General features: G+C 70.4%; 92 protein-coding genes and 1 riboswitch. Of the genes, 38 read left to right on the top strand and 54 right to left on the bottom strand.

Annotated elements, in window-relative coordinates; genetic code table 11:
* Positions 1–5584: beta strand repeat-containing protein (locus E1B00_RS14305; RefSeq protein ID WP_139449974.1), on the bottom strand; the 5584-nt coding region annotated here is incomplete at its 3' end.
* Positions 5585–5832: 248 nt separating this feature from the next.
* Between E1B00_RS14305 and E1B00_RS14300 the strand changes: the two genes are divergently transcribed.
* From E1B00_RS14300 to E1B00_RS14285, 4 genes are all read left to right on the top strand, one after another.
* On the top strand, positions 5833–6342 hold the full coding sequence (locus E1B00_RS14300; protein WP_139449972.1) for a phage tail protein: 510 nt from the start codon (positions 5833–5835) through the stop codon (positions 6340–6342).
* A gap of 85 nt (positions 6343–6427) precedes the next feature.
* Positions 6428–6958: a phage tail protein gene (locus E1B00_RS14295; protein ID WP_139449970.1), complete on the top strand. Its 531-nt coding sequence runs from the start codon at positions 6428–6430 to the stop codon at positions 6956–6958.
* Between the two features lie 70 nt (positions 6959–7028).
* The gene (locus E1B00_RS14290; protein ID WP_139449968.1) at positions 7029–7568 is read left to right on the top strand and encodes a phage tail protein; all 540 of its coding nucleotides are present in this window, start codon (positions 7029–7031) and stop codon (positions 7566–7568) included.
* 4 nt (positions 7569–7572) lie between these two features.
* Positions 7573–8115: a GNAT family N-acetyltransferase gene (locus tag E1B00_RS14285; RefSeq protein WP_139449966.1), complete on the top strand. Its 543-nt coding sequence runs from the start codon at positions 7573–7575 to the stop codon at positions 8113–8115.
* On the opposite strand, the gene E1B00_RS14280 is transcribed toward E1B00_RS14285, so the two are convergent.
* The 17 genes from E1B00_RS14280 to E1B00_RS14200 all read right to left on the bottom strand — a co-directional run bounded on the left by E1B00_RS14280 (position 8112) and on the right by E1B00_RS14200 (position 24256).
* Positions 8112–8402, bottom strand: coding sequence for a DUF6916 family protein (locus E1B00_RS14280; protein WP_139449964.1), 291 nt, complete (start codon positions 8400–8402; stop codon positions 8112–8114). The genes E1B00_RS14285 and E1B00_RS14280 overlap by 4 nt on opposite strands.
* A gap of 57 nt (positions 8403–8459) precedes the next feature.
* Positions 8460–9263, bottom strand: coding sequence for a sulfotransferase (locus tag E1B00_RS14275; protein WP_139449962.1), 804 nt, complete (start codon positions 9261–9263; stop codon positions 8460–8462).
* Positions 9264–9283: 20 nt separating this feature from the next.
* Complete coding sequence (locus tag E1B00_RS14270) at positions 9284–10921, bottom strand: flavin monoamine oxidase family protein (RefSeq protein ID WP_139449961.1); 1638 nt, start codon at positions 10919–10921, stop codon at positions 9284–9286.
* 134 nt (positions 10922–11055) lie between these two features.
* Positions 11056–12297, bottom strand: coding sequence for an Ig domain-containing protein (locus tag E1B00_RS14265; protein WP_139449959.1), 1242 nt, complete (start codon positions 12295–12297; stop codon positions 11056–11058).
* Between the two features lie 79 nt (positions 12298–12376).
* Entirely contained in the window at positions 12377–13666 is a 1290-nt protein-coding gene (gene purD, locus E1B00_RS14260) for a phosphoribosylamine--glycine ligase (RefSeq protein WP_139449957.1), read from the bottom strand.
* 25 nt (positions 13667–13691) lie between these two features.
* Positions 13692–14195, bottom strand: coding sequence for a hypothetical protein (locus E1B00_RS14255; RefSeq protein ID WP_139449955.1), 504 nt, complete (start codon positions 14193–14195; stop codon positions 13692–13694).
* Between the two features lie 7 nt (positions 14196–14202).
* Entirely contained in the window at positions 14203–15771 is a 1569-nt protein-coding gene (gene purH, locus E1B00_RS14250) for a bifunctional phosphoribosylaminoimidazolecarboxamide formyltransferase/IMP cyclohydrolase (RefSeq protein WP_139449953.1), read from the bottom strand.
* 126 nt (positions 15772–15897) lie between these two features.
* Positions 15898–16176, bottom strand: a complete 279-nt coding sequence (gene fis, locus E1B00_RS14245; protein WP_139449951.1) for a DNA-binding transcriptional regulator Fis — start codon at positions 16174–16176, stop codon at positions 15898–15900.
* Positions 16177–16304: 128 nt separating this feature from the next.
* Positions 16305–16823 (bottom strand): DUF3426 domain-containing protein, encoded by a 519-nt coding sequence (locus tag E1B00_RS14240; RefSeq protein ID WP_139449950.1) that lies wholly within the window; start codon positions 16821–16823, stop codon positions 16305–16307.
* A gap of 18 nt (positions 16824–16841) precedes the next feature.
* Positions 16842–17747, bottom strand: a complete 906-nt coding sequence (gene prmA / locus E1B00_RS14235) for a 50S ribosomal protein L11 methyltransferase (protein WP_139449948.1) — start codon at positions 17745–17747, stop codon at positions 16842–16844.
* 20 nt (positions 17748–17767) lie between these two features.
* Positions 17768–18550, bottom strand: a complete 783-nt coding sequence (locus E1B00_RS14230; protein ID WP_139449946.1) for an energy transducer TonB — start codon at positions 18548–18550, stop codon at positions 17768–17770.
* A 44-nt stretch (positions 18551–18594) separates the two neighbouring features.
* Positions 18595–19962 (bottom strand): acetyl-CoA carboxylase biotin carboxylase subunit, encoded by a 1368-nt coding sequence (gene accC / locus E1B00_RS14225; RefSeq protein ID WP_139449944.1) that lies wholly within the window; start codon positions 19960–19962, stop codon positions 18595–18597.
* A 10-nt stretch (positions 19963–19972) separates the two neighbouring features.
* Positions 19973–20452: an acetyl-CoA carboxylase biotin carboxyl carrier protein gene (gene accB / locus E1B00_RS14220; protein ID WP_139449942.1), complete on the bottom strand. Its 480-nt coding sequence runs from the start codon at positions 20450–20452 to the stop codon at positions 19973–19975.
* 51 nt (positions 20453–20503) lie between these two features.
* Positions 20504–20974, bottom strand: coding sequence for a type II 3-dehydroquinate dehydratase (aroQ, locus tag E1B00_RS14215; RefSeq protein ID WP_139449941.1), 471 nt, complete (start codon positions 20972–20974; stop codon positions 20504–20506).
* Positions 20975–21086: 112 nt separating this feature from the next.
* Positions 21087–21641: a TlpA family protein disulfide reductase gene (locus E1B00_RS14210; protein ID WP_139449939.1), complete on the bottom strand. Its 555-nt coding sequence runs from the start codon at positions 21639–21641 to the stop codon at positions 21087–21089.
* A gap of 1 nt (position 21642) precedes the next feature.
* On the bottom strand, positions 21643–23778 hold the full coding sequence (locus E1B00_RS14205; protein ID WP_139449937.1) for a protein-disulfide reductase DsbD family protein: 2136 nt from the start codon (positions 23776–23778) through the stop codon (positions 21643–21645).
* Positions 23779–23890: 112 nt separating this feature from the next.
* Positions 23891–24256, bottom strand: a complete 366-nt coding sequence (locus E1B00_RS14200) for a helix-turn-helix transcriptional regulator (RefSeq protein WP_139449936.1) — start codon at positions 24254–24256, stop codon at positions 23891–23893.
* 616 nt (positions 24257–24872) lie between these two features.
* Between E1B00_RS14200 and groES the strand changes: the two genes are divergently transcribed.
* The 5 genes from groES (at position 24873) to E1B00_RS14175 (ending at position 33968) form a co-directional block, all read left to right on the top strand.
* Positions 24873–25160, top strand: a complete 288-nt coding sequence (gene groES, locus E1B00_RS14195; RefSeq protein ID WP_034213129.1) for a co-chaperone GroES — start codon at positions 24873–24875, stop codon at positions 25158–25160.
* A gap of 71 nt (positions 25161–25231) precedes the next feature.
* On the top strand, positions 25232–26875 hold the full coding sequence (groL, locus tag E1B00_RS14190; RefSeq protein ID WP_139449934.1) for a chaperonin GroEL: 1644 nt from the start codon (positions 25232–25234) through the stop codon (positions 26873–26875).
* Between the two features lie 168 nt (positions 26876–27043).
* Complete coding sequence (locus E1B00_RS14185; protein WP_139449933.1) at positions 27044–29089, top strand: S9 family peptidase; 2046 nt, start codon at positions 27044–27046, stop codon at positions 29087–29089.
* A 184-nt stretch (positions 29090–29273) separates the two neighbouring features.
* Entirely contained in the window at positions 29274–31784 is a 2511-nt protein-coding gene (locus E1B00_RS14180; RefSeq protein WP_139449931.1) for a TonB-dependent receptor plug domain-containing protein, read from the top strand.
* Between the two features lie 120 nt (positions 31785–31904).
* On the top strand, positions 31905–33968 hold the full coding sequence (locus E1B00_RS14175; RefSeq protein ID WP_139449929.1) for a phospholipid carrier-dependent glycosyltransferase: 2064 nt from the start codon (positions 31905–31907) through the stop codon (positions 33966–33968).
* Positions 33969–33975: 7 nt separating this feature from the next.
* On the opposite strand, the gene E1B00_RS14170 is transcribed toward E1B00_RS14175, so the two are convergent.
* Complete coding sequence (locus E1B00_RS14170; protein ID WP_139449928.1) at positions 33976–34530, bottom strand: sigma-70 family RNA polymerase sigma factor; 555 nt, start codon at positions 34528–34530, stop codon at positions 33976–33978.
* A 95-nt stretch (positions 34531–34625) separates the two neighbouring features.
* Here E1B00_RS14170 and E1B00_RS14165 point away from each other — a divergent pair, with 95 nt between their 5' ends.
* A complete protein-coding gene (locus E1B00_RS14165) occupies positions 34626–37010 on the top strand; it encodes a serine/threonine-protein kinase (protein ID WP_139449926.1) in 2385 nt (794 codons plus the stop codon).
* 4 nt (positions 37011–37014) lie between these two features.
* On the opposite strand, the gene E1B00_RS14160 is transcribed toward E1B00_RS14165, so the two are convergent.
* Positions 37015–37773, bottom strand: coding sequence for a glycosyltransferase (locus E1B00_RS14160; RefSeq protein ID WP_139449924.1), 759 nt, complete (start codon positions 37771–37773; stop codon positions 37015–37017).
* A 32-nt stretch (positions 37774–37805) separates the two neighbouring features.
* Between E1B00_RS14160 and E1B00_RS14155 the strand changes: the two genes are divergently transcribed.
* From E1B00_RS14155 to E1B00_RS14145, 3 genes are all read left to right on the top strand, one after another.
* Positions 37806–38711, top strand: coding sequence for an RHS repeat-associated core domain-containing protein (locus E1B00_RS14155; RefSeq protein WP_176693275.1), 906 nt, complete (start codon positions 37806–37808; stop codon positions 38709–38711).
* Between the two features lie 533 nt (positions 38712–39244).
* A complete protein-coding gene (locus E1B00_RS14150; protein WP_139449920.1) occupies positions 39245–40612 on the top strand; it encodes an RHS repeat domain-containing protein in 1368 nt (455 codons plus the stop codon).
* 3 nt (positions 40613–40615) lie between these two features.
* The gene (locus E1B00_RS14145; protein ID WP_139449918.1) at positions 40616–41374 is read left to right on the top strand and encodes a hypothetical protein; all 759 of its coding nucleotides are present in this window, start codon (positions 40616–40618) and stop codon (positions 41372–41374) included.
* Between the two features lie 80 nt (positions 41375–41454).
* Here the strand turns inward: E1B00_RS14145 and E1B00_RS14140 are convergent, their stop codons facing one another.
* Complete coding sequence (locus E1B00_RS14140; RefSeq protein WP_139449916.1) at positions 41455–44520, bottom strand: efflux RND transporter permease subunit; 3066 nt, start codon at positions 44518–44520, stop codon at positions 41455–41457.
* Between the two features lie 4 nt (positions 44521–44524).
* Complete coding sequence (locus E1B00_RS14135; RefSeq protein WP_139449914.1) at positions 44525–45607, bottom strand: efflux RND transporter periplasmic adaptor subunit; 1083 nt, start codon at positions 45605–45607, stop codon at positions 44525–44527.
* Positions 45608–45734: 127 nt separating this feature from the next.
* On the opposite strand from E1B00_RS14135, the gene E1B00_RS14130 reads away from it, so the two are divergent.
* The gene (locus E1B00_RS14130; protein WP_139449912.1) at positions 45735–46949 is read left to right on the top strand and encodes a magnesium transporter; all 1215 of its coding nucleotides are present in this window, start codon (positions 45735–45737) and stop codon (positions 46947–46949) included.
* A 165-nt stretch (positions 46950–47114) separates the two neighbouring features.
* Complete coding sequence (glnE, locus tag E1B00_RS14125; protein WP_139449910.1) at positions 47115–49937, top strand: bifunctional [glutamate--ammonia ligase]-adenylyl-L-tyrosine phosphorylase/[glutamate--ammonia-ligase] adenylyltransferase; 2823 nt, start codon at positions 47115–47117, stop codon at positions 49935–49937.
* Positions 49938–50001: 64 nt separating this feature from the next.
* On the opposite strand, the gene E1B00_RS14120 is transcribed toward glnE, so the two are convergent.
* Entirely contained in the window at positions 50002–50952 is a 951-nt protein-coding gene (locus E1B00_RS14120; protein ID WP_139449908.1) for a mitochondrial fission ELM1 family protein, read from the bottom strand.
* A 60-nt stretch (positions 50953–51012) separates the two neighbouring features.
* Positions 51013–51762, bottom strand: a complete 750-nt coding sequence (locus tag E1B00_RS14115) for a hypothetical protein (protein WP_139449907.1) — start codon at positions 51760–51762, stop codon at positions 51013–51015.
* 273 nt (positions 51763–52035) lie between these two features.
* Between E1B00_RS14115 and E1B00_RS14110 the strand changes: the two genes are divergently transcribed.
* The 5 genes from E1B00_RS14110 (at position 52036) to E1B00_RS14090 (ending at position 56218) form a co-directional block, all read left to right on the top strand.
* On the top strand, positions 52036–52611 hold the full coding sequence (locus E1B00_RS14110) for a YceI family protein (protein WP_139449905.1): 576 nt from the start codon (positions 52036–52038) through the stop codon (positions 52609–52611).
* Positions 52612–52703: 92 nt separating this feature from the next.
* On the top strand, positions 52704–52907 hold the full coding sequence (locus E1B00_RS14105; protein ID WP_139449904.1) for a zinc-finger domain-containing protein: 204 nt from the start codon (positions 52704–52706) through the stop codon (positions 52905–52907).
* Between the two features lie 15 nt (positions 52908–52922).
* Positions 52923–54032 carry a glycosyltransferase gene (locus E1B00_RS14100; RefSeq protein WP_139449902.1) on the top strand — a complete coding sequence of 370 codons (1110 nt, stop codon included), beginning with the start codon at positions 52923–52925 and terminating at the stop codon, positions 54030–54032.
* Positions 54010–55332: an O-antigen ligase family protein gene (locus tag E1B00_RS14095; protein ID WP_139449900.1), complete on the top strand. Its 1323-nt coding sequence runs from the start codon at positions 54010–54012 to the stop codon at positions 55330–55332. The genes E1B00_RS14100 and E1B00_RS14095 overlap by 23 nt, the downstream gene beginning before the upstream one ends.
* A 1-nt stretch (position 55333) precedes the next feature.
* The gene (locus tag E1B00_RS14090) at positions 55334–56218 is read left to right on the top strand and encodes a lysophospholipid acyltransferase family protein (protein ID WP_139449898.1); all 885 of its coding nucleotides are present in this window, start codon (positions 55334–55336) and stop codon (positions 56216–56218) included.
* Here E1B00_RS14090 and lpxL read toward each other — a convergent pair whose 3' ends face one another.
* Entirely contained in the window at positions 56219–57130 is a 912-nt protein-coding gene (lpxL, locus tag E1B00_RS14085; RefSeq protein ID WP_139449896.1) for an LpxL/LpxP family Kdo(2)-lipid IV(A) lauroyl/palmitoleoyl acyltransferase, read from the bottom strand. It abuts the gene before it with no gap.
* A gap of 54 nt (positions 57131–57184) precedes the next feature.
* On the opposite strand from lpxL, the gene waaA reads away from it, so the two are divergent.
* Positions 57185–58489: a lipid IV(A) 3-deoxy-D-manno-octulosonic acid transferase gene (waaA, locus tag E1B00_RS14080; protein WP_246048736.1), complete on the top strand. Its 1305-nt coding sequence runs from the start codon at positions 57185–57187 to the stop codon at positions 58487–58489.
* Between the two features lie 22 nt (positions 58490–58511).
* Here the strand turns inward: waaA and E1B00_RS14075 are convergent, their stop codons facing one another.
* The 3 genes from E1B00_RS14075 to E1B00_RS14065 form a co-directional block, all read right to left on the bottom strand.
* Positions 58512–59870, bottom strand: coding sequence for a TolC family outer membrane protein (locus tag E1B00_RS14075; RefSeq protein ID WP_139449894.1), 1359 nt, complete (start codon positions 59868–59870; stop codon positions 58512–58514).
* Between the two features lie 22 nt (positions 59871–59892).
* Positions 59893–60546 carry a protein-L-isoaspartate O-methyltransferase family protein gene (locus E1B00_RS14070; protein ID WP_139449892.1) on the bottom strand — a complete coding sequence of 218 codons (654 nt, stop codon included), beginning with the start codon at positions 60544–60546 and terminating at the stop codon, positions 59893–59895.
* A 213-nt stretch (positions 60547–60759) separates the two neighbouring features.
* On the bottom strand, positions 60760–61401 hold the full coding sequence (locus tag E1B00_RS14065) for a TetR/AcrR family transcriptional regulator (protein WP_139449890.1): 642 nt from the start codon (positions 61399–61401) through the stop codon (positions 60760–60762).
* A 75-nt stretch (positions 61402–61476) separates the two neighbouring features.
* On the opposite strand from E1B00_RS14065, the gene E1B00_RS14060 reads away from it, so the two are divergent.
* The 5 genes from E1B00_RS14060 (at position 61477) to E1B00_RS14040 (ending at position 69673) form a co-directional block, all read left to right on the top strand.
* Positions 61477–62610 (top strand): efflux RND transporter periplasmic adaptor subunit, encoded by a 1134-nt coding sequence (locus tag E1B00_RS14060; RefSeq protein ID WP_220396301.1) that lies wholly within the window; start codon positions 61477–61479, stop codon positions 62608–62610.
* Positions 62611–62622: 12 nt separating this feature from the next.
* Positions 62623–65736 (top strand): efflux RND transporter permease subunit, encoded by a 3114-nt coding sequence (locus E1B00_RS14055; RefSeq protein WP_139449888.1) that lies wholly within the window; start codon positions 62623–62625, stop codon positions 65734–65736.
* A gap of 59 nt (positions 65737–65795) precedes the next feature.
* Positions 65796–65892: riboswitch (TPP riboswitch) on the top strand.
* 112 nt (positions 65893–66004) lie between these two features.
* Positions 66005–67888 (top strand): phosphomethylpyrimidine synthase ThiC, encoded by a 1884-nt coding sequence (gene thiC / locus E1B00_RS14050; protein ID WP_139449886.1) that lies wholly within the window; start codon positions 66005–66007, stop codon positions 67886–67888.
* A gap of 16 nt (positions 67889–67904) precedes the next feature.
* On the top strand, positions 67905–68969 hold the full coding sequence (locus tag E1B00_RS14045) for a sensor domain-containing diguanylate cyclase (protein ID WP_139449884.1): 1065 nt from the start codon (positions 67905–67907) through the stop codon (positions 68967–68969).
* 128 nt (positions 68970–69097) lie between these two features.
* Positions 69098–69673 (top strand): DUF4136 domain-containing protein, encoded by a 576-nt coding sequence (locus tag E1B00_RS14040; RefSeq protein WP_139449881.1) that lies wholly within the window; start codon positions 69098–69100, stop codon positions 69671–69673.
* Positions 69674–69771: 98 nt separating this feature from the next.
* Here E1B00_RS14040 and ppa read toward each other — a convergent pair whose 3' ends face one another.
* Positions 69772–70320 (bottom strand): inorganic diphosphatase, encoded by a 549-nt coding sequence (gene ppa / locus E1B00_RS14035; RefSeq protein ID WP_139449879.1) that lies wholly within the window; start codon positions 70318–70320, stop codon positions 69772–69774.
* 161 nt (positions 70321–70481) lie between these two features.
* On the opposite strand from ppa, the gene E1B00_RS14030 reads away from it, so the two are divergent.
* Positions 70482–70841: an Hpt domain-containing protein gene (locus tag E1B00_RS14030; protein WP_139449877.1), complete on the top strand. Its 360-nt coding sequence runs from the start codon at positions 70482–70484 to the stop codon at positions 70839–70841.
* Between the two features lie 39 nt (positions 70842–70880).
* Here E1B00_RS14030 and leuB read toward each other — a convergent pair whose 3' ends face one another.
* The 10 genes from leuB to ilvD form a co-directional block, all read right to left on the bottom strand.
* Positions 70881–71969, bottom strand: a complete 1089-nt coding sequence (gene leuB, locus E1B00_RS14025; RefSeq protein WP_139449875.1) for a 3-isopropylmalate dehydrogenase — start codon at positions 71967–71969, stop codon at positions 70881–70883.
* Positions 71959–72558, bottom strand: coding sequence for a 3-isopropylmalate dehydratase small subunit (gene leuD, locus E1B00_RS14020; protein WP_139449873.1), 600 nt, complete (start codon positions 72556–72558; stop codon positions 71959–71961). The genes leuB and leuD overlap by 11 nt, the downstream gene beginning before the upstream one ends.
* Positions 72555–73976 carry a 3-isopropylmalate dehydratase large subunit gene (gene leuC, locus E1B00_RS14015; protein ID WP_139449871.1) on the bottom strand — a complete coding sequence of 474 codons (1422 nt, stop codon included), beginning with the start codon at positions 73974–73976 and terminating at the stop codon, positions 72555–72557. The genes leuD and leuC overlap by 4 nt, the downstream gene beginning before the upstream one ends.
* A 7-nt stretch (positions 73977–73983) precedes the next feature.
* Positions 73984–75534, bottom strand: coding sequence for a 2-isopropylmalate synthase (locus E1B00_RS14010; protein ID WP_425456519.1), 1551 nt, complete (start codon positions 75532–75534; stop codon positions 73984–73986).
* Positions 75522–76679 (bottom strand): threonine dehydratase, encoded by a 1158-nt coding sequence (locus E1B00_RS14005; protein ID WP_139449869.1) that lies wholly within the window; start codon positions 76677–76679, stop codon positions 75522–75524. Before E1B00_RS14005 ends, E1B00_RS14010 begins: the two co-directional genes overlap by 13 nt.
* Positions 76676–77536: an aminotransferase class IV gene (locus E1B00_RS14000; protein ID WP_139449867.1), complete on the bottom strand. Its 861-nt coding sequence runs from the start codon at positions 77534–77536 to the stop codon at positions 76676–76678. The genes E1B00_RS14005 and E1B00_RS14000 overlap by 4 nt, the downstream gene beginning before the upstream one ends.
* Positions 77527–77763 carry an ACT domain-containing protein gene (locus E1B00_RS13995; RefSeq protein ID WP_139449865.1) on the bottom strand — a complete coding sequence of 79 codons (237 nt, stop codon included), beginning with the start codon at positions 77761–77763 and terminating at the stop codon, positions 77527–77529. Before E1B00_RS13995 ends, E1B00_RS14000 begins: the two co-directional genes overlap by 10 nt.
* Positions 77747–79462, bottom strand: coding sequence for an acetolactate synthase 2 catalytic subunit (gene ilvG / locus E1B00_RS13990; RefSeq protein WP_139449863.1), 1716 nt, complete (start codon positions 79460–79462; stop codon positions 77747–77749). Before ilvG ends, E1B00_RS13995 begins: the two co-directional genes overlap by 17 nt.
* On the bottom strand, positions 79459–80502 hold the full coding sequence (ilvC, locus tag E1B00_RS13985) for a ketol-acid reductoisomerase (protein ID WP_139449861.1): 1044 nt from the start codon (positions 80500–80502) through the stop codon (positions 79459–79461). The genes ilvG and ilvC overlap by 4 nt, the downstream gene beginning before the upstream one ends.
* Positions 80503–80573: 71 nt before the next feature.
* Positions 80574–82313, bottom strand: coding sequence for a dihydroxy-acid dehydratase (gene ilvD, locus E1B00_RS13980; protein ID WP_139449859.1), 1740 nt, complete (start codon positions 82311–82313; stop codon positions 80574–80576).
* Between the two features lie 530 nt (positions 82314–82843).
* On the opposite strand from ilvD, the gene E1B00_RS13975 reads away from it, so the two are divergent.
* A complete protein-coding gene (locus E1B00_RS13975) occupies positions 82844–84961 on the top strand; it encodes a catalase (protein ID WP_139449857.1) in 2118 nt (705 codons plus the stop codon).
* A gap of 147 nt (positions 84962–85108) precedes the next feature.
* On the opposite strand, the gene E1B00_RS15720 is transcribed toward E1B00_RS13975, so the two are convergent.
* The 8 genes from E1B00_RS15720 to E1B00_RS13935 form a co-directional block, all read right to left on the bottom strand.
* The gene (locus E1B00_RS15720) at positions 85109–85591 is read right to left on the bottom strand and encodes a hypothetical protein (RefSeq protein WP_220396300.1); all 483 of its coding nucleotides are present in this window, start codon (positions 85589–85591) and stop codon (positions 85109–85111) included.
* Between the two features lie 93 nt (positions 85592–85684).
* Positions 85685–87727: a sodium-translocating pyrophosphatase gene (locus E1B00_RS13965; protein WP_139449853.1), complete on the bottom strand. Its 2043-nt coding sequence runs from the start codon at positions 87725–87727 to the stop codon at positions 85685–85687.
* A gap of 196 nt (positions 87728–87923) precedes the next feature.
* Positions 87924–88517 (bottom strand): DUF2846 domain-containing protein, encoded by a 594-nt coding sequence (locus tag E1B00_RS13960; protein WP_176693274.1) that lies wholly within the window; start codon positions 88515–88517, stop codon positions 87924–87926.
* On the bottom strand, positions 88514–89308 hold the full coding sequence (locus tag E1B00_RS13955) for a hypothetical protein (protein ID WP_139449851.1): 795 nt from the start codon (positions 89306–89308) through the stop codon (positions 88514–88516). Before E1B00_RS13955 ends, E1B00_RS13960 begins: the two co-directional genes overlap by 4 nt.
* Positions 89309–89375: 67 nt before the next feature.
* Positions 89376–90737 carry a tetratricopeptide repeat protein gene (locus tag E1B00_RS13950; RefSeq protein ID WP_139449849.1) on the bottom strand — a complete coding sequence of 454 codons (1362 nt, stop codon included), beginning with the start codon at positions 90735–90737 and terminating at the stop codon, positions 89376–89378.
* Between the two features lie 38 nt (positions 90738–90775).
* Positions 90776–91579 (bottom strand): D-alanyl-D-alanine carboxypeptidase family protein, encoded by an 804-nt coding sequence (locus E1B00_RS13945; RefSeq protein WP_139449847.1) that lies wholly within the window; start codon positions 91577–91579, stop codon positions 90776–90778.
* Between the two features lie 3 nt (positions 91580–91582).
* A complete protein-coding gene (locus tag E1B00_RS13940; protein WP_176693273.1) occupies positions 91583–92680 on the bottom strand; it encodes a DUF3617 domain-containing protein in 1098 nt (365 codons plus the stop codon).
* Positions 92681–92803: 123 nt separating this feature from the next.
* Positions 92804–94057 (bottom strand): 6-phosphofructokinase, encoded by a 1254-nt coding sequence (locus E1B00_RS13935; protein WP_139449844.1) that lies wholly within the window; start codon positions 94055–94057, stop codon positions 92804–92806.
* A gap of 137 nt (positions 94058–94194) precedes the next feature.
* On the opposite strand from E1B00_RS13935, the gene E1B00_RS13930 reads away from it, so the two are divergent.
* Genes E1B00_RS13930 through E1B00_RS13915 form a run of 4 tightly spaced genes read left to right on the top strand, consistent with a single transcriptional unit; the run spans position 94195 to position 97312 of the window.
* Entirely contained in the window at positions 94195–94773 is a 579-nt protein-coding gene (locus E1B00_RS13930; protein ID WP_139449842.1) for an adenylate kinase, read from the top strand.
* The gene (locus E1B00_RS13925) at positions 94770–95342 is read left to right on the top strand and encodes a hypothetical protein (RefSeq protein WP_139449840.1); all 573 of its coding nucleotides are present in this window, start codon (positions 94770–94772) and stop codon (positions 95340–95342) included. Before E1B00_RS13930 ends, E1B00_RS13925 begins: the two co-directional genes overlap by 4 nt.
* 13 nt (positions 95343–95355) lie before the next feature.
* On the top strand, positions 95356–96714 hold the full coding sequence (mpl, locus tag E1B00_RS13920; protein WP_139449838.1) for a UDP-N-acetylmuramate:L-alanyl-gamma-D-glutamyl-meso-diaminopimelate ligase: 1359 nt from the start codon (positions 95356–95358) through the stop codon (positions 96712–96714).
* A 7-nt stretch (positions 96715–96721) separates the two neighbouring features.
* Positions 96722–97312: an LON peptidase substrate-binding domain-containing protein gene (locus E1B00_RS13915; protein WP_139449836.1), complete on the top strand. Its 591-nt coding sequence runs from the start codon at positions 96722–96724 to the stop codon at positions 97310–97312.
* Here E1B00_RS13915 and E1B00_RS13910 read toward each other — a convergent pair.
* Positions 97309–99321: a bifunctional DedA family/phosphatase PAP2 family protein gene (locus E1B00_RS13910; RefSeq protein ID WP_139449834.1), complete on the bottom strand. Its 2013-nt coding sequence runs from the start codon at positions 99319–99321 to the stop codon at positions 97309–97311. The two genes, E1B00_RS13915 and E1B00_RS13910, sit on opposite strands and share 4 nt — an antisense overlap.
* 67 nt (positions 99322–99388) lie before the next feature.
* Between E1B00_RS13910 and E1B00_RS13905 the strand changes: the two genes are divergently transcribed.
* From E1B00_RS13905 to E1B00_RS13885, 5 genes are all read left to right on the top strand, one after another.
* Positions 99389–100237 carry an SDR family oxidoreductase gene (locus tag E1B00_RS13905; protein ID WP_139449832.1) on the top strand — a complete coding sequence of 283 codons (849 nt, stop codon included), beginning with the start codon at positions 99389–99391 and terminating at the stop codon, positions 100235–100237.
* Entirely contained in the window at positions 100234–100653 is a 420-nt protein-coding gene (locus tag E1B00_RS13900; RefSeq protein ID WP_139449830.1) for a VOC family protein, read from the top strand. Before E1B00_RS13905 ends, E1B00_RS13900 begins: the two co-directional genes overlap by 4 nt.
* Positions 100654–100727: 74 nt before the next feature.
* Positions 100728–101264: an RNA polymerase sigma factor gene (locus tag E1B00_RS13895; protein ID WP_139449828.1), complete on the top strand. Its 537-nt coding sequence runs from the start codon at positions 100728–100730 to the stop codon at positions 101262–101264.
* Positions 101261–102343, top strand: coding sequence for a FecR domain-containing protein (locus E1B00_RS13890; protein WP_139449825.1), 1083 nt, complete (start codon positions 101261–101263; stop codon positions 102341–102343). The genes E1B00_RS13895 and E1B00_RS13890 overlap by 4 nt, the downstream gene beginning before the upstream one ends.
* Positions 102344–102412: 69 nt before the next feature.
* Positions 102413–103099, top strand: coding sequence for a hypothetical protein (locus E1B00_RS13885; protein WP_139449823.1), 687 nt, complete (start codon positions 102413–102415; stop codon positions 103097–103099).
* Between the two features lie 35 nt (positions 103100–103134).
* Here E1B00_RS13885 and E1B00_RS13880 read toward each other — a convergent pair whose 3' ends face one another.
* The 4 genes from E1B00_RS13880 to thiE are packed head-to-tail and all read right to left on the bottom strand — an operon-like array spanning position 103135 to position 106820.
* The gene (locus E1B00_RS13880) at positions 103135–104262 is read right to left on the bottom strand and encodes a trans-sulfuration enzyme family protein (RefSeq protein WP_139449821.1); all 1128 of its coding nucleotides are present in this window, start codon (positions 104260–104262) and stop codon (positions 103135–103137) included.
* The gene (locus E1B00_RS13875) at positions 104259–104876 is read right to left on the bottom strand and encodes an HAD family hydrolase (RefSeq protein WP_139449819.1); all 618 of its coding nucleotides are present in this window, start codon (positions 104874–104876) and stop codon (positions 104259–104261) included. Before E1B00_RS13875 ends, E1B00_RS13880 begins: the two co-directional genes overlap by 4 nt.
* Positions 104876–106165: a glutamate-1-semialdehyde 2,1-aminomutase gene (gene hemL, locus E1B00_RS13870; protein WP_139449817.1), complete on the bottom strand. Its 1290-nt coding sequence runs from the start codon at positions 106163–106165 to the stop codon at positions 104876–104878. Before hemL ends, E1B00_RS13875 begins: the two co-directional genes overlap by 1 nt.
* Positions 106166–106178: 13 nt before the next feature.
* Positions 106179–106820, bottom strand: a complete 642-nt coding sequence (thiE, locus tag E1B00_RS13865) for a thiamine phosphate synthase (protein ID WP_139449816.1) — start codon at positions 106818–106820, stop codon at positions 106179–106181.
* 57 nt (positions 106821–106877) lie between these two features.
* Here thiE and E1B00_RS13860 point away from each other — a divergent pair, with 57 nt between their 5' ends.
* Positions 106878–107069 (top strand): rubredoxin, encoded by a 192-nt coding sequence (locus tag E1B00_RS13860; RefSeq protein ID WP_139449814.1) that lies wholly within the window; start codon positions 106878–106880, stop codon positions 107067–107069.
* A 6-nt stretch (positions 107070–107075) separates the two neighbouring features.
* Here E1B00_RS13860 and E1B00_RS13855 read toward each other — a convergent pair whose 3' ends face one another.
* Together E1B00_RS13855 and E1B00_RS13850 are read right to left on the bottom strand one after the other, a co-directional pair.
* On the bottom strand, positions 107076–107915 hold the full coding sequence (locus tag E1B00_RS13855; RefSeq protein WP_425456517.1) for a SirB1 family protein: 840 nt from the start codon (positions 107913–107915) through the stop codon (positions 107076–107078).
* Positions 107916–107952: 37 nt separating this feature from the next.
* Positions 107953–108408 carry a DUF192 domain-containing protein gene (locus E1B00_RS13850; RefSeq protein ID WP_139449812.1) on the bottom strand — a complete coding sequence of 152 codons (456 nt, stop codon included), beginning with the start codon at positions 108406–108408 and terminating at the stop codon, positions 107953–107955.
* Positions 108409–108598 lie beyond the last annotated feature (190 nt).

Raw genomic sequence — 108598 nt, 5'->3', positions numbered from 1 at the left:
TGAAGACCTGCGAGTAGGCGGCACCGTAAGGCGCGGTCAGCGTGCCCGCCGCCGGCGTCATCGTCAGCGTCGGCGCAGCGACGGTCAGGGTGTAGGCCTGGCTGCCGGTCTGGCCGTTGGCGTCGGTGGCGGTGACGGTGAGGTTGAACGTGCCGACTTCGGTGGCGGTGCCCGACAGGGTGCCGTCGGTGGCCAGGTTCAGGCCGGCCGGCAGCGTGCCGGTGGCCGCGAACGTGTACGGACCCACGCCGCCGGTGGCGGTGATGGATTCGCTGTAGGCCACGCCTGCCGACGGATCCGGCAGCGTCGCCGGCGCCACGACCACGGTCGGGGCCGGCACGTCGATCGTGTAGTTCTGCGCGATCGAGAACGGTGCGCCGGCGCCGGTCAGCACGGTGTCGGTGGCGGTGACCGTGACCGGGTAGCTGCCCGGAGCGGTCGGCGTGCCCGACAGCGTATTGCCGCTGAAGCTCATGCCCGCCGGCAGCGTGCCGGTGAGCACGTAGTTGAACGGACCGGCGCTGCCCGCGGCGGTGAAGACCTGCGAGTAGGCGGCACCGTAAGGCGCGGTCAGCGTGCCCGCCGCCGGCGTCATCGTCAGCGTCGGCGCAGCGACGGTCAGGGTGTAGGCCTGGCTGCCGGTCTGGCCGTTGGCGTCGGTGGCGGTGACGGTGAGGTTGAACGTGCCGACTTCGGTGGCGGTGCCCGACAGGGTGCCGTCGGTGGCCAGGTTCAGGCCGGCCGGCAGCGTGCCGGTGGCCGCGAACGTGTACGGACCCACGCCGCCGGTGGCGGTGATGGATTCGCTGTAGGCCACGCCTGCCGACGGATCCGGCAGCGTCGCCGGCGCCACGACCACGGTCGGGGCCGGCACGTCGATCGTGTAGTTCTGCGCGATCGAGAACGGTGCGCCGGCGCCGGTCAGCACGGTGTCGGTGGCGGTGACCGTGACCGGGTAGCTGCCCGGAGCGGTCGGCGTGCCCGACAGCGTATTGCCGCTGAAGCTCATGCCCGCCGGCAGCGTGCCGGTGAGCACGTAGTTGAACGGACCGGCGCTGCCCGCGGCGGTGAAGGCCTGCGAGTAGGCGGCACCGTAAGGCGCTGTCAGCGTGCCCGCCGCCGGGGTCATCGTCAGCGTCGGCGCGGCGACGGTCAGCGTGTAGGCGCGGCTGCCGGCCTGGCCGTTGGCGTCGGTGGCGGTGACGGTGAGGTTGAACGTGCCGACTTCGGTGGCGGTGCCCGACAGGGTGCCGTCGGTGGCCAGGTTCAGGCCGGCCGGCAGCGCGCCCGCGGTGACCGCGAACGTGTACGGACCCACGCCGCCGGTGGCGGTGATGGATTCGCTGTAGGCCACGCCCGCGGAGGGATCCGGCAGCGTCGCCGGCGCCACGACCACGGTCGGGGCCGGCACGTCGATCGTGTAGTTCTGCGCGATCGAGAACGGCGCGCCGACGCCGCTGCTGCCGGTGTCGGTGGCGGTGACCGTGATCGGGTAGCTGCCCGGAACGGTCGGCGTACCCGACAGCGTGTCGCCACTGAAGCTCAGGCCGGCGGGCAGCGTGCCCGTGACGGCATAGCTGTAGGGGCCGGTGCCGCCGCTGGCCGTGAAGGCCTGCGAGAACGCCGCGCCATAGGGTGCGTTCAGCGTGCCGGCGCCCGGCGCCAGCGCCAGCGTCGGCGCGCCCACGGTCACCGAGTAGGCGCGGCTGCCGGTCTGGCCATTGGCATCGGTGGCGGTGACAGTGAAGTTGAAGGTGCCCACTGCGGTCGCCGTGCCCGACAGGGTGCCGTCGGTGGCCAGGCTCAGGCCGGCCGGCAGCGCGCCCGCGGTGACCGCGAACGTGTACGGACCCACGCCGCCCGAGGCGGTGACGGACTCGGCGTAGGCGGCACCGATCGCCGGATCCGGCAGCGTGGCCGGAGCGACGGCAATGGTCGGGGCCGGCACGTCGATCGTGTAGTTCTGCGCGATCGAGAACGGCGCGCCGGCGCCGGTGCTGCCGGTATCGGTCGCCGTGACCGTGATCGGGTAGCTGCCCGGGACGGTCGGCGTGCCGGAGATCGTATCGCCCGCCAGGACCAGGCCGGCCGGCAGCGCGCCGGTGACGGCGTAGCTGTAGGGGCCGCTACCGCCGCTGGCCGTGAAGGCCTGCGAGAAGGCCGCGCCATAAGGCGCGTTCAAGGTGCCCGGCGCCGGCGCCAGCGAGAGGCCCGGCGGCGACACGACGAGGGCGAACACCTGGCCCACGGTGTACGGGCCGTTGCCGGTGCTGCTGTCGGTGGCCGAGACGTTCAGGTTGAAGGTGCCGGCTTCGGTCGGCGTACCGGAGATGGTCACGGTGTTGGCGGTGGTGCCCGTGATCGTCAGGCCGGCCGGCAGGTTGGTCACCTGGTAGCCGCTCCACGGCTGCGCGCCGCCGCCGAAGGTGAAGGTCTGCGTGTAGGGCGTCGCGACGGCGGTGCCGAGGCCACCCCCCGCGGTGATCGTGACCACCGGGTCGCTCACGGTCACCGTGACCGTCGCCGGCGCGGAGGTGCCGCCGCTGTTGGTCGCGGTGTAGGTGAAGCTGTCGGGACCGGCGTAGCCGGCCGTCGGCTGGTAGGTGATCGAGGTGCCGGCGGCGATCGCGGTGCCGTTGCCCGGGGCGGTGCCCACGGCCACCGAAACCGGCGTGCCGCCGGTGATGTTGAGCGTGACCGGCGTCGCCGCCGAGTCGTAGGCCACCGTCAGGCTGACCGCGTTGGCGACCGGCGGAACGTCGACCACCGTGATCGCGTAGGCCTGGGTCGCCGTGTAGGGCCCGGTGCCGGTCGAGCTGTCGGTGGCGGTGATCGAGAAGTTGAAGGTGCCCAGCGCGCCGGGCGTGCCGGTGATGGCGCCGGTGGCGGTGTTGAGCGTCAGGCCGCCGGGCAGCGCGCCCGCGGTGACCGCATAGGAGTACGGCGCAGTGCCGCCGGTAGCGGCCGTGATCGATTCGCCATACGCCTGGCCCAGGGTGCCGCCGGCCAGCGCAGTGGCCGGCAGGCTCACGGTCGCCGGATCGATGACGAGGGTGTAGGCCTGGGTGCCGCTGTACGGACCCGGGAACGCGCTGCTGTCGGTCGCGGTGACGGTGAAGTTGAAGCTGCCGCCCGCGGTCGGCGTGCCGGTGAGGGCGCCGCCGGTGGACAGGGTCAGGCCGGCCGGCAGGGCGCCGGCGGTGACGGCGAAGTTGTACGGAGCGCTGCCGCCGGACGCGCTGAGCGTCTGGCTGTAGGCCGCCGCCACGGTGCCGTTGGGCAGGGTGCCCGGGCTGACCGTGACCGGCACGTCGTCGTTGGTGATGGAGCCGACGCCCTGGTTGTCGGAGATCGTCGCGTTGGCGGCGCCGCTGAGGTTGACGAAGAAGGTTTCGTTGGCCTCCGGCACCGTTTCGCCGTTCACCGGGATGGTCATCGTGCGGGTGGTCTGGCCCGGGGTGAAGGTCAGCGTGCCGCTGGTGCTGGTGTAGTCGGCCGGCTGGGTCGCGGTGCCGTCGGCGGTGGCGTAGTTCACCGTGACGGTCTGGCCGCTCGCCGCGCTCAGCGTCGCCGTGAACACCGCATTGACGGTGCCGGCATTGCCTTCGACCACATTGACGTCGTTGATGGTCAGGGACGGCAGCGGGTCGTCGTTGACGACGGTGCCCACGCCCTGGCCGTCGACCACGACGGCGTTGACCACGTTGGTGACGTTGACGAAGAAGGTTTCGCTCGGCTCGTTGAGCGCGTCGCCGTTCACCTGCACGGTGAAGGTGTAGGTGCTGGACCCGGCCGGGATGGTCTGGCCGGTCAGGGTGTTGGCGACGTAGTCCACGCCCGCCGTGGCCGTGCCGTTGGCGCTGGCGATGTCGAAAGTGACCCCGCCCGGGCCGGCCGGCGCGCTCAGGCTGACGGTGAAAGTGAAGTTGGTGGTGCCGGCATTGCCTTCGTTGGCCGTGACGTCGTTGATCGCCAGGTTCGGCAGGTCGTCGTTGAGGATCGTGCCGGTGGCGCTGTTGGGAGCGACCACCGTGTAACCGGCACCGGCCGCCAGCGTCAGGGTCGCGGTTTCATTCGACTCGATGGTGGCGTCGGCGGTCGGGTTGATCGTGACCGTGCCGGTGGTGTTGCCGGCGGCGATGACCAGCGGCGAGGCGATCGTGGCGTAGTCGGTGCCGTTGGTGGCGGTGCCGCTGATCGCGTAGTTCACCGAGACCGCACTGAACGAGGCCTGGTTGAGGGTGACGGTGTAGACCAGGTTGGGCGCGCCGTCCTCGGCGACGTTGGCCGGCGAGACGCTGATCGTCGCGGTCGGCACGTCGTCGTTGAGGATGGTGCCGGTGGCGCTGGACGGGGCGCCGACGGTGTAGCCGGTGCCGGCGGCGACCGTCAGGGCGACCGTTTCATCGGCCTCTACGGTGCCGTCGACGGTCGGGTTGATGGTGATGGTTGCCGTGGTCGCGCCGGCCGGGATGCTGACCGTGGCGACGCCGCCGGTGTAGTCCACGCCCGAGGTGGCGGTGCCGGTGGTGGTGATGTTCACCACGGTCGGCGACGACAGGTTGAGGCTGCGGGTGACCGTGTAGGTCAGGTTGGTGGCGCCGTCCTCGCTGACCGAGGCCGGGGCGACCGCGATCGAGACGCTGGGCGGCGGCGACACCGTCAGGGTGAAGGGTTCGAGCTCGAAGTAGCTGCCCGGGCCGGTGCTGGCGTCGGTGACGCGCAGGGTCACCGGGTAGTTGCCGGGCGCGGCGGCGGTCGTGCCGCTGATCACGCCGGAACCGTTGACCGAGATGCCGGCGGGGAAGCTGCCGGTTTCGAGCAGATAGCTGTGCGGCGCGACGCCACCGGTGGTGGACAGGGCCAGGTTGAAGGCGGCGCCCTGGATGGCCGTGGCGGACGCGGGGACCAGCGCCAGGCTGGGGGCCGCGACGGTGCCCGAATAACCCTTGACGACGAAGTCGCCGACGTTGTCGGTGGAGCGGATGCTGAAGGAATAGGGGCCGCGCTGGGTCGGGGTGCCGGAGATCGTGTCGCCCGTGCGGGTGAGGCCGACGGGCAGGGCGCCGGACTCGAGGGTGTAGGTGTAGGGGGCGGTGCCGCCGCTCGAAGTCAGCGTCTGCGAGAACGCGGTGCCTGCGGTCATCGCCGGCAGGTTCGCCGGAGCGACCGTGATGGCCGAGCTCGGCGCCGAGATCGTCACGTTGACCGTGATGAAGTCGCTGTTGTCGTCGAGCACGACGAAAGTGTCGGTGCCGCCGCCGGCCGGCGTCGCGCCGCCGTGGCTGTAGGTGTAGTAGTCCACGGGGGACGGGCCTTCGGAAGCCACGCCGTGGCTGGGCGCGGTCGAGAGCGTGCCCAGGCCGAAGAAGTGGCAGCTGGACATGTCGACGTCGACGCTGCCGCCCCAGGCGACCGAGGTGTTGATGGTCGCGCAGCCCGGGTAGGTCGAGGGCAGACCGACCGCCGAGGCGGTCGAGACCCATGACAGCGCGAGCAGCAGCGTCAGCGACGCCAGGCTCCGGAACTGGGTGATGAACCGGCGGGCGATAGTGCCCGACGAGCCGTTCGATGACTGCCGCATGCTGAAACTCCCCTGTGGATTCCCCGATGTGCCGGCGACCTGGTCCCGGCCGGCTTGGGGGTCAACGCTGACGCCCCCGCCGAGCGGCCACATTAATCTCAGGGCCGGTCGGGCGCCACCATGGCCCGTCCATTCCGTGACCACGGCACACTTGTATTGGTCCGGGCGGGGCGGCAAAGTGGCCGCCGGGGATCCAAAAAGTCAAAACTGCATGGCCGCCGTCCGCGCGCCGTGCCAGGGAGGGGACCGTGAGCGGTTATTACATCGGCCAGATTTCTACGTTCGGCTTCAATTTCGCGCCCCGGTTCTGGGCGCAGTGCAACGGACAGCTCCTGGCAATCGCCCAGAACCAGGCCCTGTTCTCGCTGCTGGGAACGACCTACGGCGGCAACGGAACGACCAACTTCCAGCTGCCGGACCTGCGCAGCCGGACGCCCGTCGGCATTGGCGGTCCCTTCAACAACGTGCTCGGGCAGACGGGCGGCGTCGAGACCGTGACCCTGCTCTCGACCCAGATCCCGCAGCACGTCCACACCGTCGCTGCCACCACGGCCAACGGTACCGTGCGCAACCCGAACAACGCCGTATACGCGAATTCGGGCGTGGCCCTGTTCGGCCCCAGCAGCGGGTCGCTGGTGCCGCTGAATCCGGCGACGGTCGCCAACGCCGGTGGAAACCAGCCGCATATCAACCTGCAGCCCTATCAGACGATCAATTTCTGCATCGCGCTGTCGGGCATCTACCCCTCGCGCAACTGACGCGACGGCGGCGGCTCGCGGCGCCTGCGCCGAAGACCGCGACACCCGATCGCAACGCGAATCCGCATTACCGGAGCCACGCACCATGAGCAATCCCTATGTCGGTGAGATCCGCCTGCTCGGTTTCAACTTCGCACCCGTGGGCTGGTTCCCCTGCGATGGCCGGCTGCTGAGCATCGCCGAATACGAAGTGCTGTTCGTGCTGATCGGCACCACCTTCGGCGGCGACGGCGTGACGACCTTCGGGCTGCCCGACCTGCGCGGCCGCGTGCCGATCCACCAGGGCCAGGGCCCGGGCCTGAGCACCTACGTTATCGGCCAGATGGCCGGCACCGAGACGGTGACCCTGATCTCGAACAATATTCCGGCGCATTCCCACCAGGCCTTCGCCACCACCGCGGCGGCCAGCACGGGCACGCCCGGCCCGACCCTGCTGCCGGGCACGGTCAGTGGCCAGACGATGTACGTCACCGACACCAGCGGCGGCGCGCCCTTCACCCTGGCGCCGCAGTCGATGACGACCGCCGGTGGAAACCAGCCGCACGAGAACTGCATGCCCAGCCTGACGGTGGGTTTCTGCATCGCATGGGCCGGCATCTTCCCGTCCCAGAACTGACCGATTCCCTTTCTGCCCCGGGACGGCGCGACAGCCGCCCGGTGATGCGGAAACCCAGGAGACAGACGAGATGACTTCCCCCTTCATTGGCGAGATCCACATCTTCCCGTACAACTTCGCTCCCAGGAACTGGGCGTTCTGCCAGGGGCAGCTCATCGCGATCAGCCAGAACACCGCCCTGTTCTCCCTGCTGGGAACCCAGTACGGCGGAAACGGCCAGACGACGTTCGCCCTGCCGAACTTCGGCGGTACGGCCGCGGTGGCGCAGGGCCAAGGGCCCGGGCTTACGCCCCGCACGATGGGCGAGACCTTCGGCTCGAATACGGTGACCCTGATCAGCACCGAAATGCCCACGCACAACCACGGCGTGGTGCTGTACGCGCAGAACACCGCCGCCAAACGCGCGGCCTCGCCCTCGTCGGGCAATGCGCTGTCGGTGTCGTCCAACACCTCCGCCACGTCCTTCCTGCCGGCGGGTTCGACGAACACGACCTTCGGGACGAACATGCTCGGCGTTGCGGGCGGCTCCCAGCCCCACGAAAACCGGCAGCCCCACCTGACCCTGGGTTTCTGCATCGCGCTGCAGGGAATCTTCCCGGCGCGCAACTGAGCGCATGAGCGGCCTGCCGTCCTTCCCGGCCGGACCAGGCCCCGCACCCGCGACGCCCGCCTACCTGTCCGAGCGCGGCTTCGCGCTGCGCCACGCCGTTGACGCCGATCTGCCGCGGCTGCTGCAGCTGTATGCCGACACGCGCGCCGATGAGCTGGCCGGCGTGCCCTGGCCGCCCGACTTCAAACAGACCTTCCTGGACCAGCAGTTCCAGTTCCAGCACCGGCATTTCCTGGCCGAACACCCGACGGCCGACTTCCTGGTGATCGAACGCGAAGGCCGGATCGAGGGCCGCTACTACCTGCTGCGGGACGCGCCCGAGCACCACATCGTGGACATCTGCCTGATCTCGGCCCATCGCGGCCGCGGCCTCGGCCGCGCGCTGATCGAGGCCTCGCAGCAGGAGGCGCGGGCGCAGGGGCGCGGCATGGCGCTGCAGGTTCTGGTCAACAATGTCGGGGCGCGGCGCCTGTACGAGCGCCTGGGCTTCGGCGCCGTGGCCGAGGCCAGCACCGACTCCCACCTCTTCATGCGCTGGCCGGGCTAGTTGAAGACCGCCTGGTAGATGAAGCCGTCCTTGTTGCGGGCGATCGGCACGATGAAGATGCTGAACTCGCCCAGGCGCGGGTGCTTCATCGGATAAAGCTGCTGCGGGAACACCAGGGCCGCGGTGTTGAGGAACAGCAGCGAGAACGGTGCGCGCAGCGCGCCCGGCGCCGACTGCTTCAGCGGCTGCGCCTCGACCAGCACGAAGTCCACCTCGCCATCGTTGAGCGCGACACGGAAGGTCTCGTTCAGGCATCCGGCGAATTGTTCCAGCGTCATCAGTTGCATCAGTTGTGCTCCGTGGGGCGGGCCCAGTCTAGTCAATTGCGCCGCGGCGGTGCGGCCTCAAGCGTCCGCGGCGGTCTGCGCGGCATCGACCCAGGCCTGCTCCTGCGCGCTCAGTGCCGCCGGCTCGATGTAGTCGTTGTGGCCGTGCTGGGCGCCGCCGCCGTGGGTCTGGTTGTTGATGCGGTCGCGCAGCAGCCCGGCGTCGATGCCTTCGAAGGGCAGGAAATCCCGCAGGCGCTCCAGTGTGCCGGCCGGGTCCTGCACCAGCGACTCGAAGGACAGCATCAGCACCGTCGGGTCGCCGCGCCGTTCGCGCATCGCCTGCTGGTTGGCCAGCCACTGTTCGCAGAAGGCCAGCATCTGCGGCTCGGCGTAGTCGTGCCAGGCCTTGGCCGAGCGGGCGGTGTCGGCGAGCCGGCGGTGCAGGTAGATGACGCGCGTGCCCGGCAGCTCCGACGACAGCAAACGCAGCAGATGCGGCGGCCAGCCCGGGTACTTGAAACCCCAGAGCGTGCGGCCGGCGGCCTGCGCCTGGCGCTGGCATTCCTGCAGCCCGGCGAAGGCGCCCTGGCGCAGGGCCGCCAGGTAGTCGTCCAGCGGCGGCATCAGGTCGACCAGCCAGTGGTTGGTGTCGCCCTGCAGGAAGCGCTCGAGGTTGTCGGCGAAACGCGGCCGCGAGTGCGTGTAGACCAGGCGGCGCGCGGTGAGGATCTGCAGCTGCATCTCGAGGTCCTTGCCGACCTCTTCGCCATAGACCAGCGTATTGCCCGCCGAACACAGCAGCCGCTGCAGCAGGGTGGTCCCCGACCGCGTGGTCGGGGACGTGACGACCAGCGGCGACAGCCCGCGCAGTGGATCCATGCCGTGCGCGGGCCGGCGCGTCAGGCCCGGGCGAGCTCCAGCACTTCGCCGGCGGTGCGCAGGCCGGACAGGGCCGCGCCCTCCATGAAGCCCTGCCACTCGTAGAAGCTGCTGGTGTGCTCGCCGGCGAACAGCAGGTTGCCGACCGCCTTGCCCTCGGTCTGGGCGACGTTGGTGAAATAGCCCGGACGGTTGCAGCTTTGGGAGCCGCGGCTCCACGGATTGCTGCTCCAGTTCGCGGTGCGGGCCAGCAGATTGCCGCTGCTGTCGCGCGCCGCGGCGGCCTTGGCGCCCGGCAGCACCTGTTCGAGGTTGCCGAGGAAGCTGTTGGCGTCCGCCTGCGTGGTGGCGGCGGTCATGCCGCGCGCCTGGGTACCGCCGACGTAGCTCGCCAGCACCGCCTGGCCCGGGCCCGAGCGGCTCGGGTTGGCAGCCCAGGTCGAACCCATCAGGTTGCGGTCGCTGAAGCCGGTGCCGGTCAGGCCGTGCGCGGCCGACTGCCAGACCGGCTGGTTGAAGCCGACCAGCAGCTTGCTGTGGTCGCCCATGCTGGCGTTGGCGATCGAACGCAGCTTCCAGTCCGGCAGTTCCAGGCTGGGGTGCAGGTCGACGTCGCGCAGCACGCTGAAGGGCAGGGTCAGCACCACCGCGTCGTAGTCTCGCTGGATGCTGCGGCCGCCCGTTTCGAAGGCCAGGCGCAGCTTGCCGTTGGAGAGCTTGCGCACCGCCACCAGGCGGTGGCCCAGGGACACCGGCGTGGGCAGGCGGTCGGCCAGCGCGGAGGTGATGCGGTCGTTGCCGTCGGCCACCCGCAGCATGGCGCCAGAATGCACGCCGAAGGGCGAGAGCTTGCTGCGCTTGTCGCTCTGCGCGAAGCGCAGGAAGGTGATCGCGCTGAGCTCGTCGATGCCGGCGCCGTATTCGGCCCGGTAGGCGCTGCCGATCAGGCCGCGCAGCAGCGGGCTGGCGCCGTGCAGGCCCAGATAGTCGTCCAGGCTCATGAAATCGAACAGCGCGTCGTTTTCGGTGTAGCTGTCGGCGGTCGGATGGCTGAGCGTGCGCAGGTCTTCGCGCATGGAGTTGGCGAAGGCCTTGTACTCCTCGATCACCTGGGCCTCGGTGTAGCGCTGGCCGCCGAAGTAGTAGTAGTTGTCGCCGGCGAGCTGGCTGTAGCGCTCGAGCTCCAGGCCGAACTGGCGCGCATAGCCGACCATGGTGTGGTGGGCGCCGGTGAAGAATTCGCCGCCCTGTTCCACCACCTGGCCCGGGAACACCCCGCGCAGGCTGGAGCAGCGGCCGCCGACGCGGTCGGAACCTTCGAACACGCGGGCATTGATGCCGTGCCGGGCCAGTTCGTAGGAGCAGCTCAGTCCGGCGAGGCCGGCGCCGACCACGGCGACGTTGCCGGCGATCCGCGGTCCGATCGTGCGGCGGTCCATGCCGCCGGTGCCCGCCGCGGCGGCCATCGCGCCGGGCGCCACCGACCAGGTCGCGGCGGCCGCGGTGGCGGCGGCGAGGGTCTTGGCGAAATCGCGGCGCCCCAGGTCCCCCGGTTCGTCCTGGCCGATGGCCTCGTGTGCGCTTTCGCCCGTGCGTTCGCTGCGCTCCGCCAAACGGGCGAGGCGAAGCAGGCGCGCCATCATGTCGCTGCGGCTCATAAGGACCCCCTGTCCCCGAGAAGTCCGTCGATATTACCCGTTATCCACACTGCATCAAGCCAGCGGGTGTGGCGCCCGGTGCACGCAAATCCATGGCCGGAGCGGCCCGGGCGCTGGAAACCGGCGGCGCCGGCCTAGCGGGTGTCGTCGTTGCGGATCGTGCCGGCCGCGCGGGCGGGGCTGCCGATCGTATAGCCGCTGCCGTCGGCGACGGCGAAGGCCACGACCTCGTCGGGCTCGGCCGTGGCGTCGGCCGTCGGCCTGACGACCAGGCGGGCGCGGGTCGCGCCGGCCGGGATCGTGACCGCGGCCGGCGCGCCGGGCAGGGCGGAAGCGGCGAGCGTGACGGACGTGTCCGTGGCGACGGCCGCGTCGAGGCTGATCGTGAAGACCAGCGGCTGCCCGCCGTCTTCGGCGACCGCCGCAGGCGTCACCTCAATCGATGCCGACGGCAGGCCGCCCACCCCCAGGGTGAAGCGTTCGAGCTCGAAGTGGCGGCCGGTGCCCGTGCTCGCGTCGGTCACGCGCAGGCTGACTGGGTAGCGGCCCGGCGCGACAGACGCGCTCGCCGTCACCACGCCATCGCCGCCGATGGCCACGCCGGCCGGCAGGGCCGGGCCCGGCTCGAGGGTGAACTGGTGCGGCGCCACGCCGCCACGCACCGTCAGCGCGTGGCGGAAGGCGACGCCCGGCGTGGCGATGACCGCCTCGGGCGACAGCGACATCGCGGCCCCCTGCACGGTGCCGCCGTAGCTCAGCGTCGCGGACTGGCCGCGCGCATCCTGCACCCGGACGCCAAAACCGTAGGCGCCCCGCTCGGTCGGCGTTCCCGACAGCGCGCCGTCGGCCGCCAGCGCCAGCCCCTTGGGCAGGGCGCCGGAGTCGACGCGGAACCGGTAGGGCGCGGTGCCGCCGCTGGCGGCGAGCGTCTGCCGCACCGGCGTGCCGGCCGACAGCGGCGGCAGTTCGCCGGGCGTTGCGACGATCGACGAGGTTCCGGCCTGGATCGTCACGGTGACCGTGATCCGGTCGCTGTTGTCGTCGAGCACGACGAAGGTGTCGGTACCGCCGCCCGCGGGCGCGGCGCCCTTGTGGCTGTAGGTGTAGCTGTCGGCCGGGCTGCCGCCCGGCGCGGCCGTGCCGTGGGCCGGCGGCGTGGCCACGTCGCCGAGGCCGAAGGACTGGCAGGTCGCCAGGTCGACCTTGACGCTGCCGCCCCAGGGCACGGTCACGGCGCGCGTGGCGCAGCCCGGATAGGTCGAGGGCTGGTCGACCGCCGCGGCCGCCGACGCCCAGGCCAGGGCCGAGACCAGGCCCAGCCGCGCCAGGGGTGCGATGACCGACGGGAGCGTGGAGCGTTTCGCGGACGGGCGCATGCGGTCGGACTCCTGGATTGCCGGAGCCCGATCATGCCAAGGAAGCCGCCGCTTGCGAACCGTGTACGTGCCGGCCGGTTCAGCCGCCGCGTTCGCGCTCGATCGCGCGCCAGCCGATGTCGCTGCGGTAGAAGACGCCGTCCCAGTGGATGTTGTCGGCCGCGGCGTAGGCGCGGCGCTGTGCGTCGGCGACGGTGTCGCCGAGTGCGCAGGCGCAGAGCACGCGCCCGCCGGTGGTCACCACCACGCCATTGCGCAGTTCGGTGCTGGCGTGGAAGACCTTGGCGTCGGGCCCCGGGTCGATGGCCAGGCCGGCGATGGCGTCGCCGGTGCGCGGCGTGCCGGGGTAGTTGTCGGCGGCCATCACCACGCCCAGGCTCGGGCGCGGATCCCAGTCGGCCTCGACTTCGTGCAGGCGGCCGTCGATGGCGGCCTCCACCAGGTCCAGCAGGTCGCTGCGCAGGCGCAGCATGACGGGCTGGGTTTCCGGGTCGCCGAAGCGCACGTTGTATTCGATGACCTTGGGCGAACCATCGGCCGCGATCATCAGGCCGGCGTAGAGGAAGCCGGTGAAGGGAATGCCGTCGGCGATCATGCCGCGCACGGTCGGTTCGACCACTTCGCGCATCACGCGCGCATGCACTTCCGGCGTCACCACCGGTGCCGGCGAATACGCGCCCATGCCGCCGGTGTTCGGGCCGGTGTCGCCGTCGCCCACGCGCTTGTGGTCCTGCGAGGTGGCCATCGGCAGCGCGTGGCGGCCGTCCACCATCGAGATGAAGCTGGCTTCCTCGCCTTCCAGGAACTCTTCGATCACCACCCGCGCGCCGGCGTCGCCGAAGGCCTCGCCTTCGAGCATGTCGATGATCGCCGCCTCGGCCTCAGCGACCGTCATCGCCACCACCACGCCCTTGCCGGCGGCCAGGCCATCGGCCTTGATCACGATCGGCGCGCCGTGGTCGCGCACATGCTGCAGCGCCAGCTGGCTGTCCTCGAACACGCCGTAGTAAGCGGTGGGAATGCGGTGCCGGGCCAGGAAATCCTTTGCGTAGGCCTTGCTGCCCTCGAGCTGCGCGGCAGCGGCGGTGGGCCCGAAGATACGCCGGCCGTCGGCGCGGAAGGCGTCGACGACGCCGCGCACCAGCGGCGCCTCGGGGCCGACCACGGTGACGGCGACGCCCTCCGCCGCGGCCAGCTGCAGCAGGCCCTCGATGTCGGTGGCCTTCACCGCCACGTTGCGGCAGCGCGGCTCGGTGGCGGTGCCGGCATTGCCGGGCGCCACCAGCACTTCGCTCACCCGCGGCGACTGCGCCAGCTTCCAGGCCAGGGCGTGTTCCCGACCGCCCGAACCGATGACCAGGACTTTCATGCGGCAACTCTCCGTGCGGTTTCGATCAGGTGCGGGCGGGGACCAGGGTTCTTGCGCAATCGGCGGCCGTGATCGACACATCGAAGAAGCGGTCACCCCTTGCGTCGACGAAGCGGCGGGTGGCGGTCATGCCGCGCGACAGCAGGTAGACCAGGTTCGGGTTGTTGCAGAACGCGACCATCTGCGCCTGCTCGGCCGCACGCACGCCTTCCAGGCTCTGCGGGTCGCGGGCCGCGTCGGTGGCCAGGCGCGTGGTGCTGCGGATGACGAACACCAGGTGCGGGCCCTCGAACATGACGCGCTCCAGCACCAGGCCCGGGCCCGGGCCGAAGGGTTTGGGCAGGCCGCGCCCGAACTCGACGATCGCTGCATCGGCAATCGCACGGGTCTGCGCCTGCGCGCGCGCTTCCGGGCTGAAGCGCTGCCACAGCGCGGCGGCGGTCAGGCCCAGGCCGAGCACGATCAGCAGGATCACCACGACCAGGCGGCGGCGGTCGGAGCGGGCGGCGTCGGCCTTGGGTCGGGTCATGGCGTGCTCAGTGGCGGAAGTGGCGGCGGCCGGTGAACACCATGGCCATGCCGTGTTCGTCGGCGGCGGCGATGACCTCGGCGTCGCGCATCGAGCCGCCCGGCTGGATCACCGCGGCGATGCCGGCCGCGGCGGCGGCGTCGATGCCGTCGCGGAACGGGAAGAAGGCGTCGGACGCCATCACCGAGCCCGGCACCACCAGGCCGGCTTCCTCGGCCTTCAGGCCCGCGATCTTCGCGCTGACCACGCGGCTCATCTGGCCGGCGCCGATGCCGACGGTCTGCAGGTCGCGTGCGTAGACGATGGCGTTGGACTTGACGTACATCGCCACCTTCCAGGCGAACAGCAGGTCGCGCAGCTGGTCGGCGCTGGGGGCGAGCCTGGACACGATCTTCAGGTCGGCCGCGGCCAACGTGTCGGTATCGGCGTCCTGCACGAGCAGGCCGCCGGCGATGCGCTTGTACTCGAAGCCGGTCGTCGCGCGCAGCTCGCCGCAGGCGAGCACGCGCACGTTCGCCTTCTTGGCGAAATGCGGCATCGCGTCGGCGGCGATGGACGGCGCGATCACCACTTCGACGAACTGGCGCTTGAGGATTTCGGCGGCCGTGGCGGCGTCGAGTTCGCGGTTGAAGGCGATGATGCCGCCGAAGGCCGAGGTCGGGTCCACGGCGTAGGCGCGGTCGTAGGCGTCCATCAGGTTCGCCGCGACGGCGACGCCGCAGGGATTGGCGTGTTTGACGATGACGCAGGCCGGCGCGTCGAAGGCCTTCACGCATTCCAGCGCCGCGTCGGCGTCGGCCAGGTTGTTGTAGCTCAGCTCCTTGCCCTGCAGGAAGGACGCGGTGGCGACGATGCCCTGCGGCGCGTTCGCCTCCAGGTAGAGCGCGCCGCGCTGGTGCGGGTTTTCGCCGTAACGCAGCGCCGAGGCCAGCGACAGCGAGCTGTGGAAGGTCTGCGGCCAGGTGTCCGGCTGCGACGGTTCGGCCGCTCGGGGCGACAGCCACATCGCGATCTGGCCGTCGTAGGCGGCGGTGTGCGCATAGGCCTTGGCGGCCCAGGCGCGGCGCATCGCCGGCGTGGTGCCGCCGGCCTGCAGGGCTCCGAGCAGGACGCCATAGTCGGCCGGGTCCACCACCACCGACGTGCGCGCATGGTTCTTCGCCGTGGCGCGCAACATCGCCGGGCCGCCGATGTCGATGTTCTCGACGGCGTCGTCGTACGTGCAGTCGGGCCTGGCCACGGTCTGCGCGAAGGGATACAGGTTCACCACCAGCAGGTCGATGGGTTCGATGCCGTGCTGGGCCATCACCGCGTCGTCGATGCCCTCGCGGCCGAGCAGGCCGCCGTGGATCTTCGGGTGCAGGGTCTTGACGCGGCCGTCCATGATTTCCGGAAAACCGGTCACATCGCTGACGTCGCGCACCGGCAGGCCGGCTTCGCGCAGCGCCTTGGCGGTGCCGCCGGTGGACAGCAGGTCGACACCCAGTGAGTGCAGGCCGCGGGCCAGTTCGATCAGGCCGGCCTTGTCGGACACGGACAGCAGGGCGCGGCGGACGGGTTGGCGTTCGGCGGTCATCGGGCACCTCATGGGGAAGCCGCGATTATACCCCGCACCAATCCGGGGTCAGAGTGCATTTATCTTGGGGAGCGACGGGGTCCAGAGGCTTGCGGAGTCAAGATAAATGCACTCTGACCCCGGATTTCAGGCCAGGCCGTAGGCCTTGAGCTTCTTGCGCAGGGTGGCGCGGTTGAGGCCGAGCATGGCGGCGGCGCGGCTCTGGTTGCCGTCGCAGTGGCGCAGCACTTCGGCGAACAGCGGCGCTTCGATCTCGCGCAGCACGACCTCGTACAGGTCGTCGAGGTCGCAGCCGTTGAGGTCCTGCAGATAACGGCGCACCGAGCGCGAGACATGGTCGCGAAGCGGCGTATGGCTGGGAGTGTGCGAGTTGGAATCCGCGCGCGCGGCCGGCAGGGCGTTCACTTCGGGGAAGCTCCGTGGGGGTTTGACCGCTTCCTTGCGGGCCCGCCGGTCGGCGACGGGGGAGGAAGTCTACGTCAAACCAAAACGCGGTGCGACATGGACAACCGGACAGGTCCGGCGGCGCGGTTTCAATGGAAGTCGAAGGTGAACGCGACCGCGCGTTTGCCCGGGTCGAGGATTTCCAGGGTGGCGCTGGCGGACTGTCCCGGCGCGATCAATGGCGATGCCGGCGGGCTGCCCAGGTATTCCACCGGCTGGAACCGGCGCAGGCCCAGGGCCTGGCCATCGAGGTCCTGCAGCGCGATCTCCAGCACCGGCCAGGGCTGCGGCCAGCGCGCGTCGTTGCGGAAACTGGTGCTGATCAGCAGCACGCCGGGCGCGCTCGGATGCGGCTGCACTTCGCGGCTGGTGACGCGGAAGGCGTCGGGCTCGCGCCAGGGCGGCAGGTCGCAGCGCAGCAGGCCGCAGGCCGCTTCCAGCCGCGGCCGCCAGGTCGCGTCGCCGGCCAGGCGGTAGCGGTCGGCCAGCACCAGCTGCAGCAGGAGCAGCAGCGACAGCGCGATCACGGCCACCAGCCAGCGCCAGGGAAAGGGGCGGCGGGGTTTGGGCGTATCGGGCGTGGCGAAGGTGGGGGCGCGGGGGGGCATGGCGCGAAGGATACCGGCTCAGGCGGCGCGGCGGACTCCGGTGATGCGCATCCAGTCGCCGTCCTGCGCGGCCTGCAGTTCGTCGAACCAGGCGGAATAGCGCTCGATCAGCGCGCCCTCCTGGCCATGCAGGATGCCGGACAGCGCGATCATGCCGCCGGGCTGCACGCGCGAGGCCAGGGTTTCGGCCAGGGCATCGAGCGCGACCGCGAGGATGTTGGCGACCACCACGGGATACGTCGTGACGGGTTCGTTTTCCGGCGCGTAGACATCCAGCAGGTCGCCGACGCCGTTGCGCTCGGCGTTGTCGGCGCTGGCGGCCAGCGCCTGCGGGTCGTTGTCCACGCCCACCGCACGCGCGGCGCCGAGCTTGAGCGCGGCCAGGGCCAGGATGCCGCTGCCGCAGCCGAAATCGAGCACGGTCTTGCCACGCAGCACCAGCGAATCGAGCCAGCGCAGGCACAGCGCCGTGGTCGGATGCGTGCCGGAACCGAAGGCCAGGCCCGGGTCGAGGCGCACGATCACCGCGTCCTGCGCTTCGGCGGGCGTTTCCATGTTCCAGGGCACGATCCAGGTGCGGCGGCCGAACTGCAGCGGCACGTACTGGTCCATCCACGCACGTTCCCAATCCTGGTCGGCGACGGTGCGGAAGTCGGCCTGGGAAAGATCGATCGCGTCGTCGAAGGATTCCAGCGCGTGCAGCACCAGGTCCGGCATCGTGTCTTCCGGGAACAGCGCCAGCAGCGTGATTTCCGGCCACAGCGGGATCTCGCCGACGCCGGGTTCCAGCACCGCACGTTCGTTCGGCGTCGCCGCGTCGGCGTCGAGCAGGGTCACCGACAGCGCGCCGAGATCCATCAGCGCGTTTTCAGCGCGGTGTTCGTCTTCGGCGCGGACGCGCAGGGAGAGTTCCAGGAAAGGCATGGGTCGGAAGGGCTCGGGGGTCAGGGCGGCGGAAGGTTGGCACCGGGGCTGAAATAGGTCAGCGGGACAACGCCGCGGCCGATGCGCTCGCTGTTTTCCGGCGCGGGCAAACGCCACCGCAGCGCCGCCTGCAGTGCGGCCTTGTCGAACGCCGGAGCACCGGAAGGCTGGGCGATCCAGGCACTGCGGACAACGCCGCATCGATTGAACAGCACGCCGACCTTCACCTGGGCCTTCTCGACGCCGTCCATCAGCATCGCCCGCACCTGCGGCGCCGGCGTGGACGCCGGCCCGGATTCGCAGGATTCGTCGGCGACGATGACCTCCCATTCCGCCTGCAGCGCAGTCCCGGACGGGGCCGGCGCAAGCAGGTTGGCCAGGCGTGCGTAGAGCAGTTCGCAGTCGCCGGCCGCTTCGTCGCAGTACAGCTCGATGCGGACCGAGTACGGCGGTTGCTCGGGCATCTGCAGTCGCCAGGCCGCAAATGGTCGTGCGGCGTTTTCCTCGGCCAGGAACAACCAGCGCCCGGCGAATTCACCTTCGCCGATCACCAGCTCCTTGTAGGCCTGGGTGAAACGGACATGTTCCTCGGTGGCCATCGAGCGCCGCCAGCGGGCCGTCTCGCCGCCGAAGAACGACGCGCGTAGCGCGCCCCAGGCATTGAGCCAGGCCTGCGCGGCGGTTTCTTCGGAGTGTTGCGCCTGCAGCCACGCCGGTGTCGCCGGCATCGTGGACGGCGCGGTCATCGCGGGCGCCGTGGCGGCCGCGACGGCGAACAGGGCGGAGATTCCTGGCAGCGGCATGAAGTTCTCTCGGATCCAGGAAGCGCCGCAGAAGCGGCGCTCCGTTACGCCAAACCGACCGACTTCTCTTTGCGCTCCGCCAGCCGCTTCTCGAGGTAATGGATGTTGGTGCCGCCCTGCATGAAGCCCTGGTCGGCCATGATGCGGCTCTGCAGCGGCACGTTGGTCTTGATGCCGTCCACCACCATCTCGCTCAGCGCCACGCGCATACGGGCGATGGCCTGGGCGCGCGTCGCACCGTGCACGATGAGCTTGCCGATCATCGAATCGTAGTTCGGCGGGACCTTGTAGCCCTCGTAGATGTGCGAATCCACGCGCACGCCGGGACCGCCGGGCGCATGGAAATGCTTGATCAGGCCGGGGCTGGGCAGGAAGGTCTCCGGGTCCTCGGCGTTGATGCGGCATTCGATCGCGTGGCCGGTGATCTTGATGTCGCTCTGCTTGATCGAGAGCTTCTGGCCGCTGGCGATCAGCAGCTGCTCACGCACCAGGTCGATGCCGGTGATCAGCTCGGTCACCGGATGCTCCACCTGGATGCGGGTGTTCATCTCGATGAAGTAGAAGCGGCCGTCCTCGTACAGGAACTCGAAGGTGCCGGCGCCGCGGTAGCCAATCCGGATGCAGGCCTCGGTGCAGATGCGGCCGATGTCGGCACGCTGCGCTTCGGTGATGCCCGGCGCCGGCGCTTCCTCGACCACTTTCTGGTGGCGGCGCTGCATCGAGCAGTCGCGCTCGCCCAGGTGGATGGCATTGCCCTGGCCGTCGCTCAGCACCTGGATCTCGACGTGGCGCGGGTTCTCCAGGAACTTCTCCATGTAGACCATGTCGTTGCCGAACGCGGCCTTGGCTTCCTGCTTGGTCGCGGCGATCGAGCTCATCAGCGACGCCGCCTCGCGCACCACGCGCATGCCGCGGCCGCCGCCGCCGCCCGCGGCCTTGATGATCACCGGGTAGCCGATCTCCTTGCCGAAGCGCAGGCACTCGGCCTCGTCGTCGGGCAGCGGGCCGCCGGAGCCGGGCACGCAGGGCACGCCGGCATCCTTCATCGCGCGGATGGCCTCGACCTTGTCGCCCATCATGCGGATCACGTTGGCGGTCGGGCCGATGAAGACGAAACCGGACTTCTCCACGCGCTCGGCGAAGTCGGCGTTCTCGGACAGGAAGCCGTAACCCGGGTGGATGCCCTGGGCGTCGGTCACTTCCGCCGCGGCGATGATCGCCGGGATGTTGAGGTAGCTCTCCGACGACGGCGCCGGGCCGATGCAGACCGACTCGTCGGCCATGGCCACGTGCTTGAGGTTGCGGTCGACGGTGGAGTGCACGGCCACGGTCTTGATGCCCAGGCTGTGGCAGGCGCGCAGGATCCGCAGCGCGATCTCGCCGCGGTTGGCGATGACGATTTTCTCGAGCATGGGTGCGGCCTTAGCTGATGACGAACATGGGCTCGTCGAACTCGATCGGCTGGCCGTTCTGGACCAGGATGGCGCGCACCGTGCCGGACACGTCGGCTTCGATCGGATTGAACATCTTCATCGCCTCGATGATGCCGAGGGTCTCGCCGGCCTTCACCGTCTGGCCGACCTTCACGAAGGCGGGCTTGTCCGGGCTGGGCGAGGCGTAATAGGTGCCGACCATGGGCGAACGCACGGTGTGGCCGTCCGGCACGTCCTTGGTGGACTTGCCCACGGCTTCCGGCGACAGCGCGGCGGCGGGGGCGGCCGGCGCGGCGCGGGCCGGTTCGGCATGCGCGACCGGCGCCGGCGCGGGTGCGGCGGCCAGGGCATAACCGCCCTTGGGCACGCGGGCCAGGCGCACGGACTCCTCGCCCTCCTTGATCTCGATTTCGGCGAGGTTGGATTCCTCGAGCAGGTCGATGAGTTTCTTGATCTTGCGAAGGTCCATGGCGGCCTCGTCTTGTGGTGATGGGTGGAAAGAGAAGGGGAAGGGCCGGCGTCAGATGCCGGTCTGGATCTCGGCGCCGTCGTCGGCGCGCAGGCGGCGGATCGCCGCTTCCAGCGCGTAGCCGTAGCTGTCGGCGCCGAAGCCGCAGATCACGCCGGCCGCCAGGCTGGAGAAATAGCTGTGCTGGCGGAAGGGTTCGCGGGCGTGCGGATTGGACAGGTGCACTTCGATGAAGGGCAGGGCCACCGCCGCCAGGGCGTCGCGCAGGGCGACGCTGGTGTGGGTGAAGGCGGCCGGGTTGATCAGGATGAAGGCGGTGCCGTCGCGGCGGGCGGCCTGGACCCGGTCCACCAGCACGTGCTCGGCGTTGGACTGGAAGCTGTCGAGCTGGTGGCCGGCCTCGGCGGCCCGGGTGGCCAGGGCGGCGTCGATCTGTGCGAGGGTGGCGCGGCCGTAGATGCCCGGCTCGCGTTCGCCGAGCAGGTTCAGGTTCGGACCATGCAATACCAGGATCTTCGCCACGCCGGCCTCCGCAGGGGAGGCACAGTCTGGGGGCAAGCCCGGGCGGCTGTCCAGAAGATAGGCGCGACTTGCCGGATTTTAACGGGCGTTTGAATTCAGTCCGGGTCGCGGCTCAGTCGCGGACCCAGGCCTCGACCGCCGCCACGTCGGCGAACGCGCCGTAATGGGTGCGGGCCACGCGGCCCTGCGCGTCCACCAGCACGGTGTAGGGCAGGATGCCACGGGCATTGCCCAGGCGGATCGAGCTGTCGCCGGGCCCCGGGGTCTCGACCGCCAGCCGGAAGCGCACCGGCACCTCGCGCAGGAAGGCCCGGGCTTCGTCGGCCGAATCCAGGGCGATGCCCACCACCTGCACGCCGTTGCCGCCCTGTTGTTCGGCGTAGGCGTCGAGCACGGGCATTTCCTTGCGGCAGGGGCCGCACCAGCTGGCCCAGTAGTTCACCAGGCGCGGCCGGCCGGCGCCGGACAGGGTGATCGGCTCGCCGCCGTCGAGCGCCTCGAAGATCCAGGCCGGCACCGCTTCGCCGACCTTGACCACGGCCACGCCGGGCGGCGGCGGGCGTTCGGCCGGCCACAGCATGCGTTCGCCCAGCCACCAGCCCAGGCCCGCGCAGACGAACCCCATCAGCGCGATCGCCGACCAGGTCAGCAGGTCCGAACGTTTCATCTCAGCGCGCCGCCTTGGCCAGGGCGTCGTCGACCATGCCCTGGGTCAGGATCGTCGGCAGCACCTCCGGCTCGCCGCCGTTGCGTGCATAGACCACGTACAGCGGCACGCCGACCGCGCCGTGCGATTCCAGGAAGGCGGTGATCGCCGGGTCCACGTCGGTCCAGTCGCCCTTCATGTAGACGGCGCCGGCGGCCTCGAGCGCGTCGCGGAAGGGCTGGCGGCCCAGCACCGTGCGCTCGTTGGCCTTGCAGCTGACGCACCAGTCGGCGGTCATGTTGACGAAGACGACGCGGCCGTCGCGGCGCAGCTGTTCGAGTTTTTCCGCCGAATACGCCACCACGCCTTCCTCGGCGACGGCCGCGCGCTCCGGCGTGGGCATGCGCTGCACGGCCAGTACCGGCCACAGCGCGGCCAGCACCACCAGGCCGGCCAGCAGGCGCGGCAGCAGACGGCCCCAGCGCGCCTTCTCCCACCACCACAGGCCCAGGCCGAGCAGCACGGCGCCCACCAGCACCAGGCCGATCGCATCGGCGCCGCGCTGCTTGGCCAGCACCCACAGCAGCCACACGGCGGTGAGGTACATCGGGAAGGCCAGCACCTGCTTGAGCGTGTCCATCCAGGCGCCGGGTTTCGGCAGCCGCGCGGCCAGCGCCGGCACGAAGCCGATCAAAAGGAAGGGCAGGGCCAGGCCCAGGCCCAGCATCAGGAAGACCAGGATCGCGATCGCCGGCGAAGACGTGAACGCGAAGGCCAGCGCCGTGCCCATGAAGGGCGCGGTGCAGGGGCTGGCAACGACCACGGCCAGCACGCCGGTGAAGAAGTCGCCCGCGGGTCCGGATTTTTCCGTCAGCGACTGGCCGGCGCCGGCCAGCGAGGCACCGAAGCTGACCACGCCCGACAGCGACAGGCCGATCGCCACCATCACCAGGGCCAGCGCCGCGATCACGCCCGGCTGCTGCAGCTGGAAACCCCAGCCCAGCGCCAGCCCGGCCTGGCGCAGCGCCAGCGCGATGCCGCCGACCGCGGCGAAACTGGCCAGCACGCCCAGCGTGTACCAGACCGCCGAACGCCGTGCGTTCGGGCCGCCCTGGGCCAGGGTCAGCGCCTTGAGCGACAGCACCGGCAGCACGCAGGGCATCAGGTTCAGCACCACGCCGCCGCCCAGGGCCAGCAGAAGGGCCAGCCACAGCGGGGTGGCGGCGCGGGTGGGCGGGGTTTCGCGGGGCGCTTCGTCCTGCACGGGGGCGGCGGTGCCGCCGGCCGGCAGGTCGAGCGCGACCACGCGTGTCATCGGCGGGTAGCAGATGCCGTCGGTCTGGCAGCCCTGGAAGGTGATGCGCAGCGTCGCGGGCAGGGCCGTGGTGGCGGTGCGCACCAGCGGCAGCGGGGCGTCGACCGGTTCGAAAAAGACCTGCACGTCGCCGAAGTGTTCGTCGCGGTGCGGCGTCGCCGCCGGCCACTGGATCTCGCCGGCCTGCACGCCGTTGGCTTCGAGCTGCAGGGTCGTTCGGTCGCGGTAGAGGTAATAGCCCGGTGCCGGCGTGAAGCGAAGCAGCAGGCGCTCGGGGGTGTCGACGATGGCTTCGAAGCGGAAGGCCTGGTGCTCCGGCAGCGGCAGGCCGCCGGCGGCGCGCGCGGGGTCGGTGCCGGCGAGCACATCACCGCGGTTGCCGCCGGTGATCGCATCGAGCGCGCCGGTGGCGCTTGCGGACGGCAGGTCCACCGTCACCGTCTTCGTGTGCGGCGGATAGCACACGCCGACATCGGCGCAGCCCTGGTATTTCACCCGGAACTGCAGCGTGGTGATGCCGTCTGCCGCGGCGCCGGTCTGCACCGCCGTCACCGATTCGCGGTAGGTCTCGACGTCGCCGAAGAACTCGTCGGTATAGGCGATGCCCGCGGGCAGCTCCAGCGGGTTGGTCTTGAAACCATCCACCGCCTGCACGCCCATGCGGTGCTTGTAGAGGTAGTAGCCGTCGGCGATCTTCCAGGTGAACTCGATGCGGCCGCGCTCGGGGGCGGTCGCGGTCAGCGCGAAGGCCTCGTCGATCGGCAGCAGGTCGGATTCGTCCACGGCCTTCACGGCCGGGGAAAGCAGCAGCGCGGCCAGGGCGGCCAACAGCCAACGGGTCATGCGGATTCTCGGAAAGGGTGGCGGCCGGCCCCGTTTCGGGAGCCGGCCGCTTCGACTGCCAAGTATCCCCGGAAGTTCGTTGCCCGGGCGAGAACGATCGGTTGCGCCGGGCTCAGGCCCGGTCGGTCATGGCCTCGACGAAGTCCACCAGGGGCAGCTGCTCGGGGCTGCGCAGCGAGCGGAAGGCGACCAGCAGGCGCTCCTCCAGCCCGCATTGGGCATAGAAGTTGAGCAGCATGGCCGGGGTTTCGGCGTCGCCGCCCAGCCAGCGGCCGCCGCGGCCCGTGGCCAGCCATTCGAAGCTGACGGCCGTGGCCATGGCGATCTTGCCCATGTTGTCGGTGGTGGGTTTGGCGCCGTCCTTGCGTTCCCACTGCGCGACGGCGCTGCGGGCCACGCCCACGGCGGCGGCCAGTTCGGACTGCGACATTTCGGCGCCACGACGCGCCTGTCGGATGCGATTGAACAACAGTGTCATTGGTGTATCCCCGGAAATAAAACAAAGACCACGTCGCCGCCTCCTTCGTGGGAGGTGTCGGCGCTTCTGCGGAAACCGGTCCCTCGTCGCCCGGCCTCCCCTGAAGGCCCGGCGGCGCCGGTTTTCCGTTGGCGGGCGGCGGCCGCGATCCTGCGGCTGCCGGGTGGAACGGGCTCCGGCCGGCGTGGCCGGCGGTCTCCCCCTTCCCGGTTTGCGGGTCGAGCCGTCAGTCCGTCTATCCGCGGACCTTTACGACTGACACGTTCCCCGATTCCCCGGCCGATTGTAGGGGCAGGTTCCCGCATGAAATCAACCGGTTTGGTGCCCAGTTCGAGGCCTTTGCGACGAACGGGCCCCGGAGCCCCGATGGCCCCCGGTGTCAGCGCGACGATCCTCCGCGGGCCGCCCCGTCCGGCCCCCGCCTGAAACGGCGCGAGGGGGTGGCCGCGCGGCCTGGCCCCAGGGCGACTTGAAAGGACATGCCCCGGCCCCATCCTTGGCCGGGTCGCGCGGCTTCCGGTGCCCGGTCTGCGCGCGTATCATTGGCACTCACCGGGGTGGAGTGCTAACAGCTTCGCCCCATGTCGTTGAATCAATTGGAATAACGAGGACTCTCATGAACATCAAGCCGCTCTACGACCGCGTGGTCATCAAGCGTATGGAAGAAGAAAAGATGTCCGCCGGCGGCATCGTCATTCCGGACTCGGCCACCGAGAAGCCGATCAAGGGCGAAGTGCTCGCGGTCGGCGCCGGCAAGGCCCTGGACAACGGTTCGACCCGCGCCCCGACCGTGAAGGTCGGCGACAAGGTGCTGTTCGGCAAGTACGCCGGCACCGAAGTGAAGGTCGACGGCCAGGAAATCCTGGTGGTCAAGGAAGACGACATCCTCGCCATCCTCGGCTGATGAACCCGCCGGCCCGCGCCTGCGCGACCGGCCCCTGAAACAACCCCCACAAGAATTCCGGAGTTAGAAAAATGGCTGCCAAGGAAATCCGTTTCGGTGAAGACGCCCGCGCCCGCATGGTCAAGGGCGTGAACATCCTCGCCAATGCCGTCAAGGCCACGCTCGGCCCGAAGGGCCGCAACGTCGTGCTCGACAAGAGCTTCGGCGCCCCCACGATCACCAAGGACGGCGTGTCCGTCGCCAAGGAGATCGAGCTGGCCGACAAGTTCGAGAACATGGGCGCGCAGATGGTGAAGGAAGTCGCTTCCAAGACCTCCGACATCGCCGGCGACGGCACCACCACCGCCACCGTGCTGGCCCAGGCGCTGATCCGCGAGGGCATGAAGGCGGTCGCCGCCGGCATGAACCCGATGGACCTCAAGCGCGGCATCGACAAGGCCGTCATCGCCGCCGTCGACGAGCTCAAGAAGATCTCCAAGCCGTCCTCGACCTCGAAGGAAATCGCCCAGGTCGGCGCCATCTCGGCCAACTCCGACGCCAACATCGGCGAGCTGATCGCCAAGGCCATGGACAAGGTCGGCAAGGAAGGCGTGATCACGGTCGAGGAAGGTTCGGGCCTTGAGAACGAGCTCGACGTCGTCGAGGGCATGCAGTTCGACCGCGGCTACCTGTCGCCGTACTTCGTCAACAACCAGCAGTCGATGTCGGCCGAGCTGGAAGACCCGTTCGTGCTGCTGTACGACAAGAAGATCGCAAACGTGCGCGAGCTGCTGCCGGTGCTGGAAGGCGTGGCCAAGGCCGGCAAGCCGCTGCTGATCGTGGCCGAGGAAGTGGAAGGCGAGGCCCTGGCCACGCTGGTGGTCAACACCATCCGCGGCATCGTCAAGGTCTGCGCCGTGAAGGCCCCGGGCTTCGGCGACCGCCGCAAGGCGATGCTGGAGGACATGGCCATCCTGACCGGCGGCACCGTGATCTCCGAGGAAGTGGGCCTGCAGCTCGAGAAGGCCACCATCAAGGACCTGGGCCGCGCCAAGAAGATCCAGGTCTCCAAGGAAAACACCACCATCATCGACGGCGCCGGCGCCGCCGACGGCATCCAGGCCCGCATCAAGCAGATCAAGGCGCAGATCGAGGAGACCTCCTCCGACTACGACCGCGAGAAGCTGCAGGAGCGCGTCGCCAAGCTCGCCGGCGGTGTCGCCGTGATCAAGGTCGGCGCCGCCACCGAAGTCGAGATGAAGGAAAAGAAGGCCCGCGTCGAAGACGCCCTGCACGCCACCCGTGCGGCCGTGGAAGAGGGCATCGTCCCGGGCGGCGGCGTCGCGCTGATCCGCGCCAAGGCGGCCATCGTCGGCCTCAAGGGCATCAACGAAGACCAGAACCACGGCATCGCGATCGCCCTGCGCGCCATGGAAGCCCCGCTGCGCGAAATCGTCACCAACGCCGGCGAAGAGCCGTCCGTGATCCTCAACAAGGTCGTCGAGGGCAAGGGTGCGTTCGGTTACAACGCCGCCAACGGCGAGTACGGCGACATGATCGAGTTCGGCATCCTGGACCCGACCAAGGTCACCCGCACCGCGCTGCAGAACGCCGCGTCCATCGCCGGCCTGATGATCACCACCGAAGCGATGGTGGCCGAGGCCCCGAAGAAGGACGAGCCGGCTGCCGGCGGCCACGGTGGCGGCATGGGCGGCATGGGCGGCATGGACTTCTAAGTCCCGCGTCCCGCGTTTCCCGCGACATCGAAAGGCCCCGCTCCGGCGGGGCCTTTTTTTGCGCATGTTTCTGCGCTTTCCGGGCCATGGCCGGGGCCGGCGGCCCGGCGCGGCTTCGACTATGCTCGGGACCGGCGCCGCGCGCGCCGCCATTCCCAGGGGAAACGAATGAAACGTCCGGCCTTGCTGCTCCTGCTTGCCTTCGCTCCGGTCGCGGCCCAGGCCGCGCAGCCCTTCAGCGCCGAACGCAGCTGGGAGATCCAGCGCATCGGCAACCCCGAGACTTCGCCGGACGGCCGCCACATCGTCGCGCCGGTCACGCGTGCGGTGCTGGCCGACGACAAGCTGCTGACCGACCTGTGGCTTTGGAGCACGGACGGCAAGACCGAACGTGCGCTGACTTCCGACCCGGCCGCCGAATCCTCGCCGCGCTTCAGCCCCGACGGCCAGACCCTGGCCTTCATCGCCCAGCGCGACGACGACAAGGCGCCCCAGCTCTACCTGCTGCCGCTGGCCGGCGGCGAGCCGCGCCGCCTGACCACCTTCGCCACCGGCGTGTCGGTGCCGCGCTGGGCCGGCAATGGCCGCCTGGTGTTCGCGTCGCGCGTCTGGGCCGACCTGGCGCTGGACAAGCAGGCCGCGCGCCTGAAGGAGCGCGAGGAATCGAAGATGAAGGCGCAGGTCTGGGACGGCGGCCCGGTCGCCGTCTGGGACACGCTGCAGGACGACCGCGAAGGTCACGTGTTCGCGGTGGACATCGCCTCCGGCGCGGTGACGCCGCTGACGCTCGGCCGCGGCCTGCAGCTGCCGCGGTTCTCGCAGGGTTACGAAAACACCTTCGACATCTCGCCCGACGGCAGGGAACTGGCGATGACGGCCGACACCAACCCGGCCCGCAACGTCACCGATGTGGACGTGTACCTGCTGCCGGTGGCCGGCGGCCCCGCCCGCAACCTCAGCGCCGGCAACGTCGATACCGACACCGCACCGGCCTACAGCCCCGATGGCCGGCATCTGGCCTTCCTGCAGCAGCGCGTGCCCGGTTTCTACGCCGCCAAGGCGCGGGTGATGCTGCACGACCGCCGCGGCGGCGGCACCCGCGAACTGCACGCCGACTGGGACCGCAGCGCCGGCCCGCTGGCCTGGTCGCGCGATGGCCGCACGCTGTACAGCGTGATCGACGATGCCGGCACCTTCCGCGCCTACGAACTGCCGCTGGCCGGCAAGCCGCGTGCGCTCACCGGCGAGTCCTCGTTCGGCGGGCTGTCGGTCGGGCCGCAGGGCATCGCCGCGCTGCGCCAGAGCTTCGCCGAACCGCCGACCCTGGTCAGCATCGACCCGCGCAGCGGCCAGGCCACGAAACTCTCGCGCCTCAACGATGCGCTGATGGCCGACACCACGGTCGGTCGCTTCGAGTCGGTGACCTATGCCGGCGCGGACGGCGACCCGATCCAGATGTGGGTCAACTATCCGCCCGGTTTCGACCGGTCGAAGAAGTACCCGGTGTTCGTGCTCATCCACGGCGGCCCGCACAATGCCGTCACCAACTCGATGCAGTTCCGCTGGAACGCGCAGGTGTTCGGCAGCTGGGGTTACGTCACGGCTTGGCCGAACTTCCACGGCAGCTCGGGCTTCGGCGAGGCCTTCACCGATTCGATCAATCCCGAATGGGCCGAGAAGCCCTACCAGGACGTGATCAAGGCCTCGCAGTGGCTGGCCGCGCAGCCCTGGGCGGATGCCGAGCGCATGGTCGCCGGCGGCGGCAGCTACGGCGGGTACCTCACCTCGGTGATCCTGGGGCGCGAGCATCCGTTCAAGGCGCTGGTGGCGCACGCCAAGGTCTACAACCTCTATTCGCAGTACGCCGCGGACTTCGGCACCACGGTGCCGCGTTTCGGCGGCTTCTGGGAAGAGGGCAACCGCGAAGTGCTCGAGCGCAACTCGCCGCACCTGGCGGCCGGCAACTTCGATACGCCCACCCTGGTCATCCACGGGCAGCGCGACCTGCGCGTGCCGGTGAACCACGGGTTCGAGCTGTTCCAGACCCTGCTGGTGAAGGGTGTGCCCACGCGCCTGGTGTATTTCCCGGACGAGAACCACTGGGTGCTCAAGCCGCAGAACTCGGTGTTCTGGTACGCCCAGGTGAAGCGTTGGCTGGACGAGCACAACCCCCCGGGGGCGGCAGGCACCCAGGTGGCCGTGCAGGGGGATTAGGTCGCGGCGTTGCCGGCGCTTGCGCCGGTTGCCTGCTGGCGATGGGAAAGCTGTACGGCGTGCCTCGAAATGCTGTCGTTGACAGCAATAATCGCGTTGCGAAGACGTTAAGCACTCGTGAGTATCGGGACGCTGGCCTGCCGGGGGGAGGGCCCGCACTGCCGCCCACTCTGGAGTCCTTGCCATGTCCTTCGCCACCCGATCTCCCCTGGCCCTCGCCGTGGCCGCCGCGCTGGCCGCGGCCACGGCCGCTCCGCCGGTGTACGCGCAGAGCGCGACCCTGGCCGCTGAAGAAGACACCGCCACCCTCGACACCGTGCAGGTGGTCGGCACCCGCGTGCGCGGCCGCGCCGCCGCCGACACCGCCGCGCCGGTGGACGTGATCGGCCGCAACGAACTCAACGCCACCGGTGCGCTCGAAGTGGGCCAGGTGCTGCAGATGCTGACGCCCTCGTTCAACTTCTCGCGCACCTTCGTCAGCGACGGCACCGACATCCTGCGCCCGGCCACGCTGCGCGCGCTCGGCCCCGACCAGGTGCTGGTGCTGGTCAACGGCAAGCGCCGCCACCAGCAGGCGCTGGTGAACGTGCAGCAGACCATCGGCCGCGGTTCGGCCGGCACCGACATCAACGCGATCCCGATCGCCGCGATCGAGCGCATCGAAGTGCTGCGCGACGGCGCCGCCGCGCAGTACGGCTCGGACGCGATTTCGGGCGTCATCAACATCGTGCTCAAGCGCCAGACCGAATGGACCGAGCTCTCGGCCCAGGGCTCGCAGTACTACGAGGGCGACGGCGAGATGCTGCACGGCTCGCTCAACACCGGCTTCGAGCTGGGCCAGGACGGCTTCATCAACCTCACGCTCGAGGCGCGCAACCGCAACGAGACCAACCGCGCCGGGCCCGACAGCCTGCGCGTGTCGCCGCCGCGGGTGACGCAGCGCCTGGGCGATGCCGACGCGCAGGACGGTTATCTCTGGCTCAACGGCGGCCTGCCGCTGGGCGCCGGCGAGCTGTACTGGTTCGGCGGTGTGTCCGAGCGCGAGGGCGACTCCTCCGGCTTTTTCCGCAGCGCCGGCGATGACCGTACGGTGCCCGACCTGTATCCCGAAGGTTTCCTGCCCAACATCCTCACCACGGTCGAGGACCAGTCGCTGGCGGTCGGTTACAAGGGCCCGATCGGCGAGAACTGGGACTGGGACCTCTCGGTCAACCACGGCCGCAGCAGCTTCCGCTTCGACGAAAGCAACTCGGTGAACGTGAGCTGGTGGTACGAGCCGATCGACCCGGCCAATCCCGCGGCCGGCATCTACGGCGAATCGCCGCTCAGCGCCCACACCGGCACGCTGGAGTTCGAGCAGACCACGGTGAACCTGGACTTCCGCGGCAGCGTCGACGGCTTCAACGACCAGCTGCTGTACCTGGCCACCGGCCTGGAATGGCGCCGCGACAACTACCGCATCGAAGCCGGCGACCCGGTGTCCTACACCTACGGCCGAACCAACGACCCGAGCATCGTCATCGTCGGCCAGAACGGCAACGTCGCGCCGGCCGGCATCCAGGGTTTCCCGGGTTTCACGCCCGGCACCGAGGTGGACGAGGGCCGGCACAGCGCCGCCGTCTATTTCGACGCCGAAACGAATCTGACCGACCGCTTCCTGATGGGCGCGGCGATTCGTTTCGAGGACTACTCCGACTTCGGCAACACCACCACCGGCAAGCTGTCGGCGCGCTTCAACGCGAGCGAGGCCTTCGCGATCCGCGGCACCGTGTCCACCGGCTTCCGCGCGCCGGGCGTGCAGCAGCAGTTCTACAGCCAGGTGTCGACCAACCTCGACCCCGGCACCGGCCTGCTCACCGACACGCTGACCGCGCGCCAGGACAGCGCCGTCACCCGCGCGCTGGGCATCCCGGCGCTGCAGGAGGAAACTTCGACCAGCGGCACGCTGGGCATCGTCTGGAACCCGAACGACCGCTTCTCGCTGACCGCCGACGTGTTCCGCATCGACATCGACGACCGCATCATCTTCTCCGGCAACATCGCGCCCGAGACGGTCGGCACCGACGGCCTGCCCTGCAACGGCAGCAACAGCAACTGCCCGATCCGCGCGGCGCTGGCGCCGTTCTCGGTCGGCCAGGCGCAGTTCTTCACCAATGCCATCGACACCCGCACCACCGGCGTGGACATCGTCGCCAACCACAACAGCACGCTGGGCAACGGTGCGCTGCTGACCCTGACGGCCCTGGTGCACTTCAACAAGACCGAAGTGCAGGAGCGCCGCTCGCAGTCGCCGATCCTCTCGCCGACGCAGCTTTTCGACGACACCCAGGTCACCCTGATCGAAGAAGGCCAGCCGCGCGCCCACCACATGCTGCAGGGCGTGTACGAGTCCGGCCCCTGGCAGTGGACCGCGCGCGCCAACTACTACGGCTCGGTCAGCGGCGAAGGCTTCACCCCGGGCATCAAGCAGACCTGGGGCGGCAAGACCCTGTTCGACCTGGGCGTGCGCTATTCCTTCAACGACAACACCCACCTGTCGATCGGCGGCAACAACATCTTCGACACTTATCCCGACCGCTGGGACGAGGTGGGCGGCTTCCCGTTCCCGCAGCTGGGCTTCGTCTACGGCTGGGAGACCATGCCCTTCGGCATGAACGGCGGCAGCTACTACGCGCGCCTCGACTTCCGGTTCTGACCGCGGGCAACCCGGTCGGAAGAAGCCCCGCTCCGGCGGGGCTTCTTTTTTTCCGGCACGCGGCCTGGCCGTGAAGGCCCCCGCGGCCCGTTCTTCCGGACCGAGCCCGGGGAGCCCACCATGCACGACGAGCAGAAGGCCGCGCCGTCCCGCGCGGTTGGAATGGTCCTGATCCTGCTGCTGGCCGCGCTGGCCGTGCTGCGTTCGCACGGAGGCACGCGCCTGGACGGCTACACGGTGGACGAACCCTGGCACGTGGTGGCCGGCGTGTCCTACCTGCGCACCGGCGATTTCCGCCTCAATCCCGAACATCCGCCGCTGGTGAAACTGGTCGCCGGCGCCGCGCAATCGCCGGACTTCGTGCTGCCGCCGTTCGCAGCGCTGACCGAGAAGTCGCAGGAGCGCGATTGGGTCGAACGCACCATGTTCCTCGAGAACGATGCGGCTGCGTCGCAGCGGGCGACCCGCGCCGGTCTCTGGACCTTCCACGCGCTGCTGCTCGTCGCGCTCGGCGCCCTGGTGTGGCGCGCGATGGGCTTGGCCTGGGCGCTGGGAACGCTGGCCTTCCTGGCGATCGAACCCACGGTCGCCGCGCACCTGCCCGTGGCGATGACCGACCTGCCGCTGGCGCTCACGCTGGCGGTGGCCGCCGTCGCGGCAGGGCTGCTGCTGGCGGAATGGCGCTGGCACTGGGTGCTGGCGACCGGCGTCGCGCTGGGACTGGTGCTGGGCAGCAAACATTCGGCGCTGGCCGGACTGGCCGGCCTGGGCTTGGTGCTGGGCATCGGCGTGCTGGCCGGTCTGCGTCGCAGTGCCGGCGAGTTCGCGCGCCGGCTGCTGCGGGTCGGCATCGCGGGCCTGCTCGGCGTGGCGCTGCTGTGGGCGATGTACGGTTTCCATTTCCACGCCGGACCTGACGGCAGCGACGGTTTCAACCGTGGCATGGCCGACAAGGTCGCCGACCTCAACATTCCGCACTGGCGCGAGGGCATCGCCTTCGCCGACGCCACGCACCTGCTGCCGCGCGCCTATCTGTGGGGCCTGGCCGACACCGTGCGTGCCGGCGTCGAGGGCCGCGGCCAGGGTTCGCACCTGGTCTGGGGCGTGAGCCACAAGGGCCGGCCGCCGTGGTTCACCTGGCCCAGCATCCTCGTGTCGAAACTGCCGCTGGCCCTGATGGCCATGGCGCTGCTGGGGCTGGTCGCACTGCGCTGGCTGCCGCTGCCCGCGGCGGCGCGCTGGGCGCTGGGGGCCGCACTGGGTGTTTCCACCGTGCACCTGCTGGCGCTGATGTCGGGGCAGGGCACCTACGGCGGCATCCGCCACGCGCTGCCGATCGTGGTGCTGCTGGCGCTGCCGGCCGGTGCGCTGGTGGCCGCGGCCTGGGCGCAGCGGCGCCGGGCGCTGCGCGTCGCCGCACTGGTCCCGCTGGCCGCGGCGCTGGTGATGACCGTGGGCGAACCGCGCGCCTGGGAGTACCACAACGAACTCGCGGGCGGCAGCGAGGGCGCTTTCCGCCAGTTCGGCAACGAGGGCATCGACCTCGGCCAGCGCTGGCCCGAAATCAAGGCCTACCACGATGCCGTCATCGCGCCCGAAGGCGCCACGCTCTATTCCGACTACTGGTTCATGGAAGAGCAGGCCATCGCCGCGCGCACCAACTACCGCCGCAAGGTCGACAGCATCGACGACACCAATGCCGAGGGCGTGTACGAGGGCTATTTCCTCTACGGCATGCACATGACCCTGCCGTGGCCGGACTGGGGCTGGGACCCGGCGGTGAACCTCAAGGGCCTGGAGCTGGTGCAGCGCATCGGCTACGTCGCGGTGTACAAGGGCCGGCGCCAGGATCCGCAGGGCCGCGCCGGCGACGTCTACCAGAAGGTGATGGAACACCTGTACAAGCAGGGCGGCGGCCGGGACGACGTAGTGGCGGCGCGGCTGGACGAAACCCTGGACCAGCTGCCCTTCCATGTCGGCGCCGCGATCGAACTGGGCAACGCGTACCTGCGCCTGGGCGACGTCGCGGCCGCGGCCGAGGCCTATCGCAGGCCGCTGCTGCAGGAAAAGATGCCGGTGGAGCCGCTGGTGAAATCGCAGATCGAAGCGCAGCTCGAACGCCTGGCCACGCCGGGCATCACCGCCGCCGAGGTCAAGCCGCTGCGCAATCCGTGGATGGAGTGAGCGCGGCTCAGCCCGGCGACAGTGCGTCGTAGAGCCAGGCGCGCGCGGCCTGCCAATGCCGCTTCACGGTGGCCGGCGAACAGCCCAGGGCTTCGGCGGTCTCGTCGATGCCCAGGCCGCCGAAATAACGCAGCTCGACCACCCGGGCCTTGTCGGGATCGAGCTGTTCGAGCCGCGCCAGCGCGGCGTCCAGCGCCATCACGTCGAGCCCGTCTTCGGGGGCCGGCACGTCCAGGCCGGTGAGCGTGATCCGCTGGCCGCCGTCGCGTTTGGCCGCATCGCGGCGGCGCGCATGGTCGACCAGGATGCCGCGCATCAGGCGGGCCGCCACGTGCACGAAGTGCGCCCGGTCCTGCCAGTCGATGCGCTCGAGCCCGGACAGCCGCAGCCAGGCCTCGTTGACCAGGGCGGTGGGCTGCAGGGTGTGGCCGGCGCGTTCGCCGCGGAACTGCCGGCCGGCCAGCAGGCGCAGCTCGGGCAGCACGAGCGCGGCCAGCCGGTCGCGCGCCCCGGCATCGCCGGAGCGCCAGGCCTGCAGCAGCAAGGTCACGTCGCCGGACATGGCCGCAGTCTAGCCCGCGCCGGGCGTGAGCCGAAAACGCCCCGTCCTGCGCCTTCTGCTAGTGTCGGGCCGCAGGGTGCGGCCGGGGGGAACGCATGAACACGTCGATGGAAGTACAGGTGCTGCAGTGGTTCGAGCGCGTGCTGGCGCAACCGGCCGCGGCCCGGGCCGACTGGCTGGCCGCGCAGGAGATGCCGGACGCGATGCGCGAGCGCGTGCAGCGCCTGCTGGACGCCGAGTCCGCCGCCAGCGGTTTCATGGAGGCGACCGCGGTGCAGCCGGAAACGCCGCCGCCGGAATTCCCCAAGGTCGGCGACCGCCTGGGCAACTACGAGCTGCTCAAGGCCCTGGAGGCCGGCGGCATGGGCGTGGTCTACCTGGGCCGGCGCGCCGACGACGTCTACGACCAGCAGGTAGCGATCAAGCTGGTGCGGCCGGTGCACCTGCTGGCCGCGGCGGAGTTCCGGCGCCAGCTGATCTCGCGCTTCGAGGACGAACGTTCGATCCTGGCGCGCATGAGCCACCCGAACGTGGCCCGCATCCTCGACGGCGGCAGCACGGCCGGCGGCATTCCCTACCTGGTGATGGAGTTCGTCGACGGCGTGTCGCTGACCGACTACTGCCGCCAGAACAAACTCGACGTGCCGGCGCGGCTGAAGCTGTTCTGCAAGGTCTGCGACGGCGTGCAGGAAGCGCACCGCCACCTGATCGTGCACCGCGACCTCAAGCCCGACAACATCCTGGTCGGCAGCAACGGCGAGCCGCGCCTGCTCGACTTCGGCATCGCCAAGATCCTGGAACAGGAGCCGCTGCCGGCCGACGGCAAGCGCCAAACCTCGCTCAGCGCGATGACGCCGGCCTACGCCAGCCCCGAACAGGTGCGCCAGCAGGCGCTGACCACCAGCTCCGACGTCTATTCGCTGGGCGTGATGCTGTACCAGCTGCTGGCCGGCGTGCGGCCCTACGAACTCGGCGGCCTGCGCCCCTCCGAGGCCGAGCACGTGGTCTGCGACACCCTGCCCGACCCGATGCACCGCATGCTGGCCAAGGCCGTGCTGAGCGACGCGGAGCGCAGACAGCGCCGGGCCCAGATCACGCCCGACGTCGAGCGCATCGTCGCCAAGGCCATGCACAAGGAGGCGGCGCGCCGCTACGGCTCGGCGCAGGAACTGGCCGACGACATCCAGCGCTACCTGGCCGGGCAGCCGGTGCTGGCGCATCCCGATTCCACCCTGTACCGCCTCGGCAAGTTCGTGCGCCGGCACCGCCTGGGCGTGGCCGCCGCCAGCGTCGCGCTGGCCGCGGTGCTGGCCGCCACCGGCGTGGCCCTGTGGCAGGCCGAGCGCGCGCGCCAGGCGGCGCGGGACACCGAGCAGGTCAACAACTTCCTGATGGACGTGCTCAAGTCGTCCGACCCCTTCGACGCCGGCGCCGAGATCTCGCTGAGCGAAGCGGTGGACCGGGCGTCCGCGAAGGTGCCGGAACGGTTCGCGGGGCGGCCCGACCTGTCCTCGCGCGTGCACATGGCGCTGGGTTACAGCATGGTCAGCCGCTACAAGCTCGACCTGGCCGAACGCGAGCTGGGCCTCGCGCTGGCGCAGAGCACGCAGGCCCACGGCGCCGATTCGATGCCGACCCTGCGCATCCGCGAGGCGGTCGCGCAGCTGCGCTCCTACCAGGGCCGCGACGACGAGGCCGTGGCCGGCTGGCAATCGGTGGTCGCCGGCATGGAGGCCCTGGGAGCGCAGGGCGACAAGCTCTACGCGATCGCGCTCAACAACCTGGGCAACCACTACCTTGCGATCGAGGAGTATGCGAAGGCCGACGAGGTGCTCAAGCGCGCCGCCGCGCTGCCGCCGCCGGCCGACCCCAGTACCCTGTCGCCCACCGACCCCATTCTGCTGGTCGGCAACCAGGCCTTCGTCGCCCATGGCCTGGGCGACCTGGAGCGCGCGAAGACGCTGTACGAACAGGCCCAGGCCGAGCTGGAAAAGCTGGTGCCCGAAGGCAGCCCCGAGCTGGCCAGCGTGATGAACAACCACGCGATGCTGCTGCAGGACCTCGGCGAGAAAGAGGCGGCCTACGCACTGAGCCAGCGCTCGATCGCGATGCGCGAGAAGATCTTCCGCGGCGACCACCCGATGCTGGTCGCGCCGGTGTCCGGGCTGGCGATGTGGGCGGTGGGCCTGAAGAAGTACGACGAGGCGGTGGCGCTGGCGGAGAAGGCCGCGAAGATGTCGGAGCGCGTGTACGCGGAGTCCAACCACAGCACCGCCTTCGCCTGGTGGACGCTGTCGCTGGCGCAGACCAAGACCGGCGACTTCGCGGCGGCCGGCGAATCCCTGCAGCGCAGCGAGCGGGAGTTCGCCAAGCTCGACCCGCCGCCGGAAGACCTGGCCGAATCGATCCCGGCCCTGCGCGAGCATCTGTGCGACCAGGCGAAGGCGCAGGGCGCCGCCGTGGCGATCTGCGCGCGCTAGCGGCTCAGCGATCGCCGTACCAGTAGCGCCGCGCGAACTCCGGCAGCGCGCCGGGGTGGCGCAGCAGCTCCCAGCCCACACGCGGCATCTGCGTGAAGTAGTGCCAGTCGCCGTGGCGGTCGAACTTGCGCGTGGACGTGACCGTGCGCACGCCGCGCAGCCGGCGCAGGCGCTGGCCGCGCGGCCGGCCCAGGCGGCGCAGACGCAGCATCAGGTCCACGTCCTCGGCGACGGCGCGGGTTTCGTCGTAACCGCCGAGCTGCTGGAAGTCGGCGCGGCGCAGGAAGACCAGGCCGGTGTCGAAACCGGTCAGCCACACCACCGGCAGCGCGAATGCGACCGTGAGCGCAATGCCGGGCGACCAGCGCTCCATCGTCACGCCGCTGGCGCCGCCGAGCGCGCGCGGGTCGCGCATCGTGGCGTCCACCGCCAGCAGCACGTCCGGATGCAGCACGCTGTCGGCGTCGACGAAGGCGATCAGCTCGCCGGTGGCCAGCGCCGCGCCGCCGTTGCGCACCGAGGCGATGCGCCGGGGTTCGACCCGCGCCAGCTTCGCGCCACGCGCCAGCGCGATGTCCGCCGTGGCGTCGGTCGAACCGTTGTCGGCGACGATCAGCTCGATGCCGGCCGGGTCATGCCCGGCCTGGATCCAGCGCGCCCGCGCCGCGTCGAAGCTGTCGAGCAGCCGCGGCAGACGCTCGGCTTCGTTCCAGGCGGGGATGACCAGGGACAGGCGGGGTGGGCGGGCTTCAGGCGTTTCCATGGCACAACCACATCTACCTGGCCGGCAGCCTGGTGGCCAAGCGCACGGTGCCGTTCAGCGGCACGACCAGCATCCGCTACCAGCACACCGACGCCCTGGGCAGCCCGGTGGCCGAGACCAACGAAGCGGGCGCCCTGGCCCAACCCCGCGAGCGCCTGACCGCCTACGGCGAACCGGCCGATGGCACCTGGCAGGCCGGGCCCGGGTTCACGGGGCATCAGATGGATGCGTCGTCAAGGCTCGTTTACATGCAGCAGCGCTATTACGATCCCGTGAGCGGGAGGTTCTTGTCTGTGGACCTGGTCAAGACGGACTCGGCGAACGGCAGAAACTTCAACCGCTATTGGTATGCAAACGACAACCCGCACGCTTACGTTGATCCCGACGGCCGCTACTCGTGCAAGGGAAATCGGGCTGAATGCGCGGCCATTAAGAAGAAGATCGCCGATATTCGCAGGGCTGCGCGACGTTACGGCCAAGGCAGTTCAAATAGAAGAGCACTAAATAGGATTGCGAACTTCTACGGGACTGAGGACGATGGAAACAAGGTTGAAGTCAGAGTAGTAACAAGCACACAAGCGTTTGCTGGGGAGGCGAGCACGGTAGGAGGAGCGACGACCATTACAATCAATGCCGTCGCGCACCAAGAGCTGGGAGTCTCGACAGGACGCAGCGATCTTGGAGCAACGCTCGTTCATGAGGGGAACCATGGATTTGATCAAGCCAGGTACGGAATGCCAAAATGGAAGAGTAGAAGCTCCGAATTTTGGCACGAGATGAGAGCGACTGCGGCGGAAGCGCTTTATTTCAAGAGTGAAGCCATTGACGCGCCATCGGGCATTTGGACCAAATCCGGCGGCTTTGATGCGCCCGCAATTCAGGATCAGGCGGAACGAAGCACCGAAGCATGGTGCGATGCTCAAGGAGGTTGCCGGTGAATCCCTTACTTTGTATTCGCTTTTTTATTCTTTCGCTCACTCTTATGCCTTTGACAACCGTTACGGCTGATGAGCCCTCGGTTCAGCGGCAATGGACAGTAAAGATTCTTCGCGAAAGCGATTGCTACGAACTCACAGAGGACATAACGGTCAGGGCCTTTCTCCATCCAAGCCGTCACGGGGCGCGAATTTCCGACTACCGTTCATGGAGAGCGCGAGGGCTTTCCGCCTCAACCGCCGAGATCCAGGACAATGAGTCAGCAAAAATACTGACTGAATTCATCTTCGATCCGAAGCGGTACAGAAGCAGTACTTTTTCGGCGACCTTCCGCGGACGACTCCTTTGCGACACATCGGGATCGGGCAACAAGACTTTCCTTGTCCGATCTGTTTCGGACGTCCGAATTGAAGCATCCACGAGCTGAACCAAGAACCGGGTCAGGTCCACCTCAATTTTTCTGAAAGGACAGAGTCAGGCGTACTTTTCTCGTGAGTCATGAGGCCGCCAGAGCGGCCAGTCCGGCAACCGCGACATGAGCTACGACGACCTGGACCGCCTGGTCGGCGTCACCGCCGGCAGTTCCCAGGGCGGCAACGCCGTCTTCGCCTACGACGTGCTCGACAACATCCGCCAGCTCGACCAGGGCACGCGGACGGTGCGGCATACCTACAACACCTCGAACCGCATCAGCGCGATCAAGGACGCCGCGGGCAACACGCTGTCGACGTACGTCCAGGACACGCGCGGCAACCTGGTGCAACGCACCACCGGAACCGTGATCGACACCTTCACCTTCGACAAGGCCAACCGGCTGATGGCCTGCACGGTTGGCGGGGTCAACAACACCTACACCTACGACGGCCTGGGCCGGCGGGTGCGGGAGTTCGACACCGCGTCCACCTACTTCTTCTACGGCCGGTCGGGCCAGCTGCTGTACACCAACGACATGAAGACGTCGCTGCGGCACAACCACATCTACCTGGCCGGCAGCCTGGTGGCCAAGCGCACGGTGCCGTTCAGCGGCACGCCGATCAGCGTGCGCTACCAGCACACCGACGCCCTGGGCAGCCCGGTGGCCGAGACCAGCGAAACCGCCGTACTGACCCGCCGCGAGCGCATGACGGCCTACGGCGAACCGGCCGATGGCACCTGGCAGTCGGGGCCCGGGTTCACGGGGCATCAGATGGATGCCACGTCAAAACTCGTTTACATGCAGCAGCGCTACTACGATCCGGTGAGCGGGAGGTTCTTATCATCTGATCCGGTTTTGGCCGACGGCAACAGCGGCGACAATTTCAACCGATACTTGTATGCCGTAGCCAGTCCCTACAAGTTCTCCGACCCAGATGGCCGGCAGTCTGTGAATCAAGTCAATGGTGCCGCAGCTGAAAAACATGTTCTTGAGAAACTAACGGCCGCCTTGGCAGACGAGGGTGTTGAGCTGATCAAGCATGTCACTATTTCCACGACACTCGAAAACGGAATGACCGTCGAAGCAGTGGCAGACTATGCCTACAACCGAGGCGGAGTTCTCCATTTCGGAGAAGTGAAGTTCGGAAACCAGTCCAAGTTCTCTCCGAATCAAAGGTCTGTATACAGCGCAATAGAGAAAGGGAGAGTATCCGTTGTTTCGTCAGCCGCAGCCAGAAAGCTCGGCGTCGTGGCAGGCGCAGGTGTTAGGGGAGCTCGATTCACGCTTCATGCCGCCGAAGGCAGTAGGGCTGCGCGGCAGCTTGGACGAATTGCGGCGAGAGGTGCTCTTGCGGTCCTGAAATTTGCGGCGTCCGGCACTGTCATGGCCGGAGAGCTTCTCACGCACACAACTAGCTACAACGCCTATGATGCAGCAATGATTGACTGCCCCCGGTGTCATCCGGCTGCAAGTGTAAAGGTTGAATAGCAAATGGATCTTCGAAAACATTGGGACGGCTTCCACTACCCCCCGCTCCTGACACTACTCACTGAGGGATTGGAGTCGCAGGGCTTTGGTCCGATGGGGTTCTTCGATGACGGAACCGGAAGCTACGAATGGTCAAAGCCCGCCTTCGAAGGTTACGACTTCCGGATACTGGTGATGCCGGAGACGGCAATGAAGGGAAGAATATCCCTGTCGGTTGGGTTGTCGATCGAGTCATCCAGACAGGCACAGGTGGAAGAGCTGATCGGGCTGTCTAGATGCAGCGACACGTCGCAGATCCGGACCTGTGTTTCAATCCTGTACGTAAGCTTGCCGTGGCTGATGGCGCGATGGGAGCCCGTCGCCGGGCCTGGCCGTGAGGTTTTTTCGCGCTGGAAGGAGCTTCCGTCTGATAACTGCGAGAACGCTGTCGAAGACATGCTCCGCTTCCTCAGATCCCATGGGTCACGCTTCTTCGAGCTTGTCTCCAGCCCTGAAAGCCTGGCTGACATCCTGCGGAAGCTGCCTGATTTCCCCGGGCGGGGATCCCTTCCCAGCGGCCCATTGAGCAGCAGCCCGTTGGAATTCTCGGCCGTCCTCCTGAACGATCTGAAGCGTCCCAATGAGGCCCTGGAATGCCTGCAGCGGGATATGGATGCCGCCAGGCAGAAGGTGTCCGATGGCGTGTGGTATGAGGATGATCTGCGTGTCGTCGAATGCAGGCACCGCCTGTACAAACAATGGATAGGAGGGCCGGGTCACTAGCCGTCCGGGCCGTTAGCCGTGCCGAACGGCGCCACCGTCACGGCCCAATCCTCCATCGGGCGACACTCCAAGATCGGCAGTCATGCCGTTGACGCCGCTGTCCCTCGCCGCGTGAACCGCCGCGTGATGTCCTCCATCGCCGCGAACGCCGCCGGGATCACCACCAGGCTCAGCACGGTCGAGGTGATCAGCCCGCCGATCACGGCCACCGCCATCGGCTGGCGGAAGGCGGCGTCGGCGCCGAAGCCCAGGGCGATCGGCAGCATGCCGGCGCTCATCGCGATCGAGGTCATGATCACCGGGCGGGCTCGCTTGCGGCAGGCGTCCACCAGGGCGTCGTGCATGTTCATGCCCTTCTCGTCCTCGGCGATCACCGCGTAGTCCACCAGCAGGATCGAGTTCTTGGTGGCGATGCCGATCAGCATCAGCAGGCCGATCAGGGCCGGCAGCGACAGCAGGGTGCCGGTGAGGAACATCAGGCCGAAGGCGCCGCCCGCCGAGAGCGGCACCGCCATCAGGATGATCAGCGGATGGCTGGCGTGGTTGAACAGCAGCAACAGCACCGCGTACACGCAGAACAGGCCGGCGGCCATCGCCAGCGCGAAGCCGACGAACAGTTCGACGAAGATCTCGGCGTCGCCGAAGGGCTGGGTGCGCACGCCGGGCGGCAGGTTCTTCAGGGTCGGCAGCTCGTTCACTTCCTGCATCACGTCGCCCAGCGGGCGGCCGCTGAGTTCGGCGGTGAAGGTGATCTGGCGTTCGCGGCCCAGGCGGTTGATAACCGAGGGCCCGCTGCCGGTGCGGATGCTCGCCACCGCCGACAGCGGCACGGTGCCGCCGTTGGCGCTGGGCACGCGCATCAGCGACAGCAGGGCCTCGTCCGACAGCGATTCTTCGGCCATGCGCACGCGGATCGGCACCTGGCGGTCGGCCAGGTTGAGCTTGGCCAGGCGCTGGCGGTAGTCGCCGCTGGTGGCGATGCGCGCGGCTTCGGCGATGTCGACGGTGGATACGCCCAGGTCGGCGGCGCGGCGCGCGTCGGGCACGATCACCAGCTCCGGGCGCAGCAGCGAGGCCGTGGAGCTGATCGTGCCCAAGCCCTGGATGGTGCGCAGGTCGCGGTCGAGCGACTGCGCCGCGGCGTACAGCGCCTTCGGGTCGTTGCCGGCCAGCACCACCTGCATCTGCTCGCCGGGCTCGCTGCTGATGTAGCGCTGGCGCACGCCCGGGATCACCCGCAGGCGCTCGCGCACTTCGCGCTCGAGCTCCTTCTGCGAGCGCTCGCGGCCGTCGGCCAGGCCCCAGTCGAGCACCATCACCACCTTGCGCACGTCGGCGATGCCGCTGACGTTCGGGTCGCCGAAGTCCACCACGCCGCCGACGGTGGCGTAGGCCTGCTTCAGTTCCGGGATGTCGGCAATGAGCTTGCGCGCGCGTTCGGCCACGGCCACGGTCTGGTCGAGGCGGGCGCCGGGCGGCAGCTCCAGGCTCAGGTTGCTGCGGCCCAGGTCGGAGCCGGGGATGAAGGTGGCGGGGATCATGTAGGCGATGCCCAGCGAGCCGACGAACATCAGGAAGGCCGCCAGCAGGGTCAGGAAGCGGTGCGCCAGCGCCCACTCCACCCAGCCCAGGTACCAGCGCATCAGCCTGCCGTCCTTCTCCTCCGGGTGCGGCTTGGGCTTGAGCTGGTAGGCCGCCATCATCGGCGTCAGCAGGCGCGCCACCATCAGCGAGAACAGCACGGCGGTGGCCGCGGTCCAGCCGAACTCGAGGAAGAACTTGCCGGCCACGCCCGGCATGAAGGCCACCGGCACGAACACTGCCGCCAGCGTCGCCGAGGTCGCGATCACCGCCAGGCCGATCTCGTCGGCGGCGTCGGTAGCGGCCTGCTTGGGCGGCTTGCCCATGCCCAGGTGCCGGTCGATGTTCTCGACCTCGACGATGGCGTCGTCGACCAGGATGCCGACGACGACCGCCAGCGCCAGCAGGGTGATCATGTTCAGGCTGAAGCCGAACAGCCACATCACGCCGAAGGTGGGGATGATCGACAGCGGCAGCGCCACCGCCGAGATCCAGGTCGCGCGCCAGTCGCGCAGGAAGAACCAGACCACCACCACGGCCAGCAGCGAGCCTTCCCACAGCATCGTCATCGACGACTTGTACGAGGCCTGCACTTCCTGCACCGCCGAGAACACCGGCGTGATCTTCACGCCCGGGTGCTGGGCCTCGAGTTCGCGCACCGCTTCCTCGACGCCGGCGCCGACGTCGATCTCGCTGCTGCCGCGGGTGCGGGTGATCGCGAAGGCGACCACGGGCTTGCCGTCGAGCAGGGCGACCTGGCGCCGCTCCTCGTGGCCATCGGTCACTTCGGCCAGCGCCGACAGCGGCACCTGGCGGCCGTCCGGCAGGCGGATCGGGAATGCGCGCAGGTCCTGGGCGCTGGCGACGGTGCCGACCGCGCGGATCGCCTGTTCGCCGCTGCCCCAGGTGGCGCGGCCGCCGGAGCGCTCGAGCTGGCTGGCCGCGAGCTGCTGCGACACCTGGCCGGCGGTGAGCCCGTAGGCCTGCAGCACGCCCGGGCGCAGGTCCACCTGCACCTCGCGGTCGATGCCGCCGGCGCGCGTCACCTGGCCGACGCCGGGAACGCCGAACATCGCCTTGGTGACGTCGTTGTCGACGAACCAGCTCAGCTCGTCCTCGGCCATCGCGTCGGAGGCGACCGCGTAGGTGACCAGGGTGCCGCCGACCACGTCGATCTTGGCGACGATGGGCTCCTCTACATCCTGCGGCAGGTCGGTGCGCACGCGCGTCACCGCGTCGCGCACTTCGTCCAGGGCCTCGTTGAGGTCCTTGCCGATGCGGAACTCGACGAAGGTGGTCGAGCTGCCTTCGACCACGGTCGACACCAGGTTCTTGATGCCGGGCAGGGTGGCGATCGAGTCCTCGATCTTGCGCGCGACCTCGGTCTCGAGCTGGGCCGGCGTGGCCGAGGGCTGCACGACGGTGACGGTGATGCCCGGGAAGGCGATGTCGGGGAAACGCGACACCGCCAACTGCTGGAAGCCGACCAGGCCGACGATGCCCAGCAGAATGAAGACCAGGATGGCCGGCAGCGGCCGGTTGATGGACCAGGCGGAGAAGTTCATGCGTTCAACCCGCGGCGTCGGCCGGCACCACGCGCACGCGGTCGCCGTCGCTCAGGAAACCCGCGCCCTGCACGACGACCTGTTCGTCGCCCTGCAGGCCGTCGCGGATCTCGACCACACCGTTGCTGCGGGCGCCGGTCTGGACCCGGCGCTGCGACACCACGTCCTGGTCGCCCAGCACGAACAGGTAGCGGTGGCCGTCGCGCTCGACGATGGCCGATTCGGGCACGGTGCGCGCCGTGCGTTCGCCCAGCACGATGTCGCCGCTGGCGTACATGCCGGCGCGCAGCGCGCCCGGTTCGGGCAGGTCGGCGTAGACGGTGCCGGTGCGGCTCTGGGCGTCGAGCGAGGGCGAGACCGCGCGCACGGTGCCGCGCACCGCGGCGCCATCCGGGCTGCGCAGCTCGACCGCTGCGCCGGGCGAGACGCGGATCAGTTCGGCCTCGGGCAGTTCGGCGCGCCACTCCAGGCGCCCCTTTCGGATCAGGCGCAGCATCTCGGCCGCGGTCACCACGACCTGGCCGGGCTGCACGCTGCGGGCCGAGATCACGCCGTCGTCGGGCGCGCGCAGCGTCGCGAAGCCCAGGCGCAGGCGCGCGTTCTCGAGCTGGGCCTGGGCGGTGTTGCGCTGGGCCTGCGCGGTGAGCTCGCCGGCGATCAGCTGGTCGGCCTCGCTGGCGGCGACCAGCTGCTCCTTCTTCAGGCGCTCGCCGCGGCGGGCGTTGGCGGCGGCGACGGTCAGGTTGGCCTGCGCCTGCGCCAGCGCGGCCTCGGCCTGGCGTTGCTCCATCTCCAGGCTGCGCGTGTCCAGGCGCAGCAGCGGCTGGCCCTTCGTGACCGTGTCGCCGACTTCGACCAGCACCTCGGCCACGCGCTGGCCACTGAGTTCGACGCCCAGCGACATCTCTTCCCAGGCCGCGACCGAACCCGAGGCGGTGATGCGCTGGGGCAGGGCCTGCTGGGCGGGCGGAGCGACGCTGACGGTGAGGCTGGCGGGGGGATCGGCGGGAGCTTGGGTTTCGGATTCGCCGGAGCAGGCGACCAGGAGCAGGCAGGACAGGGCCAGGAGGCTGCGGAAACGGGGCATCGGTGGTTCGCCGTGGGGTGCGAGGCGGCGATTGTCTCAGAGCGAACGTTCCTGCGGCGTGTGCGCGGGCTGTCCGGTGGGCTAGTCTTAAGGCGTTTTTCAGGGGCGCTTGCCCGGAGATACCGAAGTGACCCAAGACACCGCCGCGTTGCCCCCGCCGTCCGACCTTGCCCGCCAGCTGCCGGCGCTCGACACGCAGTCGGCGCTCGATCGCCTGCAGCCGCTGCCGCCGGCGCAGGTGGCGCAGCTGCTGGCCGGGCTGTCGCCGGCGCAGGCCAATGTGCTGCTGGCCGCGATGGCGGGTGATCGACGCAGCGCCATCATGGCCGCCGCGCCCGCGGGCACCGACTGGACCGACAGCCAGCGTTACCCCGAGGGCTCGGTCGGCCGCCTGATCGAGGATCCGCCCGCCGTGTTCCCGTCCACCACCACGGTGGCCGAAGCGGTGGAAGCCCTGCGCGAGGTGGTGAAGAAGCGCCTGGTCACCTACCTGTGGGTGGTGGACGGCGCGCAGAAGCTGCAGGGCGTGGTCGCCTTCCGCGACCTGCTGTACGCCGAACGCGACCGGCCGCTCGACCAGATCATGATCCGCGCGCCGTTTTTCCTGCGCCCGGGCACCGACCTGGTGGACGCTATGCGCGAGGTGGTGACGCGGCACTATCCGGTCTACCCCGTCTGCGAGGAGGACGGCCGCCTGGTCGGCCAGGTGCGCGGCCAGGTGCTGTTCGAACAGCAGGCCTTCGAGATCTCGGCGCAGGCCGGTGCGATGGTCGGCGTGGACACCGAGGAGCGGTTGGCGACGCCGCTGTGGCGCAGCTTCAAGTTCCGCAATCCCTGGCTGCTGATCAACCTGCTCACGGTGTTCGTGGCGGCGGCGGTGGTCGGCTATTTCGAGGACACCATCAACAAGGTGGTCGTGCTGGCGGTGTTCCTGCCGGTGCTGGGCGGGCAGAGCGGCAACCTGGGCTGCCAGGCGCTGGCGGTGATGCTGCGCGGCATGACCCTGGGCGAACTGCGCTCGGCCCGCATCGCCGCCATCGTCGGCAAGGAGGGCCTGCTGGGTGCGCTCAACGGCCTGGTCACCGGCGCGATCGCCGGCGCGGCCATGTACTGGGTGGTGTCGCGCGACGGCGGCTCGGACGGGCTGATCCTGGGCCTGATCACGATGGCCGCCATGGCCTTCAGCTGCATGATCGCCGGCCTGTCCGGCGCCACCATCCCGCTGATCCTCAAGCGCCTGGGCGCCGACCCGGCGACCGCCTCGAGCATCTTCCTGACCACCATGACCGACGTGGTCAGCATGGGCAGTTTCCTGGGCCTGGTGACCTGGCTGGTGGTCTGATTCCTGTACCCGGCGGTACATGTTGCAGTGCAACGTGCAAGCGTTCTGGCCCCGGGCCACGATGCCTGCGCTTCCGACGTGGGGGAGGGAGCTGAAAGCCCGCAGCTGCTTTGCGCTGCGGGCTTTCTTTTTTTGCGCGGCCGCCGCGCGTGACAGAATCCGGCGATGCCCGTGCCGACTTCGATCGATCATGCCCTGACGTCCCTGGTCGAGCGCTCGCTTGCGCGGCTGGCCGAACGTGCGCCGGCGGTGCTCGCCGATCCGCCGCGTCGCGAGGCGCTGGCGCAGCTGGCGCTGTGCAGCGATTTCGCCATCGACACGCTGGGCCGGCAGCCTGAGCTGCTGGACACGCTCGACGGCGCGCCCGCGCTGCTGCGGCTGGAAGCCGACCGCGAAGCCGACTGGCCGGCGCAGCTGCGGCGCTGGCGCGCGGGCGAGTCGACGCGGCTGGTCTGGCGCGACCTGCGCGGGCTCGACGACGTCGACGCCACGCTCGCCGGCAGCAGCCGCATCGCCGACCAGGCGCTGCAGGCCGGCGTCGACGCGCTGTCGGCGTCACTCGCCGGCCGGCACGGCTGGGTGCGCAGCGCCGCCGGCGACGTGCAGTCGCTGGTGGTGTTCGGGCTGGGCAAGCTCGGCGGCGGCGAACTCAACTTCAGCTCCGACGTGGACCTGGTCTACGCCTTCCCCGAACACGGCGAAAGCGACGGCGCACGCCCGCTGGACGCCGAGGCCTGGTTCACGCGGCTGGGCCAGCGCCTGGCGCAGCTGCTGGGCGACGTCACGGCGGACGGCTTCAGCCACCGCGTCGACCTGCGCCTGCGCCCGTTCGGCGCCAGCGGCCGGCTGGCGCTGAGCTTCGGCGCGATGGAGCAGTACTACCAGCGCGAAGGCCGCGACTGGGAGCGCTACGCCTGGATCAAGGCGCGGCCGGTGGCCGGCGATCTTGCGGCCGGCGAGCGGTTGCTGGAAACGCTGCGGCCCTTCGTCTACCGGCGTTATCTCGACTACAGCGCGCTCGACGGCCTGCGCGAGATGAAGGCGCTGATCGCCGCCGAAGTGCAGCGCCGCGAGCTGGCGGAGGACCTCAAGCTCGGGCCTGGCGGCATCCGCGAGGTGGAGTTCCTGGTGCAGGCCCTGCAGCTGATCCGCGCGGGGCGCGAGCCGGCGCTGCGGCACCGCTCGCTGCTGCCGGCGCTGTCCGCGCTGTCGGCGGCCGGACACATCGCGACGGCCACGGCGCAGCGCCTGGCCGCGGCCTACCGTTTCCTGCGCCGGCTCGAGAACCGCGTGCAGATGCTGGGCGACCAGCAGGTGCACACGTTGCCGGACGATGCGCTGGCGCGCGCGCGCATCGCCCGCGCGCTGGCGTTCCCGGACGAGGCGGCGATGCTGGCGGAGCTGGACGGGCATCGCGCGGTGGTGGCCGAGGAGTTCTCCGGCCTGCTCGAGGCGCGCCGCCGCCGTCGCGCCCACGCCGGCGCGATCGAACAGTACTGGCGCGCGCTTCCCGATGGCGGCGATGCGGCGGTGCTCACCGATGCCGGCTTCAGCGATGCGGTCGCCCAGGACGCCGCGCTGCGCGACTTCGCCCGCACGCCGGCGGTGCGGGCCCTGTCGGGCCGCGGCCGCCAGCGCCTGGACAACGTGCTGCCGCAGCTGCTGGAAGCCGCCGCGCGCAGCGAGGCGCCCGACGCGTCCCTGCCGCGCGGGCTGGCCCTGCTGCAGGCGATCACGCGCCGCACCAGCTACCTCGCCCTGCTGGAAGAACAGCCGGCGGCGCTGGCGCGCCTGGCCGACGTGACCGCGCGCAGCGCGCTGCTGTCAGACCGCCTGGCCGCGCATCCGCTGCTGCTGGACGAACTGCTGGATTCGCGCGCGGCCGGCCCGGTGCCGGAAGAAGCGGACTTCGAGGCGCTGGTCGCCGAGGCGCTGGCGCCGCTGCCGCCGGGCGACACCGAAGCGGCGCTCAACGCGCTCAACGAACTGCGCCAGGCGATCGGCTTCCGCATCGCGCTGGCGACCCTGGGCCAGCGTCTGCCGGCGGTGGACGCCGCGCGCCGGCTGGCCGCGCTGGCGCAATCGCTGCTGGCGGCGACGCTGGCGCTGGCCGAGGCCGACCTCGCCGCCGCGCACGGCCGCGTGCCCGGCGCCGGCCTGGCGGTGCTCGGCTACGGCAGCCTGGGGGGACACGAGCTGGGATTCGGCTCCGACCTCGACCTGGTCTTCCTGCATGACGCGGCGCCCGACGCTGGTTCCGATGGCGCGAGGCCGCTGGACGCCGGCCGCTATTTCGCGCGCCTCGCGCAGCGCCTGGTCAGCCTGCTGGGTTCGGTCACCGGCGCCGGCAAGCTCTACGAGATCGACGTGCGCCTGCGGCCCGACGGCGCCAAGGGCATGCTGGTGTCGAGCCTGGAAAGTTTCGCCGACTACCAGCAGCAGCGCGCCTGGACCTGGGAACGCCAGGCCCTGGTGCGCGCGCGGCCGATCGCCGGCGCGGCCGCGGTGGGCGATGCCTTCGAAGCCATTCGCAGCCGGACCCTGACCGCCGCGCGGCCGCATGACGCGCTGCGCGAGGACGTGCGGGCGATGCGCCGGCGCATGCGCGGCGAACTCGACCGCAGCAGCGCCGTGCGTTTCGACCTCAAGCAGGGTGAGGGCGGCCTGGTGGACCTGGAGTTCCTGCTGCAGGCCCTGGTGCTCGAGCACGCCGGCCGCGCGCCGGCGCTGGTCGGGCCGCGCGACACGCCGGGTCTGCTGCAGGCGCTGGCGCAGGCCGGCGTGCTGGCGCGCGCCAGCGTGGATGCGCTGCTGCAGGCGCATGCACTGATGCTTGGCCTGGGCCTGGACTGCACGCTCGACCAGCGGCCGCGGCTGGTGCCGCCGGATCCGGCGCTCGACGCCGCACGGGCGGTCGTGCGCAACGCTTGCGCGGAGGCGGACCTGGCGTTCGAGGTGGACACCGGCGCGGCACATCCGGGCGCGTGATCGCCCCGCCACGCCATCCGCGCCCGTTCGGAGCGGCGCGGCATCCGTCGGTGATGATCCGTCGCTAGAGCCCGAGCCGCTCCCGCACCTGCGCCGCGACGCGGGCGGTTTCCCGCAGCGGTTCGGCGTCGAAAGCATCCGGGTGCCGGCCCTGGGCGCGGATGCGGCCCCGCCGAAGCAGCTCGTCCAGATAGGCGCGTACGCGCCCGGTGGCACGGCCCGGTTCGGCGACGTACACCGGCGCCCCGGTGGCGCAGGCTTCCGAGACCATGTTCACCGAATCGGGCGAGACCACGAAGCGGTCGGCCCAGGCCAGCGCGCCGGCATAAGGGTTGTCGCCGTCCGAGGGATCGAACCAGCGCTGGCCGGGCGTGTCGGCCCAGTAGCTGCGCGCCAGCGTCGCGATCAGCGGCGGCGTGCGCCGCGAGCCGAGCACGATCAGGCTGCCGCCTTCGGTCGCCAGCCAATGTTCGAGTTTCGCCGCCATCACTTCGAAGGCGCCGCGATCGAAGCGCACCGCGGGCGTGCGGCCACCCAGCAGCACGACGGTGCGCGGCGAGGGCAGGGCGGCGAAGTGCGCGAACTGCGCGCGTGCGGCGGCGAGCCATCCGGCATCGACCGGATGCAGGCTGCCGCAGAGCGTGATGATGTTGGCGCCGGTCAGGCCATCGTGTTCGGGCGCGACCACGAGATCCCAATATGCGGGATCCAGGCGCGGATGCAGCACCTGCACCACCCGGCTGCCGCGTTCGCGCAGCAGGCGCGTCGACAGCGCGGCGCGGCGCCCGCAGCCGATGGCCAGGGCAGGCGGCGAGGCCAGCGCGGCGGCGAACGCAGGGCCGAAGGCCGCCTGGTCGCCCGGCAGGCGGCGGGGCGCCAGCCAGGACCAGGGAGCACGGGCCTGCAGCAGGAATTCGACCGGCTCCGGGGCGAGCGCATGCGCCAGCGCGCCGGCCTGCTGGCGGTGGCCGGCGGCGCCGTCGTGCAGGAACCAGCAGGAAGAAGGATCGGCCATCCCGCGCAGGGTAGCCGGAACCGCGGCGGCACCGCGAGATCGCGGTGCCGCCGCGGCGGATCAGTCGCCGACGAAGCGCGTGCCGATGTTGATGCTGGCGCCGTCGACCAGGCGCGACTGGCCGCGGATGCCCAGGCTGATGGTGATCGGGCGGCGGAAGAAGCGGTTGGCCTGCGCCTCGGTCAGGCCGTAGGTGCCGACCAGGCTTTCCTTGCTGACCAGGCCGCCGATGCACATGCGGGTGCCGGTGATGGTCTCGAACTCGAAGTCGCCCGGCTGAATCTGCGAGGACAGGTTGATCGAGGTCAGCGCCAGCTCCAGCACGCCGCCGAAGGGCAGGCCGGTGGTCGGGTCGATCAGGGCGGGATCGTTCAGCACTTCGCTCTGGATGCGGTAGACCGGGGTCACGCGGAACTGGAAGCTGGCGCTGGCGCCGGTGGTGTTGGCGGCGCTGTAGCTGACGATCGGGGTCTGCCAGTGGCAGATCAGGGTGTCGGTGCTGCGGCCCGGCAGGGTGACGCTGTCGAGGTTGCTGAGGTTGAAGGTCGTGACGGCGGGGGCCGGGTTGACCTCGATGCAGTTCTCGGGCGCCGGATCGCCCGGGGCCGGCGTGCAGGTGTCGAGCAGCTGCACGAAACCGGAGGCCAGGCCCAGCCACTTCACGTTCTTGCCGAAGCTGCCGGCGTCGCCGACCTCCTCGGTGGTGACGGCGGCGGGCGCTAGCACGGGATCGGGCTTGGCGGCGAGGGCGGGGGTGGCGGCCGCCGCGCCGGCGGCGAGCAGGGCGACGAACAGGGACGAACGGTTCATGCAAGGCTCCGTTTCGGGGCCGGTGCGCCGGGTGGCGGACCGGGACGCGCGCGGGTGGCGGCGCGTTCGCAGGGAATTCACGCAGGCAGGCGCCCGATCCGGTCGCTGCAACGATACGTTTTGCCGGTTGGGCTGTCCGCGGCAGGCCTGCTGCCTACACTGGGGTCCGTCTTTGGTCCGGTGGACGCGCACGGGAGCCGTTCGATGAACGGGCCCCCGGACAACCTGCCTCGATCCAAGCCCCACGCCAGATCCCTTTCCGGAGTCCGCCCCATGTTCAAGCGCCTCGTCCTTGCCAGCCTGCTCGCCGTCGCCGCCTTCGGTGCCCAGGCCGCCGACCGCTACACCATCGACCCGACCCATACCCAGGTCGAGTTCACCTACAGCCACTTCGGCTTCTCCAACATCACCGGCCGCTTCGACACGGTCGAGAGCGAGTTCCTGTTCGACGCCCAGGACCCGACCCAGTCCTCGGTGAAGGTGACCATCCCGATGGCCAGCCTGAGCACTGGCGTCGAGAAGCTCGACGCGCACCTGCTCAACGCCGACTTCTTCGACGCGGAGAAATTCCCCACCGCCACCTTCACCAGCACCGCCGTCACCGCGGCCGGCGAAGGTCAGCTCAAGGTCGCCGGCGACCTCACCATCCACGGCGTCACCCGTCCAGTTGTGCTGGACGTGACCATCAACAAGATCGGCGAGCACCCGATGGCCAAGACCCCGGCCGCCGGCTTCGACGCCCGTACCGTCATCAAGCGCAGCGACTTCGGCGTCGGCGGCTACGCGCCGGCGGTCAGCGACGAAGTGACCATCGAGATCACGGTCGAATCGCGCCTGGCCAAGCCGTAATCCGGCCGGAGGCCCGGCGCCGCGGCGCCGGGCCCCGCCTTCCGGGCGCCGGCGGGTGTAAAATGCCCGCCGTCTCCCGAGGAATTGCCGCCATGTCGCGAACCGACACCGCCACCGGCCGCGCGCCCGCCAATGCCGAGCGCCGCTACGAGGTCCGCCGCGCCGACCTGCCGCTGTCCTGCCCGACCCCGGCGATGGCGCTGTGGAACTCGCACCCGCGCGTCTACCTCCCGGTCGAGGCTTCCGGCAGCGCCACCTGCCCCTACTGCGGTGCCGTCTACGTCCTGAAGGACTGAGTGGCGGGCCGGGCCTTGCGCCGCCTGACCATCGTCCAGCTGCTGCCGGCCCTGCATAGCGGCGGCGTCGAGCGCTCCACCCTGGAAATCGCCGCGGCCCTGGTGGCCGCCGGGCACCGTTCGGTCGTGATCTCGGCCGGAGGCCGGCTCGAACGGCCGCTGGCCGACGGCGGCAGCGAGCACATCCGGCTGGACATCGGCCGCAAGTCGCTGCGCGCCTTCGCGACGATGCGCCGCCTGCGCGCGCAGCTGGCCGAACTGCGCCCCGACATCGTGCACGCACGCTCGCGGCTGCCGGCCTGGCTGGGCTGGTTGGCGCTGCGCGGCCTGCCGGCGCCGCGGCCGCACTTCGTCACCACGGTGCACGGCATGAATTCGCCCGGTCGCTACAGCGGCATCATGCGGCGCGGCGAACGGGTGATCTGCGTGTCGGACACGGTGCGCGAGTACGTGCTGCGGCACTGGCCCGACACCGATCCGGCGCGGCTGACGGTGGTGCCGCGCGGCATCGATCCCGCGGAGTTCCCGCGCGGCGTACCCGCGTCGCTGGCCTGGCAGGAGAACTTCGCCGCCGAGCTTCCGGAACTGCAGGGCGGCCGCCTGCTGCTGCTGCCCGGGCGCGGCACCCGGCTCAAGGGCCATGCCGACGCGCTGCGCCTGCTGGCGGCGCTGCGCGCCACCGGCGAAGACGCGCGCCTGTGGCTGCTGGGCGCGCGCGAACCGGGACGCGAGCGCTACGTCGCCGAACTCGAGCAGCTCGCCGGTGCGCTGGGCGTACGCGCGGTGACCGCGATCAGCCCACCGCGCGCCGACGTGCGCGAAGCGTATGCGGTCGCCGACCTGGTGCTGCAGCTGTCGAACAAGCCCGAAGCCTTCGGCCGCACCGTGCTCGAGGCGCTGTCGGTCGGCCGTCCCGTGCTGGGCTGGGACCACGGCGGTGTCGGCGAACTGCTGCGCAGCCTGTATCCGGTCGGCGCGGTGCCGCTGGGCGACCTGGAGGCGCTGACCGGCGCCGCGCACGCCCTGCTTGCCGCGCCGCCGCCGATGCCGGTTACCATCCCCCACACCCTGGCGGCCATGCAGTCCGCCACCCTGGAACTTTATGAACGCCTCGCCGCCGACTGACGTCAGCCTGCGCTGGGCACCCTGGTGGGTGCTGGCGTTCGTGGCGCTGTGGCCGCTGCCCGGCCCGGCCGAAACCGTGCTGTCGCTGGGCGCGATCCTGGCCCTGGGTGCGCTGGCGCTGAGCCGCTTCCGCGGCGGCATCGCCCTGCTCAGCCACGAGGCCTGGGCGCTGACGACGGTGCTCTTCTTCAGCTACTGGCTGCCGGAGCTGCTTTCGTCGCCGGACGCGATCAACCCGGCGCGGGCCCTGCGCGAATCGCTGCTCGACCTGCGCTACCTGCCCTTCCTTTGGCTGGTGGCGATCGCGGTGGCGGGCGAGCGCGGCCGCCGCATCACCTTCGGCGGCCTCGGCGTGATCGCCGCGGTGTGGACCCTGGGCGCGATCGTGCAGGCGCTGACCGGCACCAGTCCGATGTACGCCGCGCTCGACGCGCTCACCCGGCTCTTCAGCGACAAGGGCATGTGCTCGGCCAGCGACCTCGCGGCCCTGGACCGGCTGAGCGGCGTCTTCGGGCCCTGCAACCTCAAGCTGGGCCTGGTGCTGGCCAGCCTTTCGCCCTTCGTGCTGCACGGTGCCGCGGTGCGCTTCGGGAAGTTCGGCTGGTACATCGCCGCGGCCCTGGTGGGTGTCGTCATCCTGCTGGCCGGTGCCCGCGCCGCCTGGCTCACCTATGCGCTGGTGCTGGTGTTCAGCGGCTGGCGGCTGCTGGGCTGGAAGCGCATGGGCCTGACCCTGGTGTTCGGGTCCGTGGCCCTGGTCGCGCTGGGCCTGGGCTCGCCGCAGGTGCGCGAGCGCCTCGAGCGCACCACCCAGGCCATGAGCGCCGACGCCGAGGGCGTGGACGTCGCGCTGTCCGGGCGCACGCGGATCTGGTCGGCGGCCTGGTGCATGATCGAGAAGCACCCGATCAACGGCATCGGCGTGCGCGGTTTCCGCAAGGCCTTCCCCGCCTGCGACCCCAATCCGGCGGTCGAGGCGGAGTGGGGCAAGGGCGCGGCCTACCACGCGCACCAGATCGTGCTCGAGGTGCTGAGCGAAACCGGCGTGATCGGCCTGCTGTTCTGGCTCTCCGGCGTGGCGATGGCCTGGCGTGCCTGGCGTTTCGCGTCGGTGGAAGCACGCGACCGGGCGCGGCCGGCGATGCTGGCGCTGGCGGTCACGGTGTTCCCGCTCAACACCCACCTGGCCTTCTATTCGACCTTCTGGGGCGGACTGACCCTGCTGCTGGCGGCGCTCTACGCCGGCAGCCTGCTGGCCAGCGGCAAGGCCGGCACCGCGCCGGCGCCGCGCCGCGACTGAAATGGCGGCGCGCTGTTTTTTCCTGGCCCCGCTCGACCTGCTCGCACGCGTGCTGGCGCGGTTGCCGCAGCCGGCGCTGCTCGCCCTCGGCCGCGGCCTGGCCTGGCTGTGCTGGCCGCTGCTGGCGTCGCGGCGGCGCATCGCCGGCATCAATGTCGCGCTGTGTTTTCCGGCGCTCCATCCGGCGGCGCAGCGAAGCCTGGCCCGGGCCAGCGTCGTCAACACCGTGGTGGGCGCGCTCGAGCTGGTGCGCGCCTGGTTCGCGCCACCGCGGGTGCTGGCCGGGCTGGCGGACGTCGAAGGCCTGGAGCACCTGCGCGCGGCGCTGGCGCGCGGCCAGGGCGTGCTGCTGATGTGCGGCCACTTCACCCACACCGAGCTGGCCGTGCGGCTGCTGTCGCAGGCGCTGGGCCGCGAGGTGCGCGTGGTGGTGCGCCGGCACAACAACGCCTGCCTGGAAGCCTGGTTCGACCGCGCGCGCGCCGCGGTCTACGGCCCGACCATCGGCAAGAAGGACGTGCGCGCACTGCTGCGAAACCTGATGGACGGCCAGCCGGTGGTGTATTCGGCCGACCAGAACTTCACCTACCAGAACGCCTTCGTGCCCTTCTTCGGCGTGCCCGCCGCGACGCTCACCGCCACGCCCGACCTGGTGCGGCGCGCCGGCGCGGTGCTGCTGCCGTTCTGGTACCGGCGCGGGGCCGATGGCCGCTACCGGCTCCGCATCGAGCCGACCTGGACGGGCTGGCCCAGCGGCGATCCCGTGCAGGACGCGGCGCGCTACATGGCCGAACTGGAAACCGTGGTGCGCGAATGCCCGGAGCAGTACCTGTGGGCGCACCGCCGCTTCAAGACGCGGCCGCCGGGCGAACCGCCGGTGTACTGATCAGTCGTAACGGCGGCGGCTGCCGTCGGGCTGGCGCTTGAAGCGCTGGTGCAGCCACAGGTACTGCTCGGGGCGGCGGCGGATCAGGCCCTCGAGCGTGGCCATGATGCGCGCGGTGTCGGCGGTGGCGTCGCGGGTCGGGAAGTCGTCCAGCGGCGGCAGCACTTCGATGCGGTAGCGGCCGTCCGGCAGGCGTTCGTGGAAGAGCGGCAGCACCGCCGCGTTGCCCAGCCGCGCCAGCTGGTGGGTCGAGGTCAGGCTCCAGGCGGGCTGGCCGAAGAAGGGCACGAACACGCTCTCGCCGCGGCGCGTCTCCTGGTCCGGCGCGAACCACAGCACGCCGCCCTGCTTGAGGTGGCGCACCGCCGGCCGCAGCTCGTCGCGCGCGAACATGGCGCGGGCGTGGCGCAGGCGGCCGCGCTTGACCGCCCATTCCATCGCCGGCTGTTCGTGCGGGCGGTACATCGCGCCCAGGGCCACGTGCTGGCAGAGCAGGCGCAGGCAGACCTCCAGCGTGGTGAAGTGCGCCGACACCAGGATCACACCGCGTCCGCCGGCCTGCGCGGCGCGCAGGTGCTCGAGGCCGGTGATCTCGAAGCCGCGGTCCACCGGCGCCAGCCGGCCCCACCAGGCGCGCAGGAATTCGAACAGGCCCAGGCCCAGCGATTCGAAGTTGGCGCGCAGCAGGTTCCGGCGCGCGCGGTCGTCGAGTTCGGGAAAACACAGGGCCAGGTTGGCCTCGGCGACGCGCCGGCGGCCGCCGGCCACGTGCAGCAGCGCGCGGCCCAGCACCGGCCCCGCGGCGCGCTGCAGCCACCAGGGCCAGCGCGCCACCGTCCAGCCCAGGCCAACCAGCAGCCAGGTCGGCCAGTTGCGCGGGGACAGCGGTGGCGGGGGCGGGGTCTCGCTCATGCCGCGCCATTCTAGCCGGCGCCGTCCCGGCGGGAGCTCGGGTATCCTTCGCCCATGCATCTCACCTTCGGGCAGCGGTTGATGTTGGGCCTGTACTCCCTGGTCCTGCACATCGCCTTCCCGGTCACCCTCTACCACCTGATCTGGCGCGGCCTGCGCCAGCGCGAATACCTGCACCGCTGGAACGAGCGCTACGCCTGGCTCGGCGACCAGGCCCTGCCCGAGGGCACGATCTGGGTGCATGCGGTATCGGTCGGCGAAGTGCTGGCGGCGCGGCCTTTGGTGGACGGCCTGCTGGCGAAGTATCCGGACCGGCCGCTGCTGGTCACCACCATCACCCCGACGGGCTCCGAGCGTGTGCGTGCGCTCTGGGGCGAGCGCGTGCATCACGTCTACCTGCCCTACGACCTGGGCAGCATGGTTCGGCGCTTCCTCGACCGCGCGAAGCCGGCGCTGGCGGTGATCGTCGAGACCGAGATCTGGCTCAATCTCTACGTCGAATGCGGCCGCCGCGGCATTCCCCTGATGATGGTGAATGCGCGGCTGTCGCAGCGTTCACTGCGCGGCTACCTGCCGGTGCGGGCGCTGGCGAGGCTGGCGATGCGGGCGGTGCGCCTGGTCGCGGCGCAGTCGTCGGCCGACGCCGAGCGCCTGGCGCGCATCGGCGCAGACCCGGCGCGCACCGTCGTCACCGGCAACCTCAAGTACGACCTCGCGGTGCCCGAGGGGTTGGCGGAACAGGCCGCGGTCTGCCGCAAGGCCTGGGGCGGGGCGCGGCCGGTGTGGATCGCCGCCAGCACGCATCCGCCCGAGGAGGAGGCGGTGCTCGACGCCCACGCGAAGTTCCTGGCGCGCCATCCCGACGGCCTGCTGCTGTGGGCGCCGCGGCATCCGGAGCGCTTCGCGCCGGTCGCCGATGCCGCGCGCGCGCTGGCGTTCTCGGTGCGCACGCGACGCGCCGACGGCGTGCCGGCGCCTGACACCCAGGTCTTCGTGATCGACACGATGGGCGAACTGCTGGGTTTCTTCGCCGCGGCCGATGTCGCCTTCGTCGGCGGCAGCCTCTGCGACGTCGGCGGCCACAACGTGCTGGAACCGGCGGCGCTGGGCGTGCCCAGCGTGGTCGGGCCGCACACCTTCAATTTCGCCGAAGTCACCCGGCGCCTGCGCCAGGCCGATGCGCTGGTGCAGACCGCCGATGCGGTGGCGATGGCCGACGCGGTGCTGGCGCTGATGGCGGACCCGGCGCGCCGTGCCGCGATGGGCGCGGCGGGCCGGGCCCAGGTCGCGGAGCTGTCCGGCGCGCTGGCGCGGACGCTGGACCTGGTGGATGAGGTGCTGCAGGGCCGGCGCGCCTGAGCGGCGCGCCGGGTTCGCGGGCTTATTCGGCGGTACCGTTGGCGTCCGCGGCCAGCGAGGCCTCGGCGTCGGCGACCAGCACGGCGTTCACTTCCTGCAGGTCTTCCAGCTCGATGGTGCCGGCGGCCTGCTTCAGGCGCAGGGTGTTGACCAGGAAGGCGTGGCGCGAACGCGCGTACTCGCGCTGGGCCTGGAACAGCGCCTGCTGGCTGATCAGCACGTCGACGATGGTGCGGGTGCCGACTTCCAGGCCGGCTTCGCTGGCCTCGTAGGCGGCCTGCGCCGAAACCACCGACAGGCGGCGGGCTTCGACTTCGGCTTCGCCGGCGGAGAGCGAACGCTGGGCGTTGCGGGTCTGGCGCACGACGGCGCGGCGCTGCTGCTCGAGCTGGTCGGCGGCGACGTCGCGGTAGTCGACGGCCTGGCGCACGCCCGACTGGGTGGCGAAGCCGTTGAAGATCGGCACGCTCAGCGTGACGCCGACGGTGCTGCCGCCGCCGGAGGTGTTCGGGCCGCCCGGGAACTGGTTCTGCCAGCCGGCTTCGTCGCCGATCGAGGCGGTCAGGCCCAGCGACGGCAGGTGGCCGGAACGCGCGGTGGCGATGTCGCGCTCGGCGGCCGCCAGGGCCAGCTCGCGCGAGAGCAGGGTCGGGTTGCGCTCGGTCGCGATCGCGACCCAGTCCTGGCCGGCCAGTTCCTCGGTGTTCACCGGCTTGTAGTCCGGCGACAGGCCGCGCAGGTTCTCGAGCGGCTCGCCGGTGATCTCGGCCAGGGCTTCGCGGCTGTCGTCGAGCGCGGTGGCGGCGGCGATGGCGTTGGCGCGGGCCGTGTCGTAGCGGGCGCGGGCTTCGTGCACGTCGGTGATCGGCGCCAGGCCGACTTCGAGGCGCTTCTCGGCCTGGTCGAGCTGGCGCTTGACCGAACGTTCTTCGGCGCGCGAGGACGCCAGCGTTTCGATCGCGGTCAGCACGTTGAAGTAGGCGTCGGCGACGCGCACCACCAGGTTGTCGGCGGCGGCCTTGTAGTCGGCGTCGGCCTGGTCGCGGCGCAGGCGGGCGGCGCTGAGGCTGGTGTAGTTGCCGTGGTCGTAGAGCGACTGGCTGAGGTTCAGGCCGTAGCTGCGGCCGCGGCTGTACAGGTCTTCGCCGCGGGTGCGGCTGTCGGTCAGGCTGGCCGAGCCGGTGATGTTGGGCAGCAGGCGCGCGCGGCTCTGCACGACATTTTCGCCGATGGCCTGGCGGGTCGATTCGGCGGCGGCGAGCTGCGGATCGCTCTGCCGCGCCATTTCGTAGGCCTGCATCAGGTCGGCGGCGCCGGCGGTGCCGGCGGTGGTGCCGGCCAGCAGGATGGCGAAGGTCAGGGGACGGAGGCTCAGGCGCATTGGGGAGGGTCCTGGTGTCTTTTCAGAAAGAGAAATGCGGCGCCGGGGCGGCACCGTGCAGATAGGGGACGTCGGTCTCGAACAGGCTTTCGCGGTGGAAACCCTCGCCGCGTCGCGTAATGCGCAGGGCTTCCTGCACCGGCGACTGGCCGTGGATCACGAACAGTCGGCCGTCGGGCTTGAGCCAGGCGCCGAAACGCTCCGGGTCGGTGGCGACGGCGCCGGTGACGCAGATCGCGTCGAACTGGCGGCCGGGCTGCCAGGCGAAGGCGTCCACGGTTTCCAGGCGGACATTGGTGACGTTGTCCGCCACCAGGCGGGCGCGGGTTCGCTCGATGAAATCGGCGTGGCGGTCGATGCTGACAACTTCGCGCGCCAGCATCGCCAGGCAGGCGGTGACGAAGCCCGAACCGGTGCCGATCTCCAGCACCTCGTCGTTGGCCTCGAGGTTGAGCGCCTGCAGCAGGCGGCCTTCGACCACCGGCTTCATCATCACTTCGCCATGCTCCAGCGGCAGCGGCAGGTCGGCGAAGGCAAGCTTGCGGTGGCGCACCGGCACGAAGTCCTCGCGGCGCACAGTCATCAGGGTCTCGAGCACGCGCGGGTCGAGCACGTCCCACGGACGCACCTGCTGTTCGACCATGGCAAAGCGGGCCTGCTGGAAATCAATGGGCATGACGGCTAAATCCTTGAATCGCAAGGGTCGTGATTTTACGCCCCGGCCGGCGCCCGGCGGTAGTCGGGCGGTCGGTCTGGTAACGGAAGGGACATGAAACCGTTGACCTGCGCGGATCGATTCCGGGCATGGACAGGATGCTGGGGCCCGGAACTACGGCCGTAGTGCCATTAGTCACCGCGACCGAGGACAGGGTGGGCCGGCATTCAGGGCTCATCGGCGGGCCGGGCCGTAGGCGCGCAGGAACAGGTCCACGGTCGCTTCGACGTGGCGGTCGATCTGGGCCTGGGGGAAGTGGTCCTGCAGACCGCAGAGCAGGCGCGCATGGCATTCGCCCTTGAGCAGGCTGAAGAACTGGGAGGCGGCGAGCGCGCAGTCCGGCACGTGCAGTTCGCCGGCCGCGTGTTCGGCCTGCAGGAAGGCGGTGAGCGCCTCCTGCACCCGCTTCGGCCCGGCTTCCCAGAACAGCCGCGGCAGGTGCGAGTCGTCGGCGGTGCGGGCCGACATCATGCGATGGATCGAGATCGCCTCGTCGCTGGTGATCAGGCGGAAGAAGGCGTGGGCGATCCGCAGCAGGTGCGCGCGCACCGGACCTTCGAAACGCGGCACGAACAGGTCCGAAGGCAGCAGTTCCTCGCAGCGCGCCTGCACGGCCTCGATGAACAAGGTGTCCTTGTCCTGGAAGTGGCTGTAAACGGTGAGCTTGGACACGCCCGCGGCCTGGGCGATGGCGTCCATGCTGACGCCGTCATAGCCACGGGCCGGGAACAGCAGCTTGGCCGCCTCGAGGATGGCGGCGCGCTTTTCCAGGTCCTTGGGGCGGCCGGGGGAGGGGGTCTTGGCGGTCAGGCTCATGGCGAAAAATATTATTGAACTCGGCGGTATTGTAAAGATAGTATACCCCCGGTTCAATAATTAGATGACCCTCCGATGAGCGCCGCACGCATGATTCCCCGGATTTTCCTGATGGTCGGCCTGCTGGCCCTCGTGGCCTGCGGCAAGGACGAACCCCAAGAAGGCCCGGCCCGTCCGGCCATGGTGGTACAGCCCGGGGCCGCGGGCGCAGCCGCCAGCGCCTATCCGGGCGAGGTGCGCGCCCAGCATGAACCGGCCCTGGCCTTCCGCATCGGCGGCAAGATCAGCCGCCGCATGGTCGACGTCGGCGACCGGGTGAAGGCCGGCCAGGCCCTGGCCGAACTCGATGCGGCCGATGTCGGTCTGCAGCTCGAGGCCGCGCGCGCGCAGCTGGCCTCGGCCGAGTCCGACCTCGCGCTCGCCGACTCCGAACTCGAGCGCTACAAGAGCCTGCTCGAACGCCAGCTGGTCAGCCGCTCCCTCTACGACGCCCGCGTGTCGGCCCAGCAGGCCGCGCAGGCGCGGGTGCGCCAGGCCAAGGCGCAGGCCGCCGTGTCCGGCAACCAGGCGACCTATGCGGTACTGCGCGCGCCCAAGAGCGGCGTGATCGCGCAGCGCCTGGCCGAGGCCGGTCAGGTGGTGGCCGCGGGCCAGACCGTGTTCGTGCTGGCCGAGGACGGCGAGCGCGAAGTCGCCATCAGCGTGCCCGAGCAGAGCGCGGCGGATTTCGTGCCGGGCCGCGAACTGCTGGTCGAGTTGTGGTCGGCGCCCGGCAAGCGTTTCCCCGGCAAGCTGCGCGAGATCGCGCCGGCGGCCGACCCGCAGGCGCGCACTTTCGCCGCGCGCGTGAGCTTCGATGCCGGCGCCGGTCGCGCCGAGATCGGCCAGAGCGCGCGCGTCTATGCGCTCGCCGACGACAGCCAGGCCCTGGCGGTGCCACTGTCGGCCCTGCATGAAAAGGACGGCCAGCCCGCGCTGTGGGTCGTGGACCCGGCCAGCGCGAAGGTGAGCCTGCGCGTGGTCAAGGTCGGCCCCTACGGCGAAACGGCGGTGCCTGTGCTCGCCGGGCTCGAGCCGGGCGAGTGGGTGGTCGCCGCGGGCGTGCACCTGTTGCTGGAAGGCCAGCGCATCAAGCCGATCGATCGCGAGAACCGGCCGGTCGCGCTGGCCGCCGCCGCACCCGCCCCTGCCGCCGCCGACGCGCGCTGAGGACCGGACGCCATGGCCTCCGATTTCAACCTGTCCGAGTGGGCGCTGCGCAACCGGCCGCTGGTGCTGTACGCGATGCTGGTGCTCGCCTTCGTCGGCTTCTTCAGCTACCAGCGCCTGGGCCAGTCCGAGGATCCGCCCTTCACCTTCAAGGTGATGGTGGTGCGGACCTTCTGGCCGGGCGCGACCGCCGAGGAAGTGGCGCGCCAGGTCACCGACCGCATCGAAAAGGAGGTGATGGAGACCGGGCGCTACGAGTTCGTGCGCTCCTACTCGCGTCCGGGCGAATCGCTGGTGATGCTGGTCGCGCGTGATTCGCTGGTGTCGCGGGAACTGCCGCAGCTCTGGTACGACGTGCGCAAGAAGGTCGGCGACATCCGCCAGAACCTGCCCCAGGGCGTGGTCGGGCCCTACTTCAACGACGAGTTCGGCGACACCTTCGGCAACATCTACGCGCTGCAGGGCGACGGGTTCGACTACGCCACGCTCAAGGATTACGCCGAGCGCATCGAGCTGGAGCTGCACCGGCTGCCGGACGTCGGCAAGATCGAGCTGATCGGCCTGCAGGACGAGAAGATCTGGATCGAACTGTCGAACACCAAGCTGGCCACGCTGGGCGTGCCGCTGGCCGTCGTGCAGCAGGCGATGGACGAACAGAACGCGATCGCGCCGGCGAGCTTCTTCGAGACCGGCACCGACCGCGTGCAGCTGCGGGTGTCGGGCCGCTTCGACAGCGTCGAGGAGATCCGCGACTTCCCGATCCGGGTCGGCGACCGCAGCTTCCGCCTGGGCGACGTCGCCGAGATCCGCCGCGGCTTCGCCGATCCGGCCGCGCCGCGCATGCGCTTCATGGGCGAAAACGCCATCGGCATCGCCGTGGCCATGCGCGCCGGCGGCGACATCATCCGGCTGGGCGAGGTGCTGGACGAGGATTTCGCCCGCCTGCAGGAAACCCTGCCGGTCGGCATGACCCTGCAGAAGGTGTCCGACCAGCCCAAGGCGGTGCGCAGTTCGGTCGCCGAGTTCGTGCGCGTGCTCACCGAAGCCGTGGTGATCGTGCTGCTGGTCAGCTTTTTCTCGCTGGGTTTCCGCACCGGCCTGGTGGTGGCGCTGTCGATCCCGCTGGTGCTGGCCATGACCTTCGCGGCGATGCACTACTTCGGCATCGGCCTGCACAAGATCTCGCTCGGCGCCCTGGTGCTGGGGCTTGGCCTGCTGGTGGACGACGCGATCATCGCCGTCGAGATGATGGCGGTGAAGATGGAGCAGGGCTACGACCGCATGAAGGCGGCGGCCTTCGCCTACCGGTCCACGGCCTTCCCGATGCTGACCGGCACCCTGGTGACGGCGGCGGGTTTCCTGCCGATCGCCACCGCGGCCTCGAGCACCGGCGAATACACCCGCTCGATCTTCCAGGTGGTGACGATCTCGCTGATCCTGTCCTGGATCGCGGCGGTGGTGTTCATTCCCTACCTGGGCTACAAGCTGCTGCCGGCGCCCAAGCCGCACGACGAGGACGGCCAGGCCCACGACCCGTATGCCACGAAGTTCTACCGCCGCTTCCGCAGCTGGGTCACCTGGTGCGTGCGCTACCGCAAGACGGTGATCGCGGTGACGGTGCTGGCCTTCGTCGCCTCGATCCTGATGTTCCGCTTCGTGCCGCAGCAGTTCTTCCCCTCGTCCACGCGCCTGGAACTGATGGTCGACCTGGAGCTGGCCGAAGGCTCGTCGCTGCACGCGACCGAAGCCGTGGCCAAGCGGCTCGAGGCCGAACTGGCCACGCGCAAGGACATCGAGAGCTACGTCGCCCACGTCGGCACCGGCTCGCCGCGCTTCTACCTGCCGCTGGACCAGAAGCTGCCGCAGGCAAGCTTCGCGCAGTTCGTGATCCTGACGCCGGACATCGAGGCGCGCGAAGCGGTGCGCGGCTGGCTGATCGGGCTGTTCGACGAGAAGTTCGCCGACGTGCAGGCGCGCGTGTCGCGGCTGGAGAACGGGCCGCCGGTCGGCTTCCCGCTGCAGTTCCGCGTCTCGGGCGAGCACGTGGACGAAGTGCGCCGGCTGGCGCGCCAGGTCGCCGACAAGGTGCGCGCCAACCCGCACGTCAGCAACGTCAACCTGGACTGGGACGAACCCAGCAAGGTCGTGCGCCTGCACATCGACCAGGAGCGTGCGCGCGTGCTGGGCGTGAGCTCGGCGCACGTCGCCGCCTTCCTTCGCGGGTCGCTGTCGGGCACTTCGGTCAGCACCTATCGCGACGGCAACGAGCTGATCGAGATCCTGCTGCGCGGACCGGACGAGGAGCGCGAGCGGCTGAGTCTGCTGGGCAGTCTCGCGGTGCCTGCGACCACCGGCCGCAGCGTGCCGCTGGAGCAGATCGCGACGCTGGAATACGGCTTCGAGGACGGCATCATCTGGCACCGCAACCGCCTGCCGACGGTGACCGTTCGCGCCGACATCTACGGTGAGCAGACGCCGCCCAGCGTCACCGCGCAGATCCTGCCGACGCTGGAGGACATCCGCGCCTCGCTGCCACCCGGCTACCTGCTCGAGACCGGCGGTACGGTCGAGGATTCCGGCCGCGGCTCCAAGTCGGTCGCCGCCGGCGTGCCGCTGTTCCTCGGCGTGGTGACGACGCTGCTGATGCTGCAGCTGCGCAGCTTCCCGCGCACGGCGATGGTGCTGCTGACCGCGCCGCTGGGGCTGATCGGCGTGGTGCTGTTCCTGCTGGTGTTCCGGGTGCCCTTCGGCTTCGTGGCCATGCTGGGCACGATCGCGCTCAGCGGCATGATCATGCGCAATTCGGTGATCCTGGTGGACCAGATCGAGCAGGACATCGCCGCCGGGCATCCGCCCACGCAGGCGGTGATCGACGCCACGGTGCGCCGCTTCCGGCCGATCGTGCTGACCGCGCTGGCGGCGGTGCTGGCGATGATCCCGCTGTCGCGCAGCGTGTTCTTCGGGCCGATGGCGGTGGCGATCATGGGTGGCCTGATCGTGGCCACCGCGCTGACGCTGCTGTTCCTGCCGGCGCTGTACGCGGCCTGGTTCCGCGTGCCGCCGCCGCCGGCGGAGCCCGTGGGCGGGCCGCGCCATCCGCAGGCCTTCGAATCCGGCCGCCGCTGAGCCGCGACGGCCGGGCCGGCCCGCTTCTGGCTCCCGGAGCCCGGCCGTGGAAGAATGGCGACCGGAAGCGGGGGTGCCCGGCGGGAAGCGGGCTGAGAAATACCCTTCGAACCTGATCCGGTTGGTACCGGCGTAGGGAGCTTCGCGACGTAATCCGGGGTCAGAGTGCATTTATCTGGCCGCCATCAGATAAATGCACTCTGACCCCGGAATCTGATCGCGCCGCCGCTTCGTTCCGCCCCGCCCGGGGCCACAAAGGACGAAACGCATGAACGCCCTGCCGACCGAACTGCTGCGCCAGGCGCAGCAACTCTCCGAATCCGTGACCCGGCCCATCCCCGGCTCGCGCAAGATCCACGTCGAAGGTTCGCGCCCCGACCTGCAGGTGCCGATGCGCGAGATCGCGCTGGACCCGACGCCGCGCATGTACGGCATCCAGGAGCCGAACGCACCCTTCACCGTCTACGACACCTCGGGCCCGTACACCGATCCCGATGCGGCGATCGACCTCGGCGCCGGCCTGCCGGCCATGCGCGCACGCTGGATCGCCGAACGCGGCGACGTCGAGCCGCTGCCGGGCCTGAGCTCGGACTTCGGCCGCGCCCGCGCCGCCGACCACAAGCTCGACGCCGTGCGTTTTCCGGCGCTGCGCCCGCCGCTGCGTGCCAAGGCCGGCGCCAACGTCACCCAGATGCACTACGCCCGCCGCGGCATCGTCACGCCGGAAATGGAATACATCGCCATCCGCGAGAACCAGCGTTTCGAGGCCATCAAGGAAGCCCACCTGCTGCGCCAGCATGCGGGCGAAAGCTTCGGCGCCGCGATCCAGAAGCTGATCACGCCCGAATTCGTGCGCGACGAGGTCGCCCGCGGCCGCGCCATCATCCCGGCCAACATCAACCATCCGGAAATCGAGCCGATGATCATCGGCCGCAACTTCCTGACCAAGGTCAATTCGAACATCGGCAACAGCGCCGTGTCCTCGGGCATCGCCGAGGAAGTCGAGAAGATGGTGTACTCGATCCGCTGGGGTGCCGACACGGTGATGGACCTGAGCACCGGCAAGAACATCCACGAGACGCGCGAGTGGATCCTGCGCAACTCGCCGGTGCCGATCGGTACCGTGCCGATCTACCAGGCGCTGGAAAAGGTCGACGGCAAGGCCGAGGAGCTGACCTGGGAGATCTTCCGCGACACCCTGATCGAGCAGGCCGAGCAGGGCGTGGACTACTTCACCATCCACGCCGGCGTGCTGCTGCGCTACGTGCCGCTGACGGCGAAGCGCGTGACCGGCATCGTCAGCCGCGGCGGCAGCATCCTGGCCAAGTGGTGCCTGGCCCACCACAAGGAGAATTTCCTCTACACGCACTTCGAGGAAATCTGCGAAATCATGAAGGCCTACGACGTCAGCTTCTCGCTGGGCGACGGCCTGCGCCCGGGCAGCATCGCCGACGCCAATGACGCCGCGCAGTTCGGCGAGCTCGAGACCCTGGGCGAGCTGACCAAGATCGCCTGGAAGCATGACGTGCAGACCATGATCGAGGGCCCCGGCCACGTGCCGATGCACCTGATCAAGGAGAACATGGACAAGCAGCTGGCCGTCTGCGGCGAAGCGCCGTTCTACACGCTCGGCCCGCTGACCACCGACATCGCCCCGGGTTACGACCACATCACGTCCGCCATCGGTGCGGCGATGATCGGCTGGTTCGGCACCGCGATGCTCTGCTACGTGACGCCGAAGGAACACCTCGGCCTGCCCGACAAGAACGACGTGCGCGAGGGCCTGATGGCCTACCGTATCGCCGCCCACGCCGCCGACCTGGCCAAGGGCCACCCCGGCGCCCAGGCCCGGGACAACGCGCTGAGCAAGGCCCGATTCGAGTTCCGCTGGCAGGACCAGTTCCACCTTGGGCTGGACCCGGAGCGCGCCCGCGAATACCACGACGAGACCCTGCCCAAGGACGCGCACAAGGTCGCGCATTTCTGCTCGATGTGCGGCCCGCATTTCTGCTCGATGAAGATCACCCAGGACGTGCGCGAATACGCCGCCAGCCACGGCGTCGCCGACGAGGCCGCCGCGCTGGAGCAGGGCATGGCCGAGAAGGCCGCCGAGTTCCGGGCCCAGGGCGCCCAAGTGTATCGTCGCGACTGACGCCCGGGGAGAACCGATGGACAGCGGCGAGCAGGGGCAGGCCAGACGCCAGCTGGAAACGCTGGGCCGCATCGCCAGCATCGCCGGCCAGGACCTGGCGCTGGACCCGCTGCTTCAGCGCGTCGTGGACGCGCTGGCGGCGGAGTTCGACTGGGAGTTCGTCGCCTGCGCCGTGGTCGACCACGCCCGCGGCGAGTTCGTCTGCCGCGCCCTGCACAGCCGCCTGCGCAGCGATGTCGGCATCGGCTACCGGCGGGCGCTGGGGTCGGGCGTGGTCGGCGAATGTGCGGCCACCGGCCGCAGCTTCGACATCGAGGACACCCGCGGGCATCCCAACTTCGTCGACACGCTCGACGGCACCCGCTCCGAGCTCTGCGTGCCGGTGCTGCACGACGGCCGCGTGCTGGCGGTGCTGAACGCCGAGAGCCTGCGGGTCGGCGCGTTCCGCGGCCAGCTGACGCTGTTCCAGACGGTGGCCAGCCTGGTCGCCGGCGTCATCCATGCCGCCGGCCTGCTCGAACAGCTCCAGCTCGCCAACCGGCAGCTGCAGGACGCCTACCGCACGCTCGAAAACACCTCGCGCACGGACGCGCTGACCGGTATCGCGAACCGGCGCCGCTTCGACTACTGGCTGGCCGAAGCCGGCGATGCGGCGCAGCGCAGCGGCCGGCCCATGGCCGTGCTGCTGGTCGACGTCGACCACTTCAAGGACTACAACGACAGCTACGGCCATCCGGCCGGCGACGCCTGCCTGCGGCGGATCGCCCGCTGCCTGGCGGACGTCGTCGAAGGCTCGCCGCTGCGGCTGGCGCGCTACGGCGGCGAGGAGTTCGCGGCCATCGCCTCCGGCGTCGACCGCGATGGCATGCTGGCCACCGCGGAGTGGCTGCGGTCGGCCGTCGAGGCTCTGGACATCGGGCACGGCGGCAGCGCGTCGGGCCGGGTAAGCATCAGCATCGGCGTGGCGGGCGGCGTGCCGGGCGAGGACGGGCCTGAACGCCTGACCGAAGCGGCCGATGCCGCGCTCTATCGGGCCAAACGCAACGGCCGCAACCGGGTCGAGTCGGCGCCGCCGGGGTAATCAATCGCCCGCCGTCCGTCCGCCGGCGAAAGCCTGCGGTCGAAAGGCGTGGTTCGGCTCAGCCGGCGTTAATGCCGGGTGCTCTGGCCGCGTGCTAGCGTGGCCGCGTCCCCACCGGAGATGCCGTCATGACCGTTTCGCGCGTGTTGCAGCGCCTGGCCCTGCTGTCGCTGATCGTCCTCGCCGGCTGCGCCACCGGCCCGCAGATCAGCAGCGACACCGACCCCCAGGCCGACTTCTCGAGCTACCGCAGCTTCGCCTTCTATGCGCCGCTGGCGGTGGAAAACAAGGGTTACGCCACGCCGGCCAGCTCGATCATGCGCGCCGCCGCCCGCCGCGAGATGGAAGCGCGCGGCTACACCTACAGCGAAAGCGCGCCCGACCTGCTGGTGAACATCAACGCCTACATCAGCGAGCGCGAGGACGTGATCAGCGTGCCCGAGGTGAACTACGGCTACTACTACAGCTACCGAGCCAATGCCTATTTCGCCGTGCCGTTCTGGAGCGAGCGCACCGACGTGCGCCGCTACCGCGAGGGCACGCTGAACATCGACCTGGTGGACGCGCGCGGCAAGCGCCTGGTCTGGGAAGGCGTGGCCGTGGGCCGCGTCGCCCGGCTCAAGCCCGGCGAGCGCGAGCAGCGCATCAACGGCACCATCGCCGAGATCTTCGCCGCCTATCCGCATCGCGCCGGCGGCAGCTGAACCGGCGCCGGATTCCCGGGCCGCGCATCGGCCGGACCCGGAGACCAGGCAAGAAAAAGCCGCCCCTCGGGCGGCTTTTCCGTTTCCCTGCCGGGCGCTCAGAAGTTGAGCTTTTCCGGGCTGGCCTCGAAGCGCTCGACCGACTCCAGGATCTCGCGGCGCGCGGCGTCGGCGCCCTCCCAGCCGTCGAGCTTGACCCACTTGCCCTTCTCCAGGTCCTTGTAGTGCTCGAAGAAGTGGCCGATGCGCTCGAGCCAGTGCGGGCTGACCTGGGCGATGTCGTGGATGTGGGAGTAACCGCCGAACACCTTGTCCACCGGCACGGCCAGCAGCTTGGTGTCTTCGCCCGCCTCGTCCTTCATCTTCAGCATGCCGACCGGGCGGCAGCGGATGACCGCGCCCGGGATCAGGGGCAGGGGCAGGATGACCAGCACGTCCACCGGGTCGCCGTCGCCGCACAGGGTGTGCGGCACGTAGCCGTAGTTGCAGGGGTAGCGCATCGGCGTGGACAGGATGCGGTCGACGAAGATCGCGCCCGTGGCCTTGTCGACCTCGTACTTCACCGGGTCGGCGTCCTTGGGGATCTCGATGACGACGTTGATCTCGTTGGGCACGTCGCGGCCGGTCGGCACCAGGTCCAGGGCCATGGGGAACTCCTTCTTGCCCGGGGCGCGGGCGTCTTGATGTGGGGGGCGCAAGGATACGGGAAAGGCCTGGAGCCCGCACTCGGACCGACGCCGCGGGCGGGCTAGGCAGGGCAGCGCCCAACGGCCAGAATAGGCCCGTCGTCGACCGGAAAACCCCCGCCATGGCCGAATCCCTGCTCGATCCGAAGGCGCTCGAACTGCTGCGCATGCTCGACCGCGACCAGCCCGGCTCGTTCAGCGAGTTCGTGCGCATGTTCGTGCACGAAGCGCCGGACCTGGTGAAGAAGATGGAGCAGGCCCATCTGGCCGGCGACCCGGAGGCACTGGGCAATGCCGCGCACTACCTGCGCTCGGCCGCCCTGGCCATGGGCGCGGTGCAGCTGGTGGAGGTCTGCCACGGCCTCGAGCACCTGGGCGCCGCCCAGATCCAGGCGCCCGACATGGGCGCCCGCCTGGACGACCTGCGCCGCCGCACCCGCGACGCCCTGATCCTGCTGCTCCAGGAAGTCCCCCAGATCTGATCAGGGGCGGTGCCGGGCCGCGGCCCGACACCGTTCTGGTCAGTCGCGCAGTTCGGCGACGTGGCAGCGCGGCTCGAGGCGTTCCAGCACCGCGTCCGCGGCCGCCTGCGTCGACACCGCCTGCCCGGGTGCGGCCAGGTCCGCCGTCAGCGCGCCGCTGTCCAGCGCAGCCGCGACCGCCAGTTCGACCGCCAGCGCCTCTTCCTCCAGCCCCAGCGAATGCCGCAGCAGCAGGGCGGCGCTGAGCATGGTCGCGAAGGGGTTGGCGATGCCGCGGCCGGCGATGTCCGGGGCGGAGCCGTGGATGGGTTCGTACAGGCCGCGCCGGCCGTCGCCCAGCGAGGCCGAGGGCAGCAGGCCCAGCGAACCGGCCAGCAGCGAGGCCTCGTCGGTGAGGATGTCGCCGAACAGGTTTTCGGTCACCACCACGTCGAAGTCGCGCGGGCGGGCGATCAGGTGCATGGCCATCGAGTCCACCAGCTGGTGGTCGAGCGCGACGTCGGGGTACTCCTCGCGGCCGATCCGGGTGGCGGTCTCGCGCCACAGCCGCGACGTCTCCAGCACGTTCGCCTTGTCCACCGACACCAGTTTTCCGCGGCGCGCGCGCGCGAAGCCGAAGGCGCGGCGCAGCACGCGCTCGATCTCCAGCACGCTGTATTCGCACAGGTCGCTGGCGCGGTCGGCGTGGCGCTGCTTCTCGCCGAAGTACAGGCCGCCGGTGAGCTCGCGCACCACCAGCAGGTCGACGCCGGCGAGCAGGTGCGGTTTCACCGGCGAGGCGCCCAGCGCGACCGGATGCGGGCGCACCGGCCGCAGGTTGGCGTACAGGCCCAGCGCCTGGCGCAGCGCCAGCAGGCCCTGCTCCGGCCGCACGGTCGCGGACGGGTCCGACCACTTCGGCCCGCCGACCGCACCGAGCAGGATCGCATCGGCCTGGCGGCAGGCGGCCAGCGTCGCGGCCGGCAGCGGCTCGCCGGTAGCATCGATCGCCGCACCGCCGATCAGGTGGGTCTGGAAGCGGAAGTCGTGGCCGTAGCGGCGGCCGACCGCCTGCAGGGTGGCCACCGCCGCGCGGGTGACTTCGGGACCGATGCCGTCACCGGGCAGGACGACGATTTCAGAAGCCATGGCGGAACTCCGGAGTCTGTCGGGTTTCGTAGCGGGTGATGTCGGGGCTGCGGGCGAGCAGGTAGCCCAGTTCGTCCACGCCCTCGAGCAGGCAGGTGCGGGCGAAGGCGTCGAGTTCGAAACGGTGCGCTTCGCCGGCGGGTGTGCGCAGTTCGCCGGCGGCGATGTCGATCTCCAGGACGTCGTCGGGGCGCCGCATCAGGTCCTGCACGGTGCCTTCGTCCAGCACCACCGGCACCAGGCCGTTCTTGAGCGCGTTGGCGCGGAAGATGTCGGCGACCTGGCTGCTGACCACGGCGCGCAGGCCGGCGTCCACCAGGGCCCAGGGCGCGTGCTCGCGGGAGCTGCCGCAGCCGAAGTTGCGCCCCGCGATCAGGATCGAGCGGCCGGCGTTCTGCGGACGGTTCAAGGCGAAGTCCGGGTCCACGCTGCCGTCGCTGCGCTTGCGCCAGTCGGCGAAGGCATGCTGCCCCAGCCCCGTGCGCGTGGTCGTGGACAGGAAACGCGCGGGAATGATCCGGTCGGTGTCGATGTTGGCCTGCGCCAGCACGACGCTGGCGGAGCGGATGTGGCGGATGGCGGTGCTCATGCGGCCTCCGTGGCGGCGGTCTCGAGTTCGCGCACGTCGGCCACGACGCCGGCCACCGCCGAGGCGGCGGCGGTCAGCGGCGAGGCGAGCAGGGTGCGGGCCCCGGGGCCCTGGCGGCCCTCGAAATTGCGGTTGCTGGTGCTGACCGCCAGCTGCCCGGGCGCCACCAGGTCGCCGTTCATGGCGATGCACATCGAACAGCCCGGCTCGCGCCACTCGGCGCCGGCGGCGCGCACGATGACGTCAATGCCCTCGGCTTCGGCCTCGCGCTTGACCTGTTCGGAGCCCGGCACCACCAGCATGCGCACGCGCGGATGCACGCGGCGGCCGTCGAGCACCCGGGCGACGTCGCGCAGGTCCGACAGCCGGCCATTGGTGCAGGATCCGACGAACACCACGTCCACCGGCGTGCCGGCGATGTGCGCGCCGGCCTGCAGCTGCATGTAGGCCAGCGCCTTGGTCTCGGCGCCGTCGGCCGGCGCCGGAATGCGCTGGTCCACCGCCAGCGCGGTGCCCGGGTGCGTACCCCAGGTCACCGTCGGGCGGATGCCGCGCGCGTCGATGCGCACTTCCTGGTCGAACGCCGCGTCCGGATCGCTGGCCAGGGTGCGCCAGTGCGCGATCGCCTCGTCCAGCGCCTCGCCGGTCGGCGCGCGCGGCGTTTTCGCCAGCCAGGCGAACGTGGTCGCGTCCGGCGCCACCAGGCCGGCGCGCGCGCCGGCTTCGATCGCCATGTTGCACAGGGTCATGCGCTGCTCCATCGACATCGCCCGCACGGTGGAGCCGCGGAATTCGATGACGTGGCCGGTGCCGCCGTTGACGCCGATGCGGCCGATCACGTGCAGCACCACGTCCTTGGCACCGACGCCGGGGCCGAGCTCTCCGTCGATCGTGATCGCCAGCGCGCGCGGCTTGCGTTGCAGCAGGCACTGGGTGGCCAGCACGTGGCCGACCTCGCTGCTGCCGATGCCGAAGGCCAGGGCGCCGAACGCGCCGTGGGTGCTGGTGTGGCTGTCGCCGCAGACGATGGTCTGGCCCGGCTGGGTCAGGCCGAGTTCGGGCGCGACCACGTGCACGATGCCGCGGCGGGCATCGCCCAGGTCGAACAGCTCGATGCCGTGCCGCGCGCAGTTGCGCCGCAGCGCCTCGACCTGCGCCTCGGACTGGGCGCTGGCATAGGGCAGGCGGCCGTCGGTGGCGGCGGGCAGGGTCGGCGTCGAATGGTCGAGCGTGGCCTTGGTGCGGTCGGGCCGGCGCGGCGACAGGCCGCGGGCCTCGAGTTCGGTGAAGGCCTGCGGCGAGGTCACCTCGTGCACCAGGTGCAGGTCGACATAAAGCACGGCGGGCGCGTCGGCGGTTTCGGGTACGACCACGTGGGCGTCCCAGAGTTTGTCGAGCAGGGTCTTGGGCGGGGCCATGGGATCCTCAGGCAGTGGCGGCGTAGGTGGCCGGCGCTTCGCGCTGGCGCAGGATGCGGTTGGCGACGTCGAGCCAGGCCAGGGCGCTGGCTTCGATGATGTCGCGGCTGGTGCCGACGCCGGTGTGCTCGGCGCCTTCGCAGCGCACGCTCAGGCTGGCTTCGCCGCGGGCGTCGGCGCCGATGCCGATGCTGTGCACCTGGTAGCTCTCGAGCTGCATCGGCACGCCGGTGGCGCGGGTCATGGCCTCGAAGAGCGCGGCGACGGGGCCGTCGGCTTCGGCGATCTCGGCGACCAGGTGGCCCTCGGGGTCGGAGAGTTCGACGTGGGCGCGGGCGCGCTTGCCGCTGTCGCTGACCGACAGTGCGGCCAGCCGGTAGCCGCGGCCGGCCGCGTCCGGGTCGCCCGTCACCAGCACCTGCAGGTCGGCGTCGCGCACCAGGCGCTGGTGGTCGCAGAGCTTCTTGAAGGCGGCGAAGACCCGCTCGAACTCGAACTCCTCGAGCACGAAGCCCAGCGCCCGCAGCCGGTCGTTCACTGCGTGCCGGCCGCTGTGCCGGCCCAGCACCATCTGCGATGCCGGCCAGCCGACGTCTTCCGGCCGCATGATCTCGTAGGTATTGCGGTTGCGCAGCATGCCGTGCTGGTGGATGCCGGCTTCGTGCGCGAAGGCGTTGGCGCCGACCACGGCCTTGTTGCGCTGGACGGTCATGCCGGTCAGCCGCGACAGCAGGCGCGAGGCCGGCAGCAGCGCCCGGGTGTCGATGCCGGTGCCGGTGCCGTAACGCGCGCCGCGCACCTTCAGCGCCATCACGATCTCTTCCAGCGCGGCGTTGCCGGCGCGTTCGCCGATGCCGTTGATGGTGCACTCGACCTGGCGCGCGCCGCCCTCGATCGCGGCCAGCGAGTTGGCCACGGCCAGGCCCAGGTCGTCGTGGCAGTGCGCGCTGAACACCGCCTGCCCGGCGCCGCGCACGCCGGCGATCAGGCGCTGGAACAGGCCGCGGATCTCCTCGGGCGTGGTGTAGCCGACGGTGTCGGGCACGTTGATGGTGCGCGCACCGGCGGCGATCGCCTCGCTGAAGACCTCGACCAGGAAGTCCTCCTCGGTGCGCAGCGCGTCCTCGGCCGAGAACTCGACGTCCTCGACGTAGCGCCGCGCCAGCCGCACGCCTTCGATGGCGCGCTCGAGCACCTGCTGCCGGCTCAGGCCGAGCTTGTGCTCGCGGTGCAGCGGGCTGGTCGAGATGAAGACGTGGATGCGCGGCCGGCGCGCCTTCTCCAGCGCCTTGGCGGCGGCCTCGATGTCGCCGGGCGCACAGCGCGACAGCGCGCACAGCGACGGCCGCTGGATCTCGGCGGCGATCAGCCGGGTCGCCTCCATGTCGCTGGCCGAGCTGGCCGGGAAGCCGGTCTCGATCACGTCCACGCCGAGCTCGGCGAGTGCGCGCGCCATCACCAGCTTCTGGGCCGGACGCAGACTGCAGCCGGGCGATTGTTCGCCGTCGCGCAGGGTGGTGTCGAAGATCCGGATGCGGTCCGTGGTCACGGCGTGCACTCCTGCAGCAAGGGGGTTTGTTCCAGAACGGGGATCGGCAGCCGGACGACCGGCGCCGTGGGAAGGGAGGCGGGCAGGGGCCTGGCCTGCTGGCGGCGGCGCGGCCTGCGCGGCGCGCGTGGCCGCACGTCGGAGAGCAGGCCGGCGAGCACGGCGGCGTCGATGTTTCCGCCGGAGACCACCGCGCACTTGTTGCGGCCGGCGACGCGGCGCCCGGCCGCCAGGGCCAGCGCGCCGGCGCCTTCGGCGATCACGTGTTCCTCCAGCGCCAGGCGCACCAGGGTTTCGTGCAGCTCGGCTTCACGCACGATCACCAGGTCGTCGAGCAGGCCGGCCAGCAGGCGGCGGGTGAGCTGGCCCGGATGGCGCACGCGCACGCCGTCGGCCAGCGTGGGGCCGGGTACCGGCGCGCTGTCGTCGCCGCGCAGCACGCGCGCCATCGCGTCCACGCCCTCGGGCTGGGCGCCGACGATGCGCACGCCCTGCGACTTGAGCGCCAGGGCGACGCCGGCGGCCAGGCCGCCGCCGCCGATCGGCACGATCACCACGTCCGGCGCGTGCGCTGCCAGTTCGAGACCGACCGTGCCCTGGCCGGCGATCACCTCGGGATCATCGAAAGCGGACAGGAAGCGATAGCCGTGCAGCCCCGCCAGCTCCAGCGCGAAGGCGCGCGCCTCGTCGAAGCTGGCGCCGTGCATGCGTACCGTGGCGCCCCAGTGGGCGACGCCGGCGATCTTGGTTTCCGGCGCGCCGAGCGGCATCACGGTGATCGCCTGCATGCCCAGCCGGTGCGCGGCCCAGGCCAGGCCCTGGGCGTGGTTGCCGGCCGAGGCGGCGATCACCGGGCGGCGGTCGCCGCGCTCGCGCGCGGCCAGCAGCGCGTTCAATGCGCCGCGCACCTTGTAGGAGCCGGTGCGCTGCAGGTTCTCGAGCTTGAGCCAGGTGCCGAAACGCTCCGCGTAATGCAGCGGCGTCGGCGGCAGGTAGCGGCGCAGGCGCGCGTGCGCGGCCAGGACGTCGGCGACGCCGACGACATCCGGGGTCAGAGTCGATTTAACTTCCGTCCGCGAGGGATGGCGCGAGGCTGTCGTCCCGCTCGGCCGCGGAAGATAAATCGACTCTGACCCCGGATTGGAGGGCGTCATACGCTCGTCAGCCAGTGCGTGTGCGCCGGCGAGCCGCCGCGCACGACGCGCAGGTAGCGGGCGCGCAGTTCATTGGCGACCGGCGTGGCGCCGTAGGCCCTGCGGTCCAGCGCCGCCACCGGCATCACCTCGGCCGAGGTGCCGGTGAGGAAGACCTCGTCGGCCTCCAGCAGCTCCTCCAGCGTGACCGGCCGCGACGCTGCACCCGCCAGTTCGACGATGGTGTCGCGGGTGATGCCCGGCAATGCGTCTGGGTGTTCGACCGCGACCACTTGACCGCCCTTGACCAGGAAAACGTTGACGCCGGTGCACTCGACCACGAACCCCGCGTCATCCATGAACAGCGCATCGTCGAACCCGCGGCTGCCGGCCTCGCGCTTGGCCAGGATCGAGTTGACGTAGGCGCCGCTGAGCTTGAGCGGCGGCAGCGCTTCGGCGCGGTTGCGGCGGAAGGGCGAGACGGTCAGGCGTACGGGCTTGTCGCCCAGGTGCGGCTTCCACGGCATCGAGGCCACCATCAGGTGCCGGCTCAGCGGCGCGACGTCCAGGCCCAGCGAGCCGGTGCCGTACCAGAGCAGCGGCCGCACATAGGCGTCGCGGTGCTGGTTGGACTGCAGCACCGCGATCACCGCCGCCGCCGCTTCGACGACGTCGAACCTGGCGCCGAAAGCCTCGGCGCCCTTGCGCATGCGCTCCAGGTGCTCGGGCAGGCGGAACACGGCCGCGCCGTCGGGCGTGGCGTAGCTGCGGATGCCTTCGAACACCGCCGTGCCGTAATGCATGGCGTGGGTGGTGAGCGGGGCGGCCAGTTGGTCCTGCGGGCCGATGCGGCCGTCGAACCAGAGATTCAGGGACATGGGGCGATCTCCACGGAAAGGCAGTCGTGCAACTGTTCGATCTGGCGCTGCAGGGGCTCGGGTGGGCGCTGGCCGCGCACGGTCAGCTGCACCCGCCAGTCGCCGCCGTCGGGCGGCTGCTCGCCGGCGATGGCGAGCGGCGTGAAGCCGCGGCGCTCGGCGGTGCCGAGCACCCGCAGCAGGGCGCCTTCGGCCGGGCGCAGCACCAGTTCAAGCCGGTAGCGCATGGGCGGGCTCCGGCGCGGGCGACGCCACGGCGGCGGCTTCGCCCTCCAGCATCGTCGCGTTGCTGTGGTTGGGCGGCACCAGGGGCCAGACATTGCTGCGGGCGTCGATGGCGACATGCAGGAAGGCCGGACCCGGCGTGGACATCAGCGCGTGCAGGGCATCCTCCACGTCGGCCCGCTGGTCGACCTGCAGCGCGGGAATGCCGAACACGCGCGCCAGGGCCGCGAAGTCCGGGTTGTCGCTCAGGTCGACTTCGCTGTAGTTGCGGTCGAAGAACAGCTCCTGCCACTGCCGCACCATGCCAAGGGCCTGGTTGTCGAGCAGCACCATCTTGATCGGCAGCTTGCAGCGCGCGACCGTCGCCAGCTCCTGCAGGTTCATCATGAAACTGCCGTCGCCGCTGACCAGCACCACCGTGCGGTTGGGGCAGGCGAACTGCGCGCCGATCGCCGCCGGCAGGCCGAAGCCCATCGTGCCCAGCGCGCCGCTGGTCAGGTGGTTGCGCGGGTGGCTGAACTTCCAGTGCTGCGCGACCCACATCTGGTGCTGGCCGACATCGCAGGCGACGATCGCATCTCGCGGCGCGATCTCGGACAGGCGGCGCAGCAGGGCCGGGGCGTATACGTCGCGGCCCGGGGCGTCGTAACGCGCGGCGTGGCGTTCGCCCTGCTCCAGGCAGTGCCGGCGCCAGTCGCCACAATCCGGGTGCACGCCGGTCAGCGACTTCAGCGCGGTGGCGACATCGCCGGGCACGGCGACATCGGCCTGGCGCAGTTTGCCGATTTCGCGGCGGTCGGCATCCAGGTGCACGATGCGCGCGCGCGGTGCGAACTCGGCCAGCTTGCCGGTGGCGCGGTCGTCGAAACGCGCGCCGACCACGATCAGCACGTCGGCCTCCTGCACGGCCATGTTGGCGGCGCGGCAGCCGTGCATGCCCAGCATGCCCAGCAGCAGCGGGTGGCCGGTGGGCAGGGCGCCCAGGCCGCGCAGGGTCAGCACGGTCGGGATGCCGCTGGAATCGACGAAACCGCGGAAGGCATTCACCGCTTCCGCCAGCGCGATGCCGCCGCCGCCGTAGATCACCGGGCGTTCGGCCGCTTCGATCGCGGCGATCGCTGCCGCAAGGGATTCCCGCGACGGCGGCGGGGGAGGCACCGCCGCCGCGGGAATCTTCGGGGAAAGATGCGAGGCGTCGGCCAGCTGCACGTCCTTGGGCAGGTCGATCAGCACGGGGCCGGGGCGGCCTTCGCGGGCGATGCGGAAGGCTTCGTGCACGACCTCGGGCAGGTCGTCGACGTGACGCAGCAGGAAGCTGTGCTTGACGATCGGCAGGGTCATGCCGAACACGTCCAGTTCCTGGAAGGCGTCGGTGCCCATCAGCGCGGTCGAGACCTGGCCGGTGATCACCACCATCGGCGCCGAGTCGAGGAAGGCGTCGGCGATGCCGGTCACCAGGTTGGACGCGCCTGGGCCGGACGTGGCGATGCAGACACCGACGCGGCCGCTGGCGCGGGCGTAGCCGTTCGCGGCCAGGGCCGCGCCTTGTTCGTGCCGCACCAGGATGTGCCTGAGTTTCGAGCCGGTGAGGGCGTCGTAGAAGGGCATGATCGCGCCGCCGGGATAGCCGAACAGGCGGTCGGTGCCTTCGGCCTCGAGGCATCGCGCCAGCAGCTGCGCGCCGTTTTGTCGGGTTTTCATGCGGCGGCGGCCTCCGCCGTGGGTCGGGGCGCGGCGGGCCGCGCGGGCTGCACGTTGCCGTCGGCGCCGATCCAGCTCATCGCCGCGCGCAGCTTGCGGCCGGTGGCTTCGATCGGGTGGTCGAGGTCGGCCTGCTTCAGGGCCTTGTAGTTCGGGTTGCCGGCGGCGTATTCGGCGATCCACTGGCGCGCGAAAGTGCCGTCCTGGATTTCGGCCAGGATCTTCTTCATCTGCGCGCGGGCGTGCGCGTCGATGACGTAGGGCCCGCGGGTGAGGTCGCCGTACTGCGCGGTTTCGCTGATGAACTCGTGCATGCGGGTGATGCCGCCTTCGTACAGCAGGTCGACGATCAGCTTGAGTTCGTGCAGACACTCGTAATACGCGACCTCCGGCTGGTAGCCGGCCTCGACCAGGGTTTCCCAGCCGGCCTGGACCAGCTTGGTCGCGCCGCCGCACAGCACCGCCTGCTCGCCGAACAGGTCGGTCTCGGTCTCTTCCTTGAAGGTGGTCTTGATCACGTTGGCGCGCGCGCCGCCGAGGCCGGCCGCGTAGGCCAGGGCCAGCTGTTCGGCGCGGCCGCTGGTGTCCTGCTGCACGGCGTAGACGCAGGGCACGCCGCGGCCAATTTCAAACTCGCGCCGCACCAGCGCACCCGGGCCTTTCGGGGCGACGAGCACGACGTCCAGGTCCGCGCGGGGCGCGATCTGCCCGTAGTGCACGTTGAACCCGTGGGCGAACAACAGGCAGGCGCCCTTGGCGAGGTAGGGCTCGATGGCTTCGCGATACAGCCGCGGCTGCACCATGTCCGGCGTCAGCACCGCGACCAGCTCCGCGCCGGCGACGGCTTCCGCCGGCGTCTTCACGGTGAAGCCATCGGCCTGCGCCTTGGCCTCGGTCGGACCGCCGGGACGCAGGCCGACCGTGACCTCGAAACCGGATTCACGCAGGTTCAGCGCATGCGCGCGGCCCTGGCTGCCGTAGCCGACGACGGCGATCCGCGGGCGGGGTGGGTTCGGGGTCTTGGCATGGGACTGGGTCATGGCGGCGGGTCCTTGGGTTGGAGGTCAGGCGTGAAGGGAAAGGGGGGTCAGGTCCATTTCTCGAAGCAGGGTCAGGGGGTCTCCGCGACGGCCGGGTCCGGAACGTGAACCTGAGCTCCTTTCCCCGCTTCGATCAGCTGCGCGGCGATGCGCGTGGGCTTTCGTACCGGCGCCGGGCTGGTGACGGCGCCGAGCGACGCCGAGCCGACATCGCGCGCGTACTTGGCGAGCGCGCCGCCGGCGACGCGCGGCGCGATGCGCGCGGGCCCGCGGGCCGTCAGGTCGGCGTCGACATCGATGCGGCGCGTGGCGACGTCGATGCGCACGCGGTCGCCCTCGCGCAGGCGCGCGATCGGGCCGCCGCGCGCGGCTTCGGGCGAGACGTGGCCGACCATGAAGCCGTGGGTGGCACCGGAAAAGCGGCCGTCGGTCACCAGCGCGACGTCGTTGCCCAGGCCCTGGCCGACCAGGGCCGCGGTCACCGCCAGCATTTCGCGCATGCCGGGGCCACCGGCCGGGCCCTCGAAGCGGATCACCACCACATCGCCGGCGTGGATTGCGCGCGACTGCACGGCGGCGAAAGCGGCGTCTTCGGAATCGAACACGCGGGCCGGGCCTTCGAAGTGGTCGCGGCCGTGGCCGGCGAGCTTGACGATGCAGCCCTCGGGTGCCAGGTCGCCGTAGAGGATCGAATAGCCACCGCGCGGTTTCAGCGGCCGGGACACGGGGAACACGCAGTCCTGCGGCGCGGGCGTCGGCACCGCGTCCAGTTCGGTGAACAGCGTGCGGCCGGTCACTGTCGCCCCATCCAGCAACAGGCCGGCCGCACGCAACGCGTTGGCGATCAGGGCGCTGCCGCCCATCTCGAACATCTCGGCGGCGGTGTAACGACCGCCCGGCTTGAGGTCGGCGATGACCGGCGTGCGCGCGGCCTGCTCGAAATCCTCCAGCGTGAACTCGACGCCGGCCTCGTGCGCGATCGCCAGCAGGTGCAGGGCGGCATTGGTGGACCCGGCCGTGGCGGAAACGGCGCGGGCGGCATTGGTGAATGCCGCCCGCGTCAGGATCGTCGATGGCGTGGGGCCCTGGTCGCGATGCCGCTGCATCACCAGCTCGCCGCAGGCGAAGGCGGCCGCGGCCTTGTCGGGATGCAGCGCCGGGATGTCGTTCAGGCCCAGCGGCGACAGGCCCAGGAAGGTCAGCACCATCGCCATCGTATTGGCGGTGAACTGGCCGCCGCAGGCGCCGGCGCCGGGGCAGGCGTGGCGTTCGACCTCGGCCAGGCCGGCGTCGTCGAGCGTGCCGGCGGAATGGGCGCCGACCGCTTCGAACACATCCTGCACCGTGAGTTTCCTGCCCTTGCACTGCCCCGGCATGATCGTGCCGCCGTAGAGGATGGCGCTGGGCAGGTCCAGGCGCGCCAGCGCCATCGCGGCGGCGGGAATGGTCTTGTCGCAGCCCACCAGCACCACCACGCCGTCCAGGCAGTGGCCGCTGACGGCCAGTTCGATCGAGTCGGCGATGGTTTCGCGCGAGGCCAGCGAGGCGCGCATGCCTTCGCTGCCCATCGCGATGCCGTCGGTGATCGCGATGGTGTTGAACTCGACCGGCGTGCCGCCCGCGGCCTGGATGCCGGCGCGCGCGTGCTGCGCCAGGTCGCGCAGCGTCAGGTTGCAGGGCGAGACGTCGGACCAGGTGTGCACCACCGCGATGAGCGGTTTTGCGATGGCGGCGTCGTCCAGCCCGGTGGCGCGCAGCATCGCGCGGGCGGGGGCGCGGGCGGGGCCTGTCTTGATCGCGTCGCTGTTCACGGCATCGGGTCCTGGTGGTTTTCCAGGCCCCGAAACGAGAAACCCCGCACCGTTTCCGGTGCGGGGTTCTAGTTTCGAGGCGTTGGCTCTAGGTTTCTACGCGCTCGTCTATCCCGCACCGGTGAGGGTGGTAATAAGGACGACGACGACGGTAAGCAGCGCGACGGACGCGACGAAGAGACCGGCCGGGAGGGTCGGCTTCAGGGTCTGGGCGGTGGCGGCTGCGGAAGGCATGGGTCGAGAGAAACACGGCCAAAAAACGATGTCAATAGCCAGCGTGAAGTTTTTTCAAGATCGGGTAGTTTTTGAATCTCTACTCCAATCAGGTGTTTGCGGCCGTCGCGCGGCCCCGTTCGGCGGATTCTCCGACACCGGCCCCGGCGGGTTCACGCACGGATAACCGCGATGTCGGATGGTGGGACCAGGCATCGGCCCGGCCGTTGCCGCACCTGTCGATGTTGCCCGACGACTCCGTTTCCACCGGTCGGGCCAACGGCGCTTCCTCCCCCCAAAGCCCGGATGACACGACCATGACTTCGAAGAAGACCGCTCCCCGAAAATCCCCGACGCCACCGGCGGCCGCCCCGCGCCGCGACCGCAGCGCGCTGCCCCGCGGCAACGGCGGCGAAACCCAGCAGCAGGCCGGCGGCGGCCATCCGGTGATGACCACCGCCCAGGGCATCGCGCTGGCGGACAACCAGAATTCGCTGCGGCCCACCGCGCGCGGACCCACGCTGCTGGAAGACTTCATCCTGCGCGAGAAGATCACCCACTTCGACCACGAGCGCATTCCCGAGCGCATCGTGCATGCCCGCGGCAGCGCCGCGCACGGCTACTTCGAGCTGACCAAGTCGCTGGCGAAGTTCACCACCGCCAGGCTGCTGACCGAGAAGGGCGTGCGCACGCCGGTGTTCACCCGTTTCTCCACGGTGGCCGGCGGCGCCGGATCGGTGGACACGCCGCGCGACGTGCGCGGCTTCGCGGTGAAGTTCTACACGCAGCAGGGCAACTGGGACCTGGTGGGAAACAACATCCCGGTGTTTTTCATCCAGGACGCGATGAAGTTCCCCGACCTGGTGCATGCGGTGAAGATGGAGCCCGACCGCGGCTGGCCGCAGGCCGGCAGCGCGCACGACACCTTCTGGGATTTCGTGTCGCTGATGCCGGAATCCATGCACATGATCATGTGGGCGATGAGCGACCGGACGATCCCGCGCAGCCTGCGCATGATCGAGGGGTTCGGCGTGCACAGCTTCCGGCTGCTCGATGCAGAGGGAAAGAGCACGTTCGCGAAGTTCCACTGGCGGCCGAAGCTGGGCATCCAGTCGACGGTGTGGGACGAGGCGGTGAAACTGCAGGCCGCCGACAACGACTTCCACCGGCGCGACCTGTGGGAAGCGATCGACGCCGGCGACTTCCCCGAGTGGGAGTTCGCGGTACAGCTGTTCACGGAAGCCGAGGCCGAGGCCTTTCCCTTCGACCACCTCGACCCGACCAAGCTGGTGCCGGAGGAACTGGTGCCGCTGCAGGTCATCGGCCGCATGGTGCTGGACCGCAACCCGGACAACCTGTTCGCCGAAACCGAGCAGGTGGCGTTCTGCCCGGCGAACATCGTGCCGGGCATCGATTTTTCGAACGACCCGCTGCTGCAGGGGCGGCTGTTCTCCTACCTGGACACCCAGCTCTCGCGCCTGGGCGGCCCGAACTTCCACCAGATCCCGATCAACGCGCCCAAGTGCCCGTTCGCCAACCACCAGCGCGACGGCCACATGCAGATGGACGTGCCGAAGGGTCGCGTCGCCTACGAGCCCTCGAGCCTGGATCCGGAGTCGCCGCGCGCCAGCCGTGCCGACGGGTTCCGCCATTTCGCGGAAGCCGCCGACGACGGCCGCAAGGGCCGCCTCCGCCCGGCGAGTTTCGCCGACCACTACAGCCAGGCGCGGATGTTCCTGCACAGCCAGTCGGCGCCCGAGCAGGCGCACATGGCGTCGGCGCTGGTGTTCGAGCTGTCCAAGGTCGGCACCGCGCACGTGCGCGAGGCGATCGTCGGCCACCTGCGCAACATCGATGAAGAACTGGCGCAGCGCGTCGCCGATGGCCTGGGCCTGGCCGCGCTGCCGCCTGCTCCGGAGCCCGCGGCGCCGGTGGTGGACCTGCCGCTTTCGCCCGCGCTGCGCATCATCGACCGCATGAAGGACACGCTGCAGGGCCGCTGCATCGGCATCCTGGTCGCCGACGGCAGCGATGCCGCGGGCCTCGCAGCGCTGGCCAAGGCCGCGAAGAAGGCCGGGGCGCAGGTGAAGGTGGTGGCGCCCAAGCTCTCGATCCGGCTGTCGGACGGCAAGCCCTTCGATGCCGACGGCCAACTCGCCGGCACGCCGTCCGCGCTGTTCGACGCCGTGGCCAGCGTGCTGTCGCTGGAGGCCGCGGAGGCACTGAAGGACGAGGCCGCCGCCGTCGACTGGTTCCGCGATGCCTTCGGCCACCTCAAGGCGATCGCCGCCTGCCAGGGCACGCGGATGATCCTCAAGGCCGGCGGCATCAAGCCCGATGCCGGCGTGGTGGACCCCAAGGAGATCGACGCCTTCCTGGCGCTGGCCAAGACCCGGCAGTGGAAGCGCGAACCGAAGCTGCGCACGCTGGCCTGAAGCGACGCAAAAAGAAGCCCCGGCGATGCCGGGGCTTTTCTTCCCTCCGTTCAGCCTTCCGTCGCAGCAGCCAACGTCGACGTGCTCTGTCGCATTGTCACGTCCTTCGGTGCGGTCCTGCGGAGAGGGGGATGGCGGGCAGTCATTTCATGTCGCTGTGTCCTGGACGGAGATGAATAGTGAGGCGATGTCCAAGTCAATCCAGAGATATCCGATGCCCCCTAGCAGGCCCACCGCGACGCAGAGATACGCAGCTGCGTTGAACCCCACCCACCAGGGATTTCGACTGACCGGGATCAGAGCCCATTGGCCCGGATATGGATAGCGGCCGCTGCGCAACGTGAGCCAGCCGGCGCGGCCGACGATCCCCGCAGAAACGAGCACGAAGGACGTGTAGTACATGATCAGCCCGCGCATCCATACCAGCGCCGTTTGAGCGGTTGCAGCCGCATCCAGGTCGGGTCCCCAGCGCGAGAAGATGAGTGCTGGCAGTACCAGTCCCAGAAGCCAAAGCAGGACCCTGGTGGCATATCCGTACCAGGTGCCTTCGGGGAACTGCCCCGGCGCGGCCGGCAGGGGGGGGGCGATGCGGCAGCATCGAACGAACGGTCCATGCCGGTAGGCTTCCACACGACTCTTTGCCAGGCAAGCCCTGGTCCCGACGGCCGAAAAAACGAAGCCCCGGCATGGCCGGGGCTTCGGGTGCAGCGGTCTTGCGGAAGATCAGAGCATCGGGATCAGCAGCAGCGCCACGATGTTGATGATCTTGATCAGCGGGTTGATGGCCGGGCCGGCGGTGTCCTTGTACGGGTCGCCGACAGTGTCGCCGGTGACCGCGGCCTTGTGGGCCTCGCTGCCCTTGCCGCCGTGGTGGCCTTCCTCGATGTACTTCTTGGCGTTGTCCCAGGCACCGCCGCCGGTGCACATCGAAATCGCCACGAACAGGCCGGTCACGATGGTGCCCATCAGCAGGCCGCCCAGCGCGTCGGCGCCCAGCACCAGGCCGACCACGATCGGGATGAACAGCGGCAGCATCGAGGGCACGATCATTTCGCGGATCGCCGACTTGGTCAGCAGGTCCACGGCCTTGTCGTACTCCGGCTTGCCGGTGCCTTCCATGATGCCCTTGATCTCGCGGAACTGGCGGCGCACTTCCTCCACCACCGCACCGGCCGCGCGGCCCACCGCCTGCATCGCGAACGCGCCGAACAGGTAGGGGATCATGCCGCCGATCAGCAGGCCGATCACCACGTCCGGGTTGTCGATCGAGAAGTTCACGGTCTGGTCGGTGCCCGCGTACTTCTCGCTGAGCTTGTGCGAGTAGTCGGCGAACAGCACCAGCGCGGCCAGGCCGGCCGAACCGATCGCATAGCCCTTGGTCACGGCCTTGGTGGTGTTGCCCACCGCGTCCAGGGCGTCCGTGGTCTTGCGGATCTCCTTGTCCATGCCCGACATCTCGGCGATGCCGCCCGCGTTGTCGGTGATCGGGCCGTAGGCGTCGAGCGCGACGATCATGCCCGCCATCGACAGCATCGCCGTCGCCGCGATTGCGATGCCGTACAGGCCGGCGATCTCGTAGCAGCCCCAGATCGCCGCCGCGACGGCCAGCACCGGCGCCGCGGTGGACTTCATGGACACCGCCAGGCCGGCGATCACGTTGGTGCCGTGGCCGGTCTCGCTGGCCTTGGCCACCTGCTGCACCGGGCCGTATTCGGTCGCGGTGTAGTACTCGGTGATCACCACCATCGCGGCGGTCAGGCCCAGGCCGATCAGGCCGCAGAAGAACAGCGGCATGCCCAGCGTGGTGGCGAACATGCTGTCGGTGACGACGTAGAACGCGCCGGCCGCCAGCACGCCCGACACCGCGAGGCCGCGGTAGAGCGCGTTCATGATCTTGCCGCCCTCGCGCACCTTCACGAAGAAGGTGCCGACGATCGAGGCCAGGATCGACACCGCGCCCAGCACCATCGGGTAGAGCACGCCGGCCCAGCCGTAGGTCGAATAGGCGATGCCGGCGATCAGCATGGCCGCGATCACGGTCACGGCATAGGTCTCGAACAGGTCGGCCGCCATGCCGGCGCAGTCGCCGACGTTGTCGCCCACGTTGTCCGCGATCACCGCCGGGTTGCGCGGGTCATCTTCGGGAATGCCGGCTTCGACCTTGCCCACCAGGTCGGCGCCGACGTCGGCGCCCTTGGTGAAGATGCCGCCGCCCAGGCGCGCGAAGATCGAGATCAGCGAGCTGCCGAAGGCCAGGCCGATCATCGGCTGCATCGCCGCCTGCACCACTTCCGCCGTCGGCGCCGCACCGCCCATCACGTACCAGAAGTAGCCCGCCACGCCGAGCAGGCCGAGGCCGACCACCAGCATGCCGGTGATGGCGCCGCCCTTGAAGCTGACGTTGAGCGCGGTGTTGAGGCTGACCGTGGCCGCCTGCGCGGTGCGCACGTTGGCGCGCACCGAGACGAACATGCCGATGAAGCCCGCTGCGCCCGAAAGGATCGCGCCGATCGCGAAACCGATCGCCGTGGACCAGCTGCCCAGCGCCAGGCCGATCACCAGGAACAGCACCACGCCGACGATGGCGATGGTCATGTACTGGCGGCGCAGGTAGGCGCCGGCGCCTTCCTGGATGGCCGCGGCGATGCTCTGCATTTTTTCGTTGCCGGCCGGCTGCGCCACGATCCAGCGCGCAACCACGATGCCGTAAAGGATGGCGACCGCCGCACAGGCGATCGCGAGGTGCAAACCGTACTGCTCAAACATGCCAACCCTCCCCAGAGTCAAACCATGAATAGCGAGAGGCAGCCGAACGGCTGCCTGGCCCGAGTATGGCAAGGACGCGGAGGGGGCGCCACACGGGCCCGGAAACGGGCTCGGCAGGGCGTTCCAGGGCCAAAAAACAGGGGCCGGCCGTTGCCGGCCGGCCCCTTTGGGAGGTGGATCGCGGTGGCGCGGCGGGTCAGTCGACCTTCTCGCCGGTGCGGTCCTTCAGCGTCTTCTTGTTGGCCTCGTCGAACGCGGCCTGGTCGGACGGCGCCAGGTTGCCCTGACCCGCGAACACGCCCATCGAGATGGTGCCGCTGACGTAGTAGGTTTCGCCGGCTTCGACTTCCATCACCAGGGTGTCGTCCTTGCCTTCGGACTTGGCGTAGTACTCGTGGGTGCCGGCCGGCACATCCACGGCGAAGAAACTGCCGCTGGAGAGCTTGCCCAGCACGGCGTCGCCTTCGCGGACCTTGAACGAGATCGCGGCGCCGGCGAACTTCTTCGGACGGAAGAAGATGATGCGGCCGGTGGCGGCCGGTGCGGCGGGCGCGGCTTCGGCCGCCGGAGCGGCTTCCGCCGCAGGCGCGGCTTCGGCGACCGGAGCGGCTTCGGCGGCGGGCGCGGCTTCAGCGGCCGGAGCGGCCTCGGCGGCCGGAGCAGCCTCGGCAGCGGGCGCGGCTTCGGCGGCCGGAGCGGTCTCGGGTGCGGCGGCGTCCTGCGCGGTTGCGCTCATGCCGAAGCACAGCGCGAGGGCGAACAGCGAAATCTTGATCTGCTGCGGAATCATTCTTCAGTTTCCCCTGGGATGGTGTCGTTGGTATCTGTGGTTGCGGGTGTTGCGGGTGTTGCAGGTATTGCGGCCGCTTCCGCTGCTGCTGGCACTTCGGCTTCTTCAGCTGCTTCGGATGCTGCGGTTACTTCGGGTGCTGCAGTTGCCGCGGACTCCCCGTCCGCTTCCGCCGTCGCCGGCTCCGTCGTGACGACCGGCGCCAGCACCGGCAATTCGACCGCCTCGCGCAGGGTGGCGGTGATCGGGCTGCCGGCGGCGATTTCGATCTGGCCGCCGCGCACCAGGAACCCGGCCACGCCGGCGGCGATCATCACGCCCATCGCCGTGTCGGTGCGGTTGCGGCCGAGGCCGGTGCGGAAGGCCTTGAGCGGCAGCTGCCGGCCGTCCCAGTCGAGATAACGCGCGGCGAGAACGAGCTCGCCGGCCTGGCCACCGGCCTTGGCGCGATCGGCATGCACGACTTCGCCCACGGCCAGCGTGCCGGCCGGAACCAGCCGCTGGCCATCGAGCGTCAGCGGCTCGGTCAGCTTCAGCGAAAAGCGGTCGCCGCGCTGGCTGGTCTTCGAACTCAGCGAATCCACCATTTCGAAGGCCAGCTCGGTGCCGGCGGGCACTGTAATCAGGCGGCCCGTCGCGACGGTCGCGGGGGCGGCGTCCGGCACCGCGACGTTGGCCGGCGGCGGGATCTGGGCGGGGACCGCGGTCGCGGAACCGTCGGCGGCGAGCGCCACCCCCGATGCCAGCATCCACGACAGGAGCACGAGGGGAACGGGGCGGATGGCTGGCATGGACTGTCGACGAGAGGGCTGCCGCGAACACTAGCAGGCCCGGTTTCCTCCGAACAGGCAGCGCTGCTCAGTTTCCGGCGCGCGCCAGCCGGCAGTCGTCCTTGCGGAATTCGACCGGGCCCGGTGCCAGGGCCGCGAGGTTCCAAGCGGCCTGCCGGTGGTCTGGATCGAGGGTCAAGGCGCAGCGGTAGGCGGCCGCGGCGCCGGCCGAGTCGCCGGCCTGCTGGCGGGCGTAGCCGAGATTGGTCCAGGGCCGGGCCTTGGCCGGCGAGGCGGCGACGGTGGCCTGCCACAGGGCCAGTTCGCTGCGGTAGTCGTGGTTGCGGTCGTGGGTCTTCAGGCCCAGCGCCAGCATGGCGACCAGCAGCAGGGCGCCGCCCAGCCGGGGCGGCCGCAGCGCCGCCAGCGCCAGCGCGAAAACCATCACTGGACCGGGCAGCGCGAGGTAGAGATGGCGGTCGTTGGCCAGGTCGAAGCGCGGCAGCAGCGAGTTGCTCGGCGCCAGGTGCAGCAGGTACCAGCCCAGCGCGAACAGCAGCCACGGCCGCGCGCGGCGCTGCTGCCAGGCGATGACGCCCGCCGCCGCGGCCATCAGCAGCCAGAGCGCGTGGCGGAGTTCGAACGCGCCCGGCACGCGCACGTCGGGATCGATGTTGAGCGCGAGGCCGGGCAGCGGGTGGCTGAGCAGATACGCATGCGCTTCGATCTGGCCGAGCAACTGCGGCCCCAGCCCTCGGGTCTGCAGGCTCCAACCGAAGAAGCTGTGGTAACCCGGGGTCAGCAGGGCGGCAACGGCGGCGAGCAGCAGTACCGCCAGCAGACCGCGCGTCGGCGGCAGCGCGTCGCGCCAGGATTGGCCTGCGCAGCGCGCCAGCAGCAGCCAGGCCAAGGGCAGGGTCACCGCGGTTTCGCGGACCGCCAGCGCCGCGGCGAAAGCCAGGGCCGCCAGCCATGGCCACCGCCGCTCGGCCGGGGACGCCGCCGCGCGCGTGAGCAGGAACAACGCCAGCAGGTAGAACGTCGCCATCAGCGAGACCGAGCGGCCGCTCACATAGGTCACCGCTTCGGTGGCGGCCGGATGCAGCAGGAACAGCAGCGCGATCGCCAGCGCCAGCGGCGCCGCATGCGGCTGGCCGGGCGCCAGCCGCGGCAGCCAGTGCCGCATCAGCCAACCCAGCAGCAGCGCGTTGGCGGCGTGCGCCGCGACGTTGACCAGCCGGAATCCCCAGGGCGCAGGCGACAGCGTCCAGTTCAGCGCAAGGCTGAGCTTGAGCAGGGGCCGGATGCCGGGCAGTGCCTGCCACCAGGCGGCCAGCGACTGCACGCGCGCATCGCCGGCGATCGCCCACCAGTCGTCGAACTGGAACGGCGCATACAGGCTCGCGCCATAGGCAGCCACGACCGCGACCAGCACGGCGGCCAAGGCCACGGCCCCGCGGCCGGATACGGGCCGCGTCGTCGCGCCGTTCATCGCAGGGCCCGGCGTTGTGCTTCGTCGAAGGCCAGCTCGATCAGCGCGACGCTGTCCCACCAGCGGTCGGGCGCATGCAGCAGCACCACCAGCACCTCGTGGCCGTCGCGCTGGGCGAGGGCGATCAGGCAGCGGCCGGCGCCGGGGGTGTAGCCGGTCTTGAGGCCGATGGCGCCGGGCACCTGTTCCAGCAGGGCATTGGTGCTGTTCATCGTGAACTGGCGGCCGGCCTGGCTGCGCAGCGTGTAACGCAGGCGGCGCGCGTCCAGCGCGATGCGGGGCTGGGCGATCGCCGCGCGCGCCAGCACGGCGAGGTCGCGCACGCTGCTGGCCTGGCCCGGGGCGTCATGGCCGCAGGCGTTGGCGAAACGGGTGTCCTTCATGCCGAGCTCGGCGGCGCGGGCGTTCATCCGCACCACGAAGCTCGCCAGGTCGCCGCCCTTCCAGTCGGCGAGGGCGCGGCAGGCGTCGTTGGCCGAGCGCACCAGCATCGCGGTGAACAGGTCGCCGGCGACATACCGCTCGCCCGGGCGCAGGCCCAGGCGCGTGCCGGTGGCCTGGGCGGTGCCGGGGCCAACCGTGACCATCTCGTCCAGGCCGCCGGCTTCGGCGATCACCAGGGCGGTCATCAGCTTGGCCAGGCTGGCCATCGGCAGGCGGCGGTCGGGCTGGCCGGCCCAGGCGGGCTGGCCGTCGATCTCGACCCAGTAGGCGGCGGCGACGTCCGGATAGGCGTCCACGGGCGCCGCCGCGAAGGACGGCGCTGCGATCAGCAGCCACAGCGCCATCCAGCAACGCATCGGTCAGCCGCCGGTGAGCTTGTCCTTGGCGCTCTTGAGCCGGTCGCGCCAGGACGGCTTGGCCGCCGGCTCTTCCGGCTTGGGCGCCGGCACCGCGGCCGGGCGCGCGCCCGGGGCGGCCGAACCGGCCGAGCCGGCGTTGCGCTGCTGCAGGCTGCCCGCGGCGTACTGGCTGCAGAAGTTGGCGTAGGGCGACATGCGCATGGCGGTGAAGTCGCGGCCGGCGCAGTGCGCGCCCGCGGCGGCCTGGGCCTGGGCCGGGCAGCTCCGGATCACGAACTCGTAGTCCTTGGCCGGGTCCGCCGCGGCACAGGCCTTGGCCACCAGGGTCGGGCAGTAGCCGGTGATGAAGACGTAGTCGCGGGTCTTCTCGGCCATCGGGCAGGTCTTGGCCAGGGCCGCGGGGCGCGTGGTGCCGCAGGCTTGGAACGCGGTCCAGAGCGTCGGGCCCTGGGCGCCGTGCTTGGCCATTTCCTGCGCGGTGTAGTCGGCATTGCGGATGAAATCCGGCTTGAGCGAGGCCGCCAGCATCGCGCTGCAGTAGCGCGGCTTGAAGCTGGCGCAGACCGCGTTGGGGCCGGCGAAGGACTCGTAGGCCTGCCAGGCCGGCATGCGCAGCTGCTCTTCGCAGGTCTTGGCCAGCATGGCGCGGCCCTGGGCTTCCGGCGACTCGGTGGCGTAGTTGCAGTCGCGGATCTTCTTGCCCTCGAACGTCATGGTCATGTCCATGGGTTCGCCTTCCATCTCGCCCTTCATCTGCATGCGGCCGCGGTAGGCGTCGGCGCTGAGGCGCTCGAATTCGCCGGTGGCCGTCATCGGGTTCTCGCCGCGGCAGACCATCGTGAAGCTGGACTTGTTGCCGGTGTTGCGGAAGTTGCTGACCGTGCAGTTCTCGTCGGCCGGCACCATCTTGTCGCTGGCCTGGTCCTTGGGTCCGCAGACCTGCACCGTGTTCGCCGGCATGGCGAAGGGCATGCCCTGCATCTCCATCTTGGTGGTGACGCTGTAGAGGTTGCCGGTGCCGGCCTGGGCCAGCACGGCCCCGGCGACGGAGACACCCAGCACCAGGGCGAGGAAGGACAGCGGGCGGATCGGTTTCACTGGGGTTCTCCGGGAACGCGGATGACGACGGTCGACAAAGGGGAGGAATGCTCCCAGCCGTTCCGCGCGCCCGGATGTGCCGGTGGTCACCGTGCCATCCAGCCGGAGGACACGGTCTGGGGATCAGCCGAAGGGAGGCAGTTTCCTCGCCACGGCGGTCAGCCTGAGACGAACGTAATTGGGCAGCCCATCCGGCCGGTAGGGCGGCGGCGCCTCGCCGCGGACCAGGGGTTCGAGGTAGGTGCGGCAGGCGGCGGTGATGCCGTAGCCGGACTTGTCGATGAAGCCCTTGGGCATGGTCTTCTCGGCATTGGCGATGCGGTCGAGCGCCGCCGGTTCGATTTTCCAGCGGTAGGGCCGGTCGCTGGTGCGCACGATCACCGGCATCACGCCGTTGAGTCCCTTGAGCGCGTAGTCGACCGCGGCCGTGCCCACGGCCTGGGCGTGCGCCAGGTCGGTCTTCGAGGCCAGGTGGCGGGCCGAACGCTGCAGATAGTCGGGCACGGTCCAGTGCACCTTCAGGCCCAGCTTGTCCTTCACGGTCGCGGCCAGCAGCGGTCCGACGCCGCCGAGCTGGCTGTGGCCGAAGGCGTCCTTGCCGGCGCCGGCGTCGGCGACGAAGGTGCCGTCGGGGTGGCGGATGCCCTCCGACACCACCACCACGCACCAACCGACGCGTTTCACCGTTTCCTGCACACGCGCCAAGAACTTCGCCTCGTCGTAGGCGATCTCGGGGAACAGGATGATCTGCGGCGCATCGTCCTTGCCGGCACCGGCCAGACCGCCGGCCGCGGCCAGCCAACCGGCGTGGCGGCCCATTACTTCATAGACGAAGACCTTGGTGGACGTGTCGGCCATCGCCGCGACGTCGAGCGCGGCCTCGGCGACCGAGACCGCCGTGTATTTCGCCGCCGAACCGAAACCGGGGCAGCAGTCGGTGACCACCAGGTCGTTGTCGACCGTCTTGGGCACGCCGATGCAGGTGAGCGGATACCCCGAGGCCGCAGCCATCTTCGAGAGCTTGAGCGCGGTGTCGGCGGAATCGTTGCCGCCGTTGTAGAGGAACCAGCGCACGTCGTGCGCCTTGAAGACTTCGAGCAGGCGCTGGTATTTCGCGCCGTCCTGCTCGAGCGACTTGAGCTTGTAGCGGCAGGACCCGAAGGCGCCGCCCGGCGTGTGCGCCAGGGCGCGGATGGCCGCGGCCGATTCCTTCGAGGTGTCCACCAGGTCCTCGCGCAGCGCGCCCAGGATGCCGTTGCGGGCGGCCAGCACCTTGACCTTGCGGGCCCGGGCGGCCTGGATCACCGCGCTGGCGGTGGCGTTGATGACGGCGGTGACGCCGCCGGACTGTGCGTAGAGGAGCGTTCCTTTGCCCATTTTTTCCTGCCTTTCATTGACTTGGACCCGCCCGGCCAGTAGCGTTTCCATGTCCGCACGGCCAGTCGGCGGCCCCACTATAGCCAAATGGGGTGAAGACGGTGCCGTGCGTCCTTGTTTATAGGGGTTTTGAAGCAATGCGACTGGTACTTCTCGGCGCGCCCGGTTCGGGCAAGGGCACCCAGGCCACCCGGCTGCGCGAGCACCTGCAGGTTCCGCACATCTCCACCGGCGAACTGCTGCGCGCCGCGGTCAAGGCGGGCACCCCGCTGGGCCTGCAGGCCAAGGCCGTGATGGAGGCCGGTTCGCTGGTGTCGGACGAGATCGTGCTGGGCATGCTCGAAGAGCGCCTGACCGCCGGCGACACCGGCAACGGCTTCATCCTCGATGGCTACCCGCGCAACCTGGCCCAGGCCAATGCCCTGGACGCCCTGCTCAAGCGGTTGGACCAGCCGGTGGACATCGCCGTGCAGCTGGACGTGGACACCGAACTGCTGATCGGCCGCCTGGCCGGCCGCGCGCAGGCCGAAGGCCGCGCCGACGACAGCCCGGACGCGGTGCGCAACCGCCTGACGGTCTACAACGACGCGACCGCGCCGGTGGTGGACTTCTACCGCAACTCCGGCCGCCTGGCCTGCGTGGACGGCGTCGGTGGCATGGACGAGGTGTTCTCGCGCATCCTCAGCACCCTGGCGCCGACCCCCGAGATCGGTTGAGCCGGCCCGTCGTGGCCGCGCTGCTGCGCCAGCTGTTCGAACTCTGCCTGCTGCGGCGCGGTCCGCAGGACCTGCCGTTTTCGCCGGCGGCGACCCTGGGCTTCGCGCTCGCCCTGGTCGCGGTGCAGGTCGCGGTGGCGCGCTTCGCCGTGGATCCGCCGCTGGCCGCGCTGGCCGGACGCGTCCTGATCACCCTGGGCCTGGTGCTGGCCGTGCCCGCCTGGCTGCTGCGCCTGCGCGGCATGGTCAACCGGACGGCACAGACCCAGCTGGCGATGGCCGGCGCGGGGCTGCTGTTCACGCTGGCCATGGTGCCGGTTGCCCTGGCGGTGCTGCCGGCGGCTCCGGGGCCTTCGGCGCCGGCGGAGGTTTCCGGCCTGGCGCTGATGGCGTCGCTGGCGGCGATCGGGCTGTTCGTCTGGAAGTTGCGGGTGGACGCGGCGATCTGGCGTCAGGCGCTGGAGATCCCGGTCGGTGCCGCCTACGTGCTGGCGGTGAGCCTGGTGCTGGCGGAATTTTTCCTGATCCTGGGCGTTTCGCCGCCGGTTCCCGCCGCGCCGGCTTCCTGACATCCTGAGCGCCATGAAACTGCACATCCTCGGCATCTGCGGCACCTTCATGGGCGGTGTGGCCGCCCTGGCGCGCGAACTCGGCCACGCGGTCGACGGTTCCGACCAGAACGTCTATCCGCCCATGTCCACCCAGCTCGAGCAGCTGGGCATCGGCCTCAATGCCGGCTATTCGCCCGCCCACATCGCCGCCGACACCGACGTCGTGGTCGTCGGCAACGCGCTCTCGCGCGGCAATGCCGCGGTCGAACACGTGCTCGACCGCGGCCTGGCCTACACCTCCGGCGCGCAGTGGCTGAGCGAACACGTGCTGCCCGGCCGCGAGACGCTGGCGGTGGCGGGCACCCACGGCAAGACCACCACGACCTCGATCCTGGCCTTCCTGCTGGACGCGGCCGGCCACGACCCGGGCTTCCTGGTCGGCGGCGTGCCGGAAAACTTCGGCGTGTCCGCGCGCATCGGCAGCGGCCGCGAGTTCGTGGTCGAGGCCGACGAATACGACACCGCGTTCTTCGACAAGCGCAGCAAGTTCGTGCACTACCGGCCGACGGTCGCGATCCTCAACAACCTCGAATACGACCACGCCGACATCTTCCCGGACCTGGCGGCAATCCAGCGCCAGTTCCACCACCTGGTGCGCATCGTGCCGGGCCGCGGCCGGCTGATCGTCAACGGCGAGGAGACGGCCCTGGCGGAGGTGCTGGCGATGGGCTGCTGGACGCCGGTGGAGCGGTTCGGTCTGGACGGGGATTTCGACTGGACGGCGAAGTTGCTGGCGGCCGACGGCACGGCGTTCGAAGTCCACCACCGCGGCACGCTCGTCGGTGTGGTGCGTTGGCCTTTGGTCGGTCGCCACAACGTGATGAACGGCTTGGCGGCGATCGCCGCCGCGAATGCGGTTGGCGCGGACCTGGCGAAGGCGATTCCGGCGCTCGCGGACTTCGTCAGCGTCAAGCGCCGGCTGGAGAAGCTGGGCGAGGCGCGCGGCGTCACCGTGTACGACGATTTCGCCCACCACCCAACCGCGATCCGCACCACGCTCGAAGGCCTGCGCGCCCGCGTCGGCGCTGCGCGCATCGTGGTGGCGATGGAGCCGCGCAGCAATTCGATGCGGCTGGGCGCGCACGCCGACCAGATCGCGCCCTCGCTCGACGGCGCCGACGCGGTGGTTTTCCTGCACCGGCCCGAGCTGGCCTGGGACGCGGGCAAGGTGGTCGGTGCGCTGCGCGGCGACGGCGAGGCGGTGCCGTCGGTGGACGCGCTGATTGCGGCGCTGAAGGCGCGCGCCGGCCGCGGCGACCACGTGGTGTTCATGTCCAACGGCGGCTTCGAGGGCGCGCCGCGGCGCTTCCTGGCCGAACTGGGCGGCTGAGCCCGGCGTGGCCCTGAGCGAGCTGCCGTTGTTCCCGCTGTCGTCGGTGCTGTTTCCGGGCGGCAGCCTGGGCCTGCGCATCTTCGAGCCGCGTTATCTCGAGCTGGTCAAACGCTGCGGCCGCAGCGGCGAAGGCTTCGGTATCTGCCTGATCCTCGAGGGCCACGAAGCTGGCGCCCCGGCCATCCCGGCCGCGCACGGCACCGAAGCGGCGATCGTCGATTTCGCGATGACCGACGACGGCCTGCTCGGCATCACCGTCGAAGGCCGCCGGCGTTTCCACGTCGAGCGCACGCGCGTGCGCGCAGACGGGCTGATCATCGCCGACGTGCGCTGGCTGCCCGAGACCGCGGTCGAACCCGTGCGCGCCGAACATGCCCTGCTCGGCGTGCTGCTGGCGCGCATCCTCGACAAGGCCGGCGTCGAACACGACGGTGTCGGCAAGGGGCGGCTGGCCGAGGCCGGTTTCGTCGGTTGGCGGCTCGCGGAATGGCTGCCGCTGTCGCCGTCGGAGCGGCAGTGGCTGCTGCAGCTGGACGATCCGCACGAAAGGCTGCAGCAGCTCGTCGACCGGCTGCCGGACTTCCAGCCCGACTAGCCGCCGCCGGGTGCGGCGGTGCGCAGGCGCAGCACGCGCTGGCCGTCGTCGTCGCGCGGGCCGAGCGCCGTTTCCATCCCGTGCAGGTCGGCGCGCAGGCCGTCGAGCAGCGCGTCCTCGTCCGGTTGCGCCTGCCAGAAGCTGAAGAAATCGAGGCGGCGGGTGAACTGCAGTTCCTGCACGGTGCCGATCCAGAGCGGCTCGTCGCCGGGCTCGAGCTTGACCGGCGCCGCCCACAGCCTCAGCACGGTCATGCGCCCGGGCGTGGCGCCGGCGCGCACCATCACCAGCGCTTCGGAGCGGCCCTGGTGGGTTGCCGGCAGCACCGGCAGGGTCTCGGGCGTGGCGCCCTTGTCGAGCGTCTGCAGCAGGCCGTGCCAGCCGCCGGTGCGGTAGTTTTCCCAGCCCGACAGCAGCAGGCGTGCGCGCACGCCGTCCAGCGGACCGGCGAGCTGCACGTTCAGCGGCCAGGCGTCGCCGCCGTGCAGCTCGTTGCGGCGCGCCGGCAGGCCCTGCTGCCAGTCCTGCTGCCACCAGGCGTCGGCCGAAAGCGGCGCACGCACCAGCGGCGGGTCGAAGCGCACCAGGGTTTCGTCGGCGCTGCGGCTGCCGTGCCAGACCGCCATGCCGATGATGGCGACGAAGAAGATGGTGGCGGTTGGGCGCACCCAGAACGAACGCACCACGCGGCGCCGGTAGGCGATGCCCAGGGCCGCGATCCAGAGCAGGCCTAGCAGGATGCCGGCCAGCACGTCGCTGAGCCAGTGCGCGCCCAGGTACAGGCGAGCGAAGCCGAGCAGGGTGACCGCCAGCGCCGCGACCACGTAGGGCCAGACGCGGCGGCGGCCCGGGAGTTCGCGGGCGATCAGCACGGCGAAGAAGCCGTAGACCACCGTCGCCATCGTCACCGTCGCCGACGGGAAGCTGAAACCGAGCACCGCGGTCGAGGCCGGCGGCTTGGGCATGTCGAGCAGGTAGCCCAGGAACCAGGTCAGCACCAGGGCGAAGGCCGGTGCCGCCAGCCAGTGCCAGGCCGCGGCGTGGCGCTTGCGCCACCACAGCCAGGCGAACACGCCGAGCACGGCCGGCGTCAGCACCGCGACGTCGCCCAGCGTCGCCAGGAAGGCCATGGCGGTGTCGGCCAAGGGGTTCCTCAGGCCGAACATGGCCTGGTGCACCGCCAGGTCGAGCTGGGACGGCGCGCTGCCGCCGCCCACCGAGATCAGGATCGTGAAGAAGCCCCAGCCAGCCGCCAGCAGCACCACGCCCAGCAGCAGCAGCGAGGCCGATTCGGGCCGGTTCGGGTCGATCAGGGCTTCGGAGTACTTGCCCAGCACGGGGTGTCGATGCGACCAGGCCAGGGCGCGTTCGATCATCTCGGTGGTGTGGGCGCCGAGCCAGCGCCAGGTGTAGAACACCGTCGCCCAGATCAGCGCCACCAGGGCCAGCACCACCGCCAGCACCACCGCCAGCCGTCCCGCCACCGCCGCCACCAGCTCCAGCGAGGTGCCAAACACCCAACCCGGTGCCAGGAAGGTCGCCGACCAGATCACCGCCGCCAGGCCGCTGGCCGGAACGTACTGGCGCAGGCGCATCTTCAGCATGCCGGCGATGGCCGGCACGAACGGGCGGATGGCGCCGATGTAGCGCGCCATCACGATCGACTTCATGCCGTGCCGGCGGAAGGTGATCTCGCCGCGCTCGAGCCACTGGGGATGCTTGTAGAAGGGCCAGCGCTGGCGCAGCTGGGCACCGTAGCGGTGGCCGACCCAGAAGCTGATGCCGTCGCCGAAGAAGGCGCCGAGGCTGGCACAGACCAGGGCGTACAGGCCGTCCACGTGGCCCAGGCCCACCATCGTGCCGACCGCGAACAGCAGCGGTACCGCCGGGATGGCCACGCCGACGATCACCAGCGCGTCGCCGAAGGCGATCAGGAAGATGACCAGGCCCGCGGCGATCGGGTGCTGGCCGATCCAGGTGACGAGTGCGTCCAGCCGGGCGGAATCCATGGCCGGGATTATAGGCTCGACAGCGCGGCACCCGGTTTACACTCCGACCAAAGTACAGGAGCCCTTCATGGCCGACCTTCGCGGCAAGACCCTCTTCATCACCGGCGCCTCGCGCGGCATCGGCCTGGCCATCGCCCTGCGTGCGGCCCGCGACGGCGCCAACGTGGCCATCGCGGCCAAGTCCGGCGTGCCCAACCCGAAGCTGCCCGGGACCATCCACAGCGCCGCCGCCGAGGTGACCGCGGCCGGGGGCCAGGGCCTGGCCCTGCAGTGCGACATCCGCGAGGAGGACCAGGTGCAGGCGGCGGTGGCGGCCACGGTCGAGCGCTTCGGCGGCATCGACATCCTGGTCAACAACGCCAGCGCGATCTGGCTGCAGGGCGCGCTGCAGACGCCGATGAAACGTTTCGACCTGATGCTGCAGGTCAACAGCCGCGGCAGCTTCCTCTGCGCCCAGGCCTGCCTGCCGCACCTGCTCAAGGCGGCCAATCCGCACATCCTGACCCTGGCCCCGCCGCCGAACCTGGACCCGAAGTGGTGGGGCCCGCACACCGGCTACACCCTGGCCAAGATGGGCATGAGCTTCGTCACGCTGGGCCTGGCCGCCGAATTCGGGCCGCAGGGCGTGGCGGTGAACGCGCTCTGGCCGCGCACGGTGATCGCCACCGACGCGCTGAAGATGATCCCGGGCACCGAGCCGGCGAAGTGCCGCACGCCCGCGATCATGGCCGACGCCGCGCACGCGGTGCTGACCACGCCGGCGCGGGGGTTCTCCGGCCGATTCCTGATCGACGAAACCGTGCTGCGCGCACACGGCGTCAGCGATTTCGCGCCGTACGCCGTCGACCCGTCGCAGCCGCTGATGCCGGACCTGTTCCTGGACGATCCGGAACTCGATGCGGGCCTGCGCCGATGAGATACCTGCATGCGATGGTGCGCGTGCGCGACCTCGAAGCGTCGTTGCGCTTCTTCCGCGACGCGCTGGGCCTGGTGGAGACGCGCCGCAAGGACGTGCCGCAGGGGCGCTTCACCCTTGTGTACCTGGCCGCGCCCGCGAATCCCGAGGCCGAAGTCGAGCTGACCTTCAACTATGACGACGAAGACTACGGCTCTGCCCGCAACTTCGGCCACCTGGCTTTCGCCGTGGACGACATCTACGCCACCTGCGAGCGGCTGCAGGCGAACGGCGTGGTGATCAACCGCCCGCCGCGCGACGGCCGCATGGCCTTCGTGCGTTCGCCCGACGCGATCTCGATCGAGCTGCTGCAGCAGGGTGAGGCGCTGCCGCCGCGGGAGCCATGGCTTTCGATGCCCAATACCGGAAGCTGGTGACCGCGGCCCGGGCGGGCGGTTAACACCCGGCCCTGCGGTAACGTCCGGTTCCAGGAGACGGACACCGGGGTGCAATGGACGGGATTTCGGGCACCACCGCGATGGTGAGGGCAGCACGTGCCGGCGATGCCGGCGCGATGGACCGGCTTTACCGTCATTTCGCGCCGGTGGTGCACGGGGTGCTGCTGTCGTACGTGCAGCATGCCGATGCCGACGACCTGACCCAGGACGTGTTCGAGACCGCGCTTCAGCGGCTGCACGAGCTTCGCGAGGACGCGGCTTTTCCGGGCTGGATCGTCCGCATCGCGCGCCGTGCGGCGCTCGACGCGAAGCGGCGTCCGGCGCCGCTGACCGGCGTGGACACCGAGCCGGCCAGCGACCCGGGCAGCGTGGAGGATCGTTTCGAGGCAGAGCGTTCGCTGCGTGCGATCCGCGCGCTGCCCGAGGCCTACCGGGAGACCCTGGTGCTGCGCCTGGTCGAAGGGCTGACCGGGCCTGAAATCGCCGAACGCACGGGCCTGACGCCCGGCAGCGTGCGGGTGAATCTCCATCGCGGCATGGCGCAGCTGCGCGACGTGCTGGCGCAGGGCCAGCGGAGGCAGGGGACATGAACAGCGGATCGGAACGCGACGACTATCTCTGGGACCGCAGCGGCCCGGCCGATGCCGGCATCGCCGAACTCGAACGGCTGCTGGCGCCGCAGGCCTGGCGGCCGAGCGCCCGGCCAGGGCTGGGCGCACCGCGGCCACGCCCGGCGCGTCACCGGTCCTGGCGCGTCGCTTTCGCCGCCGCCGCCGTGCTCGCGACCTTGGCCTTGGGCCTGCAGGCCTGGTACGCCTACCGCCTGCAGTGGCCGGCCGCGCAGCCATGGCGCATCACGGCGACCGAAGGTGCCGTGACGATGGCCGGCGAACCGGTGGCTGCCGACGCGGCGCTCGCGCCGGGCGATGTGCTGGAGACCGGCGCTGGCGCCAGCGCACGGCTGCGGGTGGCGCGCATCGGCGAGTTGATTCTGGGAGAAGGCTCGCAGTTCGCGCTGGTGGAAACCGGCGACGGGCGCCATCGCACCCGGCTCCAGCGCGGACGCCTGTGGGCGCGGATATGGGCGCCCCCCGGCGCCTTCGGGGTGTCGACGCCGGCCGGAGACGTGTTCGACCTGGGCTGCGAGTTCGTGCTGCAGGCGAACGGGGACGGCAGCGGCGCGCTGACCGTGCGCAGCGGCTGGGTGCAAGTCGAAAACGCCTGGCGTGAGGTGTTGGTGCCCGAGGGGGCGCGGGTGGAGTTCGGTGCACGTGGCGAGCCGGGCATTCCCTACGACCTGGGCGCCAGCCCGGCCTTCATCGGGGCACTGCGCGAGCTGCATGCGCAGGGCCGTCGTGCCGAACCCGACGGTGCCGCGGTGCGGGCGGTGGTGGCGGCGTCGCGGCCGCAGGATGCGATCAGCCTGCTTTATCTGCTGCAGTTCCACCCGCCGCTGGCCGCGGGCCCGGTGTACGACCGCATGGTGGAGATCATGCCGGCCGAGGCGCGCGTCAGCCGCGACGAACTGCGCCTGCGCGGCGCCGCCGCCCTGTCGCCGTGGTGGAACGCCCTGCCTTATCCGCGCATCAAGCGCTGGTGGCTGCAGTGGCCGGACGCGTTCTCCAGCGGTGACGAGTCCGCTGCGCTGCTTCGCGACGAGGGCCGCTAACACCCATCGCGCTGGCGACGTCTCCTGGTCGCGGCAACTCGCCGCCACCGCGCGCGAAGCGCGGGTCACATGACCGGGAGCACTTACATGTATTTCGGAACCTCAACATCCTGGCGGCGCGGGCTGCTTCTGTCGGCGCTGCTGTTCTCGTCGCCCGTGCTGGCGGGGCCGCCCCTGCTTTGCCATCCCTTCGAAACCGCAGAGGCGCCGACGCTGCCCTGGGGCGGCGATGGCTGGAACCAGGCGCGCGCCGACTACGACCTGGCCGCGCTGGGCGAGCGCACCGAAGCCTTGCTGGGGCCGGGCACGCCGGTCATCGCGCGCATGGAAACCCTGCGGCGCGCCGCCATCTACGCCAGCCGCGACGGCGCCGTGCTGCGCGACCTGGCGGCGCGTCTGGAAAGCCGTCTGAAATCCGCGGACGAACCCGGGGCGCGGGTGCTGGGCCTGTTCGACACCGGCTATTTCCTGGAGACCCTGCAGGAGATCGACCGGCTGCAGGACTACGACATGCCCGGCATCGGCGAAGTGGACCGCGTCGTCTTGCGTGCGCTGCTGACGCAGCCGGACGGCAGTCTGCGCATCCAGCAGGCCGTAGCCATGCAGCCGGACGACGCGGGGCTGCGTTTCGCCGCCGCCCTGGTCGCGACCGCCGACGGGCGCGACGCCGACGTGGCCATGCACGCCCGCCATGCGCGCGCAGGCGCGGAAAGCGATGCGCTGCTCGCCCTCAACATCGGCCTGATCCCGCGCTGACAAACTGCGGCGGCGGCCGGCCCTGCAGCCGCCGCTCAGGCGCGGGACAGGGCCTGCGCAAAATCGGCGCGCAGGTCGTCGATGTGTTCCAGCCCCACCGACACGCGCAGCAGGTTCTGCGCGCTGTGCGGGTGCCGGCCCTCGACCGAGGCGCGGTGTTCGACCAGCGTTTCCGGACCACCGAGCGAGGTGGCGTTGATCGCCAGCTGCAGCGCGCCGGCAACGCGCAGCGCCGCCTCGCGCCCGCCCTTTAGCTGGAAGCTGAGCATGGCGCCGAAATCCGCCATCTGGCGCGCAGCAACCGCGTGGTTGGGGTGCGAGACCAGGCCCGGGTAGTGCACGGCCTCGACCGCCGGATGCGCCGCCAGCATCTCGGCCAGCGCCCGCGCGTTCCGGCAGTGCCAGGCCAGGCGCGCCGGCAGCGAGCGGCAGCCGCGCAGGATCAGCCAGGCGCTGAACGGCGCGAGGATGCCGCCGGTCACGTGCCGGCGGTGCGCCGCCCGCGCGTGCAGGTCGTCGGCCTTCGCGAACACCAGGGCGCCGCCCATCACGTCGCTGTGGCCGCCGAAATACTTGGTGGTCGAATGCATCACCACGTCGGCGCCGAGCGCCAGCGGGCGCTGCAGCACCGGCGTGGCGAAGGTGTTGTCGCAGGCCAGCAGCGCGCCGTGGCCATGGGCGATGTCCGCCAGCGCGGCCAGATCGGCGACTTCCAGCAGCGGATTGGACGGCGTTTCGGCCCAGATCAGTTTCGTCTCGGGGCGCAGCGCGGCGCGCACGGCATCGAGGTCGGCCATGTCCACGGCGCTGCCGGTGATGCCGCGCTCGGGCAGGAACTCGTTCGCCAGGGTGCGCAGGCCGGTGTAGCAGTCGCGCGGATAGAGGAAGTGCGTGCCGGCCGGCAGCGATTCGAGCAGGCCGTTCATGGCCGCCATGCCGGAGCCGAAGGCGAGTGCGGCCGCGCCGACCTCCAGGGCCGCCAGCGTCTCTTCCAGGCGCGCCTGGGTCGGGTTGTGCTCGCGCTGGTATTCGTAGCCCGCGACCCGTTCGCCGGCGGGGCCGTGCTGGAAGGTGGTGGCCAGGTGGATCGGCGGCGAGATCGCGCCGGTCTCGCGGTCGGGTTCGGCGCCGGCGTGCACGGCCAGGGTTTCGATGCGGGTCATGCGTCGGGCTCCAGCAGGTTCAGGGCCAGCAGTTCGGCGCGCAGGCCGTCGGCGTGGCGGAAGTGGAACGCCATGAGGCCGGCGCTGCGCGCGCCGTCGGCGTTTGCGGCCTTGTCGTCGATGAACAGGGTTTGTTCCGGCGCGAAGCCCAAGGCGGCGACGCAGCGGAGGTAGATCTCGGGGTCGGGCTTGGCCAGGCGGAACTGCGCCGAGCAGAACACCCGGTCGGCGAAGCGCGGGAACAGGGGCGGGCAGATTTCGGGCAGGTGGTCGCGCAGCAGCAGGCCGTTGTTGGTCAGGATCGCGACTTCGGCGCGCAGCGCCCCCGCGAGACCGAGCACCGCTTCATCCGCGCGCATCGAGGCGGCGCGCGCGGCGATGCCGTCCTGCACCGACACCGGCACGCCGAGCCGGCGCGACAGCTCCTGCATCTGGCCTTCGGCGTCGTAGTCGCCCAGGTCGGCGGCGCGCTCCAGGCCCGAGTCGAACAGCTCGGTGGCGACGGCTTCGAAGGAAGCGCCGGAGCGTTCGGCCAGCGTGCGCAGGCGTGGGCCGTGGTCGTAGTGCGCCAGCACGCCGTCCAGGTCGAACAGGACGAGCGCCGGAGCACCCATCAGCCGCGGATCTCGCGGAAGGCTTCGCGCGCGGCTTCGATGGTGTGGCCGATCTCGGCGTCGCCGTGGGCGCTGGACAGGAAGCCCGCCTCGAAGGCGGAAGGCGCGAAGTACACGCCGCGCCGGAGCATGGCGTGGAAGAAGCGGCCGAAGGCGGCGCTGTCGCTGGCGATGGCCTGGGCGTAGGTCTCGACCTTCTGGTCGGTGAAATACAGGCCGAACATCGCGCAGCTGCGGGTGGTGGTGACGGCGACGCCGGCTTCGCGCGCCGCCCGTTCCAGGCCGTCGCAGAGCTTGTGCGTGTTCGCTTCCAGGGCGTCGTGGAAGCCCGGTGCCTGGATCAGTTCCAGCGTGGCCAGGCCCGCGGCCATCGCCACCGGATTGCCGCTGAGCGTGCCGGCCTGGTAGATCGGGCCGCTGGGCGCGATCTGGCGCATCAGTTCGGCGCGGCCGCCGTAGGCGCCCACTGGCATGCCGCCGCCGATGATCTTGCCGAAGGTGCTCAGGTCGGGCGTGATGCCGTAACGCGCCTGGGCGCCGCCGAGCGCCACCCGGAAGCCGGTCATCACTTCGTCGAAGATCAGCAGGGCGCCGTGTTTCGTGCACAGCGCGCGCAGGTGCTGCAGATAGCCGTCGCGCGGCAGGATGCAGTTGGCGTTGCCGACGATGGGCTCGACGATCAGCCCAGCGATCTCGCTGCCGACGTCCTCGAACAGCTTCGTCGCCGCCTCGAAATCGTTGTACGGCAGCGTCAGCGTCAGGTCGGCCAGCGCCTTGGGCACGCCCGGCGAGTTCGGCAGGCCGAAGGTCAGCGCGCCGCTGCCGGCCTTCACCAGGAAGCTGTCGCCGTGGCCGTGGTAGCAGCCTTCGAACTTGACGATGCGACTGCGGCCGGTGGCACCGCGCGCCAGGCGGATCGCCGACAGCGTGGCTTCGGTGCCGGAATTCACCATCCGCGACATCTCCATCGATGGCACGAGGCGGCGCAGTGTTTCCGCCATCGTCACCTCGAGCGCATTGGGTACGCCGAAGCTCAGGCCGTCGCTCATCACCTCGGCCACCGCGGCCAGCACCTTCGGATGCGCGTGGCCGGCGATCATCGGGCCCCAGCTGCCGATGTAGTCGACGTAGCGGTTGCCGTCGACGTCGATCAGGTAGGCGCCTTCGGCGCGCTTGGCGAAGAAGGGCTCGCCGCCGACCGACTTGAAGGCGCGCACGGGCGAATTGACGCCGCCGGGCATCAGGGCCTGGGCGCGGGTGAAGAGGTCGTGGCTGGTGGCGGTGTTCATGGCGGAGGCAGGCTCAAGGAGATGGGGTTTCGAAGCAGCGGCCATAGGCGCGGGCCGCGGCGGTCGGGTCGGGGGCGCCGAACACGCCGCCGATCACGGCCAGCAGATCGGCGCCGGCCGCGACGAGCAGGGCGCCATTGTCCGGCGTGATCCCGCCGATGGCCACCCGCGGCAGGCCGAAATGGGCGCTCGCCCGCAGCAGGCCCGGGTCGGCGCGCCGCGCCAGCGGCTTTGTCCCCGACGGGAAGAAGGCGCCGAAGGCCAGGTAGCTCGCGCCGGCCGTCGCCGCGGCTTCCGCGCGGGCGATCTCGTTGTAGCAGGAGGCGCCGAGGAGGGCCTCGGCACCAAGGGCGGCGCGCGCGTGGGCAATCTCACCGTCGTCTTCACCCAGATGGGCGCCCTCAGCACCGAGGTCCGCGGCCAGACGCCAGTCGTCGTTGATCAGCAGCGGAACTCCGGCGGCCCGGCAGATCGGCAGCAGGGCCCCGGCCTGTTCGCGCCGCAGGGCGGCATCGGCGCCCTTGTTCCGGTACTGCAGCAGGGCCGCGCCCGCGGCCAGCGGACCGGCCACGCGGGCCAGCAGGCGGGCGGTGTCGGGTTCGTCGGGCGTGATCAGGTACAGGCCGCGGCGCGGCCAGTGGGGCTGGGGCTTCATTTCAGCAGGGCCGGCAAGATGCGAGAATGATAGCCGTCCCCGACCCCCGAGACCGAAATGAGCACGAACACCGCCACCGCCTACCGCACCTGGATGTGCGTGGTATGCGGCTTCATCTACAACGAGGCGGACGGTCTGCCCGAAGAGGGCATCGACCCGGGCACGCGCTGGGAAGACATTCCCGACACCTGGGTCTGCCCGGATTGCGGCGTGACCAAGGACGACTTCGAGATGGTGCCGGTCGGCTGACCGGGCCTAGTTCACCCGCGAGGACGTGCCGCTGAGGTCGATCAGGGTCGATCGGATCGCCTCCACGTCATCGGCCTCCGGCAGCAGCTGCAGGTAGCGGCCGAGGTCCGCGCGCGCGCCCTTGGTGTAACCCAGCTCGCGATAGGCGAGGCCACGGTCGCGCAGCGCCTCGGCGGTGTCCGGCAAAAGTTTGAGCAGACGGTCAGCGCTGCGCGCCACGCGCTCCCAGTCGCCGCGCTCCAGGTAAAGACCCTTCAGGTTTCGCAGCATCCGCATCAGGATCATGCGGTGCGTCGCTGGCGCCAGGATCTGCAGCAGCTGCTGGTCGTCCGGCGGCTGGCCGCCCATGTGCGGCGAAGCGCGCTCGCGCAGCTCCTCGGCGCTGACCGGGCGGCCCTTGTTGTAGGGGTCGAGTACCAGGATGCCGTCGTCCACCGGCAGCCGCACCAGGAAATGACCGGGGAAGGAGATGCCGTCGAGCGGCAGCCCCAGGCGCCGCGTCACTTCGATCTGGATGACTGCCAGCGAGATCGGAATGCCCAGCTTCCGGTCGACGACCTCGTTGAGGTAGCTGTTGCGTGGATCGTCGTACTGGACGTTGTTGCCGGCGAAACCGACCTCCTCGAACAGATAGCGGTTGATCGCGGTCAGGCGGGCCGGCAGGTCCAGGTCGCGGTCCAACTGAGGGCGCAGGGCGTCGGCGTAAGTGTCCACCTGTGCGGCGTAGCCGGCGGCGTCCAGGTCGGGGTATTCGTCGCGCGCGATCAGCAGGGCCGTGTCGAGCAACGGAAGCTCGTCGTCGCCCAGGGAGGCCAGCGCGTTCCAGTCGGGCAGGGGATTTGTCATTGTCATCATGGCGATGTGGTCCCCGTCGGTGTTCGAATCAAGGTGCTCCGCGTTCGGCGATGCCGGGCCCGATGCGGAGTTCATCGCCGGGGCGGACGTCGATCTCGGACGCGGCGCCGGCGTTGAGTTCGAGCACGTACAGCGCGGCGCCGCGGCTGGGGTAGTTCGGGCAGCGGTCACCGAGCGAACAGGGCGGGACGCCACGGCTGACCGACACCAGTTTGCGGTTCTGGTCGAAGTACAGGATGTCGAGCGGGATCCGCGTGTTCTTCATCCAGTAGGCTAGAGGCTGCTCGACGTCGTGCACGAACAGCATGCCGGTGCCGCGGTCGAGGCGGTCGCGGAACATCAGGCCGCGCGCGCGCTCCTCGTGCGTGTCGGCGACTTCGACGGTGTAGCGCTGGCCTTTGAGCTCCACCCAGGGCTGGCTGCTGGCGCAACCGGCCAGTGCGGTGGTCAGGAGCAGGGCGGATATCGAGACGGTGGGGCGCATTCGCGGCTCCAGAGGGCTTTTCCGGACACTCGGGGATGCCTGTCGGCACTGTCAAGCGAACCGGGGGCTTCCCAAATCCCTCTCCTGTCGCTATTCTTCGCGGCCCTTCACCGGCCGGGTTGATTGGACGGGGGTGGGGTTCGAAGAAAGTCGGTTTTAGGGTGTTGACGAACTTCGAAAGCGCCGTATA

This window comes from Arenimonas terrae, from assembly GCF_006265115.1.
GTDB lineage: Bacteria > Pseudomonadota > Gammaproteobacteria > Xanthomonadales > Xanthomonadaceae > Arenimonas > Arenimonas terrae.
The sequence above is the reverse complement of the archived record's forward strand: the minus strand, read 5'-3'. Positions and strand labels throughout refer to the sequence as shown.

What these genes read in the sequence shown, in the direction of transcription:
- E1B00_RS14295 (WP_139449970.1), top strand. Translation starts at nt 6,428, where the DNA reads ATGAGCAATCCCTATGTCGGTGAGATCCGCCTGCTCGGTTTCAACTTC.
- E1B00_RS14290 (WP_139449968.1), top strand. Translation starts at nt 7,029, where the DNA reads ATGACTTCCCCCTTCATTGGCGAGATCCACATCTTCCCGTACAACTTC.
- E1B00_RS14285 (WP_139449966.1), top strand. Translation starts at nt 7,573, where the DNA reads ATGAGCGGCCTGCCGTCCTTCCCGGCCGGACCAGGCCCCGCACCCGCG.
- E1B00_RS14280 (WP_139449964.1), bottom strand. Translation starts at nt 8,402, where the DNA reads ATGCAACTGATGACGCTGGAACAATTCGCCGGATGCCTGAACGAGACC.
- E1B00_RS14275 (WP_139449962.1), bottom strand. Translation starts at nt 9,263, where the DNA reads ATGGATCCACTGCGCGGGCTGTCGCCGCTGGTCGTCACGTCCCCGACC.
- E1B00_RS14270 (WP_139449961.1), bottom strand. Translation starts at nt 10,921, where the DNA reads ATGAGCCGCAGCGACATGATGGCGCGCCTGCTTCGCCTCGCCCGTTTG.
- E1B00_RS14265 (WP_139449959.1), bottom strand. Translation starts at nt 12,297, where the DNA reads ATGCGCCCGTCCGCGAAACGCTCCACGCTCCCGTCGGTCATCGCACCC.
- purD (WP_139449957.1), bottom strand. Translation starts at nt 13,666, where the DNA reads ATGAAAGTCCTGGTCATCGGTTCGGGCGGTCGGGAACACGCCCTGGCC.
- E1B00_RS14255 (WP_139449955.1), bottom strand. Translation starts at nt 14,195, where the DNA reads ATGACCCGACCCAAGGCCGACGCCGCCCGCTCCGACCGCCGCCGCCTG.
- purH (WP_139449953.1), bottom strand. Translation starts at nt 15,771, where the DNA reads ATGACCGCCGAACGCCAACCCGTCCGCCGCGCCCTGCTGTCCGTGTCC.
- E1B00_RS14240 (WP_139449950.1), bottom strand. Translation starts at nt 16,823, where the DNA reads ATGCCCCCCCGCGCCCCCACCTTCGCCACGCCCGATACGCCCAAACCC.
- prmA (WP_139449948.1), bottom strand. Translation starts at nt 17,747, where the DNA reads ATGCCTTTCCTGGAACTCTCCCTGCGCGTCCGCGCCGAAGACGAACAC.
- E1B00_RS14230 (WP_139449946.1), bottom strand. Translation starts at nt 18,550, where the DNA reads ATGCCGCTGCCAGGAATCTCCGCCCTGTTCGCCGTCGCGGCCGCCACG.
- accC (WP_139449944.1), bottom strand. Translation starts at nt 19,962, where the DNA reads ATGCTCGAGAAAATCGTCATCGCCAACCGCGGCGAGATCGCGCTGCGG.
- accB (WP_139449942.1), bottom strand. Translation starts at nt 20,452, where the DNA reads ATGGACCTTCGCAAGATCAAGAAACTCATCGACCTGCTCGAGGAATCC.
- E1B00_RS14210 (WP_139449939.1), bottom strand. Translation starts at nt 21,641, where the DNA reads ATGAAACGTTCGGACCTGCTGACCTGGTCGGCGATCGCGCTGATGGGG.
- E1B00_RS14205 (WP_139449937.1), bottom strand. Translation starts at nt 23,778, where the DNA reads ATGACCCGTTGGCTGTTGGCCGCCCTGGCCGCGCTGCTGCTTTCCCCG.
- E1B00_RS14200 (WP_139449936.1), bottom strand. Translation starts at nt 24,256, where the DNA reads ATGACACTGTTGTTCAATCGCATCCGACAGGCGCGTCGTGGCGCCGAA.
- groES (WP_034213129.1), top strand. Translation starts at nt 24,873, where the DNA reads ATGAACATCAAGCCGCTCTACGACCGCGTGGTCATCAAGCGTATGGAA.
- groL (WP_139449934.1), top strand. Translation starts at nt 25,232, where the DNA reads ATGGCTGCCAAGGAAATCCGTTTCGGTGAAGACGCCCGCGCCCGCATG.
- E1B00_RS14185 (WP_139449933.1), top strand. Translation starts at nt 27,044, where the DNA reads ATGAAACGTCCGGCCTTGCTGCTCCTGCTTGCCTTCGCTCCGGTCGCG.
- E1B00_RS14180 (WP_139449931.1), top strand. Translation starts at nt 29,274, where the DNA reads ATGTCCTTCGCCACCCGATCTCCCCTGGCCCTCGCCGTGGCCGCCGCG.
- E1B00_RS14175 (WP_139449929.1), top strand. Translation starts at nt 31,905, where the DNA reads ATGCACGACGAGCAGAAGGCCGCGCCGTCCCGCGCGGTTGGAATGGTC.
- E1B00_RS14170 (WP_139449928.1), bottom strand. Translation starts at nt 34,530, where the DNA reads ATGTCCGGCGACGTGACCTTGCTGCTGCAGGCCTGGCGCTCCGGCGAT.
- E1B00_RS14165 (WP_139449926.1), top strand. Translation starts at nt 34,626, where the DNA reads ATGAACACGTCGATGGAAGTACAGGTGCTGCAGTGGTTCGAGCGCGTG.
- E1B00_RS14160 (WP_139449924.1), bottom strand. Translation starts at nt 37,773, where the DNA reads ATGGAAACGCCTGAAGCCCGCCCACCCCGCCTGTCCCTGGTCATCCCC.
- E1B00_RS14150 (WP_139449920.1), top strand. Translation starts at nt 39,245, where the DNA reads ATGAGCTACGACGACCTGGACCGCCTGGTCGGCGTCACCGCCGGCAGT.
- E1B00_RS14145 (WP_139449918.1), top strand. Translation starts at nt 40,616, where the DNA reads ATGGATCTTCGAAAACATTGGGACGGCTTCCACTACCCCCCGCTCCTG.
- E1B00_RS14140 (WP_139449916.1), bottom strand. Translation starts at nt 44,520, where the DNA reads ATGAACTTCTCCGCCTGGTCCATCAACCGGCCGCTGCCGGCCATCCTG.
- E1B00_RS14135 (WP_139449914.1), bottom strand. Translation starts at nt 45,607, where the DNA reads ATGCCCCGTTTCCGCAGCCTCCTGGCCCTGTCCTGCCTGCTCCTGGTC.
- glnE (WP_139449910.1), top strand. Translation starts at nt 47,115, where the DNA reads ATGCCCGTGCCGACTTCGATCGATCATGCCCTGACGTCCCTGGTCGAG.
- E1B00_RS14120 (WP_139449908.1), bottom strand. Translation starts at nt 50,952, where the DNA reads ATGGCCGATCCTTCTTCCTGCTGGTTCCTGCACGACGGCGCCGCCGGC.
- E1B00_RS14115 (WP_139449907.1), bottom strand. Translation starts at nt 51,762, where the DNA reads ATGAACCGTTCGTCCCTGTTCGTCGCCCTGCTCGCCGCCGGCGCGGCG.
- E1B00_RS14110 (WP_139449905.1), top strand. Translation starts at nt 52,036, where the DNA reads ATGTTCAAGCGCCTCGTCCTTGCCAGCCTGCTCGCCGTCGCCGCCTTC.
- E1B00_RS14105 (WP_139449904.1), top strand. Translation starts at nt 52,704, where the DNA reads ATGTCGCGAACCGACACCGCCACCGGCCGCGCGCCCGCCAATGCCGAG.
- E1B00_RS14095 (WP_139449900.1), top strand. Translation starts at nt 54,010, where the DNA reads ATGAACGCCTCGCCGCCGACTGACGTCAGCCTGCGCTGGGCACCCTGG.
- E1B00_RS14090 (WP_139449898.1), top strand. Translation starts at nt 55,334, where the DNA reads ATGGCGGCGCGCTGTTTTTTCCTGGCCCCGCTCGACCTGCTCGCACGC.
- lpxL (WP_139449896.1), bottom strand. Translation starts at nt 57,130, where the DNA reads ATGAGCGAGACCCCGCCCCCGCCACCGCTGTCCCCGCGCAACTGGCCG.
- waaA (WP_246048736.1), top strand. Translation starts at nt 57,185, where the DNA reads ATGCATCTCACCTTCGGGCAGCGGTTGATGTTGGGCCTGTACTCCCTG.
- E1B00_RS14075 (WP_139449894.1), bottom strand. Translation starts at nt 59,870, where the DNA reads ATGCGCCTGAGCCTCCGTCCCCTGACCTTCGCCATCCTGCTGGCCGGC.
- E1B00_RS14070 (WP_139449892.1), bottom strand. Translation starts at nt 60,546, where the DNA reads ATGCCCATTGATTTCCAGCAGGCCCGCTTTGCCATGGTCGAACAGCAG.
- E1B00_RS14065 (WP_139449890.1), bottom strand. Translation starts at nt 61,401, where the DNA reads ATGAGCCTGACCGCCAAGACCCCCTCCCCCGGCCGCCCCAAGGACCTG.
- E1B00_RS14060 (WP_220396301.1), top strand. Translation starts at nt 61,477, where the DNA reads ATGAGCGCCGCACGCATGATTCCCCGGATTTTCCTGATGGTCGGCCTG.
- E1B00_RS14055 (WP_139449888.1), top strand. Translation starts at nt 62,623, where the DNA reads ATGGCCTCCGATTTCAACCTGTCCGAGTGGGCGCTGCGCAACCGGCCG.
- thiC (WP_139449886.1), top strand. Translation starts at nt 66,005, where the DNA reads ATGAACGCCCTGCCGACCGAACTGCTGCGCCAGGCGCAGCAACTCTCC.
- E1B00_RS14045 (WP_139449884.1), top strand. Translation starts at nt 67,905, where the DNA reads ATGGACAGCGGCGAGCAGGGGCAGGCCAGACGCCAGCTGGAAACGCTG.
- E1B00_RS14040 (WP_139449881.1), top strand. Translation starts at nt 69,098, where the DNA reads ATGACCGTTTCGCGCGTGTTGCAGCGCCTGGCCCTGCTGTCGCTGATC.
- ppa (WP_139449879.1), bottom strand. Translation starts at nt 70,320, where the DNA reads ATGGCCCTGGACCTGGTGCCGACCGGCCGCGACGTGCCCAACGAGATC.
- E1B00_RS14030 (WP_139449877.1), top strand. Translation starts at nt 70,482, where the DNA reads ATGGCCGAATCCCTGCTCGATCCGAAGGCGCTCGAACTGCTGCGCATG.
- leuB (WP_139449875.1), bottom strand. Translation starts at nt 71,969, where the DNA reads ATGGCTTCTGAAATCGTCGTCCTGCCCGGTGACGGCATCGGTCCCGAA.
- leuD (WP_139449873.1), bottom strand. Translation starts at nt 72,558, where the DNA reads ATGAGCACCGCCATCCGCCACATCCGCTCCGCCAGCGTCGTGCTGGCG.
- leuC (WP_139449871.1), bottom strand. Translation starts at nt 73,976, where the DNA reads ATGGCCCCGCCCAAGACCCTGCTCGACAAACTCTGGGACGCCCACGTG.
- E1B00_RS14005 (WP_139449869.1), bottom strand. Translation starts at nt 76,679, where the DNA reads ATGACGCCCTCCAATCCGGGGTCAGAGTCGATTTATCTTCCGCGGCCG.
- E1B00_RS14000 (WP_139449867.1), bottom strand. Translation starts at nt 77,536, where the DNA reads ATGTCCCTGAATCTCTGGTTCGACGGCCGCATCGGCCCGCAGGACCAA.
- E1B00_RS13995 (WP_139449865.1), bottom strand. Translation starts at nt 77,763, where the DNA reads ATGCGCTACCGGCTTGAACTGGTGCTGCGCCCGGCCGAAGGCGCCCTG.
- ilvG (WP_139449863.1), bottom strand. Translation starts at nt 79,462, where the DNA reads ATGAAAACCCGACAAAACGGCGCGCAGCTGCTGGCGCGATGCCTCGAG.
- ilvC (WP_139449861.1), bottom strand. Translation starts at nt 80,502, where the DNA reads ATGACCCAGTCCCATGCCAAGACCCCGAACCCACCCCGCCCGCGGATC.
- E1B00_RS13975 (WP_139449857.1), top strand. Translation starts at nt 82,844, where the DNA reads ATGACTTCGAAGAAGACCGCTCCCCGAAAATCCCCGACGCCACCGGCG.
- E1B00_RS13965 (WP_139449853.1), bottom strand. Translation starts at nt 87,727, where the DNA reads ATGTTTGAGCAGTACGGTTTGCACCTCGCGATCGCCTGTGCGGCGGTC.
- E1B00_RS13960 (WP_176693274.1), bottom strand. Translation starts at nt 88,517, where the DNA reads ATGATTCCGCAGCAGATCAAGATTTCGCTGTTCGCCCTCGCGCTGTGC.
- E1B00_RS13955 (WP_139449851.1), bottom strand. Translation starts at nt 89,308, where the DNA reads ATGCCAGCCATCCGCCCCGTTCCCCTCGTGCTCCTGTCGTGGATGCTG.
- E1B00_RS13945 (WP_139449847.1), bottom strand. Translation starts at nt 91,579, where the DNA reads ATGCGTTGCTGGATGGCGCTGTGGCTGCTGATCGCAGCGCCGTCCTTC.
- E1B00_RS13935 (WP_139449844.1), bottom strand. Translation starts at nt 94,057, where the DNA reads ATGGGCAAAGGAACGCTCCTCTACGCACAGTCCGGCGGCGTCACCGCC.
- E1B00_RS13930 (WP_139449842.1), top strand. Translation starts at nt 94,195, where the DNA reads ATGCGACTGGTACTTCTCGGCGCGCCCGGTTCGGGCAAGGGCACCCAG.
- mpl (WP_139449838.1), top strand. Translation starts at nt 95,356, where the DNA reads ATGAAACTGCACATCCTCGGCATCTGCGGCACCTTCATGGGCGGTGTG.
- E1B00_RS13910 (WP_139449834.1), bottom strand. Translation starts at nt 99,321, where the DNA reads ATGGATTCCGCCCGGCTGGACGCACTCGTCACCTGGATCGGCCAGCAC.
- E1B00_RS13905 (WP_139449832.1), top strand. Translation starts at nt 99,389, where the DNA reads ATGGCCGACCTTCGCGGCAAGACCCTCTTCATCACCGGCGCCTCGCGC.
- E1B00_RS13900 (WP_139449830.1), top strand. Translation starts at nt 100,234, where the DNA reads ATGAGATACCTGCATGCGATGGTGCGCGTGCGCGACCTCGAAGCGTCG.
- E1B00_RS13895 (WP_139449828.1), top strand. Translation starts at nt 100,728, where the DNA reads ATGGACGGGATTTCGGGCACCACCGCGATGGTGAGGGCAGCACGTGCC.
- E1B00_RS13890 (WP_139449825.1), top strand. Translation starts at nt 101,261, where the DNA reads ATGAACAGCGGATCGGAACGCGACGACTATCTCTGGGACCGCAGCGGC.
- E1B00_RS13885 (WP_139449823.1), top strand. Translation starts at nt 102,413, where the DNA reads ATGACCGGGAGCACTTACATGTATTTCGGAACCTCAACATCCTGGCGG.
- E1B00_RS13880 (WP_139449821.1), bottom strand. Translation starts at nt 104,262, where the DNA reads ATGACCCGCATCGAAACCCTGGCCGTGCACGCCGGCGCCGAACCCGAC.
- E1B00_RS13875 (WP_139449819.1), bottom strand. Translation starts at nt 104,876, where the DNA reads ATGGGTGCTCCGGCGCTCGTCCTGTTCGACCTGGACGGCGTGCTGGCG.
- hemL (WP_139449817.1), bottom strand. Translation starts at nt 106,165, where the DNA reads ATGAACACCGCCACCAGCCACGACCTCTTCACCCGCGCCCAGGCCCTG.
- thiE (WP_139449816.1), bottom strand. Translation starts at nt 106,820, where the DNA reads ATGAAGCCCCAGCCCCACTGGCCGCGCCGCGGCCTGTACCTGATCACG.
- E1B00_RS13860 (WP_139449814.1), top strand. Translation starts at nt 106,878, where the DNA reads ATGAGCACGAACACCGCCACCGCCTACCGCACCTGGATGTGCGTGGTA.
- E1B00_RS13855 (WP_425456517.1), bottom strand. Translation starts at nt 107,915, where the DNA reads ATGACAAATCCCCTGCCCGACTGGAACGCGCTGGCCTCCCTGGGCGAC.
- E1B00_RS13850 (WP_139449812.1), bottom strand. Translation starts at nt 108,408, where the DNA reads ATGCGCCCCACCGTCTCGATATCCGCCCTGCTCCTGACCACCGCACTG.